Genomic DNA, 115,343 nt, shown 5'->3' with positions numbered 1-115,343 from the left:
GTCCGGGTGGCCCCTCCGGGTTTCGACGCACGCTTCTCGCCCCTGTTCCGGCGCTACGTGTACCGCGTCAGCGACGCTCCGTACGGCGTGGAGCCGCTGCGCCGCCGGGACGTGCTGTGGCACCGGCACCCGGTGGACGTGGACCGGATGAACGAGGCCGCCGCGCTGCTGGTGGGCGAGCACGACTTCGCGGCCTTCTGCAAGAAGCGTGAGGGGGCCACGACCATCCGCGAGCTCCTGCGTCTGGAGTGGGTGCGGGAGGAGCAGTACCTGATCGCGGGGACGATCCAGGCCGACGCGTTCTGCCACAACATGGTGCGCGCCCTCGTGGGGACGCTCCTGGCGGTGGGGGACGGGCGTCGAGGGGTCGAGTGGCCCGGACGGGTTCTGGGCGCGGCCGTGCGCGACTCGTCGGTGCACGTGGTGGGTCCGCAGGGGCTGAGCCTGGAGGAGGTGCGCTACCCGGCCGACGAGGAGCTGGCCGGGCGGGCGAGCCTCACCCGTCGCGTGCGTGAGCTGCCCTGCAAGGGGCACGCGGAGTAGACGGGGCGCAGACCGGGAGGGGCCTCGTGCGCGCGTGCGTGTCTGAGCCCGTGCGCGCGTGCGTCCCGGAGCCCCTGTGAGCCCGTGTGAGGGCGTGCGGGGTGCGGCGCCTGACCGTGGGGCTTCCGGGGCGCGTGGGGCTCAGAGGGCAGGCCTGTGCGGGCGGAGCCCTGAGCTCCCCCATGAGGACAAGTAGAGCTGGAAACACGGGACGGCGCCACCCTGGTCCACTGGGCTGTGGACAACCGGGGTGGCGCCGCCTCGTGTGGTCAGGCGCGGTCGTCGGCCAGCGCCGAGTGGGCGCTCTCGATGAACCCCTCGCCGATGTCGCGCAGCTCGGTGGCGTCGGCGCCGTCCTCGGTGCCCTCGTCGCTGCCGTCGCTGTTGGCGGACAGGGAGAAGAGGAGGTAGCGGCCCCACTGGCCGCTGCTGCCGTGGCCGCCCGAGTAACCGAGGCGCTCGGCCGGGGTGCCCTCCTCGCCGGGCAGCCCGGCGAACCACGCGGCGCCGACCAGGTCCTGGGCTCCCAGGGCCGTCTCGGCCTCCGCGTCGCTGGGCAGGGCGGCGACCCCGACCGTGACCGCGTGGTTCTGGTCCTCGCTCAGGTAGGACGCGCGCACCAGCTGACGGCAGTCGTTGTCGGTGAGCACCTGGCCGTAGTCGCCGTGGGTGCCCGAGGCGCAGTCCTCGCTGTCATCCACGGCCACGCGGCTGAACGTGCCCTGGCCTTCGATCTCGATCTCCTCGGGGAAGAGGCCGTCCGCGGAGAGGGCTCCCGAGTCGGCGCCCTCGTCGGAGACCGTGGCCGCGCCGGTGCCGCCGGAGCCGAAGTAGAAGGCGCCGCCGCCAGCGATCGCCAGCAGGGCGACGAAACCCGCGCCCATGAGGACGAGCTGGCTCCGGGGGCGCTTCCGCGCGGGCCCGTCGTCGTAGTCCTCGTAATCGTCGTAGTCGTCGTAGTCGTCCCGCACGCTCTGGACGTCGAACTGGGCGGTGTCCGCACCGGCGTCCTCGGGAACCTCGTCCCGGTAGAGCGGACGGGCACCCCCGGAGGGAGCGGCCGGGACCGCTCTCAGGTTCTGGGTCGCTCCCATGGCGTCGGCCGGGAAGACAGGCTCCTCGGAGGGCCGGGGCGGCTCCGGCGGCTGGACGGGGTACGACGGCGGCCGACCACCGGAGGGCGCGCCGTGCGGGGGCATCCCCGGGGCTCCGGGGCCTCCGGGCGGGCCCGGCGGAAGGGAGTTGGGCGGGGGCGGGATCGGTCCGCGCATCGACGGCTGGCCGCCGGTGGGCATCGCCTGGGGGCCGCCGGGCGGAATCTGGGGGCCGCTGCCGGGAGGGCCCTGGGGCGGGCCGGGCTGGCCGTGGGGCGGCTGCGGTGGACGGCCCTGGGCGTGCGGAGGCATCGGCCCGCCCTGACCGGGGTGCGGTGCCCCGGGAGGAAGGGGCGGGCCCGGGTGGGGGTGGCCGGGAGCCTGCGGTCCGGTGACCGGCCGTCCGGGGCCGGGAGGGCCGCCGTGGGGGGCGCCGGGGGGAACGTTCGGCCCGCTCTGAGTGAGATGTCCCATTCCGGGGTGGCCGCCGGTGGGGGCACCGGGACCGCCGGGACGGGGTCCGCCCTGCTGTGGGCCGCCCGGGTGGGGCGGTGCCTGCGGGCCGCTCGGGCCGGCGTGCGGCGGGAGCTGGGGGCCGCTGTGCGCACCGGGAACACCCTGCGGCCCGGTGCCGCCCTGGGGCGGCTGCGGGAACTGGCCGTGCGGGGGGAGGCCCGGAGCGGGCTGCGGCGGCTGCGGGCCGGAGTGCCCGGCGTGCGCCGGGAACTGCGGACCCGAGGGGCCCGCGTGCGGCGGGAACTGCGGCCCGGATGTGGAATGCTGGCCCTCAGGCTGGGAGGGCGCACCGAGCAGGTCCCGACCGTCGCCTGCCTCCGGCTGGAGAGGTCGTCCGTCTGGGCCGTACTGAGGCGGGTTCGGATGGGTACTGATGGGAGTCTCCGAAGGCTCTGAGAGTGGGACTGGGCCGCGGTTCGCCGGGCCCGTGGCCTGTGTCCGCGCTGGGGCTTCCGTACTGCTTCAGCGGACGTTCGGCGATCGTGACGGGCGTCTCCAAGGTGCGGCGCGCCGCCCGTGGTACCGGGCGGATACCGGCCTTTTGGTGCAAGGGTAACCAACGCGTGGGCGAGAGCAGGACGAAGCACTCCCGGCGACAGGCATAATAAAAGGCGGAGAGGTCACGGATGTGAACCCGTCCCGGCGCTTTCCCGCCAGACGTATCCCATCGGTCGGCCCGACGCTCGCTTTGACCTGCGTTAGGGTGGACAGGTAGGATATTTCGTCGTTGTGCGTTGAGTTGCCGTGGGCCCCAAACTCCCGAAGCTGGGTGCCGATCCACGCACCATCGTCTGCGCACTCACGACCGGGTCGTCCTGATTGGACATGGGACATCCGGCCAAGTAACAGCCCCGCACCCGCGGCGGCTGTTCCCGGCCCCGCACCCGTAGGGGTGTTCCGTAATACGAGTCCACCATCCCGTTCGGGATGGGGCAGCCGACTGAAGAGCGAAGGCGAACGATCGTGCGCACATACAGCCCCAAACCAAGCGATGTCCAGCGTCAGTGGCACGTTGTCGACGCTACCGATCTCGTGCTCGGGCGTATGGCGAGCCAGGTCGCCACGCTGCTTCGGGGCAAGCACAAGCCCTACTACGCGCCCCACATCGACACCGGCGACTTCGTCATCGTCGTGAACGCCGAGAAGGTCGCCCTGACCGGCAAGAAGCTGGACCAGAAGCGTGCCTACCGGCACTCCGGTTACCCCGGCGGTCTGCGTTCGATCGCGTACGCCGACCTGCTGGAGAAGAACCCCGAGCGGGCCATCGAGAAGGCCGTCAAGGGCATGCTCCCCAAGGGCTCCCTCGGCCGTCAGATGGGCAAGAAGCTCAAGGTGTACGCCGGTGCGGAGCACCCGCACCAGGCCCAGCAGCCGGTTCCGTTCGAAATCAAGAAGATCGAGCAGCCCGCCTAGGCGTTCGCAGACTTTTACAGGAAGCACGAGGATAACCGTGGTCGAGCCCACCGGCATCGAAGACGTCGAGCAGGAAATCGCCGAGAACCCGGAGGACTTCCCCTCCGAGTACACGAGCGAGTCGGACGAGACGACCGCCGCCTACGTCCCCACCGCGTCCGGCCCCAGCGCCGGTACCGGTCGTCGTAAGCAGGCCGTCGCCCGCGTCCGCATCGCCCCCGGTTCGGGCGAGTGGAAGATCAACGGCAAGCCGCTTGATGTCTACTTCCCGGACAAGGTCCACCAGCAGACGGTCAAGGACCCCTTCGTCTCCCTCGGGTTCGACGGCGCCTACGACGTCTTCGCCCGTCTTGACGGCGGCGGCACCAGCGGCCAGGCCGGCGCCCTGCGTCACGGCATCGCCCGTGCGCTGGCGACCCTGGACGCCGAGAACAACCGTCCGACCCTGAAGAAGGCCGGCTTCCTCACCCGTGACGACCGTGAGGTCGAGCGGAAGAAGGCCGGTCTCAAGAAGGCGCGCAAGGCTCCGCAGTTCTCCAAGCGCTAATGCTCATGCGCCGGCTCCTGCTCGGCTGAGCTTTCGCCCGTACGTCGTTCCCTCTGTCGGGGACGGCGTACGGGCTTTTGGTTTTTCCGGTGGCTTTCTCGGCCACGCTGAAATTCACCGGCGCCGGCTCTCTCCGGCGCCGCTTTCGAAAGGGGCTGTCGCCTGTGGCTCGGCTGTTCGGAACCGATGGTGTACGCGGTCTCGCGGGACGCGACCTGACCGCTTCGCTCACCCTGGAACTGTCCATCGCGGCGGCGAGGGTCCTGGCCCGTGCCGAGGGGGAGCGGCGACCGCTCGCGGTGGTCGGCCGCGATCCCCGCGCGTCCGGTGAGTTCCTGGAGGCCGCGGTCGTCGCGGGCCTGGCGAGCACCGGTGTGGACGTCGTGAAGGTCGGCGTGCTGCCCACACCGGCCGTGGCCTATCTCACGGGTGCCCTGGGCGCCGACTTCGGTGTGATGCTCTCGGCCAGCCACAACCCGGCTCCGGACAACGGGATCAAGTTCTTCGCCCGGGGAGGCCAGAAGCTGGAGGACGCCCTGGAGGAGGAGATCGAGGGCATGCTCGGCGTCCCCTCGACCCCCGCCGTGGGCGACGCGGTCGGCCGGGTCACGGAGTCCCACGACGGCGCCGAGCGGTACACCCAGCACGTCCTGGACTCGCTCCCGCACGCCCTGAACGGGCTCAAGGTGGTCATGGACTGCGCCCACGGAGCGGCCAGCACGGTCGCCCCCGAGGCGCTGCGCCGAGCGGGCGCGGAGGTCATCGCGATCGGTGACCAGCCCGACGGCCACAACATCAACCAGGGGTGCGGGTCCACCAGCCTGGCGGCCCTCCAGGAGGCGGTGCGGCTGCACGGCGCCGACGCCGGTATCGCCAACGACGGCGACGCCGACCGCTGCCTGGCCGTGGACTCCGAGGGCAACGTGGTGGACGGCGACCAGATCCTGGCGATCCTGGCCACGGAGGCCAAGGACGCCGGGCGTCTGGAGAAGGACACCCTCGTGGTGACGGTCATGTCGAACCTCGGCCTGAAACTGGCGATGGCGCGCGAGGGCGTCACCGTGGTGGAGACCGCGGTCGGTGACCGGTACGTGCTGGAGGAGATGAAGCGCGGCGGGTTCGGTCTGGGCGGCGAGCAGTCCGGCCACGTGATCCTGCTCGACCACGCCACCACCGGCGACGGTCTGCTGACCGGCCTTCACCTGCTGGCCGCGATGGCGCACCGGGGCCAGGGCCTGGCCGAGCTGGCCAAGGTGATGACCCGCCTGCCGCAGGTGCTCATCAACGTCCCCGACGTGGACCGTTCCCGGGCGGCGGAGTCCGAGGAGCTGGCCGCCGCCGTCCGCGAGGCCGAGGCGGAGCTGGGCGAGACCGGGCGGGTGTTGATCCGCCCGAGCGGGACCGAGCCGAAGGTGCGGGTGATGGTGGAGGCCCCCGAGCTGGAGCAGGCCACGGCCGTGGCCGAGCGTCTGGCCGGGGTGGTGCGCACCGCCCTCGCGTAGGGCGTTCCTCCCACGATTCGAGCGCGCATCCGGGCACACGTCGGCCCGGGTGCGCGTTCTCGTGTGTGTGCGGTGTGGTGGGGCGGCCCCCGGCGGGCCGCTGCCTAGGGTCGGATGACCGGGGGCCACTGGTCCCCGGCGGGTGGAGCGGAGCGGCATGATGACGAACGCGCGGTACGGGCACTCCCTCACCGTCGGTGTGGACATCGGGGGGACCAAAGTCGCGGCCGGGGTGGTCACCCCCGGCGGCCGGGTGCTGGCGCGGCTGCGCACCGAGACCCCGGCGCGGAGCCGGAGCGCCACGGTGGTGGAGGACACGATCGTGTCGGTCGTGTCCGAGCTGCGTCGGGAGTACCGGGTGCGTGCCGTGGGCGTGGGCGCGGCGGGGTTCGTCGACGAGCGCCGTTCCCGGGTGCTGTTCGCCCCGCACCTGTCCTGGCGTGAGGAGCCGCTCAGGGACGCGCTCTCCGTGCGTCTCGGGCTGCCCATGGTGGTCGAGAACGACGCGAACGCCTCGGCCTGGGCCGAGGTGCGGGCAGGCGCCGCGCGGGGCGTGGACGACGTCGTGGTGGTCAACCTGGGCACGGGGATCGGTGGCGCGATCGTCCTGGGCGGGGAGCTCAGACGCGGACGCTACGGGTTGGCGGGCGAGTTCGGTCACATGACGGTGGTGCCGGGCGGGCACCGCTGTGAGTGCGGTAACCGGGGTTGCTGGGAGCAGTACGCGAGCGGGAACGCGCTCACCCGTGAGGCCCGCGAGCTGGTGTCGGCGGAGTCCCCGGTGGCGGAGGTGCTGTGGCAGGCCGTGGGCGGGGACCCGGCGCTGATCACGGGGCCGCTGGTGAGCGAGCTCGCGCGGAAGGGGGACCGCGCCTGTCGTGAGCTCCTGGAGGAAGCGGGCGGGTGGCTCGGTGTGGGGTTGGCCAACCTGGCGGCGGCCTTCGACCCGGAGCTGTTCGTGATCGGCGGTGGAGTGTCCGAGGTGGGTGAGTTGCTGCTCGGCCCGGCCCGGAGCGCCTTCGCGAGGAGTCTGACCGGCCGGGGTTACCGGCCGGAGGCCCGTGTGGTCGCCGCGGCCCTGGGCAACGAGGCGGGACTGGTGGGCGCCGCAGACCTCGCGCGCGAGGCCCTGCCGAGGGGTCGCGGACGCCGCCGCCAGCAGCGCCTGGGCAGGGCCCGGTGGTGAGGGTCAGCGCCGAGGGGCCAGCGCCCGCACGTCGACGTCGATCGGGAAGGGCACGTCCAGCTTGAGCCGCTCCCGGGCGATGGTGGTCGGGACGTAGCGGGGATCACGGCCCCCGTCGAGTTCGTACACGTGGATCGCGGGCCCCGTCTCCTCCGGTTCGATCCGCCAGAAGTGCGGGATTCCGGCTGCCGCGTACTTCATCGGTTTGGTGGTGCGGTCCCGCTCCCGGGACTCCGGGGAGACGATCTCGATCGCGATGAGGACGTCCTCGGGCGGGACGTGGGTGGCCTGGTACCAGTCGAGGTGGTCGTCCCTCCCCTCCTCGAACTCGTAGACGAGGATGTCGGGTTCGGGCCGCTGGTACTTGCCCAGCTTCATCGTCATCTCGGCGAGGACATCGACGCACTTGGGTGCCATGTCCTGGAGTTCGTGTGCCAGGTTGATCATGACGTGCGAGTGAAAACGGGTCTGGGGGGAAAGCAAGACGAGCGCTCCGTCGATGAGTTCCATCCGGGGTACCCCCGGAGGAAGTCGGTCCATGTCATCAGCGGTCCAGCCCCCGGGCGGGGTGAGGAACCAGTCGGGGAGCGGCTCGGCCATCGAATCCTCCTGGGTCGATTCCTGGGGCCACTCTAGTGTCGCTGTTCTTCGCATGACAGGAAGGTAGCGCTGAGTGACGACAGAAGAACGTGCCTTGCTCATACCCGCTCCAGTGGGTTCCAACGGCGCTGGTCAGGGCGTTACCCGTGATTAACCGAACCCGGTTCTAGTGCGCGGGTCACATTCTCTGTAGAGTGCGGCCATGGATCTCAACGAAATCTCCGCCCTCGTCTCGGGCGGCGCCAGCGGCCTCGGTGAGGCCACCGCCAAGGAACTCGCCTCCGCCGGAGCCACCGTCGTCATCGCCGACCTCAACGCCGAGCGCGGCGAGGCGGTCGCCAAGGAGATCGGTGGCGTCTTCGTCTCCACCGACGTCTCCCAGGAGGACCAGGTCAAGGCGGCCGTCCAGGCCGCCGTCGACACCGGAAAACCCTTCCGGGTCGCGGTCTCCTGCGCCGGGATCGGCTGGGCGACCCGCACGGTGGACCGGAACGGCAACCCCCACGACCTGGACAGCTACCAGAAGGTCATCCAGGTCAACCTCATCGGCACCTTCAACGTGCTGCGCCTGTCGGCGGCCGAGATCGCGAAGACCGAACCGGTCAACGAGGACGGCGAGCGCGGCTCCATCCTCAACACCGCCTCCCTCGCGGGCATCGAGGGCCAGATCGGTCAGATCGCCTACTCCTCCTCCAAGGGCGGCGTGATCGGTATGACCCTCCCTGCGGCGCGCGACCTCGCGGCCATCGGCGTCACCGTGAACACCATCGCCCCCGGCATCCTGGAGACGCCCATCTACGGCGACGGCCCGGGCTCGGAGGAGTTCAAGCAGCGCCTCGCCGCCCCGGTCCCCTTCCCCAAGCGCCTGGGCACCGCCGCCGAGTTCGGCAAGCTGGCCCGGACCCTGCTGGAGGTCAGCTACGTCAACGGGGAGGTCGTCCGGATCGACGGCGGCCTCCGCATGCCCCCGAAGTAGGAGGACACCGTGTCCGACGAGGTTCTCTACACGGCTGAGGACGGCGTCGCCGTCATCACCATCAACCGTCCCAAGGCGAAGAACGCCGTGAACGCGGCGGTCGCGACGCGCATCGCGGAGGCCCTGGACGACGTGGACGCCCGCAAGGACGTCAACGTCGCGATCATCACCGGCGCCGGTGGCACCTTCTGCGCCGGGATGGACCTCAAGGCCTTCATGAAGGGCGAGGTCCCGGTGGTCGAGGGACGCGGGTTCGGCGGCTTCGCCGAGCGCGGCCCCAAGAAGCCCCTCATCGCGGCGGTCGAGGGGTACGCCCTCGCGGGCGGGTTCGAGGCGGTGCTCGCCTGCGACCTGGTCGTGGCGGCGGACGACGCGAAGTTCGGCATCCCCGAGGTCAAGCGCGGCCTGGTCGCCGGAGCCGGTGGGCTCCTCCGCCTCCAGCACCGCATCCCACGCAACATCGCGATGGAGTTCGCCCTGACCGGTGACTTCGTCGGCGCGGGACGCCTGGCCGAGCTCGGTCTGGTCAACCAGGTCACCGAGAGCGGAGGCGCCCTGGAGGGTGCCCGCGCCCTGGCGGCCCGGATCACCCCCAACGGCCCGCTGGCCCTGAAGGTCTCCAAGCAGATCATCCAGGCCTCGGACGACTGGTCCTCGGACCAGATGTGGGACCGGCAGAACGAACTGGCGGGCCCCGTGTTCGTCAGCCAGGACGCCATGGAGGGGGCGATCGCGTTCGCCGAGAAGCGCGACCCCGTCTGGAAGGGCGAGTAGCGCCCGCACACCCGGCGGCCGTCCCCGAGGGGCGGCCGCCGTTCGCCTTCTCCCAACCATGCGTTCCCGAGTGGTCACTCTCCGTGTGTAGCCTGGGAGCTCCATCCGGAACGCCAAGGAGGCGGCTTCGTGACCCTCATTCCCACTGGGAGCCGCCCCGCTACCCGGGTCGGGGCGCCCACGATCCTGGCGGTGTCCGACTCGTCGGAGCGGGTCGGTCTCACCGTCGCCATGCTCGACCGGCTCTCCGGAGCCGGAACCACGGTCGGGCTCGCGGTGGCCCGCACCGACCGGACCCCCTCCCCGGCCCGGATCCGTGACGAGACCGAGGGCAGTCGGCAGGCCGGGCTGCGCGTCCCGGTGCTCACCGCGCGCCAGGTCCGCTCCCTGGTCCGACGCCACCGGCCCGACGTCGTGCTGCTCAACTGCTCAGGTCCGCTGGTGGAGACGCTGTCCTGCTCCCTGAGGTCCGTGGTCCGCCGGTACCGGCCGGTGGTGGTGTCCGCGCTTCCGGCGCTCTCGCTGCCCGCGGCGGAGGGGGAGTGGCTGCACCGTTCCAGGGTCGACCTGCTCGTGGCGCACAGCCGCCGCGAGGTCGCGGAGTACACCGCCCTGGGGGAGAGCCTCGGCGTCCGGGGTGAGGTGGGGCTGGGCAGCCTGCCGCTCGGGCGGCGGAGCGAGGACCGGGGCGCCCGGCGTGACCGGATCGTGTACGCCGCCCACCCCGGGGCGCCGGACACCGAACGCGGGCGCCGGAGCGTCCTGCTGGCCCTCACCGAGCTGGCGGAGAGCCGACCCGACCTGGAGGTCGTCGTCCACCTCGGACGGGATCCGGGAGACCGCCTCCCGTTCGTGGAGTCCTGGCGCTCCCTGGTCCGCGCCGACCTAACGGAGGACCACACCCTGGTCTTCCGGTCGGGGCGTCTGTCCGACCAGCTCGACCGGGCGCGCGGTCTGGTGGCGGTCGGTTCCGCCGCGGTGGTCGAGGCCCTCGCGCACCGGGTGCCCACCCTGGTCCTCACCGACTTCGGGGTCGGTCCGGGGGCGGGCAACGCGGTCTTCGAGGGCAGCGGCCTGTTCGGCACCCTGGCGGACCTGCGTGCCACCCGGTTCCGGCGGCCCAGCCGGGAGTGGGGCGAGCAGAACCACTTCCACGCGCCCGAGCACGACGACTGGGTGGACCGCCTGCGCGTGCTGCACGGGCGCAGGCTCCGGGGCGAGCTCGGCTGAGGCCCGTCAGGACTGGTTGCCGCCCTCCTCGGCGGCTGCCTCCTGGAGCGGCAGGGCGGCCTCCGCGAGGGTCAGCTCCGCCTCGGGCGCCCGGTTCGCGGCGGCCAGCAGATAGGGCTCCATGACCATCGCCAGGGACTGGGAGAAGGAGTACGAGAAGTGGTTGGTGTCGTAGTACACCAGCTGGTTCCCGATCACTCCGTGGCACACCTCCTCCTGGCACAGGTAGTTGGTCATGTCCAGGAAGCGGGTGTTGGCCGGGACGTCGGTGAGCTCCTCGTAGGGGGCCTCCGCCGCCATCGAGTGGGACCTCGGCTCCGCGCACTCCGACCGGTGGTTGCGGTCGGTGCAGTCGGGGACCCGGAAGGAGAACCGGGGGGTGTCCCGGACCGCGACGACGTCCACGCCCCGCTCGTCGAGCTGGCGCCAACGCTCCACGAAGCCCGCGGGGACGTGCTCGTCGGGGCCGGTGCGCACGCTCGTCAGCGAGGCCAGGGTGAAGACCGTGTCCGGCTCCAGTTCGTCCAGCGCGGCCATGACGTTGTCGTTCCACTGGGTGCACTCGGGGAACTCCGACCCCCGGTACCACTGCTCCTCGGCGCTGAACTGGCAGGCGTTCTTGGTCATGGTGACCAGTCGCCACCCGTGCTGGTCGGCCAGGGTCTCCAAAGCCTGGAACCAGTGCCGGACGTGGGAGCTGCCCACCAGGGCGATCGTGTAGTCGGAGCGCACGTCCCCGAACTCGCAGGTGACCACCTCCGGCTGGTTGCTCAGCGCGTTGCACTCACGGGTCTGGTCGATGGTGTCCCGGGCGACCGTGGTCGTGTCCGGGTAGATCGGCAACGCGGGCAGGTTCCGCGCCAGGTCCTGATCGAGGTGGACCGCGGCGCCCGGGTAGGCGAGCGGGTTCGAGCTGAGCTCGGTGCGCAGCTGCCGGTCGCGTTCGATCGACTGCCCCCACAGGGAGCCCGCCACCAGCACGGGGACGACGAAGAGCACTCCGGCCGCCAGCGACCACACCGGGGTGCGGAGCCCGCGGGTGGCCCGGTTCACGCCGCCGTCCACCAGCCAGCTGGTGGCCAGCGCCGCCGCGAGGGACACCGCCAGGACGAGGAGGCCGCCGCCGGGGGTGGGACGGTCCAGGCCGGTCAGCTCCAGGTGCAGGACGAGCACCGGCCAGTGCCACAGGAACAGGGTGTAGGCGTGCCCGCCCAGCCAGGTCAGCGGGCGGGCGCCCAGGAGCCGGTTGGCGGACAGTCGGCCGTTCTCCGCCCGGCCCGCGCCCGCGAGGATGATCAGCAGGGCCGCCAGGGTGGGCCACAGGGAGGCGTAGCCCGGATAGGGCAGGGAGTCGCCGATCACGAACCCGCACAGGACCAGCGCGACCAGCCCGAGCCACCCGGCGGCCGTCCGCGCCCAGCCGGGCAGGTCCACCCGGTGCACGAAGAGCGCGAGCAGACCGCCCAGGGCCAGTTCCCACAGGCGGGCACCGGTGTCGAAGTAGGCCCACACCGGCTCGGTCGAGGTGATCCACAACGAGTAGGCGAAGGAACCGGCGAAGACCGCGCCCACCGCCACGGCGGCGCCCCGGCGGACCGACCGGCCCAGCCGGACGGCGACCAGCGCGGCGACGCCGATCAGGACCGGCCACAGCAGGTAGAACTGCCCCTGCACGGCCAGGGACCAGAAGTGCTGGACGGGGCTGGCGGCGGAGTTCTCCGCCATGTAGTCGACCGATCCCAGCGCCAGGTGCCAGTTCCCGTAGTAGAGGGCGGCCGCCCACACGTCCTCGATGACGGTCGTCCACTGGGAACGCGGGAAGTACGCGTGGGCCGTCACCAGGACGGCGGCGAGCACGACCGCGCCCGCGGGGAAGAGCCGCTTGACCAGCTTGGTCCAGAAGGCGGCGACGTCGACGCGCCCGTCGCGTTCCATGGCCCGGACCAGCGACCCGGTGATGAGGAAGCCGGTGAGCAGCAGGAAGACGTCGACTCCGCCGGAGACCGTGCCGAACCAGATGTGGTAGACGGCGATCAGCAGGGCGGCGACGGCGCGCAGCCCCTCGATGTCGGGGCGGCGGCGGGTCACGTGGGGTGTGACGGGGTCGTGGGCGCGGTTCAGGGCGGAAACGGACACGGGTCTGCCTCGGGCTCGAAGGAGGTGAGGGCAGGGGCCAGCCGGGCCGTTCGGGCGACGGGGTGCCGGGCACGCGGTGGGGGCTGAGGGAGACGCCCTGCCGGTCCAGTATCAGCAGCACCGGGGTGTGTCCTGTGTGAGGGACGGGGGCTGTTGTCGAGTCGAGATGGAATCTGTGTGAATGCGTATCCCTGAACAGGGAGAACGTGTGCGACGGATCACATGGGCAGCGGTGGCGCCTCCCGCGCGGGCTACGTCGCTCCCGGAACTCGGTGGGGAACGCGCCCCCTGGCGTTCATCACGATGTGTCCCGATGTTGGTTCGTGTGAACCCCTTCGTTCACTTCGGCGTCTTCCTTCGGCTGACGAACACATGAGAGATGCCCCGGAGTGCGGCCCTGACCGCGTCGGACCCCGGTCTTCGGTCCCCCCCTGCGAATGCTGGCACCGACATCCCCCAGGCAACCTCCGACGACGGCTGCGCGTCACGGGTCCCGCTAACCCCGTGACGCGAGTTGCCCTCCGCCGCCTCGCGCGGCGGCACCCCCAGAACATGCTCTGGAGTCACTGGAATGTCATCCTTCACCCTCCAAGACGTACGGGAACAGACCTACAAACCGCGTGACTCGTGGTGGACGGTCTGGTTGGTCGATCCCCTCGCGTCCCGCCTGGTGCGCTTCACCGCCAACCGCACCTCGATCACCCCCAACCAGCTCACGCTGGCGGCCCTGTTCCTCGGCCTGCTCGCGGCGCTCTGCTTCTGGCTCGGCGACTGGTACTGGCTGCTCACCGGAGCGGTCCTCTTCCACCTGAGCTTCGTGCTCGACTGCATGGACGGCAAGGTCGCCCGGCTCAAGGGCAACGGCTCGGTCTTCGGTAGCTGGCTGGACTACGTCTTCGACCGCATCCGTGTGCTGATCTGCGGTATCGCCCTCATGGGCGGCCAGTTCGCCCTCACGGGGGACCCGCTCTTCCTGTGGGTCCTGCTCGGCATCGTCTTCACCGACATGTTCCGGTACCTGAACTCACCGCAGATGGCCAAGGTCCGCTCGGCCATGCGCCGTCACATCGCGCAGGCCATCCGCGAGGTCGAGGAGCACGCCCAGGACCAGGACACCAGCGGCGTGCGCCGTGCGGCCGCGGAGTTCGACGACGACGCGGGCGACGACGACGGCGTCACCATCGGCCGGGACGAGCAGGTCAACGCCCCCGCCCCCGCCGCCCGCGCTGGGAGCCGTTCGGACGACGCGGCGAGGTCGGAGGAGTCCGAGGACGCCGACGGGTCCGAGGCCCCTGCCGCCCTCACCCCGAACCGCAAGGCCCGGGCGCTTCAGAGCACAGCCCTCCAAGAGGGCTTCCACCAGCGGTTCCCCTGGTACCGGCGCTACCGTGACGTGCTGCGCGGCAGCCGTATCCGCCCGCACCTGTTCAGCGGCATCGAGTTCCAGATGGGCGTGTTCATCGTCGCCCCGCTGGTCGGGATGTTCTCCGCCGTCGGCATGGTGGTGACCATCGTCGCCTCCGCCGCCATGATGCTCGCCTTCGAGATGCTCATCATCTACAAGCTGTGGCTCTCCACCCGGGAGTTCGCCCGCGTCACCCGGGACATCAACCAGGCCCTCGAAGAGCTGGAACTGGCCGCGCCCGAGAACCGGAAGGCCGCCTGACACCCCCACGTGCACACGGAAGGGCCCGCGCGACGCTCGCGCGGGCCCTTCCGTGGTGTTCGGGGACGGTCAGTCGCCCACGGGCACCGGGGTGCCGGCGGGGCCCCGGAACGGGTCGGCCGGGATCGGCTCGGCGGTCGCGCCGACCGGGAAGTCCAGCAGCGCCCGCTCGTAGAGGTCGTTCACGGCCGTGTTGAACCGGGTCAGCGAGTCCGGCTCGTCCGGGCCCAGCAAATACCGCTTGAGCACCGCGCGACGACCGGCCAGCTCGTCGCCCCCCGGCTCGCGGGCGGCGGCCAGGACGGTCTCCAGCCCCGCCAGACCCGGGCGCAGCACGTAGCCCGCGCCCGCCGACGGGAACTGCCGACGGAACTCGTCGTCGTCGCTCCCCTGCATGTCCACGATCGCGTACGGCTTCCCGCTGGCGACGAAGTCCGCGACCACGCTGGAGATGTCACTGACCATCACGTCGGACTCGTTGAAGCACGAGAACAGCGACGGCAGGGTGTCGGTGACCACGTGGTGGCGCAGGGGGCCGGACGAGGTCCAGTACAGGGTGTGCCAGCGCTCCAGCAGCTCCCGGTAGCCGACCAGGTCCTCGGCGGTCACCCGCTGCTCCGAGGCGCCCTCCCGGAAGGCGTCGATCCGTTCCCGCAGTTCGGTGAGCTCGCGGACGGCCTCCGGAGTCACCGGCTCCAGGCGACCGTTGGCCTCCTCGATCAGCTCGATGATCCGCCGGTGCGCCGCTCCGGCGGCGGGGGCGCGCCGCCCCAGCAGCGGGTGCGGCTTGTAGATCACCCGGACCGGTTCGGATCCCCCGACCAGGCGCTCCACCAGCTCCAGCCCGGCGGTGTCCGCCGAGGTGAGGTAGTTGTTGTCGTCCACGCCCTCCCAGGTGGGCGCGTAGATGACGGTCGGTACCGCGCGCTGTTCGGGCGGCCGGTGCCCCCGTACCTCGACCAGCTGCGGACGGCCCACCTCGACCACGTCACGGTCGTCGATGGCGTGCCGGACCCGCTCGTAGCGGTCCCGGCCTCCGCGCCCCGCCACCCAGATCTCGTCGAAGATCCGGCTGACGCGGTTGCTGCTGGGCAGCTTGTCGCTGTCGCCGTGGCCGACGAACACGTGCTTGATCTCGGCGCGCTGGATCAGGTGGATGTTCTTGCCGGTGTTGCCCGGGTACAGGGCCACCCGCACCGCCGAGAGGTCCAGGGCGGCCAGGTCGTCGGCGCGCGGCACACACACCACCGGCAGCGAGGTGGGCTCCAGGTGGGGCAGGTTCCCGCGTTCGCGGAAGATCACCAGGGCGCGCCGGTCGGCCTTCTCCAGGGCGTCCAGCCACATGTTCGCCTGATAGACGGCGTTCTGCTGGCCCACGCCGAAGGTGAAGTACAGGACCACCTCGGGCTCGATCTCACGCAGCGCGCGGTTGACCCCCTCGATGACCTCCTCGTCGGACGGCGCCCGCAGGTGGGCCAGGAAGACCGGGACCGCGAGCAGGACCGCGCTCAGCGCCAGGAGCACCGTGAGAGCCGCGCCGAGCTCGGCCAGGACGCCCGGGCCGCCCGCGAGGAAGCCGACGGCGCCGAGGACCAGCGGGAGGTCGGCCAGCAGGAGACGGCTCATGGACAGCCAGCGCAGCGGCTCGGGAACCTCGGGGGTCCGGAGCCCGGGCAGGTCCAGGTTGCGGGTCTTCACCGGCAGCTTGGCCCGGCGGAACACCTGGTGGCGGAGCAGGTCGTAGGCGAGGGTCAGCACGAAGAACGCGGCCACGCTGCCAGCGGTCCACCAGTAGGCGGGGGTGCCGACCGCGTCCACGGAGACGTAGAGCGCCAGCACCAGGGCCTGCCGGGCCAGTGTGCGGACGGTCAGGCCGACCCGGATGCGGCTCAGGACCTTGCTGAGCACGGTGACGCGCTGGGAGACCAGCCACTCGGTGGCGTAGAGGACCAGCGCCAGGACGCCGAAGATCCAGACCTGCGCCATGGCGACCTCGATCGCCTGGAGGAGGAAGGTCAGGCCCATGATCCCGAGGACGGCCAGGGCGGTGCTGTCCAGCCCGATCCGCGCGAGGTAGTTCTTCACTTCGCCGCTTCCCGTTCCTTCTCGTGCGTGCGGGCTCCGGACAGGGCGAGGCTCTCCCTGCGCACGTCGACGACGTGGCCGGTCAGGTCGGAGAGGAGGACGTCGACGGAGGTGCGGGCGACCTGGTCGGAGCTGAGCAGGCTGCCTGCGGGCTCGTCCCCGAAAGCCCTGGTGCGCATGGGTGTCTGGGTGCGTTCGGGGTTGATGCAGTTGATCCGCACCCCGTCGGCCGACCACTCGTCGGCCAGCGCCTGGGTGAGGTTGACCGTGGCGGCCTTGGTGGAGGAGTAGAGGCTGTACTCGGCGCGGCCCCGGGTGTAGGAGCTGGACGTGTACAGCAGCAGCTGCCCGCCGGTCCGGGCCAGGTACGGGAAGGAGGCGCGGGCGATGTTCACCGGCGCCAGGTAGTTGACCCGGAGGGTGTCCTCGATCTCGGCGGGGTCAGTCTGGTCCAGGCGGCCGATGCGCAGCACCCCGGCGGTGTTGACCACGAAGTCCACGCGCCCGGTGGCGGTGTAGGCCTGCTCCAGGGCACCGGCGACGTCGTCCGGGTTGGCCACGTTGGTGCGGGTGGCGCTGCGGGAGTAGCGGAAGACGCGGGCGCCGTGCTTCTCGGCCAGGTCCGCGACACCGGCGCCGATGCCGTAGCTGCCGCCGAAGACCACGACGGTCCTGCCGGAGAGCTGGCGCTCGTAGTCGTCCTCGGAGAGCTCCGGCGTGGCGGAGGTGGCGAGTTGGAAGAGCTTGTCCGCGATGAAGATGTCGACCGGCTGGGTGACCTTCATGTTCTGCTCCTCACCGGCGACCACGTGGATGGGCACGTCGGGGGAGTAGCGCAGGACGACGGAGCAGTCGTCGGTGGCCTCGAAGCCGGGGTCCTCCCACGCGTGCGCGTACGCGTCGCGGATGGTGGAGAGCCGGAAGGCCTGCGGGGTCTGCCCGCGGCGCAGCCGCGACCGCTGGGGGACGTCGGTGATGAGCTCGTCGTCGACCTCGATGATGGTGTCCGACGACGGGATGGCCACGTCCACGGCCTCGTGGGTCTCCAGCGCGGTGACGCAGTCCTCGATGATCCGCTGGGAGAGCATCGGTCGCACGGCGTCGTGGAAGAGGACGTTGGTGGTGGCCGCGGGGAGGTGGGCCAGCGCGTCCAGGGCCAGCTGCGTCGTGGCGTTGCGCGAGGTGCCGCCCGGGATCACCTGGGTGACCTTGGACAGTCCGGCGCGGTCGACGATGCTCTGGGCGTCGGTGACGAAGCCCGGGTTCATCATCACGATGACCTCGTCCACTCGCTCGGCGCGCTCGAAGATGGTGAGCGTGTGCTCCAGGATCGTCTTCCCGGCGATCTTGAGCAGCTGCTTCGGTGTCGCGAGGCCGATGCGTTGACCGCTGCCGCCCGCCAGCACGACCGCCACGGTGCGGGTGGCGGGGGCGGGGATGGGACGCGGGGTGGTGATATCAGGCAAGTTCGTCTCCCGTGGAACTCGTGGAAACTCTGTGCCCGACCTTGGGGGAACAACGTGCTCGGTGGTGGCACGTCAGGCCGAGTCGCGGATGACCGTGACGCCCCGTGGGGTGAAGGGTTTCTCGGATGGTGTACTGACGTTCTTCTGGTGTTCACGCACGATTCGCGCGGGAACTCCACATTGATGACGGCATGGGGCACGATCCGGTTCACACGACGGTGTGACGTGTTGCCCGCGAGGTCGCGGTGGCGTGAGGTGCCTGAGAGGTCCGCTGGCCGTCGTCCCCACGGGAAGGATGCCCGGGGGATGTACGCAGATTTCGACGTTACCCCCCTCTGACCACGGAAAACAACGAAACATGCCGTGCTGTTCGGCACGCTGTGTCCGGTTGGTCTGCCCGGGAAGCGGGGCCGCGCCCGGCGTGTCGTGACATACCGGACCCGGACCCCGCGCGTTCGTGAACCGGCCAGTCGGACACGGGGGCGGAAAAGGGCCGACCCCGGTTCCCGGATCGTGAGTGATCACTTCGGGAAACCGGGGTCGGGGACCGCGGGGCTGGCGCCCCGGGGCTCAGGCGGCGGGCTCGGTGGGCCTTCCCGCGGCGGTGAGGTCGGCCTCGTGCTGGCGGCGGTCCGGAACGAACCGGCCCAGCCCCCAGTGCAGCAGCAGCGCGGTGAGCAGGGCCACCACCCAGCCGTAGTCGGCCAGCGGGGCCAGGAACCCGATGAGCGGACCCGAGCCCAGGTCGGCGCCGCCCACGGCCAGCAGCGCGCCCACGCCGAAGGCCACCAGCGCGCGCCAGTTCCAGCCGCGCGAGTACCAGTACTCGGAGTCACGCGTGTAGAGCGCGGGCAGGTTCACCCGGGTGCGGCGCAGCAGCCAGTAGTCGGCCAGCAGGATGCCCGCCACCGCGCCGAGCAGGCTGCCGACCGTGCCCAGCCACGAGAAGATGTAGACGTTCTCGTCCTCCATGAGCTTCCAGGGGAAGATCATGACCCCCAGGAACGACGTGGTGATCGCGCCCACCCGGAAGCTGAACCAGTTCGGCTTCAGGTTGGCCAGGTCGTAGGCGGGGCCCACCAGGTTCGCGGCGATGTTGGTGGACACGGTCGCCAGCAGCACCACGAAGATCGCGAAGAGCAGGCCGATCCCGCTGCCCATCTGGTTCACGACGTCGATCGGGTTCCACAGTGCCTCGCCGTAGACGACCGAGGTCCCGGCCGTCACCATGACCGCGATCAGCGAGAAGAGCGTCATCGTGGTGGGCAGGCCCAGCGACTGGCCGAGGACCTGGGAGCGCTGCGAGGAGGCGAACCGGGTGAAGTCGCTGATGTTCAGGGTCAGGGTCGCCCAGTAGCCGATCACGCCCATGAGCGAGGGGAAGAACAGCACCCAGAACGACGGACCCCAGCCGAGGCCGTCCTCCGTGCTGAGCATCGGCCCGAAGCCGCCCGCCTCGTAGGCCATCCACGCCAGCAGCGCCACACCGCCGACGGCCATCAGCGGCGCCGCCCAGACCTGGAGCCTGCGCACGCCCTCCATGCCCCACAGGATGATCGCGACCTGCACCAGCCAGAACAGGCCGAACGACAGCCACAGCGTCCACGCGTACCCGCCGATCGCGGCGGCGCCGGTCCAGGAGTCACCGAACAGGCGACCGGCCAGGACGTACACGCCCTGACCGCCGACCCACGTCTGGATGCCGAACCACCCGCAGGCGACGGCGCCGCGCAGCAGGGCGGGCAGGTTGGCGCCGCGCAGGCCGAAGGAGGACCGGGCGAACACCGGGAACGGGATGCCGTACTTGGCGCCCGCGTGCCCGGTGAGCACCATCGGCAGCAGCACGATCAGGTTGCCCAGCACGATGGTGACCATCGCCTGCCGCCAGTCCATCCCGGCGGCGATCAGCCCGCTGGCCAGCGTCCACGCGGGGATGCTCACCGACATGCTCACCCACAGCGCGGTGAAGCTCCCGGTGCCCCAGGTCCGCTTGGACATGGGGACGGGCTGGAGGTCGTCGTTGACGAACGGGCCGTCGGGGAGCGTGGTGCCCTCGGGCATCGACACCCGACCGTCGGGGTGGACGACCTGGGACGTTGACTCTGGCGCGGGTGGTGAGTGGGACACGGGTCACCTGTGTTTCGGTGGTGCTGACGGGGAGCGAGTGCGTGGGCGCGACGCAGGTCCCACGCGCGTGCGGCCTGTGCGGGAACCCGGTCATACCCGAAATATCCTGATCTGCTTCAGGCCATCGAATATCTTCGCACGTCATCCGTGTCGTACTGACGCCTCGTGGGCGGTCCCGGCCGGGACCGCCCACGAGGGCGGAGGGGCGGTCAGGCCACGGGTTCCCCGGACAGCGCCGGGACGACCTCCCTGCCGTAGGTGTCGATCACCCCGTCGACGTCGTCGTGCATGGCGTAGACCGCGAACTGGTCCACCCCCAGGGCACGGAGCCGCTCCAGCTTCTCCACGTGGTCGGAGACCGACCCGAGGAGGCAGAACCGGTCCACGATGGCGTCGGGGACGAAGTCGGTGTCGGGGTTGTCCACCCGACCGTGGTGGCTGTAGTCGTAGCCCTCCCGGGCCCTCACGTAGTCGGTGAGCTCCTGGGGCACCACGTCGGACTGGTCGCCGTACCGGGCCACGAGGTCCGCGACGTGGTTGCCGACCATCCCCCCGAACCAGCGGCACTGCTTCCTGGCGTGCGCCAGTCCCTCGGCCGACCCGTCGGTCACGTAGGCGGGCGCGGCCACGCAGATCCGCACCGCGTCGGGCCCACGCCCGGCGGCCTCGGCGGCCGTCCGCACGGCCCGCACCATCCACTCGGTCAGGTAGGGGTCCGCGAGCTGGAGGATGAAGCCGTCCGCCTCACGCCCCACCATGTCGAGGGCCTTGGGACCGTACGCGCCCATCCACATGGGCAGGGAACCCCCACGCACCCAGGGGATGCGCATCCCGGTCTCGCCCATCCGGGCCTCGCGGCCCTCGGCGAGGTCCCGGATCACCGTCATCGCCTCGGAGAGCTGGGCCAGCGTGGCGGGTTTGCGTCCGGCCACGCGCAGGGCGGAGTCGCCCCGGCCGATCCCGCAGACGGTCCGGTTGCCGTGCATGTCGTTGAGGGTGGCGAACGTCGACGCCGTCACCTCCCACGAGCGGGTGCTCGGGTTGGTGACCATCGGGCCGACCACCATCCGTTCGGTCCGGTCCAGCACCCGGCTGTGGATGACGAAGGGTTCCTGCCAGAGCACCGCGGAGTCGAACGTCCACCCGTGGGTGAAGCCGTGCCCCTCGGCGCGGACCATCCGTTCGATCAGCAGGTCGGCGGGCGGATCCGTCTGGAGGACGAGTCCGAAGTCCATGTGAGCCTCCTCAGACCAGGTACTGGCAGGTGGACCGGGGCACGTAGGAGCCGTCACCGGCCGAGCCCAGGTAGGAACCGTCGTCCACGATCACGCGACCGCGTGAGAGCACGGTGCGGGCCCGGCCCGTCACCCGCTTCCCCTCGTAGGCGGAGTAGTCCACGTTCATGTGGTGGGTGGCGGCCGAGAGGGTCTGCTCGGCGCCGGGGTCGTAGACCACCAGGTCGGCGTCGGCTCCCGGGGCCACGGTGCCCTTCTTCGGGTACATCCCGAACATGCGCGCCGGGGTGGCGCAGGCCAGCTCGATCCACCGGCGGCGGCTGATGTGCCCCTCCACCACGGCCTGGTGCAGCAGGTCCATCCGGTGCTCCACCCCCGGCATGCCGTTGGGGATCCGGGAGAAGTCGCCCACGCCCAGGTCCTTCTGCCCGACGAAGCAGAACGGGCAGTGGTCGGTGGAGACCACGGACAGGTCGTTGGTGCGCAGCGCCCGCCACAGGTGCTCCTGGTGGTCCCGGGGGCGCAGCGGTGTGGAGCACACGTACTTGGCGCCCTCGAACCCCGGCTCGGCCAGGTTGTCCGTGGACAGGAACAGGTACTGCGGGCAGGTCTCCCCGAACACGTTCAGGCCCAGGTCCCGTGCGCGCGCCAGCTCGGCCACGGCCTCGGTCGCGGACACGTGCACGACGTACAGGGGCGCACCCGCCACCCGGGCCAGCTGGATGGCGCGGTGGGTGGCCTCGGACTCCAGCAGGGCCTTCCGGACCTCCCCGTGGTACCGGGGGTCGGTCCGGCCCTCGGCCAGCGCCTGCTCCACCAGGACGTCGATGGCGATGCCGTTCTCCGCGTGCATCATGGTGAGCGCGCCGTTGGCGGCGCCGCGCTGCATGGCCCGCAGGATCTGCCCGTCGTCGCTGTAGAACACGCCCGGATAGGCCATGAACAGCTTGAACGAGGTGATGCCCTCGTCCACGAGAGCGTCCATCTCCTTGAGGGAGGAGTCGTTGACGTCGGACAGGATCGCGTGGAAGGCGTAGTCGACGGCACAGGCACCGTCCGCCTTGGCCATCCACGCGTCCACCCCGGCGCGCACGGACTCGCCCGGCCGCTGGATCGCGAAGTCGACGATGGTGGTGGTGCCGCCCCACGCGGCGGCGCGGGTGCCGGTCTCGAAGGTGTCGGCGGAGCGGGTGCCGCCGAAGGGCATCTCCATGTGGGTGTGACCGTCCACGCCGCCCGGGACGACGTAGTGGCCGGTGGCGTCGATGGTCCGGGCGCCGCTGGCGGCCCAGGAGCGGGCCGGGTCGCTGCCGCGCAGGGCGAGCGCGGCCACCTTGCCGCCCTCGACGAGGACGTCCGCCTCCAGTTCCTCGGAGGCGGTGACGACGAGGCCGCCGCTGATGAGGGTTCGGGTCATGGGCCTACCCCTCCACCAGCGGTCCGTACGCGTCCGGTCTGCGGTCCCGGTAGAACGCCCACTGCTGGCGGACCTCGTCGACCAGGTCGAGGTCGAGGTCGCGCACGACCAGCTCCGCGTCGGTGTCGGAGGCCACGTCCCCGACGAACCGGCCGCGCGGGTCCACGAAGTAGCTGCTCCCGTAGAAGTCGTTGTCGCCGTACTCCTCGACCCCGACCCGGTTGATCGCCGCCACGAAGTACGCGTTGGCCACGGCCGCCGCGGGCTGCTCCAGCTTCCACAGGTAGGCGGACAGGCCCCGGCTGGTGGCGGAGGGGTTGTAGACGAGCTGGGCCCCGGCCAGGCCGAGTGCACGCCACCCCTCGGGGAAGTGCCGGTCGTAGCAGATGTAGACGCCGATCCGCCCGACCGCCGTGTCGAAGACCGGCCAGCCCAGGTTGCCGGGACGGAAGTAGTACTTCTCCCAGAAGCCCTTCACCTGCGGGATGTGGTGCTTGCGGTACTTGCCGAGGTACGTGCCGTCCGCGTCGATGACGGCTGCGGTGTTGTAGTAGAAGCCGGGCTTCTCCACCTCGAAGACCGGCAGCACCATGACCATGTTCAGTTCCCTGGCCAGGGCGCCGAACCGGGTGACGGTGGGGCCGTCGGGGACGGGCTCGGCCCAGCGGTGGTGTTCGGGCTCCTGCACCTGGCAGAAGTAGGGGGCGTTGAAGACCTCCTGGAAGCCGATGACCCGCGCTCCCTGGGCGGCGGCGTCACGTGCGTACTTCTCGTGGGCGGCCATCATGGATTCGGCGTCACCGGTCCACTCGGTCTGTACGAGTGCGGCCCGGACGGTGTGCGGCATGGTTCCCTCGCTCCTCTTCGAGCGCCGCCCCGACTGCGGGCGGCGAAGGACGCGGCCGGCGCGTTGTAGAGGTCGCACCTTAGGTAAGAGGGGAATGGCCGGTCAACGTCCGACATCCGGGCGACGGAAAAGAAACGGGTGAAGTGTGCGCACTCCCGTGGCCACGGTTACCAATGTCCTTTGTGCGGCGAAATCAATTCGGAGGAAGCGACAGGTTTCGCCGTGCTCGGGGCGTGGATTTTCATGCCTTCGCACACGCGCCCGAGGGCGGCCGGGCGGGTGTGCCCGGCCGCCCTCGGGCGGTACCGCCCGGACCGTGGTCGCGGTCCGGGGTCAGGGGGTGCGGCCGGTGTACGCCCGGCCCGGAACGGGTCAGCCGGTGACGTCGACCTCGATCTCGTCGCCGCCCAGGAACTCGGCGCTCAGGCCCATGTGGGAGATGTCGGCGGGGTTGTCGACGTCGAAGACGATCGGCACGACCTCGGAGTCACCCGGGGCGATGTCGACGTCCATCGTGAAGTTCGAGTCGAAGCCCTCCGTCGCGACGTAGTCCTCCTGGATGGCCTCGCCGGAGTAGGTGTAGAGGTGCTGCTCGTCGCGCCAGAACTCGATGTCCTCGTTGCCGTCGGGAGTGACGTTCACGTACACCACGACGTACTCGCCGTAGGGAGTGTGCCCCGGGACGTCGGCGCCGACCTCGATCTCCGTGATCGTGAAGACCATGCCGTTGTGGCTGACCTCCTCGCCGATCCCCGGCATGTCCGGGTTCGAGCGCTCCTCGTTCCCGAGGCCGGTGCTGGTGTCGCCGGAGGTCCCGCCGGTGCCCTCGGACTCCTCGGACTCCTCGGACTCCGAGGTGCCGCCGGAGGACCCGCCGCCGTAGCCGTCGTCACCGCCGTCGTCGGCGAGGAAGAAGACGAGGAGGACGACCAGGGCCACACCGATGACGAAGAGACCGCCGCAGCCCAGGCTGATCCACAGCCAGGGGCCGCCGCCCTTGGACGGAGGAGGGGTGGGCGGGCCGTACTGGCCGCCCGCGTACTGGCCGCCGTAGGGGTCGCCGCCGTAGCCGGGGCCGCCCGGGGCACCGTAGGGGTCACCGCCGTAGGGGCCGCCGGGGCCACCCGGGCCGCCCGGGCCGCCGGGGGGCATCCCGCCGGGCGGGGGCGGGCCCATGGGCGGCGGTCCGCCGGGAGGCATCCCGCCCGGGGGCATCCCTCCGGGGGGCATGCCGCCGGGCGGCGGGCCCATCGCGGGCTGGCCCCCGGAGGGCGGGCCCATGGCGGGCTGACCGCCGGAGGGCGATCCGTAGGGAGGACCACCCTGATAGGGGTCCTGTCCGTGGGGAGGAGGCTGATTCATGGGGTCCTTGGCTTTCTTCCGCGGTGCTCACGGTGAGCGGGAGCGTGTGACCGGGCCACGCCAGGGGGATCTGCCTAATGTGGGGGGCATGGCACGACTGCTCATCGTTCACCACACGGTCTCACCCGCCACCAGGGAACTGCTGGACGCGGTGCTCGACGGCGCCCGTACAGACGATATCGAAGGCGTACGAGTGCAGGTCAAGGCAGCACTCTCCGCGAACGCCGCGGACCTGCTCGAAGCCGACGCGGTGGTACTCGGTACCCCCGCCAACATCGGTTACATGTCCGGCGCCCTCAAGCACTTCTTCGACACCGTGTACTACCCGGTGCAGGTCGACACGCAGGGGCTTCCGTACGCACTGTACGTCCACGGTGACAACGACACCTCCGGGGCGGTCCGCGCGGTGGAGTCGATCGCCAAGGGCATGGGGTGGCACCGGCACCGGCCGCCGGTCGCCGTCACGGGCCGTCCGGACGCGGGCGTCCGGGAGGCCTGCTGGGAGCTGGGGGCGGTGACGGCGCTGGCCGCCCTGGAGCACGCCGGAGAGGGCGGGGGAGGAGAGTAGGCGCACGTCGCCCTCGTTCTCCGCCGATCGCGGGGGATCGCCGTCCGTGCCCGGAGACGGCCGAGAATTCCAAGCACATACCGTTCTCTGATCACTTATGGGACAGTGTAGAGAGCCTCGCTGAGGGAGGATTCGCTGGTGAACTCCCCCATTGTCCGGATTCTCGGAACCGCCGTCAGCGAGCCGATCCGGAAACCCGGTATTTCGGTTATGCGCAATAGGAGTTCTGGTGAGTCCCCACCCCCTGTCACCCGCTCGGCTGAACTACGCCTCGGAGGAGGTGGTGGCACCGGCGGCCCCGATCAGGGTCCTCGTGGTGGACGACCACGCGCTCTTCCGCAGGGGGCTGGTTTCGGTCCTCAACGACGAGGCCGACATCGACGTGGTCAGTGAGGCCGCCGACGGCGACGAGGCGGTGGTGCTCGCCACCGAACTACGGCCCGACGTGGTGCTGATGGACGTCATGATGCCCAACTCCACGGGGATCGAGGCCTGCCCGAGGATTCGCGCGGCCGTGCCCGAGGTCAAGTTCGTCATGCTCACCATGAGCGAGGACGAGGCGGACCTCTTCGAGGCGCTCAAGGCGGGGGCCACGGGCTACCTGCTCAAGGAGATCGCCGTCACCGACATCGCGCGCGCCGTTCGGGCGATCGCCGAGGGGCGGTCTTTCATCAACCCCTCCATGGCGATCAAGCTGATCAGCGAGTTCGCCGGACTGGCCAAGCAGGAGCGCACGCCCAAGGCCGCCCCCGCCATTCCGGAGCTCACCCCGCGTGAGACCGAGGTGCTCAAACTGCTGGCCCGTTCGTTGAACAACAGGGAGATCGGTGAGCGCCTCTTCATCACGGAGAACACCGTGAAGAACCACGTCCGGAACATCCTGGAGAAACTCCAGGTCCATTCCCGGACGGAGGCCGCCATCTACGCCGTGCGCGCCGAGTACCTGGGTTAGCGCGCCTTCCCGGGCGACGGCGCGCGCCCGGTTCCCCCCGGACGAGATCCACCCCCCTCTCCACGTGTGAGGGGGGTTACGACACGTCGGCCCCGTTCTCTACCTACCGGTAGGTAGAGTGGTCGTGTGGCAACCGCGACGCACCCGAACGGCACCCCAGGGGGAGCACGATGAGCACCGACACCAGAGAACGCGCCATGAGCGTCTACGCCGCCCACTTCGCCGCCCACGGCTACCGGGGGACCTCCCTGGAGGCCGTCGCCCGTGAGGTGGGGGTCCGAAAACCCACGCTCTACCACCACTTCCCCGGAGGCAAGGAGACCCTCCACCAGCAGGTGGCGCTGGCCTTCATCGAACGCCGAGGCCGGGCCCTGGCCCGGGCCCTGGCCACCGAGGGCGAGCTGGCCGCCGTGCTGGAGGCCGTCATCACCGAGGCGGTGGCCGACCCCACCGGGGCCGACACCTCCTTCGACCAGTACCTGTTCGACTCCCTGGACCAGCTGGAGGCGGACGTGCGCACCACGCTGCGCACCGCCTACGTCTCCGCGCTCCTGGACCCGCTCACCGAGTACCTGCGCGGCGCGGTGGCCGCCGGCGCACTGGCCGACCGGGACCCGGCCCTGCTGTGCAACGCCTTCCTGCACCTGGCCCGGGCGGTGGACCTGAGCGGCACCGAACCGGGCGCGCGCGTGCTGGTCGAGCTCTTCCTCGACGGCGCCGGGCCCGCCTGACCCCGGCGCGTACCGCGCGCCCGCCCCCGCCCCACCACCGGCACACTCCACCACCACACCAGCGGCACACCCCGTCTCGGCCACACGGGGCCGAGGCGCGGCTCGTGCTGCGCGAAAGCGAGGACACCATGAGCGTCACTGCTCCCCCCTGGGCCATCGAGACCCACGGCCTGACCCGAGCCTTCGGGACCACCACGGCGGTCGAGGGCCTGGACCTGCGGGTCCGGGCCGGTACCGTCTTCGGGCTGCTCGGCCCCAACGGTGCGGGCAAGACCACCACCGTGCGCATGCTCACCACCCACCTGACACCCACCGGCGGCACCGCGCGGGTGCTCGGCCTGGACGTGGTGGCCCAGGCCCGGCGGGTGCGCACCCTGATCGGCGTCACCGGACAGGAGAGCGGACTGGACGAGGAGGTGGACGGCCGCACCGGCCTGACCCTGCTGGCCCGCCTGAGCGGACACCGCCGGGTGGTGGCCCGTGACCGTGTCGAACGCCTGCTGGAGGTGTTCGACCTGACGGAGGCCGCGGGCCGGGCGGTGCGCACCTACTCCGGCGGTATGCGGCGTCGGCTCGACATCGCCGCGAGCCTGCTCGGCTCGCCCCGGCTGCTGTTCCTGGACGAGCCCACCACCGGACTCGACCCGCGCAGCCGCGACCAGGTCTGGCGCATGGTGCGCTCCCTGGCCGAGCAGGGCACCACGGTGCTGTTGACCACCCAGTACCTGGCCGAGGCCGACCAGCTGGCCGACCGGGTCGCGGTCATCGGTCGGGGCCGTGTCCTGGCCGAGGGCGCCCCCGCCCGGCTGCGCGCCGACCACGGACGGCCCCGCCTGCGGCTGCGACTGGAGGAGCGCGGCCACCTCGACACGGCCCGACGGGTGCTGGCCGAGCACGCCGACCACCCCGAGCTCCGGGACGGGGACACCCTCACCGCGACCCTGGCCGGGGAGGATCCGGTCGCCCGCTCCGGCGCCCGGGTCCTGGACGCCCTGGCCCGGGCCGGGGTGCGGGTGGGCTCCTTCGGTGTGCAGCCGCCCGAGCTGGACGAGGTGTTCCTGTCCCTGACGGAGAACGGGGAGGCCGCGTGAACGCCGAGACGACCGAGTACGCACCGAACACCGGGGAGGAACGCATGGACCGCACCGAGGCGCTTGGAGAACTGATGGCGCGTCCGGCGCCCACACGGCCCACGGCGGTGCGCTCCGCCGCCCTGCTGGGCGGCCGGGCCCTGTCCCACCTGCGGCGGGAACCCGTCCAGCTCATCGACGTGACCATCTTTCCCGTGCTGATGATGGTGATGTTCACCTACCTGCTGGGCGGGGCGATCTCCGGTTCCACCGACACCTACCTGTCGTTCCTGCTGCCGGGGATGATGGTGATGAGCGTCGTGCTGTGCACCGCGGCCGGGGGTGTGCGGCTCAACACCGACATCGAGCGGGGGGTGTTCGACCGGCTGCGCACGTTGGTGGTCTGGCGCCCGGCCCCTCTGGTGGGATCGCTGGCGGGTGACGTGGTGCGGTACGTGTTGGCGGCGGCGAGCGTGCTGGGCGCCGGTCTGCTGCTGGGGTACCGGCCCCAGGGCGGGGTGGGGGGAACGCTGGCGGCGGTGGCGCTGCTGGTGCTCTTCGCCGTGTGCCTGACGTGGGTCTGGTTGCTGGTGGGGTTGGTGGCGCGTTCCGCGTCGTCGGTGACGGCGGCCAGCACACTGCTGTTCCCGTTGGCGTTCCTGGGCGACGTGTTCGTTCCGGCCCGGACCCTGCCCGACTGGCTGCGGGTGGTGGTCGAGGTCAACCCGGTGGCGCACCTGGCGCGTGCGGTGCGCGACCTCATGGCGGGGACCGGGGTGACCTCCTCGGTGGTGTGGACCCTGGTGTGCGCGCTGGTGCTGGTGGTGGTGTTCGTGCCCTGGACCCTGGCCGTGTACCGGCGGCGGTGAGCCGCCCCGGGACGGAGGGCGGGGCCCGGAAGCGGTGCGCCCGGTTCCGGTCCCCGTCCAGGGGCGGTCCGGCGGCCGCGCCGCGTCCGCCCTCACCGGATCGGAGCCGTCGGCGGGGCGGGCGGTCGCTACGGCCGGGTGAAGGTCATGTGCGTGACCCCGCTGGGGCTGGTCACGGACTCGGTCTCGAACCGCCCCTCCAGCCCTTCGAGCCCGTCCCACAGGCGCTCGCCGCGGCCCAGGACGATCGGGACGACGGCGACGTGCAGGTGATCGACGAGGTCCGCGGCGAGGAACTCGCGGACCGTGGTCGGTCCGCCGCCGATGCGCACGTCCAGGTCGCCCGCGGCCTCGCGTGCCTGCCGGAGCGCGTCCCGTGGTGTGGCGTCGATGAAGTGGAAGGTGGTGCCGCCCTCCATCTCCAGCGAGGGGCGGGGGTGGTGGGTCAGAACGAAGACCGGTGTGTGGAAGGGCGGGTTCGGTCCCCACCAGCCCTCCCAGTCGTCGTCCTCCCAGGGGCCGCGCTGGGCCCCGAACTTGTTGCGGCCCATGATCTCCGCTCCGATGCCGACGGCCCAGGTCCCGGCGATGGCGTCGTCGACGCCGGTGCTTCCGCCCGGGTTGCCCTGCATCCGTTGGAAGGTCCTGGTCGGGAAGAACCACTGGTGGAGTCGCGAACCGGCGTGGCCGAACGGGGTGTCGAGACCCTGCCCCTCACCGGTGGCGAATCCGTCGACGGAGACGGAGAAGTTGTGGACCCTCACACGGGACATGGCAGAGACTCCCACCCTCGAAGCGATGTGGCGGTGAACTGCGGTCACTCACCAGTGAGCCTGGACTCCGCGACCACGGAATGCAATCACCGGCGCCGCCGGTACCCGAACCGATGGGTGGAGGCCGGGGCTCCCCCGGCCCTCTGACACGGTTCCGCTCCACGTCACCCGCGCGCCTCCGGACGCCCCTCCTCGACCGCGGACGGCCCGGAGACGGGTCTCCGCTCGGGCACCAGCGCCAGGATCCGCGCCTGGAACGTCTCCATCGGCCCTCGTGGGAACCGTGAGAGCCACAGGCGCGCCCCCACCACCAGCACCAGACTGATCACCGCCCAGGCGGCCACCATCCAGCCCGCGTGCTCGGCCAGGTGACCCATGCCGAGCCCCCATGAGTAGAAGATCAGTGAGGCCAGCAGGTTCTGGAGGAGGTAGCAGCTCAGCGCGGTCCTGCCCACGGCGGTCAGTGAGGCGGTCACGTGCCCGGGGCGCCGTACCCGGTCCATCACCATTCCCACCACCCCCACGTACCCCAGCATCAGCACCATGGCGAAGGCGTTGCGCCCGGCCATGCCGAGGTCCCCGGGGAAGGCGGCGGCCAGCGCGTTGAGGGGCAGGCCCAGCCCCAGGCCCCAGACCGCCATCCGGTACCGGATGGTGCGGCCGAGCGGGTCGTCCCCGAACGCTCCGGCACGGTACAGGCGCACCCCCAGCAGGAAGAGGAACACCATCATGGGTAGGGCGATGACGATCTCCGTGCGGGTGAGGAGGAAGCTCGTCGCCCTGTCGAGGACCTGCTCCGAGTAGCTCCCCTCGCGGTACAGCCGGTCCCACTCGATCTGTTCCGGGGTCAGCCGGGGATCGCGTTCGACGGGGAGGAGCAGGCTCATGGCCGCTGTCACCCCTCCGACGAAGGCGAGGTGCAGGCCCAGGGCCGTCCACATCACCGCGGTGCGCGTCCGTTCGGACAGGCCCAGGAGGTAGACGACCACCAGCGCCGTCACTGCGTAGCCCATGAGAACGTCCCAAGCGAAGAGGAGGACGACGTGCAGGGCTCCTTCCACGAGCAGGAGGAGGGCCCGCGAGGGCTGTGTGCCCGGCCAGGACCGGCCGCCCTCCTTCGCGGCCCGGTACTGGATGGCCAGGCCCACGCCGAACAGCAGGGTGAGCATCGCGTAGAACTTGCCGCTGAGGAACAGGGTACGCAGGCCCTCGGCGACGGGTCCGTAGTCAACCGATCCAGGGTGGCCGAAGAGCCAGATGTTCATGCCGAGTGTGCCGAGGATGGCGATCCCGCGCAGAACGTCCAGGAGCGGCAGTCGCCCTGATCCGCGTGGTCTGGTGTTGGTGTCCATGAGCGCATGGTTCCGAGGAGGGGGTCGCCACGGCATCCGCCGAAGGGCATAGGAGCCCGGTCCCTTCCCGTATGCCTTTCGGCGGACGTGGTCCCGCCGCGCCGTGCTCCACCATGGTCGGATGAACGCGGCGAGGGTGGGCGAGGCGGTCGCTCGGTGGCGGTGGCGATGGCTGCCCGCCCCGGTGCGCGACACGATGTTGGCGTTACTGGTGGGACTGCTGGCGGTACGGATACCCCCGGTCGACCCCGATGCCGAGACGGGGTGGGTACCGTGCGCCGTCGTGCTGGTCGCCTGCGCGCCGTTGGTGCTGCGGCGGCGGTTTCCAGTGACCGTCGCGCTGGTCACCGGCGTGCTCGTGTTCCTCGCGTACGCGGCCGTGGGCTACGACGGTTCACTCCTCGCGGCCGTGGTCGCCGTCGGGTCGGCCGCACACCGGCGTCCCGGTACGGTGCCGCTGCTGGCCGTGGCGTCGGTCGTGTGGTGGTTCGCCTACCAGGTGGTCGTCTTCCCCGGAACCAACACGTTGGTCGCATGGTCGGGGGACCCCTCTGATCCCGCCGTGACCGTGGTCGGTGCCGGGCTGGACTTCGTCCTGTGGACACTGCCCGCCTTCGTACCCCTCCTGGCCGGGTACGTGTGGCGGCTGCGGGTCGACCGCGCCGAGGGCCTCCGGCGCGCCGTACGCGACTCCTTCGAGCGTGAACGGCTGCGTGAGCGGGAGCGGCTGGTCCGTGAGGTGCACGACGTCGCCGGACACCACCTGAGCGCGATTCGCCTGCTGGCGGTGGGTGGTCGCCAGGCGCTGGAGGGCCGGGATCCGGAGGCGGTCGCCGTGCTCGGGTCGGTCGCGGAGCTGTCCGGCCGCGCGGTGCGGGAGGTGCGCGAACTGTTGGAGGCGTTGCGCGAGGACAGGCTGACCGGGGCGGTGCCGGGGGCCGGGATCGCCGACCTTCCGTCCCTGACGGCGGTGTTGGAGGGGACGGGGGTGCTGGTGGATCTGGTCATACCGGAGGGAGCCGGGGACGGCCTTTCCGAGAGAGCCGGGGCGGACGTGTACAGGATCGTCCAGGAGTCCCTGGGCAACGTGCTGCGGCACTCGTCGGCACGACGGGTCCGGGTGCGCCTGACGCGGACGGCGGCCACGCTCACGGTCACGGTGGAGGACGACGGAGGGCGCGGGCCGGTGGGCGCCGGGGCTGAGGAGCCCGGAGGGAACGGTCTGGCGGGGATGCGACGTCGCGCCGAGGAGCTGGGCGGCGTCCTGGAGGCGGGAGAGCGGCCGGGGCTGGGCTGGCGGGTGCGGGCCGTGATTCCCGTGGAGGGCGCACGCCCGCGGGCGGTGGCCGGAGTCGGGGCGGCGGGGAACGGACGGGACGCGGAGCCGGGGGCGGGGGCGGGGGAGCGATGATCCGCTTGTTGGTCGCGGACGACCAGCCAGCCGCACGCGAGGGGTTGCGGCTGCTGTTCGGCCCGGTCGAGGACGTGGACGTGGTGGGGGCGGCCGCGAACGGTCGGGAGCTGGTGTCGATGGCGCGGCTCCTTGGGCCGGACGTCGTGCTCACCGACATCCGCATGCCCGGAACGGACGGAGTCGCGGCGGCCCGGGAGCTGTCGAAGCTCTCGCCCGCGCCGCCGACGGTCATGCTGACCACCTTCGACACCGACGAGTACCTGTTCGGGGCGCTCCAGGCGGGGGCGGTGGGATTCCTGCTCAAGGAGAGCGACCCGGAGCTCTACGTGGAGGCGGTGCGGGCGGCGGCGTCCGGGCAGGGGGTGATCGATCCCAAGGTGACTCCGCGACTGGTGGACCGGTTCGCCAGGACCTCGCCGCGCACGCCTCCAAGGTTGCTGGAGGACCTGACAACCCGTGAACGGGAGGTGCTGGTGCTGGTGGCCCGGGGACACAGCAACGCCCGGATCGCGGGGGAGCTGGGGATCACCCTCGGCACGGCCAAGGTCCACGTGGCCCGGATCCTCACCAAGTTGGGGGTGGAGAGCCGGGTGCAGGCGGCTGTCTACGCCTATCGCCACGGCCTGACCACCTGGGCGGACGGTGAGGCCGTGAGTCGCCCGCCCGACACGGGTCACGCCTGAGCCCCGAGCGTCGTCCCGGCGGGTCACCGATCAGACGGTTCGGCCGGGCACCGTCGCGTCCATGCTCCGAGCGAGGAGCACGGCCGACAGCAGGCCGGGGAAACGCTCCTCCAGGTCGTCGGTACGCAGGCGACTCATGCGGGAGGTGCCCTCGTAGTGCTGGCGGATGACGCCGGACTCGCGCAGGACCCGGAAGTGGTGGGTCGAGGTGGACTTGCTCACCGGGAGCTCGAAGGCGATGCAGGCCATGTCGTCGTGGCCCTGGGACAGGTCGTGGACGATGCGGAGCCGGATCGGGTCGGACAGCGCGCTGAGCACGTCCTCCAGGCGGATCTGGTCGGTCCCCGGGTGCTCCAACTGTCGCCCCTGGGCGGCGCGGGCGGCCCTGGCCATGATTCCGACCCCCTTCCGTTCGGCTCGTGTCTCAATGTACGAACACCGTCGTAGTTTGACAAGCGGCGTAGTACGACTTGTACCGTACAAAGGTCGGTCGCCGCCGACACCCGAGAGCGCCTATGCGAAGGAACGCCTGTGAGCACCCTGTTCACCCCGCTGAAGCTGCGAGGACTGGAGATCCCCAACCGCGCGTGGATGTCCCCCATGTGCATGTACTCCGCACGGTCCGAGGGCCCCGAGGCCGGGGTGCCGACCGACTTCCACCTGGCTCACCTGGCCGACCGTGCGGCGGGCGGCCTCGGGCTGGTCATGGTCGAGGCGACCGCCGTGCGCCCGGAGGGGCGGATCAGCCCCTGGGACCTGGGCCTGTGGAACGACCGGCAACAGGAGGCGTTCGCGCGGATCACCGCCGCCGTCCGCGCCCACGGCTCGGTGCCCGCCATCCAGCTCGCACACGCCGGTCGCAAGGCCTCCGTCGACAAGCCCTGGCTCGGCAACCGTCCCGTGGCCCCCGCCGACGGCGGATGGGCCACGGTCGGGCCCAGCGCCGAACCGTTCCACGACCACCCCGCTCCCACGGAGCTCACCGTCGAGGAGATCGGCCAGCTCGTGCGCGACTTCGCCACGGCGGCCGAGCGCTCCCTCGCCGCCGGGTTCGAGGTCGTGGAGGTGCACGGAGCCCACGGCTACCTGCTCAACTCGTTCCTCTCCCCGGCGGCCAACCGCCGCACCGACGTCTACGGGGGCACCCTCGAGAACCGGATGCGGTTCCCGCTGGAGGTCGTCGAGGCCGTGCGGGCGGTCTGGCCCGAACACCTGCCCGTGCTGTTCCGTACCTCCGCGACGGACTGGATCTCCGAGAACACCGAGGACACGCGCGAAGGATGGACCGTCGAGGACACGGTGCGCCTGGCCAAGGAACTCCAGACCCGGGGCGTCGACCTGCTCGACGTGTCCACCGGCGGCATGGTCCACGACGCGCCCATTCCCGCCGCTCCCGACTACCAGGTGCCCTTCGCGGAGCGGGTGCGCCAGGAGACCGGCCTGCCCACCGCGGCGGTCGGTCTGATCCTGGAGCCCGCGCAGGCGGAGGCGATCGTGGCCTCGGGCCGCGCCGACGCCGTGTTCCTGGGGCGCCAGCTCCTGCGCGAGCCCTACTGGGCCCACCGCGCGGCCGAGGAACTGGGCGCCGAGTCCCGCTGGCCCGTCCAGTACGGCTACGCCGTCGCCCGCCGTTCGAAGTAGGACCGACCAGGGCTCGGTCCAGGAGAGTCGAAGAGGGAACCTTCGCGGGGGCGAGGGTTCCCTCTCTCGTTGTCTGGCTCGGGCGAGACGCGGGAGCGCCCCAGCTCCGACGGGAGAGGGAGGGGGTCGGGGGCGGCGACGATGGGGAGGGGCCTCGAGCCCCGGTGTGCCGAGTCCACTCTGAGTCAAGCGCTGTTCATTCCACGTCATTGATCTCGCCAGGGCCTTCTTGTCAGAATCAGGGAACTCCTGATCCCGACTCATTTCGGATGAGACGAAGGTCAGTCGGCATTTCCGAAGGACGGGAAGGACCGCCTTGTTCGCGAAAAGGAAGGACCTGAGGCAGGAGTTCGATCCCTCTCCGCGTTCCGGGGAGAACGCCTGAAGAGCGGGTGCTCTCCCCGGCGCGGAGAGGCTGGCGGGCGGCGGATCGACCGTGGATCGGTGACCAACCTCGAAACCGTGGCAGTCGAACAGCACTGGTGACCATGGTCGGCCCGGCCTAGAATAGGCCGGGCGCGGGCGTGGGTCGAAGGGGCGATGATGATCGAGAGCAGATTCGATACCACCGACGTCACCCCGGAAGATCGCTTCGACTACTGGCGGGAAGCGATCGAGAAGACACACGCGCCCATCTCCATCACCAGCGACCACACCGAGGATTTCCTGGGTCGGCAGCATCTGATGATGCTGGATGGAATCCTCGTGTGGCCCACGGTCTTTCAGCCCGTCGTCTTCGAGCGCTCCGCCAAGCAGATCCGCGCCTCCGATCCGGAGTGCTACCACCTCAGTCTGGTGCGAAGCGGCCGACTCGAAGTGGACTCACAGGGGAAGGCGAGTGATGTCCGAAGGCAGGAGATCAGCGTCGTGGACACCTCCCGGCCCTTCCGGATCCGGTCGGCCTGGGGCCTCTCCAAACAGGTGGGTATCGGCATCGAGATACCCAAAGCGGCGCTCGACCTTCCCGTCGATGAAATGGACGAGCTCATCGGAAGGAAGATGACCGCGCGGAAGGGGTACGGTGCACTCCTTCTCGGGTTCGTCTCGCAGCTCTCCAAAGACGCGTCCTGCTACGGTCCCCACGATGGCCAGCGCCTCGCTGCCGTTACACGTGATCTCATCTCCGGCCTCTTCTCCCAGTCGCTTCAGGCGGATGATGGGCTGTCCCACGAAACTCGTGAGAACCTTCTCGCGCTTCGTGTCGAGGAATTCATCAGATCCCGACTGGGTGACGCACGGCTGACTCCACAGGTGGTGGCCCAGGCCAACAGCATCTCGACGTCGTACCTGCATCGCATCTTCCGCGCCAGAGGTGTGACGGTCAACGCCTGGATTCGCGAGCAGCGATTGGCGGGGGCGCGCCGTGACCTGATGAATCCGGACCTGGGTTCCGTGCTGATCTACCGGGTCTCCCAGAAATGGGGGTTCTCCAGCCCCGCGGTGTTCAGCCGCGCGTACCGAGACTTCTACGGCGTCTCCCCTCGCGAGACGAAGGAGGGGGTCGGAGCTCTCTGAGCAATTCCAGAGCCGGAGACCTGGTCGTGCGACGAGGCCTTTCCGAGGACGGGGAGGGAACCTTCGCGGGGGCGGAGGTTCCCCTTCCGAGCCCTCGGGTCAGGCGAGGCGGAGGAACGCGGCCCATTCGGCGGAGGAGAAGGCCAGGGTGCTGAGCGCCCTGTTCCGGGTGTCACGCACGGCGGCGCCGCTGGGCGGGTCCGTGACCTCGGCGCGGTGGTCACCGCAAACGCCGTGCGTGGCCCTCCGGAAGTGCGCGACCTCGACACACTCCCGCGCGGTGTTGCTGTAGGAGGACTTGCGGAAGGTGAGTGGTGGGGCCTGGGGGTACATGGCGGGAGCCTTCCGTGGGGAGAGGGGATCACTACCTGACTCATGCGCCGTCCTGCCCACGGTTACACCCCGGGTTCGGCGGAAAACGTCCCGTGCTCGTGACCAGGTGTGGCCACCGGGGCACCTGACCGCGCTCCAGTCAGACCCCCTCTGACCGGCCGGGGGTGAGAGGTCCGGCGTCGCGGCCTTGAGCCTCCTGCTGGGATCCCGGACCGGCGGCGCCACCGGGGGTCTCCGGTTCTCGTGCCCCCGTCAACAGAAACAGTCGGATCATCCCGGCCCTGTCAGGTATTCCGTCGAGTCGCTCACACTCGACAACCGAATCCATGGAGATTCCTTGAAGTCGCCTCGCGGGGGTGGCAGTGTGGCGTGCCAGTCCACACGCAGCCGCGCATCCGCGGCGCCGAACCCGGGGAGTCAGCGTGACCCGAGGGCCCGCAACCGACCACCTGCGCAACTTCGTGAACGGCGCACACGCCGACACCGCCGAGGGCCGCCGCAGCGAACTCGTCGACCCCGCCACGGGACGGGTCTTCGCCACCGCGCCGGTCTCCGGGCCCGAGGACGTGGACGCCGCCTTCCGGGCCGCGCACCGTGCCTTCGAGGACGGCTGGCGTGACTGGACCCCGGCCGAACGGCAGATCGCGCTCAACCGGTTCGCGGACGCCGTCGAGGCCCGCGCCGACGACCTCGTCGCCGCCGAGGTCCGCAACTGCGGCAAGCCCGTGGCTCTCACCCGCACCGAGGAGATCGGGCAGGTCCTGGACGCCCTGCGGTTCTTCGCCGGGGCCACCCGCAACCTGGAGGGCCGCGCCGCGGGCGAGTACCTGCGCGACCACACCTCCTGGATCCGCCGCGAACCCCTCGGCGTGGTCGGCCAGATCACCCCGTGGAACTACCCGATGGCCATGGCGGCCTGGAAGATCGGCCCGGCCCTGGCGGCCGGGAACACGATCGTGCTCAAACCCTCGGACACCACCCCGGTCTCCACGCTCCTGCTCGCGGAGATCGCCGCCGAGTTCCTGCCCGCCGGGGTGTTCAACGTGGTCTGCGGTGACCGCGACACCGGGCGCGCCCTCGTGGACCACCCGATCCCCGCGCTGATCTCCCTCACCGGCTCCACCCGGGCCGGGATGGAGGTCGCCCGGGCCGGTTCGCGCGACCTCAAACGCCTCCACCTCGAACTCGGCGGCAAGGCCCCGGTGATCGTCTTCGACGACGCCGACGTCGAACGCGCCGCCGAAGGCATCGCGGAGGCCGGGTTCTTCAACGCGGGCCAGGACTGCACCGCCGCCACGCGTGTCCTGGCGGCCCCCGGCATCCACGACGACCTCGCCGCCGCCCTCACCGAGCAGGCGCGCGGCACCGTCACCGCCGGACCCGACCACGCGGACGCCGCCTACGGCCCGCTCAACAACGCCGACCAGCTGGCCCGGGTCACCGGTTTCCTGGAGCGCACCCCCGACCACGCCGAGATCCTCACCGGCGGCTCACGGGTGGGCGAACAGGGGTTCTTCCACGCACCCACGGTCGTCTCCGGGCTGCGCCAGGGCGACGAACTGGTCACCGACGAGATCTTCGGCCCCGTGCTCACGGTCCAGCGCTTCACTGACGAGGACACCGCCGTGAGCTGGGCCAACGCCGTGGAGTACGGTCTGGCTTCCAGCGTGTGGACCCGCGACCACGCCCGCGCGCTGCGGGTCTCGCGCCGCCTCGACTTCGGCTGCGTGTGGATCAACACCCACATCCCCATCACCGCGGAGATGCCGCACGGCGGGTTCAAGCACTCCGGTTACGGCAAGGACCTCTCCACGTACTCGTTCGAGGAGTACACCCGGGTCAAGCACGTCATGAGCTACATCGGTCCCTGACGCGCCCCGCCCCACTGTCGCGCCACCGAGCGAACCCGCGGGGACCCCATGCTGGAGGGACCGGCCGCCGATCCCCGGGACCGGACGAACGACGAGAGAGTGAGAGCCTTGGCCGACACCACGCGCGACGCGGCGGCACGGGCCCTGGAGGGCGCTCGCCCCCGGGTCTTCTGGCTGGACCCGGAGGTTCCCGGGCACGAGGTTCCCGAACCCGCCCCGACGCTGGTCGGGGACGTGCACACCGATCTGGCCGTGGTCGGCGCCGGGTACGGAGGACTGTGGGCGGCGCTGGTCGCCAAGGAGCGCGACCCCGACCGCGACGTGGTCGTGGTGGAGGCCCGCTCCACCGGCTGGGCCGCGTCGGGGCGCAACGGCGGGTTCTGCGCCGCCAGCCTGACCCACGGGTACGAGAACGGTGCCGAGCGCTGGCCCGAGGAGATCGACGAACTCGAACGCCAGGGCAGGGCCAACCTCGACGCCATCGAGGAGACCGTCCGGCGGTACGGCATCGACTGCGAGTTCGAGCGCACGGGGGAGACCCTCGTGGCCACCGCGCCCTGGCAGGCCGAGGGGTTCGAGGAGGCCGCCGAGACGGTGCGGGCCCACGGGGGCACCGCGCACGTGTGGGACGCTGAGGAGACGCGGCGGCACATCGACTCTCCCACCTACGTGGGGGCGCTCCACGATCCGGACGGAGTGGCGATGCTGCACCCCGCCAAGCTCGCGTGGGGGCTACGCGCCGCCTGCGAGGGGCTGGGGGTGCGGTTCTTCGAGAACAGCCCGGTTCGCGCCATCGGCTCCGTTCCCGCGGGGCTGCGCCTGGAGACCCGGACCGGAAGCGTGCACGCGCCCAAGGTGGCCTGGTGCGGCGGGGCGTTCCCCGGTCCGCTGCGTCGACTCCGGCACCACCTCGCGCCGGTCTACGACTACGCGCTCATGACCGAGCCCCTCACCGGCGAGCAGCGGGCGGCGATCGGGTGGGAGGGGCGCCAGGGGGTCTCCGATTCCGCGAACCTCTTCCACTACTACCGGCTCACCGCGGACGACCGCGTCCTCTGGGGCGGCTACGACGTGGTCAACCACTCCGGGAGGGTGCGGCCCGAGTACGACCAGAGGCCGGAGACCTTCCAGAAGCTGGCCGAACACTTCCTGGAGACCTTCCCGCAGTTGCGCGGCATCCGGTTCGGGCACACGTGGGGCGGGGTGATCGACACGTGCAGCCGCTTCTCGGTGTTCTTCGGTGAGGCCTACGGCGGGCGGCTCGCCTACGCCGCCGGGTACACGGGCCTGGGTGTGGGCGCCACCCGGTTCGGCGCGCAGGTGGTGCTGGACCGGCTCGACGGGCTGGACACCGAGCGCACACGGCTGCGGATGGTCCGGGAGAAGCCGCTCCCGTTCCCGCCCGAGCCGGTCCGCTCGCTGGGCATCGAACTCACGCTGCGGGCGACGGCCGCCGCCGACCGCGACGGGGGACGGCGCAACCTGTGGCTGCGCGGCCTGGACTCCGTGGGCATGGGCTTCGACAGCTGACCGGGAAACCGGGCGACGGACGGTGACCGGTGGTGATCCGGGCACGCGCGTACACCGAGCCGGATACCGGGCCTTTCCGGCAAGGATCGGTAAGTTCGCGCCAAGGGTTGCCATGTGGGGCGATGCGGACGGCGTGGCGTGTGTGCCGCCCGCGTCGCCCGGGCGAGGATGGGCATCGGGCCGCAGGGGGTCGGCGCTGGTGGCCGGATCCCTCGCGCGGCCCTCCCACCTCCTCGGGACTCACCGCGTGGCCGCCCACTGGCCCAAGGTTCCAGGTCGCGCGGTGTCAGACGTGAACGGCGCCCGTACCCCCGGTACGGGCGCCGTTCACGTGCGGTCGTGGGGGAGCCACCCGGGCCGGAGCGGTCGCGAGTCGCCGTCGTCCGCTTCGTGGAGGCGGCCAGGCGGTGTCCGGTCACCGGCTCACCTGTGAGGTCCGACCCTCGGAGCTGGCGGTATCGGAGGCTCCCCGCACCGAGCGCACACGACCGGTAGGGTCGCCGGATCCCGCGACAGGTGTTGCCAGCCCGGTCACCAGCCCCGCCAGGACTTCCTCTCCTTCTCCGTCATGACCGCCGGCCCGTCCTGCGAGCCCTGATTCATCCAGTCCGAAATGTCGTTGTTGCCGACGAAGAGGTTGGCCGCCATGCTCCGCACCTTGTCCACGGACAGACGGAAGGACCAGCCGACGTTGTCCGCCAAGGGCACGACCAGGACGGTGGGGTCGGATCCGCTCATGGAGGCTCGGTCGGCGATCACCACCACCTCCTCGCCCGTCTCCTCTTCTTCGTCCTCGTTGGATCGGACGATTGCCATCACCTGTTCCGGTGTGGCCCCCGCGAAGGCCGGGTCGTCCACGACCTGCACGTAGGGGCTGTAGTCCTCGGGGGTCTCGATCCGGGGGTCGAGACGGTCCGCGTCCTCCGCGAGCGCGGCCCAGGCGCGGTCGTCGCCGAAGTCGGTGCGCACGAGCAGCCCCCAGTTGTTCTGGGTGATCACGGGCAGGGGCGCGGCGGGGGACTGGTAGAGGGGCGGAGAGTCAGCGGTCTCCAGGACATCGCCCATCACGTCGGCGCCGTCCAACCAGTCCTCGTAGGAGTCACCGGGATCGAGTTCGACCTCGGCGGAACCGCCGTCCTTGTGGTGATCCAGGGTGTCCTCGATGCTGGGGCGGTGCACGACCAGGTAGGTCATGGCCGCCTGGCGGGGCGTGACACGGAAACGGAAGAGGTCGTCATCGCTGGGAAGGAAGGCCGTGAGCGGGCGCAACTCGGGATCGCGGGTGGTGCCGGCGTCGGCGATCAGGACCAGGTCGGGACGCCAGGCGCTCTCGCCGTCCAGGGTCTGGGACACCTCCTCGGGAACGACGCCCCGCCAGTCGGGGCCCTGGGCCACGAGCAGGCGCCGGGGGATGGGCCCCTGCGCCCGGGGAAGGGGCTGCCCGGGGGCGGGGGCGACCATGCCGGGCAGTTCGCCCATACGGACGAGCACGTCGTTCCATGCGGGGTCGTCGCAGTCGCCACGGACCAGCAGGGCGCCGGGCACGTGCTCGGTCTCGTCCTCGGGCGGTGGAGGCAGGGTGGGGCGCATCAGGGGGTCTCTTCACGGTCGTGTCGTGTGGGTCGCTCCCTTGTACCAGGCCGGCCGGACAAAAACCGACACACCTCGGTCCCGGCTCGCTCGCCCCATGCCTCACGGCGAGCGTCACCGCGGGAGTCGGAGGCAGGAAGGAACCCCCGCGACCCGTGGCCGCGGGGGTTCGTGAGTCGGGGCCGTATCGACGGGAGCCGCCCCAGCGGCCGTGTTTCGACGATGCCCACCGGTTCCCGGCCGGGTGGAGTGGGGTCCGTCCTCCCCAGGTGTGAACCCGGCCGGGTGGTGTGGGCCGTCGCTCCACGGATCGCTTGGGCGTCCCGCCGTGTCCCCGAGACCAGTCGACGTCCAGTCGCTCTTCCGGGCTCATGAGGCCCGGTCCGTCGAGGCCAGGGCCGCCATGGGGGTGTTACCAGGGGTCGCCCCCACCGCGCGTGACCTGTGACCGCTGATCCGGTGGATCAGGCGATGAGCCCCTACAGGGCCGAGGCCGTGGCGTAGTACACCGAGGGAGCGCTGGATCCGGGCCCGTAGCTGGGGGAAACCGATCCCGTGCACTGTCGTCCCGAGTACAGCCCCAGCAGGGACCGGTTCGATCCGGTCTTCAGGGAGCGGGTGTTCATGGGGCCGATCAGGGTCCAGCAGCCAAGGGACACGTTGGTCGAGACCTTTCTCCCGGTGTAGTTGGTTCCACCCCACAGGCAGATCGAGTTACTGCTGCACGAGGTGTCCATCGCCTCCACTGATCCTGCCGGTGCGTCCCGAACGACCCCACCGTCAGAGAAGGTCGTCACCTTGGTCCCGCTCGACTCCACACGTTCGGCGACCACGCGGGGCTGAGGCGAGTCGACCTCGTGTGCCTGGGCGGGCGCTCCCATGAGGGTCAGGGGGATGGCCAGTGCGGCGGCGAGCACGCCGATCTTCGAGAGACCAGCGGTGAGGGCACGGGGGGAGGTGTGTCGGCGCATGAGCGGCCTTCCGGTCGGGGAACATCGGTCATCGCTGACGCTAGGCACCTCGCGGGACCGTGTCGACGAAGGTCAAGAAACCGTGCGCACCAGGTCAAGGAATCCACCGGCGTCCCGGCCCGGTGCACGGTCTCACCCGCTGGTGCGTCCGGGACGCACGTCCCTGGGGGAGACGCCGTAGACGTCGCGGAAGGTCCGGCTGAACACCGCGGCGCTGGAGAACCCCCACTTGCGCGCGATCAGGTAGACGGGAACGTGCGCCAGGGTCTCGTCGCCCAGGTCGTGGCGGGCCCGGGCCAGTCGCCGCTCGCGTATCCACGCGGTGACGGTGTCGCCCTGCTCCTGGAAGATCCGGTGCAGGTACCGGACCGAGACGTGGTGGGCGGAGGCCACCGCGAAGGGGGTCAGATCCGGATCGCCCAGCCGCTGGTCGATGAAGCGCTTGATTCTGAGGAGGAGAGTCTGTCTCCGCGTCTCCGGCGGCAGCAGGTCCTCGGCTTCCAGCGACTGGGCGAACATCCCGGAGAGCAGGTCGCACAGGACCGTGGAGAGGCGGTCGACATCGCTGGGACCGTGGAGAGTCGGGTCGTTCGCCAGCGTGCTGAGAAAGCTCTTCGTCAGCGCCCCGTAGCCGGAGGAGGCGGAGAACTTCGCTCCGGCGATCCGGCCCACCAGCTTCGAGGGGAGCGGCAGCCGTGCCCTGGGGACCTCCAAGCCGATCCCGTGCTGCTCCACGTGTCCACCGCACGCGCGGATGGAGAAGGGGGTGGACGAGTCGATGACGCTGATCTCGTTCGCTCCGACGTCGATCGACGTGCGGCCGAAACCGCCGTCCAGCCGACCGCGGAAGATCAGGGTCAGGTGGAGGTTCTCCGGGTCCGAGCCCCGGATGAGGGGTCGTGTCCTGGTGAAGACCACGGGTCGGAAGACGCTGGGCCAGAGCAGGACCCCGTTCAGGTCCAGGAGCCTCTGGTGGGCCTGGAAGGTGTCGGGCTCGTCGCTGCTGAGCACCAGGGGGGCGTGCGTCCTCGCCACGCACTCCTGCCAGTACCCGAGTCGCTCCGCCGGGGGGATGTCCCGTGTGTGGAACTCGGCTTGGATCACCTGGGGCTCCTTGTGGGGGATGACGTCGGGGCTCGTTCTGCCCCGTCCTGCCGTGGCCGCGCCGGTACCGGTGTCCCTCCGCTCCCGTCCAGGGCGGAGGCCGGGGGCCACCCCTCGATTCTGTCGTCGTCCCGCTCGTCCCCCGTCACCGGGTGCGGCGCGGGCTCGGGGATCCCGAGGAACGGGAAGGACCCCGGTCCCTGTCGGACGGGGGTCCGCTACGAAGCCGACGGGTGCGGCCGCGTTCAGCTGGGCGGGTCGGCGGCGCGCAGCTCCTCGTTGATGCGCAGGGCCTCCTCCAGTTGGTCCTCCAGGATGATGATGCGGCAGGCGGACTCGATCGGCGTGCCCTCGTCGACAAGTTCGCGAGCGCGTGCGGCGAGCTTGAGCTGGTACCTGGAGTAGCGGCGGTGGCCGCCCTCGGAACGCAGCGGCTCGATCAGCCTGGCCTGACCGAGGGCGCGCAGGAAGGACGGCGTGGCGCCGACCATCTCCGCCGCGGCGCCCACCGTGTAGGCGGGGTAGTCGTCATCGTCGAACCGGTGACCGGTCTCGGGACGGGGCAAGTGGGTGTCCTTCTTCTCCTGTACGCACGTCGAGGGCCCCAGCGCCGTACGGCGCTGGGGCCCGAGAGTTCAATACCACCTACCGGACGCTGCCGGTCTTCCGCTTCCCGAGGTCGAGCTGAATCGGGATCGCGGGGATCGCTGTTGTGTGACCGTGGACCACCTTCTTCCGAATCGGGGCCTGCGGTACCCGAGCGGAACCTCTCCCGGCTCGGGCGATCCTGATGGCACCTACTCCTCTCGTTCTCACTTCGTGCACTGCTTTCGACTGCGTCCTACCGGCTCCCGACGCCGCACAACCGTGCGCCGGTCGAGCCCTACAGCGTTCCTGCGTTTCCTACCGGCTCCCGACGCCTTGAAGCACGTGCGCGCCGTCGAGCCGACCTGCTCTCCACCTGAGTATCCGGTGGTCCAGCCGTGTTTCTCAGTGGCTGTGGCAGAAAAACTAGCAGCGAGCAGAACGCATGTCTACCTTCACCGCTACAGATTTTCGGTTCTTGTGGAGGGAGTTTCGTCGGAGGGTTCAAGGGAAGGAAAAGGGGGCTGCCCGCGACGGTCAGTAGCCGCGCCAGGCCTGCCGGTCCTGGTGGTAACCGATGATCCTCGGATGCATCATCGTCGAGGACTCCACCTCGGCCTCCCTGCGGTCGATGGGGAAGACCAGCGCCGCGCTCAGCAGGTCCTCGTCCAGGAAGCGCAGCTCGGGGGGGTCCTCCGGCAGGCCCAGCTCGGGGGCGCCGCCCGACTCGGCGTCGGACACCCCCAGGTAGAAGCCCCAGTTCCCGAAGGTCGGCACGTCCACGTTGTACGGAGTGACCGCGAGCCCGGCCTCCTCCAGCGAGTGCCCCACGCTCCAGTAGGCGTCCGGGGCGAAGAACGGTGAACCGGCCTGCACGACCACGCGGCCCTCCGGGTCCAGGGCCTGCTCCAACAGCGCGTAGAACTCGATCGTGTACAGCTTCGAGGTGCCCACGTCCGTGCCGTCCGGCAGGTCAGCGATCACCACGTCGAAGTGGTCCCGGTTGTCGCGCAGCCACTGGAAGGCGTCCGCGTTGACCACCCTCACGCGCGGATCCTGGAAGGAGTCGTCGTTGAGGTCACGGATCACGGGCTCCGTCGAGGCCAGCTCGATCACGGCCGGGTCCAGGTCCACCAGGGTCACCGACTCGACGTCGTCGTAGCGCAGGAGCTCCCGGATGGCCAGGCCGTCGCCGCCGCCGAGGACCAGCACGTCCTCGCGGGGCCCGTCCATCGCCGGGTGGATCAACGACTCGTGGTACCGGTACTCGTCCAGCGTGGAGAACTGGAGGTCGCCGTTGAGGAACATGCGCACGTCTCGGCCGTCCAGGGACTGGGTGAGCACGATCTCCTGGTACTCGCTGCGCTCCGCGTGCGCGATCGGGTCGCGGTACATGGCCTGGCGGGCGTCCACCTCGAAGTTCTCCGCGAAGTAGTAGGCCAGACCCAGGACCGCCACGATGAACGTCAGCCCGACGGTCAGCCCCACGTAGGCGAGCCGGGTCAGGTCCGTACGGAAGAGCCACAGCACCACGGCCACGCCGATCACCGCGTTCAGCACACCCACCATCAGGGCGCCCTTCGGTAGCCCCAGCAGCGGGAGCAGCAGGAAGGGGAAGGCCAGACCACCGATCAGACCGCCCACGTAGTCGGCGGCGAACAGGTCGGCCACCGCCTCGGAGGCCTCCTGCTTGCGGATGCGCTGGATCAGCGTCATCAGCAGCGGGATCTCGATACCGATCAGCGTGCCGATCACGAACGCCAGGAGCACCAGGGTGGGCTGGTAGGCGGAGGCCGACAGCCAGGCGAAGGACCCGTACAGCAACAGGACCGACAGGCCGCCGACCAGGGACAGCAGCCCCTCCACCACGGCGAACGACAGCGCCGGACGGGACTGGTACCGCTTGGAGAGCAGGGAACCCACACCCATGGCGAACACCATCACGGACAGGACCACGGAGGCCTGGGTGATGGTGTCACCGAGCAGGTAACTGCCGATGGCGACGAGGGCCAGCTCGTACACCAGGCCGCAGGCGGCGCAGATGAACACCGCCAGCAGAACGAAGAACCGGGCCGCGCGCGGCGGCACCGGGAGTCGGGGCCGTGCTTGGGCCGTGGTCTCGCTCAAGGTACTGCTTTCTCAGGAAGGGACACGAGGGCGGGCGGACGACGTCGGGGGGTCGGGCTGGGAGCCCAGCCCGACCCCCCGCACGCGCGGACTACTTGCCGAAGCCGGAGCCTCCGCCGCGGTTGTCGCTTCCGCTGCCGCCGCTGTTGTTGGAGTTGTTGTTGCCTCCGCCGCCGAAGCCGCCGAAGAAGAAGAAACCACCGCCACCGCCGCTGCGGCCGTTGGAGCAGTCGTCGGTCGGGGACGGGCTGGGAGTGGGGCCGGACGCCGTGTTCGTGGTCCCGGTGGTGGTCGAGCTGGTGGAGCTCGTCGTGCTCGCGCTGGGGTCGTCCTTCGGGTCGCAGTCGGCGTTGTTGCCGCCGCTGGAACAGGCCGAGAGGAGGATCAGCAGGGCGGTCGCCCCGCCGATCGCGGCGAGCTTGTGTCTGGGAGCACGGGCTCCCCTGGTCGTGGTCGTGGCCATGTCGGCCTCCTCTTAGGGGGTCAGGGTCGTGGTCGTCGTCACCAGTTCGTCGCTCTGCGGGTAGGCGTGCCAGGTGCGCCAGCGCAGGGACGCCCCGCTGCCGGAGGTCAGGTGCAGCGCGGTGATCGCGAGTGGATCACCGGGGAAGGCGACGAGGAGCCCGCCGGGCGATTCGGAGGTCACGTCGTGGACCCCCGCCACCCGGCGGGCGAGTTCCGCGCGAGACAACGACTCGACGACCGAGTCGAAGCGGTAGTCGCCCACCCCAGGCAGGGGGTGCTCGGCGTTGCCGGGTAGTCCGCCGGAGGAACCCGGCAGACAGGCGACCGTCTCCACCAGCTCACCGCCGTCGGGACCGGGGCGCAGGACCACCTGGTGCGAGGCGCCGAGCACCCGTAGCTCGACCTCTCTGCCCGACACCGTGACGGCGCGGGTGGCGAGGGGTGCGACCAACGGGTGGCTCAGGGTCCAGACCAGGTCGTCGGCCTTGGTGTCGACGAAAGGGGCGCTGATGCTCGCGCGCATGTGGGTGTCAGCTCCCGGGGAAGATCGTGAAGGTACCGGGGGCGACCTTGGTTCCGGTGCTGACTTCCCAGCTGCCGTGGTCGAACCGCTCGAAGGCGAGCAGCTGGCCGTCCTCGGACTCGTAGTCGGCGTAGTCCATGCCACCCTCGGCCTTGAGGCCGGTGGTGCCCTCGGAGCGGTAGGAGCCGGAGCCCTTCTCCTCCAGCTTGTAGGTGACGCCCTCCAGCTCGATGGACTTGCCCTGGGGGACCATGGTCAGGTCCGGGCGGCCGGTCCACAGGGCCAGCTCGACGTCCGGGTCCTCCTCGACCGAGAGCCAGCGCTTGCCGCCCTCGACCTCCAGGAAGTGCTCGGACCAGACGTAACCGCCCTCGGACAGACGGAGGGTGCCACGGATCCAGGTCCGCTCGTTGCCCCAGTCGATCATGTCGCCCGCCTTGATGTTGCGCGGGTCACCGGCGGTGTCGGTCGTGGCGGAGGCGGCGAAGGGGTCCTGGGGAGGCGGGGGCGGAGTGTCCTTCTTCTGGGCCTGGGAGCGCTGCTTGTATACCAGGACCGCGATCACGATCCCGGCGATGAGAATCAGTAGCAGGAGGAGTTCGATCACCAGTGTTCCTCGATTCGCGGTGAAGCACGTCTTGGGGGTTCTCCCGGGGCCGGGCGGTCCCGTGCGATGTGACGCCGGTGCGGGAGGTGTGGTTCCGCTCCTGGCCGGATCGGGTCAGGGAAAGAGGGCGCTGGGGGGAACTCGTCTCGGGTGTCAGCAGTGCGCAGGACCAGCACGTTCCGGATTTTTCGGACCGTTACTCCCTCCAGCCTAGGTGGTTTACGGTCTGTCTCGGGGACCGGTACGCAGCGTGCCGGGAACGCCACGGGGCCCGCGCGTGTCGCGCGGGCCCCGTGGCGGGTCGGGTCTCGGTCCGTCGTCAGGGGCGGGGGTCCCCGGTCTCCAGGGGGAGGGCGTCGTCCCCTCCCCAACGGCTCCACGAGCCCGGGTAGAGGCGGGTCCCGCCGAACCCCGCGTGCTCCAGGGCCAGGAGGTCGTGGCAGGCCGTCACCCCGGAACCGCAGTAGGCCGTGACGGTGCGGGCGGAGTCCGCGCCGAGGGCCGCGAAGCGTTCACGCAGGACCTCGGGTGCGGCGAGGAGGCCGTCCGGGGCCAGGTTGGCGGGCCACTCGGCACTGCGGGCGCCGGGGATGTGACCGGCGCGGGCGTCCACCGGGGCGGGGGCCTCACCGGTGAAGCGGCCGTGCACACGGGCGTCCAGGAGCAGCTGGTCGGGGTCGGCCAGCTCCTTCTGGAGGGCGTCGGTGTCGACGATGCGGTCCGCGGGCCAGGGAAGGGCGGTCCGGTGGGCGGGGGCGGCGCTCACCTCACCCTTCTCCAGGTCGCCGGTCCAGGTGGGGAGACCGCCGTCGAGGAAGGCGGCGGGGGTGCCCAGGACCCGCAGCATCCACACCAGGCGTGCGGCCACGGAACCGTTCGCGTCGTCGTAGACGACCACGGAGGAGCGGTCACCGATCCCGAGACGGCCCAGGGTGCGGGCGAAGTCGGCGGCGGCCGGAAGCGGGTGGCGGCCGCCCTCGTCGCTGGAGGGCGCGGCGAGGTCGGTGTCCACGTCGGCGTGTACGGCCCCGGGGATGTGGCCGTTCAGGTGGGCCTCGCGGCCGGAGCGGCCGTCGAGGTACCAGCGGGAGTCGACGAGGACCACCTCGTCGCGGTGGTCACGGAGCCAGGCGGCGGAAACGGCCACCGGCAGGGACAGCGTCTGATCGGACATGGCGACAGCCTAGTGGGGGCACCTGTCGGAGAGTCGCCGCGCCCCGACGCACGGTTGCGGTCAGGCGCCGGGGGCGGAGGGGCCCGAGGAGGGGCGGAAGGCCGCGTACGCCAACCCGGTCAGGAGCGGGACGGAGAACCACAGCTGGTACCAGAAGACCGAGCCGAGGTCCGACCACGGCATGGTGGCCACGGAGGCCGAGCCCACCAGTCCGATCGCGAACGTCACCGCGCTCCGGGGCAGGTACGGGGCGGAGGGCAGGCCGTCGAGGAACAGCCGGGCCGCCAGGAGGGCGGCGCCCAGGAACCACAGGGAGAGGAAGATCTGGTGCCGGGCGGGGTCGGGGACGGCGTCGTCCCAGGCCGAGAGGGTCAGGACCAGGCCGACGGCGAGGACGACGGGGCCGCCCACCGCCGCAGGGGTGAGGGGCGTCCGACTGGGGGTGCGCGTTCGGGTGTGTGCCTCCATAGGCATCACCCATGCCCCGAGGGTGCCGGTCCATGCCTGGACGGGCGGGTCGGCTTCGCCACAGATCGGGCGGGTTTGGGGAGAGGGGGCGTCGGAGGCCGACGACCAGGAGGGACGACATCCGTCATGCGCGCCTAGGGGCGCGCCGCGTCCCGGTCCATGCGGTGGACGTGCAGGATCCACCAGAGCCCCAGGGCCGGCAGCACCAGCGGGATGAACAGGTAGCCGCTGCCGAAGTGGGACCACACCGTGTCGTCCGGGAACGCCCCGGCGGCCAGCACACTCAGTGCGCCCACCACGAGGACCCCGATCATCTCCACGGACACCGACACCAGCGCGACCACGCGCGAGGTGCGTCCGGCACGGGCCAGGCCCACCGCCGCGACCAGGTAGATCAGCCCGGCGAGTACGGAGAGTCCGTACGCCAGCGGGGCCTCGTCGAACCGGGTGGCCAGCTGGTAGGAGCCGCGCGCGGTCGCCGCGAGCGCGAAGACGGCGTACACCGCGACCAGCAGTCGGCCGGGGCCGGTGCGCAGGGTGCGGTCGGCGGATACCTCAGACAACGGGGCTCCAGATCTGCTCGACGCGGACCAGGAGGACGGGGAGGATCAGGCAGGCGAAGGCGATCACGGCCGGACCCCACTTGCTGCGCTCCATGAACCCCCACACGGCGCAGGCGGGCGGCAGCAGCGCGACGGTCGCGAGGTAGGAGACGAGCATGACCGTCTCCCCCGGGCGTTCGCCGCCGACCATCGCCACGGTGACCGCGCCGACCTGTCCGAGGACCAGCAGCCACAGCACGCCCATGCCCACCAGGTGGGGGACGAGCATCGGCTGGTCGCGGAAGGTGGAGACGAGACACCACACGGCCATCGCCAACGACACCATCTGAATGGTCATGGTCAGCCAGTCGACCACGCCGCCTCCGCTCCGCACGTCCGCCCATGTCAGCGGACCCAACAAACTACGACGCATCGTAGTCGTTGGCGGACACCACCGCGTACCCGGCCCCGTCCCGGGGCCGGGTCCACCGGTTCAGCGCTTCCAGTAGAAGACGTCGGCGGTCGCGGACGTGACCTGGGCCTCGACCTTGCCGTACTGCGCCACCCGCACGCGCACCCGGCGTCCCTCACCCAGGTTGCCCTTCCACGAGTAGGTGAAGTGAGCGCGGCCGCCCACGTGCACGGGGCTGTCGATCGGCCGGTTGCGCGCCACCTTCCAGCCGCCGTCCCCGTTCGGCTCGTACTCGGTGAGGCGGATCTGCGCCTCGGCGCCGGAGTCGAGCCCCTCCAGGGTCACCCCGACGGAGATGTCGTAGTAGGCGCCCTTGGTCTCCTCGACCCCGACGAGGGCGTAGAACTCCCCGGTCTCGCCGTCGTGCCGCTTGTCGAAGGCCAGGCTCGCCCAGCTGCCGGGCTCCAGCTTCTGGGCCTTGTCCTTCTCGAACCTGCGGTGAGAGGGCATGTCGTCGTCTCCTTCAGTGTTTCCGGGAGCCTTGGCGAAGGTGCCGTCCTTGACCAGCGCGTAGGCCTTGTCGCCTGGGCAGGACGTGGAGATGAAGTCGCGGTGGCCGAGCACCTTGCCGGAGATAGAGGTGTCCGGCTCCATGAGCCACTGCCGCAGCTGTCGGACCGCGTTGATCTGGTCGGGGGTGATCGGGTCGGAGGGACCGGTGGCCAGGGTGCAGGAGTAGTGGGAGGAGTTCCCGCCGGGCTGCGCGGCCTGGGTCCGGTACAGTCCGCGCCCTTCGAGCACGTACCCGTGGGGACAGGCCATCCAGCTGTACCCGATGTCCGCCCAGCCCCGGGAGGGGCCGGTGTGGAAGCTGCGGGTGTTGCGCCAGTAGGTGACGCAGGAGGAGTGGTTCTTGTTCGCGAGGTTCTGGTCGCTGCTGTCGTAGTGGATGACGAGACCGGAGCGGGGGTTGGCCTGCTCTGCGGGGGAGGACCCCCAGCCCAGATCGGACCTGGACACATATTTGCTTGGTCGAGGCATGGACCCATTGTCCCCTGCGAGGACTTCTCTACGTGTCGATTCCGTGACAACGGGCTATATGTGTAGAAAGTGATTTCTGGGTCGCGCGTCCCTTTTGTGTCTCAAGTGACTAGAGGGGCCAGAGGAACACCACGGCCTCGGCGGAGACCAGGTGCGCGTCGGACTCCCCGGACTGCGCCGCCCAGACCTCGACGCGGTGGCCCGGTTCCAGGCGGTCCTTCCACGCGTAGGTGAACCCCCCGTGCCCTACCGCGTGGGTGGTGACCTCCACCGGCAGCTCCCGGTGGAGGGAGCCGTCCGGCGCGAACTCGACCGCGCGCAGCTGGACCTCCCGGCCCGGGGTGATGTTGGTGAGCGTCACTCCCACCGCGAGGTCGTACAGGGCACCACCGGGCTCGGCGGCCCCCGCCAGTTCCGCCGGATCGGTCGGAGGCCGACCGTCGCGCAGGTCGAACTCGATCCGGTGCCACTCCCGAGGCTTCAGCGGTTGGCCGGTGGACTTGGCGAAGCGACGGTAGCCGGGTGTCATGGTGGGCCCCTCCCGTGGGACATCGGGTGGCCCTGCCCTGCCACCTGCGGTCACATCAAAAAGTAGTCCAGTGAGCACCACACGTGTCCGATCCGGTCCGGGCGCGTCCCCATCCGAGCTCGTCGCCTCGCCCGACGCCCAAGGGCGCGGCTCGCACGCCCTCCGGCCCGAGCCGGTGTGTCCGGGCACGGTGGGCGTCTCGCGTGCGGCCGCGCGCGTGCCTCAGCGGCGTGGGCGTGCCGAGGCGGCCGTGTCGGCCGGACCGGTGGTGCCAAGGGGATTGGTGTGGCCCGTGTGCGTGGCGGTGCGGGCGCGTTCCGGGGCGTGCGCCACGATGGAGGCACCGCCCCTCGAAAGGTGTGAACCATGCGCTCCGCCCACGTCGTCAGCGTCGTCCGGGAGGCCGAACAGGCGCTCATGGCCCGACTCCCCGAAGGCGCTCTGATGCGCCGGGCCGCCATGGGCCTGGCCATCCACTGCGCCCGCATGCTGCCCCGCGTCCACGGCTCCCGCGTGACGCTGCTGGTCGGCGGCGGCGACAACGGCGGTGACGCCCTCTTCGCGGGGGCCAGCCTGGCGGCGCGGGGCGCGTGCGTGCGTGCGGTTCTGGCGGGCAGACGGGTCCATCCCGAGGGTCTGGCCGCGCTGCGGGCGGCGGGCGGTCGGATGATCGACAACGGCCCGGCCGCGGCCTCCGGGGCGCCTGGGGCCCAAAGGAATTTCGGGACTCACGGGGAGGGTGGTGCGCCCCGCGCGCTGATCACCGCCGAGGCGCGGGCGGCGGTCCTGGACGCCGACCTCCTCGTCGACGGCCTGGTCGGGATCGGTGGCAGCGGCGGACTGCGCGAACCCTACGCCTCGCTCGCCGTCCTGGCGTCGGACGCGCCCGCCGCCGTCATCGCGGTGGACCTGCCGAGCGGGGTGGACGCCGACACCGGGGAGGTCCCCGGGGAGGCGGTGCGCGCGGACGCCACGGTCACCTTCGGCACGTACAAGCCGGGGCTGTTCGTCGACCCGGGAGCGGTGCGGGCCGGGCGGGTCAGCCTCGTGGACATCGGGCTGGACCCGGAGCTGCCCGAGGCCGACCTCGTCCGTCCACAGGCTGTGGACATCGCCCGACTCCTGCCCGTTCCCTCCGCCGAGGACGACAAGTACCGCCGGGGCGTGCTCGCCGTCCGGGCCGGGTCCGACCAGTACCGGGGCGCCGCCGTCCTGTGTGTCGGCGGCGCGCTGCGCACCGGGGTGGGCATGGTCCGCTACGGGGGCGGCGAGGACGTCCTCTCCCAGGTGATCGCCCGCTGGCCTGAGGTCGTGGGGCTGCACCTGGACCCGAGGAGCAGCACCGACCTCGGTCCGGGACGCGTCTCGGCTGTGGTGGTCGGGCCCGGCCGCGGCACCCACCCCGCCAACGCGGACGAGCTGCGCGCCCTCCTGGAGAGCGACGTCCCGGTGCTGCTCGACGCGGACGCCCTCAACCTGGTGTCGAGCAGCGTCGCCCTCACCGAGCTGGTGCACCGGCGGGGCGCGCCGACCCTGCTCACCCCGCACGCGGGGGAACTGGCCCGACTGCTGCCGGACACCGACCGCGCGGAGATCGAGGCGCACCGGTTGGAGCAGGCCACCCGGGCCGCGAAGCTGTACCGGTCGACGGTCCTGCTCAAGGGGTCCACGACGGTGATCGCCCACCCGGGTGAGCGGACGGTGGTCAACCCCACGGGCACCCCGCTGCTGGCCACCGCCGGCTCGGGCGACGTGCTGTCAGGGGTGGCCGGGGCGCTGCTGGCCTCGGGTCTGTCCGGGCAGGACGCCGCGATGTGCGGCGCCTACCTGCACGGGCGGGCGGCGGTCCTGGCCCGGGAGGGTGCCCCGATCAGCGCCTCGGACCTGCTGGACGCGCTGCCCCTCGCGGTCGCGGAGGTCACGACCGGGCGGCCTCCAGGCCGAGCCTGACGATGTCGGTGATGAAGTAGTCGCCGGGGTCGCGGGAGTCGCGCAGCAGGTGCAGTGTGGAGTCGTCGACCCACATGTACTCGGTGTGCTTGTCGGCCTCCAAAGCGGGGGCGGACAGGTCGCCGTCCACCCGGACCAGGTAGTCGACCTCGCGTCGGGTCACCCCGTCACCCGGGTCCCAGTCCAGCCGGTACAGCTCCGCGACCACGGCGGACAGGGTCCAACCGGTCTCCTCGCGAATCTCGCGGGCCAGCGCCTGGAGCATGGTCTCGCCGTCCTCCACGTGTCCCCCGACGATGTCCCAGCAGTGCGGGAACACCTTGCGGGTGCCCGACCTGCGCTGGGCGAAGGCGTGGCCCCGCGCGTCGACGACCACGGCCCCGGCGACCCAGCGCTCGCCGTCGGCGGTGTCGGGGAAGGCGATCCCCTCGGCGATCTCCACGTTCACGGTGCTCTCCTTCTCGGGTTGCCTACTCGGGGGTCCCCCGGCGGGGCAGGCGCAGCGTGAGCAGCTTGGCGCGCGGTGCGAGCGTCCCGGCCAGGTCGAACACGCCCTCGGTGCGGCTGCGGTCCTCGTCGAGTACCGAGAACAGGTTCACGCCCAGGTAGAAGGTGATCGCCGCGTAGGCGACCTCCTGCGCGGGAAGCAGCCGGCCCAGGGGTGACCCCCCGAGCACACGATCCCACTCGCCGGCGATGAAGTCGATCCACGGTTGGGAGCGCTGGTTGATCTCCGCGCGCAGCTCCGGCTTGGTGACCGCCGCCGCGACCAGTTCGGAGAACTCCGCGATGTAGCCGCGCTCCAGGTCGGTCCGGTAGACGCGGGTGGCCACCTCCACCAGCTCCTCCAGGGTGCGTGCCTGCCCGGCGAGCTCCCGGTAGAGGGTCATGCGTTCGGCGCTGGAGCGGTCGAGCGCGGCGAGCAGCAGCTGGTCGACCCCGCCGAAGTGGTAGAAGACCAGCGCCGAGTTGGCCTCCGCGCGGGTGGCGACGGCCCGGGCGGAGGCTCCTGCGTACCCCTCCTCGCGCAGCACCTCGCTGGCCGCCGTGATCAGGCGCTCCCTGGTCTCGGCGCTGTTCTTGCGGCTTCCGCCGCCGGTCCTGGACATGGTCCTCCCTCGGGTCGGGTTTCATCATACGGTTTAAGCGAGTGATTAAACCGTGTGCTTTAATCAGGTCGTCAACCCAGAGCGACGGCCGAGGAGGCCCACTGTGACCCAGCCGCCCCAGGAACCGGACCGCCCCTCCGACCGGGAGACGGATGATCGGTACGCGGCCGAACACCACCCGGAACCCGTCCGGGGCGTTCCCGAGGACGGCGAGGGAGTCTCCAGGCCCACGGCGGCCCGGTGGATCCTCGCCGGGATCGTCCTCGCGGTCTTCGCCGCCCTGCTCGCCGTCCGGGTGACCCGGTTCGGCGGCCTGGACCAGACCGCCCTGTTCTACGTCGGGCTGCCCGCCATGCTGGCCCTGCTCGTGGTCCTCTGCGTCCGGGTGCGCGGCGCCGGCGCCGTCGCCATGGCCGTCACCACGGTCTGTCTGCTCATGGCCGGACCGATGCTCGGGGAGGGCATGGTCTGCCTGGTCATCTCCGCTCCGCTGATCTACGGCGTGGTCGCCCTGGTCGCCTGGGTGGTCGGCGCGCTCCGGCGGACCGACAGGCGCCACTCCAACGCGCTGCTGGCCGTCCCGCTCCTGTTCGCCCTGGCCCTGGAGGGGGTCGCCGGGTTCTCCCTGCTCCCAAGAGAGGACGCCGGAACGGGATCGGTGCTGGTCGGCGCCGACCCCGCCGACGTGGCCGCCGCCCTCGCGGCCCCACCCGCCTACGCCGCCCCGGACGCCCTCCTGCTGAGCGCCGTCCCCTTCCCGGAACCGGTCGAGGCGGTCGGCTCGGGGCTGGAGGAGGGCGACACCCGGGTCGTCCACTTCACCCCGCGCCGGACCCTGGCCCCCGGCGCCGAGCCCACCCCGCGCCACCTGGGGCTGGAGGTCGTGGAGAGCGAGGTCCGCGCCGACGGCGGTCGGGTGGTCTTCGCGGTCACCGAGGACACCGCCTTCGCCAACTGGATGCGGATGGAACGCGCGGTGGCCACCTGGCGGGGCGAACCCGACGGCACCCGGCTGACCTGGGAGATCGAGTACACCCGCACCTACGACCCCTCGTGGTACTTCGGTCCCGTGCAGTCCCACGTCACGGACCTGGCCGCCGACTACCTCGCGGGGACCTTCCAGCGGGAGGCCCAGGCGCTCTCGGGCGGTGACGCCCGGTGACGCCCGAACTCCCCGCCCTGGTCGTCCGGGGCGTGGGCCTCCTCCTGCCGGTGCTCGCCGTCGCGGCGCTCTGCCTGTGGCGGGCGCCCCGGCGGCGGGAGGTCGCGGCGATGACCGTCGCTTCCGGCTGGGCCCTGCTCACCCTGCTGCCGCTGAACCTGATCGCTCAGTGGGAGGGCTGGTGGTCCTTCCACGCGCGGGGCGCGGTGTGGCAGGGCGTACCGGTGGACCTGCTGCTGGCCTGGGTGCTGCTGTGGGGCGCGCTGCCCGCCCTGATGCTCCGGTTCCTGCCGGTCCCGCTGGTCACGGCCGTGCTGGTCTGGCTCGACCTCCTCCTCATGCCGCTGGCCGAACCGGTGGTGGTGCTGGGCCCGCTCTGGCTGCTCGGTGAGTTCCTGGGCGCCACCCTCTGCCTGATCCCCGCGCTGCTGCTCGCCTACTGGACCCGGCGCGGTCAGCTGGTCCACGCCCGGATGTGGGCGCAGGCGGTGCTCGCCCTCGGCCTGATGGTGCTGCTGCCGGTGTACGTGCTGGCCACGGTCCCGACCGGGTTCACCTGGCGGTGGTCCGCCTCCCCGGAGGCGCTGACCGCGGGCGCGCAGCTGCTCGCCCTGGTCTGCCTGCCCGGCCTGGCGGCGGCGCGGGAGTTCGCGACGGTGGGCGGCGGGACCCCGTTGCCCCACGACCCGCCCGCACGGTTGGTGACCAGCGGACCCTACGCGTACGTGCGCAATCCGATGCAGCTCACCGTCACCCTCCTCTACCTGGTTCTGGGCCTGCTCCACCCGCCGCTGCTGGTGGGGGTCCCCGTCGCCCTGGCCTACAGCGCCGGGTTCGCCTCCTGGCACGAGGGCGCGCAGCTGCGCGCCTCCTTCGGTGAGAGCTGGGACGCGTACCGGGCGGGCGTGCGCGCGTGGCTGCCGCGCTGGCGACCGTGGCCGGGGAGGACCGGGGGTACCCTGTACGTCGCGGCCGACTGCGACCCCTGCCGTGGCGTGGGCGCCTGGCTGGCCGCGCGCGGGCCGACCGCCCTGACCCTGCGTCCCGCGGCCGAACACCCCGAGGTGCTGTACCGACTCACCTACGAGAACGCCGAGGGGGTCCGGTGGAGCGGTGTCACGGCCCTGGCACGGGCCATGGAACACCTGAACCTGGGCTGGGCGATGACCGGCTGGGCGCTGTCCCTGCCGGTGCTGCGCCACTTCGCGCAGCTGTGCGGCGACGCCTTCGGCGCCGGTCCGCGCCCCTCCAAGAGCGCTACCGGGCGTCCCGGAGAACGGCCGAAACCGGACTCACCAGTCATGAGCCACCCTTTCGCCTGAACACGTACGTCAACCGAACAATCGCCGCGAACTCACATGTTCCACGAGACCCCCTCGCCGTTATGCTCATGCGGGGCCGCGCCTCCCACGGGACACGCCCGGCCCACGCACCCAGCCCCCCGGCACGAGGAAGTCCATGGAAGAACAGGCGATGCTCGCGCGCGACCTCGTGCTGCGCGTCTGTGCCGGTCCCACCGAGTTCTCCCAGCAGTGGATCCAGGCCAGGGGCAAGGTCACCACCCCCTTCGTGGTGCCGCGCGACCGCAACCTCATCCGGGGCGTCGTCGAGGCCGGACGGGCCCTGGGCGTCGACCGGCTCCTGGTCTGCCGCACCCGCGCGGAGTACTCCTACGACCCGGTGACCGAGGTCCCCCTCGACACCGACACCCTCATCGACCTCATCCGGGGATGGGGGCCCACCCCCACCGACTTCCTCGTGTGCGTCGAGGACTTCTCCGCCGCCGTCCTGGTCTCCGCCAGCGAACTCACCGTCGCCTCGGGCCCGGTGGACTTCGTCCGCGAGATCGTCGGCCCGGACATCCCCCGGGTGCGCGCCGACTTCGCGACCAGGGCCCTGGCCGCCAACCGGCCCGACCTGCTCCGCGCGGCCCAGCAACACAACTGCGTCGAACCCGGCGCCCGCCACGCGCGCGCCACCCGCGTCCCCGGACCCGACCTGGCCGAACGGCTCGCCCGGGCGGCCGAACGCGCCCGCGAACGCAGACCGGGGACCGTCCGCTCCCTGCGGGCCCTGCGCGGCACCTGGGGCTGGCTCATGCTCGGCGTCCTGCTGGTCGCCCCGCTCGCGGTCCCCGCCCTGGGCGCGGCCCCGCCCGCCCTCTTCCTCACCTACCTCCTGCTGTTCCAGCTGGCGGTGCTCGCGCGCTCCCGGACCGTCTCCTTCGCCACGCTCCTGCGCACGACCGCGCTCGGCGCCCTCCTGGTCTGGCCGTTGGCCCTGCTTTCGGCCCTGGTCAGCGGGGCTCTCGGGTGGGACGTCGACGACGTGCTCAGCCAGACCTACGTGGCGGTCACCGTGGAGGAGGCGGGCAAACTCGTCCCGCTGCTGCTCCTGGTGGTGCTGGCCCGCCGCCGCGTGCGCCGCCTGTCCGCCGTGGACTTCCTGCTGCTCGCCGCCGCGTCCGGCGCCGGGTTCCAGCTGGCCGAACGGTTGTTCGTGGGGATCTCCGCGCCCCTGATGGACCCCGCCACCGGCCTGGTGAGCGGGGCCGCGCCCGAACCGTACGCCGGGCACGCCGTCGCCACCGGGCTGATCGGCGCCACCCTCGGCCTGGCGATCGTCGGGCGCCGGTACGGGGGCTGGCTGTGGCTGCTTCCGGTCCTGGCCACCTCGTTGGTGTTCCTGGATCACCTGGACGTCAACGCCCGGGCCGCCGGGGCCCGCCTCGACGGCTTCTCCACCTTCGTGCACACGCTGTTCGGCGGTGGCGCGCTCACCCCTTGGCTGCTGCTGGTCGCCCTGCTGTTCGCGGTGGCCATGGACTACCGGGTGATCGCCACGGCGGCCGAGACCACGCCCCCGCTGCCCGGTCGCACCCCGCTGCCGGGGCTGCGCCGCCGGGCGCACGGAAGGTCGGTGGCGCTGCGGGTGCGCGTCCCGGCCGACATCGCGCCGCTCTTCCGGCGGATCGCGCTGTCCTGGGTGGACCTGCCGGTCACCCTCGCCACCGCGGTCACCACCATCGCGCACGAGCTCGCCACCGCCACCATGGCCGCCAAACAGGGCCCGGGGGCCCTGGCCGACGCCCTGCGGTTCCTCCGCTGGCGCCGGGCCAACGCCATGGGTGAGGCCCGTTCACGGGGCCGGAGCTGGCGCCGCCACCCCTCCCAGGAGGAGCTGTCCGAGAACGCCCAGGACCTGGCTCACCGCATCGGCCTGGCCGGAACCACGGGCATCGTGGTGGGCGCGGCCGCGCTGTTGGCCCTCGGGCCCGGGGCCGTGTCGGGAGCGGCGCCGGAGGGGACCCCCGGGTACGCGGTGCGGGCTGTGGAGCTGTTCCTCGGCTGGCTCACAGCGGCGGACACCGCCACCCTGGTGTGGACCTCCCTCACCGGCCTGGCCGTGCTCAGCCTGCTCACCGTGGGCAACGCCGTGCCGCGCGCCCACCCGCGCATGGGCGAGTTCCTGCGCGCCCCCACCGCCAACACCGGCGCCATCCTGGGCATGCTCGCCCCCGGCCAGGTCGGGTACGCGTTCCTGGGGTTGGTCGGATTCATCCTGCCCGCCAGGGTGAACCGCCTGATCCGCCGCTGACCCGGCCGGGCGGGAACGGATCCCGGTCCGCCCGGACCGGCCCGTCCCCGTCTCGGGGCGCCCCCGTCAGCCCTCGATCGGCTCCACACCGACCGGGGGGTCGAAGGCGCGGACCCTCGGCGGGGTGCCCCCGTACGGCTCCACCCGCACCCGCACCAGCTGGCCGGTGCAGCCCTGGGACAGGGCCGAGGTCCCCACGTCCTCGGTGAGGGCGTTCGGGTTGCCGTGCACGCAGGTGACGTCGGCGCCCGAGGGGTCGTACCAGGCGCCGGTCGAGAGCTGGACCACCCCGGGTCGCAGGGCGTCGCTCACCACGAGCCCGGCCAGGCACGACCCGCGCGCGCCGGTCACCCGCACCACGTCGCCGTCGCGGACCCCGGCCCGCTCGGCGTCGTCGGGGTGCATACGGAGCGGGTCGCGGCCGTGGACCTTCCGGGAGACGCTGTACCCGCCCATGTCCTGCTGGCTGTGCAGACGGGTGGCGGGCTGGTTGGCGACCAGCACCAGCGGTCGGTCGTCACCGCCGACGGCGCGGTGCCGCCCGCCCGGCCCGTCGTCCGCGCCGCCCGGCCCGGTCACCGCGGGACCCGGCAGCCAGACCGGGAGCCCGGGGCAGTCCTCGTAGCCGAAGGACGCGATGGTCTCCGAGTACAGTTCGATCCGGCCGCTCGGCGTCCGCAGCGCGTTGCCCTCCGGGTCCTCGCGGAACTCGCCCAGGTGCGTCTCGTCCTCGACACGGGCGGGCATGTCGATCCGGCCCCGTTCCCAGAACTCGTCGAAGCCGGGAACCTCCAGGTCGCGGCGGGCCAGCAGTGCCCGCCACCGCTCGTAGACCACCCGCGCCCACTCGCCGCTGCTCCGCCCCTCGGTGAACTCCTCCCGTACACCCAGGCGTTCGGCCAGGTCGGCGTAGGTGTCGTACTCGTCGCGCGCCCGCCCGTGCGGCGGGACCACGCGCGGCATCGCGCGCAGCGCCAGGTCACCCTGGCTGGCCGCCAGGTCGTTCCGCTCCAGCGCGGTGGTCGAGGGGATCACGATGTCGGCGTGCCGGGCGGTGGCGGTCCAGTGCGTCTCGTGCACCACCACGGTGTCCGGGCGCCCGAAGGCCGTGGTCAGCCGGGCCAGGTCCTGGTGGTGGTGGAAGGGGTTGCCGCCCGCCCAGTACACGAGTCTGATGTCCGGGAAGACGCGGCTCTCCCCGTTGAAGTCGTAGGCCTGCCCGGGGCGCAGCAGCATGTCGGAGACCAGCGCGACGGGGATGGACGAGCGGACGGCGTTGTTCCCCTGCGGCATGCGCGGCAGCCCCAGCGGGGTGGCCCCGCCCCCGTAGTTGCCCATGGAGCCGTACCCGGACGCGAAACCCGCGCCCGGCAGCCCCACCTGGCCCAGGACGCAGGCCAGCGCGAACCCCGCCCAGAGCGGCTGCTCGCCGTACCGTGCCCGCTGGACCGACCAGCCCACGTTGACCAGGGTGCGCTTCTCCGCCATCCGCCGGGCCAGGGCACGCAGGTCGGCGGCGGGTACCCCGCTCACCCGCTCGGCCCACTCCGGGGAGCGTTCCACCCCGCCTGGGTCGCCGTGCTCGTCCCGCTCGCCCAGGACGTAGGCGCGCACACGGTCGGCACCCACCGTGTACCGGTCCAGGAAGGCGGTGTCGGCCAGGCCCTCACGGAACAGCACGTGCATGAGGGCCAGCATCACGGCGGTGTCCGTCCCCGGCCGGAGCGAGACCCACGCCGACTTCACCCCGGCGTCGGTGTCGTCGCGCAACGGGGACACCGACACGAACTCCACCCCGGCGTCCGAGGCCGCGCGCATCGCGCCACCGGCGGTCTGGGCCGCCCGACCGCCCGAGGTCGTCCACGTGTTGGAGACCCGCAGGCCCCCGAAGCTCACCAGCAGTTCGGTGTGCTCCCGGATGCGTTCCCAGGACGGTACCCGGCTGAACAGGCGGTTGGCCGCCCGCGTACCGATCAGGTGCGGGAACAGCACCTCCAGGGCGGCGTGGCTGTAGGTGTTCACCGACCGCGTGTACCCGCCGACGGTGTTCAGGAACCGGTGCAGCTGGCTCTGCGCGTGGTGGACGCGGCCCGCGCTGCCCCAGCCGTAGGAACCCCCGTAGATCGCCTCGTTGCCGTGCTCCGTGCGCACCCGGTCCAGCTCACCGGCGAGCAGGTCCAGCACGGTGGACCACTCCACCTCCACGTAGGCGTCCTCGGGGTCGCCCCTGCGCGGGTCCGGGCCGGGGCCGTGCTCCAGCCACCGGCGGCGCACCGCAGGGCGGGCCACCCGGGTGCGGTGGTGCTGGGCCACGGGCGTGTTGCCGATGACGGGCGCCGCCTCCGGGTCACCCGGGTTGGCGCGCGCGCCGACCACCCGGTCGTCGTGGACCTCGACCTGGTAGCTGCCCCAGTGGGCGCTGGTCGGGCGAAGCGTCGCGGACATGTGTACTCCCGTGTTCCCCTGCGTGTCCCCGGACGAAGGAGCGGCCCCCCGTCCCAGCTCACACTCTACGCAGCGACGGGGGCGCGCCTCGTGCGGCGCCCGGGCACGGTGCGATGATGACCCGTGCGGCCAACAGCAGCGGAACACAGGGCAGGGGAGCGGGCGACGATGGGCGAACTCAGGTCACGACGGTCGGTACTCGCGGTCCCGGGGTCCAACCCCCGGTTCGTGGAGAAGGCCCGGGGACTGCGCACGGACGCCTTCTTCCTCGACCTGGAGGACGCCGTGGCGCCGCTGGAGAAGGAGGACGCCCGCGCCACCGTGGTCCGCGCGCTCAACGACGGCGGCTGGGAGGGGCGGGTCCGGTCGGTACGCGTCAACGACGTCACCACCGAGTGGGCCTACCGCGACGTCATCGCCGTGGTCGAGGGGGCCGGCGCCCACGTCGACACCCTCGTCCTGCCGAAGGTCACCGAGGCCCGGGACGTCCAGTGGCTGGACACCCTGCTCACCCAGATCGAACGCGCCTGCCGCCTCCCGGTCGGCCGGATCGGCATCGAGGCGCAGATCGAGGACGCCCGGGGCCTGGTCGAGGTGGACCGGATCGCCGCCGCCTCACCCCGCCTGGAGACGCTGGTCTACGGACCCGCCGACTTCATGGCCTCCGTCAACATGAAGAGCCTGGTCGTGGGGGAGCAGCCGCCCGGATACGACACCGGCGACGCCTATCACCACGTGCTCATGCGCATCCTCGTGGCGGCGCGCGCCCACGGGCTCCAGGCCATCGACGGCCCCTACCTCCAGATCCGTGACGTCGACGCCCTCCGCAGGGCGGCCGGACGCACCGCCGCCCTCGGGTTCGACGGGAAGTGGGTCCTGCACCCGCTCCAGGTGGAGGCGGTCAACGAGGCCTACGCCCCCTCCCAGGAGGACTACGACCACGCCGAGCTGATCCTGGACGCCTACGAGCACGCCACCACCGTGGACCGGCGCGGCGCCGTGATGCTCGGTGAGGAGATGCTCGACGAGGCCTCGCGCAAGATGGCGCTGGTGGTGGCGGGCAAGGGCCGTGCCGCCGGGCTCGGCCGCACCCGGACCTTCGACCCCGGCGCCTGAGCCACCGGTCTCGTCTTCCTCCGGCCCGCCTCTTACCGCCCTCTCACCAACGTGGGAGAGCATGGGGCCATGGAAAGCACCGCCACCGTCCTGATCGCCGACGATGACCGGGCCATCAGGGAGTCCCTGGAACGCGCCCTCCAACTGGAGGGGTACACGGTGCGGACGGCGGCGGACGGCGTCCAGGCCCTGGCCGCCGTGCACGCGGACCCCGTGGACCTGCTCGTCCTCGACGTGATGATGCCCGGGGTCGACGGGCTCGGCGTGGCCCGTGTGCTGCGCGCGGAACACGACCGCACCCCGATCCTCATGCTCACCGCCAGGGTGGAGACCCCGGAGCGGGTGGCGGGGCTGGACGCCGGTGCCGACGACTACCTCGCCAAGCCCTTCGAGCTGGACGAGCTCCTGGCCCGGCTGCGCGCCCTGCTGCGCCGGGCCGCGCCGGTGCCGGAGGAGGTCGACGGGGACGCACCGCTGCGGGTGGGCGAGCTGCGCCTGGACGGCCGGGCCCGCCGGGTCTGGCGGGGCGAGCGGGAGATCGAGCTGTCCAAGACCGAGTTCGACCTGCTCGAACTCCTCATGCGCAACGCCGGGATCGTGCTGGACCACGCCACCATCTACGACCGCATCTGGGGCTACGACTTCGGCCCCGAGTCCAAGAACCTCGCGGTCTACATCAGCTACCTGCGCCGCAAGCTGGAGGACGGCGGTCCGCCGTTGATCCAGACGGTCCGGGGCGTCGGGTACACGCTGCGTCCCCAGGGGTGAGGCCCGTGAACGCACCCACGACGGACCCCACCGGAGCTCCCGCCGCCAACGGCGCCTCGCGCGGCAGCGTCGTCCTGCACCCCGGCGAGTGGCGCCTCGGCACCCGGTTCGCCGTGCTGTTCGCCCTGGTCGCGGCGGTCACCATCGCTTTGGTCGGCACCCTGGCCTACAGCACCGCCGCCGCGCTCATCCGGGCTGACGCCGAGAGCGAGTTCAACGAGGCCGTGCAGAACCTGTCCCGGCAGCTGGAGATCTCCGCGAGGAACAACCAGGACGCCCCGGACGGCAGCACCTTCACCTTCCTGGCGCCCGGCAGCCTGGACGCCCAGATCCTCACCCCGGACGGCACCTGGGCGCAGCTGCTCGCCAACCGGCACGAACTCTCCTCCTTCAGTCCCACCGGCGAGGACCTGGAGGTGGCGCGGGCCGACGACGCCGGGGTGGTGGACACCCGCGAGACCCTGGTCCAGGGCCAGGAGTACCGGGTGGGCACCGTGTCCCTGGGAGAGGGACACGGGGCGATCCAGCTCCTGCAACGGCTGTCGCCGGTGGAGCAGATGATCGGACGGCTGGCCGTCCAGATCCTGTGGGTGGGGCTGCTGGTCGCCCTGTGCGCGGCCTCGGTGGGCTGGCTGGTCGGCCACCGCATCACCGGCCGCCTGGTCCGGCTGACCGACGCGGCCGAGTACGTGAGCTCCACCGGTCGCCTGGACCCCGTCACCCCGAACCGTAACGGCACCGGGGAACGAGCCGACGCGGTCGGCGCGGTCGGTGCCCCGGAGGAGCCGGGCAACGACGAGGTGGGGCGGCTGAGCAGCGCGTTCAACGCGATGCTGGCCCGCCTGGCCCGGTCCAAGGACGAACAGCGCCGTCTCGTGCAGGACGCCGCGCACGAACTGAGGACCCCGCTCACCAGCCTGCACACCAACGTCCAGGTGCTGGGCCGGGTGGACCGGCTGAGCCCGGAGGGCAGGCAGCGGCTGATCGACGACCTCCAGGGGGAGACCCGGGAGCTCACCGGCCTGGTCAACGAGCTGGTCGGGCTGGCGACCGGCAACCACGAGGACGAGACGCCGAGCGCGGTGGCGCTCGCCGGGATCGCGGAGCGGGTGGCGGCGCGCAGCCGACGGCGCACCGGCCGGGAGATCCTGGTGGACGCCGACGACAGCGTGGTGTGGGGCCGTCCGGGGTCGCTGGAGCGCGCTCTGGCCAACCCGGTGGAGAACTCCGCCAAGTTCGACCCCGACGGGAACGCGCCGATCGTCATCCGGGTCCGCGGGGGAGTGGTGGAGGTCCTGGACCGGGGCCCGGGGGTGGACCCGGCCGAGATCGGGCACCTCTTCGAGCGCTTCTTCCGGGCCACGGTCGCGCGCGGCCTGCCCGGCTCGGGTCTGGGCCTGGCCATGGTGCGGGAGATCGCGCAGACCCACGGCGGCCGGGTGTTCGCCCGCAACCGTGAGGGCGGTGGCATGGTGATCGGCCTCCAGCTGCCGCTCCACCAGCCGCCGCAGGACGGTCAGCCGCCCGTGCCGCAGGGGCCACCGGCCACTCCGCCGGGGTCTCAGTCGGGTCCCCAGGGGCCACCGGCCACTCCGCCGGGACACCCGCAGGGACCTCCGCCGTCGGCTCCCCAGGGGCAGCCGCCCGCCGGACCGCTCGGGCCGTCGCCGGGATCGTCGCCCGGTCAGCCCGGTCAGCCGGGTCAGCCGGGTCAGCCGCCCGGTCGACCGGGTCCGGGGAGCCCGCCCTGACCGGCCCCTGAGGGGGAGCCCGGGGCGCCTGACAGCTCGGCCAGCTGGTCGAAGGTGCGGAGCAGGACGGCCCGGCGCTCCTCCCTGAACCGGGGAGAGGGTTCGAGGCCGTCGATGCTCCGCTCCCAGGCCGCCATGTAGTCCCGCCGCCACCCGAGGACCACCTCGGGTGCGGGCAGCCGCCCACCCGAGTAGCCCTCACGCGCGAGGACGTACAGCAGCTCCAGGTGGCACGGTACGGCGTCGCCCCAGTACTCGTCCGCCTCCCACTCGACCGGGTCGCCGGCCATCACCGCGGCGACCTCCCCGACGAGCCGTTCGACGACGCCGGACAGGTGGTCGGCGGCCGTGTCGTTGTCGAGGTTCCCGCTGCCCCAGGTGCCCATGGACGCTCCTCTGGTCGAGTGCCGTTCCCGGAGAGCGAACCAGGAAGTACCGACGTTTCGGGACCCGGCCCTCACCAGGGGCGGGTGCCGACCGTCGCGTCCCGGTAGATCCGCTCGAAGCGTTCCAGCGAGTCCTCCAGACTGTGCCGGGACGCCATCAGCCGACTGTGCTCGCCCATCCGTGCTCGCGCCGCCTCGTCTTCCACCACCAGGCGCAGCCGCTCCGCCAGCTCGTCGGGGTGGCCGGGCCGGTACAGGTAGCCGTTGCGGCCCTCCTCCACCAGGTGGGGCAGGGCCATGGCGTCGGCCGCCACCACGGGCAGACCGCTGGCCATGGCCTCCAGGGTGGCGATGCTCTGGAGCTCGGCCGTTCCCGCGATGGTGAACACGTCCGCGCACCGGTACACGTCGGGCAGGTCCTCGTGGGAGACGAACCCGAGGAAGAGCACCCGGTCGGTGACCCCCTCCGCGCGGGCGAGCTCCTCCAGCCGCGCCCGGTGCGCGCCGTGTCCGGCCAGCACCAGCTGGACCCCGGGAAGGAGACGGACGGCCCTGACCAGCTCGTCGGCGTTCTTCTCCTCGTCCAGGCGGCCCACGAACAGCATCGTCGTGAGATCGGGGATTCCGAACCCCTCCCGCAGACGCCTCCGCTCGGCGGCACGGGCCCTGCCGGGCAGCGGCTGGAAACGCACCAGGTCGATGCCGCAGGAGACCGGCTCCACCGGGCGGGCGAACCCCTGGTCCGTCAGGAGCTCGGCGGCGGCCGGGGTCGGCGTGGTCACGTGCTCGACCCCGGACAGGACGCGACCCAGGTCCCACCAGGCCAGCCGGGCCGCGTACGGGCGCAGGGACTCCGGTACGCGCATGGGGTCGAAGAGGTTCTCGGGCATGAAGTGGTTGGTGGCCACCACCGGGATTCCGTGGGCACGCGCGGCGTGGGTGAGCATCCGCCCGACCAGGAAGTGGTTCTGGATGTGCACGGTGTCGGGGCGCAACCGGTCCAGGAGCCGGTTCAGGTGCCCGCGCACCCCGGGCGGCAGTGCCAGGCGCACGCTCTCGTGCGCCAGCGACGGCATGGACCGCAGCCGGTGCTCCACCACCCCGTCCCGCTCGGCCACGTAGGGGCGGCCCGTGGGGGAGGGGCCCAGGACGTGCACCTCGGCCCCGCGTCCGGCCAGGCCGTGGGCGAGCCGGGCGGTGAAGTAGGCGGCGCCGTTCACGTCCGGCGGGTAGGTGTCGGTGCCGATGAGGACCCGGACGCGGCGCCCCCCGCGTCCCTGCTCCGGAGACCGGGGAACGGTGGGGGACTTCGATGCGAAGGACGTGGACATACCGGTTCTCCTGGAGGCGTCGAGCGGCTGGGCCGTGCTCTGGTCCGGTGTGGCTGCCACGAGTGTGGTCCACCGGTATGGACCGTCGCCGTCCTTCCGGTGACGCCGAGGCGACCGGCGACCTAGCACAAGGCGCAGGGATGAATACTCTCCGTGTCCGCCTTTGTGTGTCAAGTCACCATCCCCGGGCGGGGAGTGTCGGTTCGGGACCAACGACCCCCGCACAGCGGACGGGGGCGGGCCGGCCCCCGCGGCCAGCCCGCCCCCGTCCTGGGATCGGAGAAAGGGAAGGAAGACGCCCCCGTCAGTCCTCCTCGATCTCCGAGGCCTCCTCCTCGGCCGCCGCGGCGCTCTGCTCGCCCAGCGTCACCGTGACCTCCTGCTCCGAGCCGCTGCCACCGGGCAGCACGCCCAGGGTGACCTCGTCGCCGGGCCGGAGGGCACGGATCTGGGCGATCAGCTGGTCCGGCGAGGACACGGCCTCACCGTTCACGGACACGACCACGTCCTCGACCTTCAGGCCCGCCTTCTCGGCGGCCCCGTCCTTGGTCAGGTCCATGATCTGCGCGCCGCCGACCGGGCTGGGCGCGATGGTGGCCTGGATGGCCGGGTAGCTGGCGCTGCCGGTCTCGATCAGCTGCTCGGTGATCGGCCGGACCTGGTTGATGGGGATGGCGAACCCCAGACCCACCGAACCGCTCTCCTGGGACAGCCCGGCGATGGCGGTGTTGACGCCGATCACCTCACCGGACATGTTCACCAGCGGGCCGCCGGAGTTGCCGGGGTTGATCGCGGCGTCGGTCTGGATCGCGTTGATCACCGTCGCGGTCTGGCTGTCGCCGCTCTCGGTGGCACCGGTGTTCACCGGACGGTTGAGGGCGCTGACCACGCCCGTGGTCACGGTGCCGGACAGCCCGAGCGGCGAACCGATCGCCACCACGTCGCCGCCGACGCCCACCTGGTCGGAGTCCCCGAGCGTGGCCGGGGTCAGGTCGTTACGGCCCTGGGCCTTGAGCACGGCGATGTCGGAGACCGGGTCGGCCCCGAGCAGCTCCGCCTCCGCCGAGGTGCCGTCGTTGAACCGCACGAGCAGGGGGCCCTCACCGGCCGCCTCCACCACGTGCGCGTTGGTCAGGATCTGGCCGTCCGAGGAGATGATCACGCCGCTGCCGCCGCCCGCGCTGGTCTGGATGGAGACCACGCTGGGCAGGACCTGGTCCGCGACGTCACCGACGGCGCCCTCGGTCGCGGTCGACCCCTGCTCGCCGGTGAGCGAACTGATCGGTGAGCTCGCCCCACCGGGCATCAGGTAGGCGGTGCCCAGAGCGGCCGCCGGTCCGACGATGAGGCTGGTGACCAGGGCGGTCGCCGCCGCCACGACCACGATCCGACTGGTGCCGCGCCTGCGCTCGGCCTGCTGCGGCTGACCGGGGAACGGCCCCGGGCCGAACTGCTGGTACTGCGGCGGGCCGAACGGACCCGTCTGCTGCGGACCTCGGGGGTACCCGCCACCGACGCCGCCGGGCCCCTGCGGGCCGCCGTGCCCCCCGGCCATGAAGGCCGCGGTGGGCGGGCCCTGGGGCGGAGCCCCGGGAACCGGGTGCCCCGCGGGCGGGCCCTGCGGAGCGCCGAAACCGCCGCCCCCGCCGGGACGCTCGGGGCCGTCGGCGGGCCGGGGGCCCTCCGGTGCGGCACCGGGAGCGGTACCCGGGTGGCCCTCGGGGCCGGGGAAGACGTAGGAGGCCCGGTCCGTGTCGTTGGGGCCGGTCGCCCAGCCGGGCTCGGGGCCCTCGGGCGCGGAGAAGTGGGGTGCGGACGGGCCGGGGGCCGGCTCGCCCGGCGCCTCCTGACCGGTCACGCCGTCGTCCTCGGGGAGGGAGCCCTCGAAGGATGCCCCACCGGTCTCGGGCTGGTCCGTGGCACCGGACCCGGTGCGACCGTGCTCGGCGTCGCCGTGCTCGGCTCCAGCACCGGTCTCCGGACCTTCACTCGGGTCGTTCGGGTGCAACTCATCCTCCAGCTGACGGGACGATGTACTGACTTGCTTCATCTTGGGGGGCGTGGGTTAGAACAGGGTGAGAGCCCGATACAGCGTGGTTTCGAGTTGGCTCCGGCCCTGGTCGGCGGTGTGCCCCGATGTGTACTCCCCCGCGAAGGCAGGGGATCCATGTACCACAATGTCCGAAACGATACCCCGCCCCCGCCTCCAGGACCCGGAACGACAGGGAAGGCCCCACCCGTGATCAAGCTCGTGCTCGCCGACGACGAACACCTGGTGCGCGGAGCGATCGCCGCGCTCCTCGGACTGGAGGACGACCTGGAGGTCGTCGCGGAGGTGGGCCGGGGCGACCAGGTGGTGGACACCGTCCTCGAACACGGGGCCGCCGTGGCCGTCCTGGACATCGAGATGCCCGGCGCCACCGGGCTGGAGGCCGCCGCCGAACTCAAGCGGCGCGCCCCCGACTGCGGGGTCGTCATCCTCACCAGCTTCGGCCGCCCCGGCTACCTGCGCCGCGCCCTGACCTCCGGGGCCCGGGGCTTCCTCGCCAAGGACGCCCCGGTCGAACAGCTCGCCGGGGCCATCCGCAGGGTCCACGAGGGCGGACGCTACATCGACACCGAACTGGCCGCCGCCGCGATGGTCGGCGGGGAGAGCCCGCTCACCGACCGCGAGGCCGAGGTGCTGCGCGCCGCCGCCGACGGCGCGACCGTCGCCCGCATCGCCGCGGCCCTGCACCTCACCGAGGGCACGGTCCGCAACTACCTGTCCAACGCCATCGGGAAGACCGGTGCCGACAACCGCATGTCCGCCATCCGCACCGCCCAGGACATGGGCTGGCTCTGACCGCACGCACGTCACCCCCGCTCCGGGCGGGGCGGGGGCGACAGGGCCGGGGAACGGGCTACAGGAAGCGCAGGACCAGCATCGCGGTGTCGTCGGAGTTGCCGCCCGGGGCGTACTCCTCCAGCTCACGGTCGATCCGGCTGATCACCGCCTGCGCGGTGAGGCCCGCCGCGCCGGAGAAGATCTTCATCAGACCCTCGTCACCGAGCATGTCCGAGCCGCTGCGGCGCTCGGTGACGCCGTCCGTCACGGCCAGCACCACTTCTCCGGGGCGGATGTCCACGCTCTCGGTGCTGAAACCCACGTCCTCGAAGGCGCCCAGCAGCGGCTGCGAGGTGCCGAAGGGCTCGACCTCGCCCTTCTGGTTGAGGCGCAGCGGCAGCGGGTGCCCGGCCGAGACCATGCGCACGCGCATCCCGCCAGCCTCGTCGGTGGCCGGGGTCATCTCCCCGTAGAGCATCGTCAGGAACCGGGTCGAGGTGTTCTCGTCCAGGATCGCCAGGTTCAGCCGCTGCATGATGTGCGCCGGGGTGAACCCCTCCCGGGCCAGGGCGCGCAGCGTGTGCCGGGCCAGCCCCGTGACCGCCGCGGCCTCCGGGCCGGTGCCGCACACGTCACCGATGGCGAAGCACCAGCGCCCGCTCGCCGAGAACACGTCGTAGAAGTCCCCGCCCACCTCGCTGCGCTCGTCCGAGGGCCGGTAGTAGACCGCGTGGTCCACACCGGGGATCACCGGCTCCTTGTCCTTGGGCGGCAGCAGGCTGCGCTGGAGCGCCGTGCTCATCGACGTGTGCCGCTCGTGCAGCCGCGCGTTCTCCATGGCCGACGCCACCCGGCGGCTGAGGTCGTCCGCGACGTCGGCCTCCTCGCGGGTGAAGTCGTCCGAGTCGTTCTTGCCGATGGTCATCCGGCCGAGCGCGCGCCCGTGGGCCACCAGCGGGATGCTGATCGCCGGGCCGCGCGCGATCGAGCCGGTCATCTGCTCGTCCAGACCCTCCTGGACCAGGTCCTTGTGCGACCACAGCGGACCGGGTTCGCGCTGCTCGCGCGGGGGCAGCGCGGTCAGCAGGGAACGCAGGACGTCGTTGAGGTTCTCGTCGCCGTGCACCACGTGGGTGAGCCTGGAGATCCCGAGCTCGTTGATGGTGTGGATGGCGCACCACCGGCCCAGCCGAGAGGTGATCAGCTGCGCGGCCAGCGCACCCGTCATCCGCTCGTCCAGGGTGCCCGCGAGCAGGTCGCTGGCCTCCGCCAGGAAGCTCAGCGAGGCGCGACGGCTCAGCTCGACCTCGGCCAGCCGGGACCGCTCCACCGGCAGCGCGATCAGGTCGGCGCCCTCCTGGAGCCGCTTGGCCGCCGCGGGACCGAAGTGCCGGGCCCGCGTGGAGGCCACACCGAGCAGACCCGTCACCCGGCCGTCGACGATCAGCGGCGCTGTCACCAGCGAACGCATCCCGGCCCTGGCCAGGGCGCCCCGGGTGGTGCGGGAGATCATCATGTCGTCGTTGATCACGGGGCCGGGCTCGGGCGCGGCCGACGGGAAGATCTCCTCCGAGCGCACCCGCAGCGGACGCCAGGGAGCGCCGCCGGTGAGCCCCACCGCGGAGCGCACCTCCCACATGGTCTCGTCGGAGGTCGCCAGCGCGACGTACGCCGCGTCCCCGCTCAGCGCGGTGGTCGAGTACTCCACGGTGCGTTCGAGCAGCTGGGGCAGGGAAAGCCGGGAGCCCAGCGCGGAGTCCAGCGCGGACCACGCGGGCGGCCGCACCGGGCGGGAGGGGCCACGGCGCACCGGAGGGGACTCCAACGACGGGTAGTCGTCCGGCCGGTCCTCGATCCGGAACCACACGGCCTTGTCGTTGCGCCCGTAGCTCACGCCCCAGCTGGACGCGATGGCCGACGCCAGGGCCAGTCCCAGGCCCCCGCTGCGCTCGTCGCCCGTGGAGGGCGAGGTGTCCACGGCGAGCGGCCCCGCCTGCGGGACGGCGCGCTCGGGAGCGGAGTCGGTGACCATCACCTCGGTCGACCCCTCCGAGCGGCGCACCGTCACCTCCAGCGCGGAGTCCGCGTGGATGACGGCGTTGGTGACCAGCTCGCTCACCAGCAGGATGATGTCGTCGAAGGGATCGGGCACACCCCAGCTGAGGAGGGTGTCGTGCACGAACTCTCGGGCGGCCGCCGCGGTCTCGGGAGCCGGGGGGAACTCTCGTCGTGCGACCTTCAACGCGTCTTGTGCTGCCAAGCCGTCGGTGTCCTTCGTCACTGGGCGCGGGTGTGGGAGGGGTGGTCACTGCCACGATACGCGTGCCGTCCTCCCGGGGAACCCCGAACCACCCCGAACCTTCCGTGACCCCTCAGGGGAACGGCGTGCCCGGGCCTGCCCCGGGGTCGGTCAGCCATGAGCGAAAGGGCAACATGGCCAACACTCCTGTGCGCTTTGGCTCAGGCAGTTAGTGTAAGACGACACATCCGCTTCTTTCGGGTGGTATTCCGCGACGGTAGCGTGACGGGATGTCACCAGGGGCGCGCGTGAGGCACGTGCGCCCCCAGAGTCCCGTGCGCGCGACGCGCGCGGGGCCCTTTCACCGTGGGCCGTGCGCGTTCGGTGGCCGAGAAGACGTGCGGGATTGAGGAGGGGTTCATGCCCGAGGCGGTCACGGAACTGGCCGACGACCAGCTCGACGAGATCCTGAGTGCCCTGTACCGGATGCGTGACGGCGACTTCAGTGTCCGGCTCAGGTCGCGCGGCAGCGGCAAACTCCGCGAGATCACCTCGGTGTTCAACGAGGTGATCGACCACAGCGAACAGCTCAGCACCGAACTCCAGCGGGTCGGTGACGTCGTGCGCGACGAGGGCCGTCTCAACGAGCGGGTCAACGTCCACCCGGCGCGGGGCGCGTGGGGCAACAGCGCCCGGGCCCTCAACATCCTCCTCGACGAGGTCGCGGAACCCGTCACCGACGTCGCCCGGGTCCTGGACTCGGTGGCCGAGGGCGAACTGAACCGCAGGGCCTCCACCGAGGGCCGCCGGGGCGAACTCAAGGGCGACCTCCTGCGCCTGGCCAACACCGTGAACCGGATGGCCGACCAGATGAGCGGCTTCACCGAGGAGGTCACCCGGGTCGCCCGCGAGGTCGGCACCGAGGGCAAGCTGGGCGGCAGCGCCAACGTCAAGGGCGTGTCGGGCATCTGGAAGGACCTGACCGACAACGTCAACTCGATGGCCAACAGCCTCACCTACCAGGTCCGCAACATCTCCCAGGTCACGACGGCGGTCGCCAAGGGTGACCTCAGCAAGAAGATCACGGTCGACGCTCAAGGCGAGATGCTCGACATGAAGGACACCATCAACAAGATGGTGGACCAGTTGTCGACGTTCGCGGACGAGGTCACCAGGGTCGCCCGCGAAGTGGGTACCGAGGGCAAGCTGGCCGGTCAGGCCCACGTGCGCGACGTGTCCGGGGTCTGGAAGGACCTCACGGACAACGTGAACTCCATGGCCAACAACCTGACCTACCAGGTGCGGCAGATCTCCATGGTCACGCGGGCGGTCGCCGCCGGAGACCTGACCAAGAAGGTCACCGTCAACGCCAAGGGCGAGATGCTGGAGCTGAAGGACACCATCAACGTGATGGTGGACCAGCTCTCCGCCTTCGCGGACGAGGTGACCCGGGTGGCCCGCGAGGTGGGCACCGAGGGCAAGCTGGGCGGTCGCGCCAGCGTCAAGGGCGTCTCCGGCATCTGGAACGACCTCACCGAGAACGTGAACTCGATGTCGCACAACCTCACCACGCAGGTGCGCAACATCTCCGAGGTCACGACCGCCGTCGCCGCCGGTGACCTCACCAAGAAGATCGACGTCAACGCCCAGGGGGAGATCCTCGAGGTCAAGACGACGGTGAACACCATGGTCGACCAGCTGTCGGCCTTCGCCACCGAGGTCACCCGCGTGGCGCACGAGGTGGGCAGCCAGGGTCAGCTGGGCGGCCAGGCCAAGGTCGAGGGCGTGACCGGTACCTGGAAGCAGCTGACCGACAGCGTGAACGGGCTGGCGGGCAACCTCACCACGCAGGTCCGCGCGATCGCGGAGGTCGCCAACGCCGTCGCCAAGGGCGACCTGACCCGCAACATCCAGGTCGACACGCGCGGCGAGATGGAACAGCTCAAGGACAACATCAACCTGATGGTGTCCAACCTGCGCGAGACCACCGCCGACCAGGCCGACGCCGACTGGCTCAAGTCCAACCTGGCCCGCATCTCCGGTCACATCCAGGGCCACCGCGACCTCAACGAGCTCGCCCGCCTGATCATGACCGAGGTGACGCCGCTCATCCACGCCCAGCACGGTGCCTGCTACCTGCCCGAGGACCAGGACAACGAGGGTGTCTTCCGCCTCTACGCCGGGTTCGGCTTCGACCCGCCCGAGGGGCGACAGCGCATCCGCAAGGGCGTGGGGCTGGCCGGAGAGGCCCTGTCCCAGCAGGTCGAGCAGCAGGTGTCGAACATCCCGCCCGGCTACGTGACGGTCGAGTCCGCACTGGGCGGGGCGCAGCCGCGCAACCTGTACATCCTCCCCATCGTCACCGAGGGGCGCTCGCTCGGCGTCATCGAGTTCGCGTCCTACGACGAGTTCCGGGAGATCCACAAGAACTTCCTGCGCCAGCTGGTGGCCCTGCTGGGCACCACCATCAACACCATCCTGGCCAACAACCGCACCGAGCACCTGCTCGAACAGTCCCAGCAGCTCACCAGCCAGCTGCGCGAACGCTCCAACGAGCTCCAGCGCCAGCAGGAGGAGCTGCGCGGCAAGAACGCGGAGCTGCGGCAGAAGGCCACCCAGCTGGCCAACCAGAACCGCGCGATCGAACTCCAGAACCAGCAGATCCAGCGCTCCCGGAACGCGCTGGAGGAGCGCGCCCACCAGCTCCAGGTCTCGTCCAAGTACAAGTCCGAGTTCCTGGCCAACATGTCGCACGAGCTGCGTACGCCGCTGAACAGCCTGCTGATCCTGGCCCGCCTGCTCGCGGACAACGCCGAGCAGAACCTGTCCGCGAAGCAGGTGGAGTTCGCGCAGACCATCCACAAGGCCGGCAGCGACCTGCTGCTGCTCATCGACGAGATCCTGGACCTGTCCAAGGTGGAGGCGGGCCGCGCCGAGGTGCAGCCCAGCGAGGTCTCCATCGCCCAGCTCGTCGACTACGTGGAGGCCACCTTCCGGCCGGTCACCGGGGAGCAGGGGCTGGCGTTCGCGGTGGACGTCTCACCGGACATCCCGGAGACGCTGTGGACCGACGAGCAGCGGCTCCAGCAGATCCTGCGCAACCTGCTCTCCAACGCGGTCAAGTTCACCCCGCAGGGCGAGGTGCGGCTGCTGATCGAGCCCGCGTGGGCGCTGGAGGACGCCGACCTCGACATGTTCGTGGAGAACGAGGAGGTCATCGCGTTCACCGTGGCCGACACCGGGATCGGGATCGCGGAGGACAAGCTCCAGGTGATCTTCGAGGCCTTCCACCAGGGTGACGGCGGCACCTCACGACGCTTCGGCGGCACGGGCCTGGGCCTGTCCATCAGCCGGAACTTCGCCCGCCTGCTCGGTGGCGAGATCCGGGTCCAGAGCGTCTCCAACCAGGGGTCGACCTTCACCCTGCTGCTCCCGGTCCGCCTGCCCGACGACGCCGGGGAGAACGCGGACGAGCTCACCGCCCTGGAGCCCGTGCCCGCGATCGAGCCGAGCCGGATCGAGTACGACTCCCTGCCGGACCTGTCCGACGACGACCTCAACCTTCCGGACGAGGACTTCGACGCCGTCGTGGCGGCCCTGACCGACTCGGGCGAGACGACCGAACCGCTGCCCATGGTGCAGGTGCTCAAGGCGCCCGAACCGGCCGAGACCGAGTCGGCCGAGAACGCCCAGGAGACCGTGGAGGCCCGCACGGACCCCGAACGTCGGGCGGTGCTCGCGGGCCAGCGGGTGCTGATCGTCGACGACGACGTGCGCAACGTGTTCGCCCTGACCAGCGCTCTCGAAGCCCAGGGGCTGGAGGTCCTCTACGCTGACAACGGGCACACCGGCATCGAGAAGCTGGAGGCCAACGAGGACATCTCCCTCGTCCTGATGGACGTGATGATGCCCGAGCTGGACGGCAACCAGACCACCCAGCGCATCCGGGAGATGCCGCAGTTCGAGGACCTGCCCATCATCTCCCTCACGGCCAAGGCCATGCAGGGTGACCGGGAGCGCAGCCTCGCGGCGGGAGCCACGGACTACGTGACCAAGCCGGTGGACCTGGACCACCTCCTGGACGTCATGCGTCGGTGGCTCACGGCGGGCCCGGAGGAGACCAGGGCCGGTGCCGCGGGCGACGATCTCAGGGCCGGTGGGACGGCCGGGTCGCCGTCCGGGCACAATGGCGCCACGGGCCCCGACGACCACAGTGACACCAGGGATAACCACGACGCGAGCGGGGACACCGACAGCACCGGTACCGCCCCGACCGAAGACTCGGAGTAGCCAGCAGTGACTCAGAAGGCCAACATCCTTCTCGTCGACGACCGCGACGAGAACCTCATCGCGTTGGAGGCGGCCCTCACGTCCCTCGACCAGAACCTGGTCCGGGCCAACTCCGGTGAGGAGGCGCTGAAGCACCTTCTGGGCACCGACTTCGCGGTCATCCTGCTCGACGTGATCATGCCGGGCATGGACGGGTACGAGACCGCCGCGCACATCAAGCAGCGCGAGAAGACCAAGGACGTGCCGATCATCTTCCTGACCGCCCAGGAAGTCGATCGGCACCAGGTCTTCCGCGGCTACTCGTCACGCGCGGTGGACTTCCTGATCAAACCGTTCGACCCGTGGGTGCTGCGCTCCAAGGTCGAGGTGTTCGTGGAGCTGCACCAGCTCAAGGCACAGATGCGCGAACAGGCCAGGTCGCTCCAGCGGGTCCTCAACCAGGAGACCGGCGAACCCGGCCGGGTCCTGGCCGAACAGCTCGCCCAGCGCTCCCGCCAGGTCCAGACCGACCTCGCCGCCCTGCGCGAGCACATCGTCGACAACTACCAGGAGGTCGACCAGCCGCTCGTGGACGCCGTCCGCAGGGTCGACCGGTCGGCCTCACGGCTGTCCACCCTGGTGGACACACTGCACGGGCCGGAGTAGAAGCACTTCTTTGCATCTCCGCTTCGCTTCGATGCGTGTTCGGGCGCCTAAGAAGCCAGGGATTCTTCATCCTCGTCTGTGCCTGGCTCGTTCCTCGCTGGCGGCTTGACTCGTCTTGCAGAACCCTGGCGGCGCCCGAACGGGCACCCCCCCTGTGGTGGAGGAGTGCGGGCGGGACTCACGCCCACCCACAGTCGGGAGTCCCGCTCAGGGCCCGAGGCCACAAGGGGGGTGTTTTGGTTCGGGCGCCGGCAGGGTTCTGGAGGTGCCGGAGGTGGGATTGCGAGGGACGAGCCATCACACCGTAGGTGCCGAAGGTTCCTGCCTTTCGGGGCGCCCGGACACGCATCGAAGCGAAGCGGAGATGCACAACAAGCACAGCCAACACCTCTAGCGGGCCGGGAGAGCCAGCCCGATGTGCTCGCCGATCTCCTCGATGAGTCCGAGGTCGGCGAGGCGGAAGCTGCCCCGGTTGCTGCGTCGGATCAGGGTGAGGGCTCCGCGTACGCCACGGCTGCCCCTCAGGGGGACGGACAGCAGCGAACCCGCGCCCAGGGCCGACAGGAGGGGCGCGCCGCTCCCCGAGTGGCCCAGGACCGTCTCGTCCTCGATCAGGGGGAAGAGCAGGGACTGGCCCCGGCCCAGCACCTCGCCGGGGATGTCGGAGTCGCCGGGGGTGAGCCCCGCGACCTCCTCGCGCTGCCCCTCGGGGGCGTCGGCGGGGCCGACCACGGCCGCGCGGCGGGCCGCCCGTGGACCCTCGGGCAGGTCGCAGACGTCGATGATCACCCAGTCGGCGTACGAGTCGGCCAGGAGGTCGGCGGCGTCCGTCAGGGCCAGGTCCCGGGTCGGGGTGGTGCCGCGCAGCAGCAGCCGGGTCATCCGGGTGAGCACGTCCAGCCGCCGCGCGGCCAGAACGACCACCTGGTCCTCGACCTCGGACTCCAGGGGGGCGGGGCCCTCCTCCTCGGTCCCGCTCATGGGCGGTGACATCGCCACCAGCACCAGCGGCTGCGCCTCGGTGGGCAGCTCCAGGCGGGTGAGAGTCAGGTGCACGTCCTCCGCCCAGCCGCGTTGGGCCAGCCTCGACTCCAGGTGCGCCGGACCGTCCCCGCGCAGGACGGCGGCCAGCCAGGACTGCATGGCGGCCCGCTTGCGCAGGTCCACGAAGTGCGTGAAGGGCTTGCCGGTGAGGTAGCCGGGGGCACTGCCCAGCTGGGTGGCCCCGGCCCCGTTGATCCTGCGGACGTAGCCGTCGTGGTCGAGCAGCACCACGGGCACGCTGAGCTCGTTGAACACCGCGCGCAGCAGGGCGCGGTCGCCCTCGTCGGCAGGTCTGCGTGGCTCGGGGGGTTCGCTGTGCGACCGGGCCAGTTCCGACCCGGCGGACTCCAGCAGGCGTTCGGCGTACTCCAGCTCGGCCAGGGCGGCCTCGGCGGTGCCCCGGGCGTCGTCGGGGTACATGGCGTGCGTACTGCGCAGGGCGCTGATGCGCTCACTCAGAGCGGCGATCTCCCGTTGCAGTCTGGCGAGTTTCTCCGGCACGCACGATCTCCCGGTCATCGTCGAGGACGTCCCGCCGGCGACGGGCCCGAACACCCGGCCGGTCCGGTCGAGGGTCCCCCGAAGGTTACCTTTGGAGAGGGGAGCCGGGAATCGTCGGAGGAGGTTCGGACTGTGTGGATCGAACACCTCGCCCGTGACATCGGTGCGTTGGGGCAGGAGGAGCACACCACCCTCGAACGCGCCCTGGACCAGATGAGCCGGGCCGCCTCCCTCGGGGTGCCCGGCTGCTCGGCCGCGCTCGTGGTGGTCTGGCGCGAGGTGGTGGGCCGGGACGGCTCCATCCGGCACGTGGTCACCGACTACGGCGCCTCGCACTCCGACCTCGCGGAGGCCCTGGAACACCAGTACACGACCGACCAGGGCCCCACCGTGGAGGCGGTCCGGGAGATGACCCAGGTCCGCGTCGCGGATGTGCTGCGGGAACACCGCTGGCCCCGGTACACGAGCATGGCGGTCCAGTGCGGCGACCGCTCCTCCGTCACCCAGCCCAGCAAGCTGTCCGGGGACGACGGTGACGAGGACCGCATCCTCACGTTCGGCGTGCACTCCGGGCGCGCCGACGCCTTCGACGAGGAGGTTGTCTCCCAGCTCACCGCCCTGCTGGCCGAGCACGCGGCGATGGCCCTGAACACGGCCGACCGCCGGGCCGACGCCGCCCGCGAGTCCGCCCACATGCGCCGCGCGATGTCCGCGCGCACCGTGATCGACCAGGCGAAGGGCATCATCATGCACGCCCGGGGCTGTGACGCCGACACCGCCTTCGCGGCACTGCGGCAGGTCGCGCAGCGTAACCGGAAGAAGGTCGTGGACGTGGCCCGGGACCTCGTCGCGGAGAACACCGGACCGCAGAGGTCGCGCCGTCCGAGGCCAGACGGGCGCTGAGGCGGCGGGTTCGCCTACGTGTCGAGGTCACTCCGAGTCCCGAGCGTGACAGTGAGCCGTCATGATGAGGGTTCGGGGCCGTCGCGGTACGCGGTGGCGGTCGGTCCGCCCGGGGTGCGTCGAGCTCCCACGGTGCACGCGAACGACAAGGAGAACCGAGCGTGACGTCAGACATCTCGATCCGCCGCGAGGATGGCGTCGTCGTCGTGACACCCGTGGGGGAGATGGACGCGGTCACCTCGCCCGCGCTCGCGGAGGCTCTGGACGAGGTGCTGTCCGCACCCCTGCCCGTCGGTGTGGTGGTGGACCTGGCCAAGGTGGGCTTCTGCGACTCCCGCTGCATCGGGGTGCTGGTCTCGGCCTTCCGTCAGGCCCGTGACCTCGGGCTCGGACTCGTCGTCACCGAACCGCAGCAGCAGGTGAACCGCCTGTTCGTGATAGCCGGTATCGACCAGGTCATCCCGATCGACGCGAGCACGGACAACGCCGTGGACACGCTCAAGGGCTGACCCCGGCACTCCGGCCGCACCCCGTGCGGCCCGAGTCCGCGCGCGTCGGATCGACGAAGTGGAGCCGGGTCAGCGACCCCTCGCCGCTGCCGCAGATCTCCAGGAAGTCGCAGGTCTGCCGGGTGATCCACAGCCCGTAGCCGCGCGACCTGAGCGTGTCGGCCGGGCGGTATCCGGCGAGCGGATCGCTGAGGTCGCCGTGTTCGTCGAACACGTCGCACACCCACCGGTCCGGCGCCCGCCACAGGTGGACGCTGCCCTTGCCCGCGCCGTGTTCGAGCACGTTCGCCGCGAGCTCGTTCACCGCCACGACCATGCTGTCCACGCGGCTCGGAGGCAGACCGACCGCGCTCGCGAGCGACGCGATCTCCTCGCGCAGCCGGGGGAGCGACTGCCCGATCTCCAGGCGGTGCACCGGTCCCCGCACGGAGAGCGGTTCCGGCGCGAGCGGCCGCTGGCCGAAGGCCTCCGTTCCGCGGTACGCGGGGTTGGGTCGCGGGCCCGCCTCGCCCACGAGCGTCGGGTGCGTCGCCCGTATCGCGGCCCGCACCCCCGGCCCCAGGGAGCGCTCGTCGTGCACGCACAGCATCCGCATGCGCATCGGCGCCAACGCGGTGCTCAACACTGACTCCAGACGGTGCCACTCGCGCAGCTCCATCGTGGGTCCGTGGACGAGCGGCGCCAGTGGCGGCTCGGCCACGACGCTCACCTCTCCCGGGCCGTGGAGGAGGGCCAAGCGGTGCAGGGCGGCCAGAGTGCGCCCAGGGGCCTCGTAGAGGTCGTCCCTCCCGATGACCTCCACCCTGCCTCGCTCGTGCCGGTCGAGCCCGTTCAGGAGCGGGGTCGGGTCGGCGACGGAGAGCACGACGTGGGCGTCGGCGCGGACGGCGGATCGCAGCCGCTCCGACGCCACGTCGTGGAACCGTCTCTCATGGCGGAAGAGGAGTCCCTGGTGTTCGAAGGTCATCGGTGTGGGCGGACCGTTCAGTTGGGGGAACCGGACAGGAGGAGGTCCGCCTCATCCTCCTCGATCTCGTCGCGCGCGGCCAGCTGTGGACGGGAACGTTCGTAGGCGAGCTCCGTCTCGATGGCGATCCGCTGCCACGTGAACCGGGAACGGGCGCGGTCTACCGCGGCGATCCCGTAGGCGGTGCTCATGGTGGGCGTGTTCAGCACGGCGCGTACCGAGCGGGCGACCTCGTCGGGACGGCCGAAGCGCATCAGGACCCCGCTGGTGCGGTGCAGGACCGCCCCGGGGACCGCGCCGGTGGCGGTGGCCACCACGGGCAGTCCGCAGGCCATGGCCTCCAGGACCGCGCCGCCGTAGGGGTCGTAGGACGCGGCCGACACGAACACGTCGGCCGAGCGCAGCAGGCGCGGGAGCTCCTTGCGCTCCAGCGGACCGGTCAGGTGCACGCGGTCGTCCACGCCGAGCTCCTTGGCGAGCAGCTCGATCCCGCGGGCGTTCTCGTCCAGGGCGACCTCCTGGTCCTCGGCCGTGGAGACGAGCGCCAACTCGGCCTCGGGCAGGCGGACCATCGACTCGACCAGACGCCTGGCGCCCCCCGCCTCGGTCAGGGAGGTCACGGAGACCAGTCGGGCACGCTCCTCGCGGCGGGAGTGCCACGGCTCGGCGGAGGCGCTGCCCTCCACGCTGAAGTGGTCGGGGTCCACGCCGAACGGCACGACGCTCACGTGGTGGCGGGGCACGCGCAGGCGGGCCAGCTCCCCCTGCTGGTCGGTGGAGTTGACCAGCACGTGGTCGGCGCGCGCGGCGAGGATCGTCTCCATGCGGGCGCGGTCCGGCCGGTCGGGCAGGCCGGAGCGCTGCTCGCTGGCGTTGAGCGAGTGGAAGGTCTGGACGATCGGGGTCCCGCTCTGGTCCTTCTCGCTGTGCGCCTGGGCGTGCAGTGCGGCCAGACCGCTGGTCCAGCCGATGGCGTGCAGGACGTCGGGGACGTCCTCGTCGAGCACGGCGGCGAGCGCGGTGCCGAAGGCGCCGGTGTGCTCGGCGTGCTCGTCCTCCGAGAGCGGACGGGCGGGCCCCGCGTCGAGGTAGGCGACCGAGACGCCGCGCGCCATGCGGGTGCGGCCGTCGGGCTGGTCGGGGTCACTGCGGCGGACGTAGACGGTCACCCGGTGCCCGCGCTTGGCGAGCTGGCGGGACAGGGCACACAGGTGCAGGCTCGCGGGGCAGGCCGGTTCGCCCCGGTGAGCGGGGAGGGGATTGGCGTGTTCGGCGACCATGGCGATCTTCACTGGGCTTTGGACTCCTTGGACACCGCCGTGGTGTCCGTCGTGGATGGGCCCGGTGGGACTCCGGAGCGGGGAGTCGGAATCCTCCCGGGCGGGGCTTGCGCGGTGGGTCCGTCGCCGGCGGCCGCGGTGGCGCCGGTGCCGCCCGGGTACGGGGCGGCGGGACCGGGGGATCGTGGCGGACGGTTCAGCGGAGGACGCGTCCGGGATCGGGGCCCGGTGGAGGGGGATGGCGGGCGGCACGGAGCGCCGCGCGTACGCGGCGCGCACGGACGGTGGAGACCGGAGAGGAGAAGAGAGGAAGGGAAGTACGCATGAGACCACACCAAACGACCGTCGAAAGGGAGTTCGAGCCACCGGGGCACCTGAGGAGGTCAGGGCACCGCCCGGGGCGGTCGTGTGTGTCTGCGTCTTAGACACCCAACGGCTCCATTCTGCCAGACCCTCACGGAACCGACAACGTGGCGCCGATCGCCTTCGGGACGGCACGGGGTGCCCGGCGCGGGTCGGGGAGCCGTGGGACCGGACCCGTACGGGGCCTCTGGTCTGCGGGTTGGCCGAACCTGGCGGTGGGCCCTGTCGGGAGGTCCCCGGCACCGCTACTGTCAGACCCGAACCGAACGACGGCACCACACACGTCCCAGGATCAACCGCCACAACACTTTTGGCGGCGAAAACCGGTGCGGGAACTGCATATCCGGGTGTTTTCCGCCATGATGTACGCGGATTTTGACCGACTCCGGCGGTGGCTCGGTACGGTTACAGAATCCAGACGATGTACGGGACTCGACCAAGGCCCGGCGCCAGACGCCGGGCAACCGGCCACGGCCGATGAAACGGGAGGAAGGGCGTATGGGTGTCGCTGGTGGGGAAGTCATTGTCACGGCCCTCACGCACCGGGGCGCTATCCGCCCCGCCAACGAGGACTCCGTGGTCATGGGTGCTCTCACCGTCGCCAGCGCGAACATGACCTCCCCGGTCCGCTGCGTGCTGCCGGTGAGTGAACCGGTCATCCTCGCGGTCGCGGACGGGATCGGCGGCCAGGCCGCCGGAGAGATCGCCTCCGAGCACGCGGTGCACCGCATGGCCGAGATGGGGCCGCGCCTCAACGGCCCGGAGGAGATCGCCCAGCTCCTCACCAACATCGACGAGGAGATCAAGGACCACGCGCTTCAGCACACCGAGTTCTCCGGCATGGGGACCACGGTCGCCGGCGTCCTGCTCAACAGCGACGGCAACTTCTGGTTCAACGTGGGTGACTCCCGCACCTACCGTCTGGAGGGCCGCCACCTGCGCCAGCTCTCCGAGGACGACTCCCCGGCCCTCCCTCCCTCTGAGGACGGCCGCCCCGTCACCACCAACTTCATCACCCAGTCCCTGGGCGGCAGCTCCGGCGGGTCGATGGTCCCCCATGTGGGACGGGACGACGCCGCCGACCCCAGCGCCTGGCTCATGTGCAGCGACGGTCTGTCGGACCTGGTGCTGCCGGAGGAGATGGAGCGGATGATCGCGGAGGCGGGCAGCGACGAGGCCGCCGTGCACGCCCTGTGGCAGGCCGCCATGGAGGCCGGTGGCAAGGACAACATCAGCATCCTCCTGGCCAGGAGACGGTGACGGTCCGTTGACCGCCGGAGGGGCCCGCACGCCGAAGCGTGCGGGCCCCTCCGGCGTTCCGCTACTTCTGGGAGCCCTCACCGGAGCCGGGGCGGTTGCGCGAGCGCACGACCACGAGCACGACCGCGCCGATGGCCGCGACGGCCACGACCACGCCGGCCAGGACCATCAGCGGGGAGGTCCCGCCCTCCTCGGCCGCGGTCTCCTCCGTGGCGGGGGTCTCGTCGGCGGCCTCCTCGGGGGCCTCCTCCTCGGCGGCGGCCGGCTCCTCCTCGGTCTCCTCCGGGGCGGCGGCCGCGACGGCCTCCTCGGACAGCGAGAAGCTCAGGGTGTCCTGGATGGGGTGGCCGTCCGAGGAGACCACCCGGAACGAGAGGCCGTACTCGCCCGCCTCGGTGGGTGTCGCGAGGGCGACGGACACGTCGGTGCCGTCGAAGGTCAGCTCGCCTTCCTGGATCTCCGTGCCCTCGGGGCTGGTCACGACGATCGCGCTGCCGCTGCCACCCGCCATCGGGGCGTTGTTGAAGGTCAGCGTGACCTCCTCGGGGGCGGCGTCGAGGGCGGCGCCGTCCTCCGGGTCGGAGGCGATCAGCACGTCGTGGGCGAAGGCGGGGGCGGGAGCCAGCAGCAGCGCGGCGGCGAAGGGGGCGACCAGGGCCGCGGTACGGATTCTTCTCATGATCTTCTCTCAGACCGTTCGGGTGCGGTTCGCGCCCGGCGGGCACGGGTCGGGGACCGGTGCTCGTCCGGGATCTTCGGTGGGACCGCCTCGACCGCCGGAACCGGGGGGTTACGGGAGGGCCGGGCGGAACGCGGGCGAACCGGGAGGCCCGCGGGGGCCGTGCGTCGACGGCTCTGGGGGAGAGGGCGTCGGGGACGGGGGCGCGACGGGCGCGGCCCCGGACTCCACGGACGCCAGGTCGGGCAGGCGCGGCGGCCGCGGGAGGGCCCGGGCGACGGCGGTCACGAGGGACCAGAGCGCGGACTCGCCGTGGGCCAGCAGCGCGGAGGCGAGCAGGGCCGCCCACAGGTGGGCGAACAGCATGCCCGGCGCGAGGCCGAGGAAGGCGGATCCGTGCCCGGCGTGGTCGATCGGGACGACCCCGGGGCCGGACAGCTGGAGGATCAGGTGCAGGGCGACCTGTGCGAGGGCCATCACGGCGAAGATGTCGCCGAAGCCCCGCATGATCCGGGTGAACCGCCACAGGAGGCCGTACAGGAAGGCCGTGGCCAGGAGGAACCCCCAGGCTCCGGCGGGGTTGTCGGCCCCGATGTTGTGGCCCATCCAGGCAAGACCGGTGCACGCGCCGGCGAGGAGTGCCGTGCGCGTGAGTCGGAGCGTGCCGTGAGCGGGTCGCACGATAGTGAACCTAGGCCGTGCCACAGGGGCCCGCAAGACCTCCGGACGTGAGAACGCGCTCGAACGTCTCGGAGTGGGGCCCTCGGTGACGGCGACGAGCCGCCGGACGCGAACCCTCGCGTCCGGCGGCTCCGCCTTCCACCTAGCTCGCCGGAACCAGCTCGCGGCGCATGTAGCGACGCTGCTCGGGGGTGGTGCCACCCCAGACTCCGTGAGCCTCTCCGGCGCGCAGGGCCCACCGCAGACATTCCGGGCGAACAGTACAGCTGCGGCAGACGGCCAGGGCGCGCTCCGTGTCGGTGCGGCCGATCCCGGTGCTGCTCACCGGGAAGAAGATCTCGGGGTCGTACGAACGGCAGTTCCCCTGCTCGACCCAGTCCTCGCTGTCGTGGTACAGGCGGTTCACGGACGCCTCCGATCCCTGGTCAGTGGTTCCCGCCGTGTTCCTACGGCGGGGGCGACGAAGTTCGAGTCCGCACTGCCGTCCCGGGGGTGCCGGACCCGCGTGGGCTGCGGCTCAGCGGTGCGACTAATTGTAGTACTACATCAGGTCGTACTACACAGAGTCTGATGGAAAGTCGGGGATTCATCAAGGTCGTCCGACGGTGGCGCCGGTCTCCGTGCGTCCGATCGCGCCGGGGGCGCGGGGCCGTTTCGGCCCGACCCCGACGGTGGATTGTTCGGCGCGCGGGCCGAGGAAATTCCTGCGTACAGCTGGTTCCAGCGGGCGGCCCGCGTAACGTGTGACGTGCGGGGCGGCTCACTCAGGGCGATATGTCGCGAGCTTTCCACCGAATTGATGTGACTTAACGCACGCTTAATATTCCCCGTGGAGGCTCTATGTTTGACCCTGACGGTTGCCGACCGCCCGCCCGCGAGTCACCTCCCACCTCGCGCGACGCAGGTCCGCCCCAGGGGCCGAAGCCCCTGATAGACAGGGCGTGGACGGGGAGGACGGCCGCTACCCAGCGTCATCTGGGAACCCCGTCCCATGCGGAATCAAGCTGCTAAATAAACAAGCCCTACCCATTGGTAATCCTCCCAAACATCTGGGCGGAATCTCGCTGAAACTCCTTTGACCTTCTTTCGCTAAGTTCGATCGACGTGCCACATCAACGAACGAACCTCCAAGCACGCGACCGAATCGAAGGTGGGGCTGTGAGCTCCGAGACCACGGAGGCCGCGGGCCGTGAGGTCGTGCGCCTCGCGCACCCCTCCCCGGAGGACGGGCCGCACATGTGGCGGTTGGCCGGCGACACGGGGATGGACGTCAACTCCCCGTACGCCTACACGCTCTGGTGCCGGGACTTCGCCACGACCAGCGTCGTGGCCCGGGACGCCGACGGCCGGATGGCGGCCTACGTCACCGGCTACGTCCGTCCCGACAGCCCGGACACGTACTTCCTCTGGCAGGTGGCCGTCGGCTCCGAGTACCGGGGTCAGCGACTGGCCCGCCGGATGCTCGACTTCATCGGCGAGCGCCTCGTCGACCAGGGCCTGCGCTACCTCGAAGCGACCGTCACCCCCGACAACGAGGCCTCCCGGGCCCTCTTCTCCTCGTTCGCGCGGAGCCTGGGCGCCGAGGCCGTGTGGAGCCCGCTCTTCGGCGCGGAGCACTTCCCCAAGGACGGAGAAGGACCCCACGACCCCGAGGACCTCGTGCGCATCGGTCCCATCGGCGCGCACTCCGACACCGACTGACCGTCCGCTCCGGATCGAACGCGATCCCCACCCGCCCCTCGTCTCAGCCCTGAGCCCACGAAGTTGGGGAAAGGAACCAAGGAACATCACGATGGAGACCTTCCAGCGCCTCGAGTCCGAAGTCCGCGGATACTGCCGGAACTGGCCTGTCGTCTTCGACAAGGCGGTCGGCAGCCACGTCCACGACGAGTCCGGCCGCCCGTACCTGGACTTCTTCGCCGGGGCCGGATCGCTCAACTACGGGCACAACAACCCCGAGCTGAAGTCCTCGCTCATCGAGTACCTGACCGACGACAGGATCGTCCACAGCCTCGACGCGTACAGCGTGGCCAAACGCGAGTTCCTGAAGACCTTCGACGACGTCATCCTCACGCCCCGGAACCTGGACTACAAGGTCCAGTTCCCCGGCCCGGCGGGGAACAACGCGGTCGAGGCCGCGCTCAAGCTGGCTCGTAAGTACACCGGCCGCCAGACCATCATCAACTTCACCAACGGCTTCCACGGCATGACCCTGGGCGCCCTGGCCGTCACCGGCAACTCCATGAAACGCGGCGGCGCCGGTGTGCCGCTCGACCACGTGGCCACCATGCCGTTCGACAACTACCTCGACGGGAAGACCCCGGACTTCCTGTGGCTGCGCTCCCTCCTTGAGGACAGCGGCAGCGGTCTGGACGCCCCGGCGGCCGTGATCGTCGAGGCGGTCCAGGGCGAGGGCGGCATCAACGTCGCCAGCGCCGAGTGGCTGCGCGGCCTCTCGGAGCTCTGCGAGGAGTACGGGATCCTGATGATCCTGGACGACATCCAGATGGGCTGCGGCCGCACCGGCAAGTTCTTCAGCTTCGAAGAGGCCGGCATCACCCCGGACATCGTCACCCTGTCCAAGTCCATCAGCGGCTACGGCCTGCCGATGGCGCTCACGCTGTTCAAGCGCGAGCTGGACGTCTGGGAGCCGGGCGAGCACAACGGCACCTTCCGCGGGTTCAACCCGGCCATGGTCACCGGCACCGAGGCGCTGCGCCGCTTCTGGTCCGACGACACCTTCGCCCAGGCCACCCTGGCCAAGGGCGAGCTTGTCGAGGCGCGCCTCGCGGAGATGGCCGCCGAGCACGCCGACTTCGGCGCCCACGTGCGCGGTCGCGGCCTGGCTCGCGGTCTGGCCTTCGACGCCGAGGGCGGCATCGCCAAGAAGGTCGCCGCCGGGTGCTTCGACCGCGGCCTGCTCCTGGAGACCTCCGGCCCCGAGGACGAGGTCGCCAAGCTCCTCCCGCCGCTCACCACGACGGAGGAGGAGCTCACCGCCGGTCTGGACATCATGGCCGACGCCGTCCGCGCGGCGGTCAAGGTTCCCCAGACCGCCTAGCGACACGCCGGGGCCGTTTCGGACCGGCGTGCCCACCGAATCGGGCGCGGGGCCGGCCAGTACCTCTACCCGGGGTGCCGGTCGGCCCCGTACCGTGTACCACCAGCGCATACAGCGCGCATCAGAGCGTGAAGGAGACACAAGTGATCGTTCGCAGTATGGACGAGGTCAACGACACCGACGCTGACATCAAGACCGAGAACTGGCGCAGCCGTCGGATCGTCCTGGCCAAGGAGAAGGTCGGCTTCTCCTTCCACGAGACCGTCCTGTACGCGGGCACCGAGTCGACGTTCTGGTACGCCAACCACATCGAGCTCGTGCACTGCATCGAGGGCGAGGCCGAGCTGACCAACGAGGAGACCGGGGAGAAGCACATCATCACCCCGGGCACCCTCTACCTGCTCAACGGCCACGAGAAGCACACGGTCCGCCCGAAGACCGACTTCCGCGTGCTCTGCGTCTTCAACCCCCCGGTCACCGGCCGTGAGGTCCACGACGAGAACGGCGTGTACCCGCTGGTCGTCGAGGAGGACGTCAACGCCTAGTCCGCAGGCGCGAAAAGCCCGCAGGGAGCGGGGTCCGGAGTTCCGGGCCCCGCTTTCACGTTCCCAGGGGTAGGAACCACTCGGTAACGGGCATAAGAACCCATAGTCACGAACCACAGGTGGCCAGCTCGGAGGAGGAGTGTCGTCGGGTCACCCGACGAACAGAGACTCATAACCAGTGCATAACGGACTATTCGTCTTCAGTTACTGCACCTCGGGCTCGGGGAGGGAGACCCCGTACCAGCGCCGTCGTCCCGAGCACCCGGGCAACGGTCACGACCGCGGCCATCGCGCCGCGGATGCGCCCACACGAGGCGCCCAAGCATTCCGAACGCGTGAGGCCTCGCCCCGTCCTTCGGGCGAAGGCTCCGCACCCGCGAGTTTTCGAGGAGCAGTCGTGAAGAATCAGGTACCAGCGCGTCGGCGGGGAACCTGGGGACGTCGAGACGCCTTCCGCCTGGCCGGAGCAGGTGCGGCGGTCGCGGGCCTCGCGGCGTGCAGTCGGGTCGACTCCGGGAGCGGCGGCCAGAACGCGGAGGGCCAGAGCACCCTGGAGCGCCTGCGCGAGCAGGGGTTCGTGGCGGTCGCCCTGGCCAACGAGGTGCCCTTCGGCTTCGTCGACTCCAGCGGCAACCCGGCGGGACAGTCGCCCGCGGTGGCCAAGGCGGTCTTCGAGGAGCTGGGCGTCCCCGAGATCCAGGCGTCGGCCACCTCCTGGGACGGTCTGATCCCCGGACTCCAGGCCAACCGCTACGACGTCATCGCGGCCGGTGTGTTCATCACACCCGAACGCTGCCAGGAGGTCGCGTTCAGCGAGCCCACCGCGACGTCTCCCGAAGCGTTCCTGGTGGCGAAGGACAACCCGGAGAAGATCCAGCACTTCGAGGACTTCGTCAAGAACCCGGACCTCAAGCTGGCCGTGCTCAACGGGTCGGTCGAGCAGACCTACGCCGAGTACTTCGAGGTCCCCTCGGGGCAGCTCGAACTCATCCCCGACCAGACCCGCGGCTTCGAGCTGCTGGAGAGCGGCCGCGTGGACGCGGTGTCCATGCTCGCCGTGTCCCACTCCTACCTGCTCATCGAGCGGAACATGGAGGACCAGTACACCGTGTCCGACCCCTTCTACCCGGTGATGGACGGGAACGAGGAGAAGGGCTGGGGCGGGCTGTGCGTCCGTCCCGAGGACGAGGAGCTCCTCTCGGAGATCAACCGCGTCGTCGCCGAGTTCACTGAGAGCGGTCGCCTGCTCGAACTCGGAGAGGAGTGGGGGTTCACCGAGGACGACCTGCCCGACGGGACCACCACCGCCGCGCTCTGTGAGGGCTGATTCCGCGTGGAGTTCCTGATCGCACAGTGGCCGCGTTTCCTCGACGGAACGCTGCTCACGATCCAGCTCACGCTCGGCGGCATCGTCCTGGCCTTTGTGCTGGCGATGACGTTCGGCGTCATGGGCACGATGCGGCACTGGCTGCCGCGTGCCGTCGCCACGGTGTACGTGGAGGTGTTCCGCGGCATCGCGGCGCTGGTCGTCATGTACTGGCTGATCTACGCCCTGCCCCTGCTGAGCGGTTTCCAGCTGGAGGACATGTTCGCCGCGATCCTCGCGCTGGGCCTCAACCTCGGCGCCTACGGGGCCGAGGTGGTGCGCTCCTCGATCAACGCGGTGCCCCGGGCACAGGTCGAGGCGACCGTCGCCCTGAACATGTCCTGGGCGCAGCGCATGCGCCTGGTGGTCCTGCCGCAGGCGTGGGCGCAGATGCTCCCCACGTTCGGCAACCTGGTCGTGGAGCTCATGAAGGCCACCGCCGTGGTCTACCTGGTCTCCATGCACGACCTCTCGTGGATCGCCGACGACCTGCGCCGCCTCTCGGGTGAGACCATCCCGGTCTTCCTGGTGGCCTTCGCGCTCTACTACCTGATCGCCCAGGTCCTCATCTTCGGTGTGCGGCTCCTCGAACGGCGGGCCAACCGCAGGCTGGGCCGCGTCCCGCCGTCCGGCGGAGGGATCCTCGGGCTCCTGCGACCCCCGACAGTCGGTACGAAGGTGGGGGTGGCCAAGTGAACGGCCTCATGGAGTTCGTGAACGGCCTGTGGGACTTCCAGTACACCGGCCAGGTCCTGCCCGACCTGTTCAGCGGCCTGCTGGTCACCATCCAGGCGACGGTGATCGGCTACGCCATCGCCCTGACCCTGGGCCTGCTCATCGCGGTGGTCCGGCGGGTGCCGGTCTTCGGCACCCTCGTGCACTTCCTGATGGAGTTCATCCGGACGACGCCGCTGGTCATCCAGTTGGTGTTCGTCTTCGCACTGTCCCCCGCCAACATCTCGGTGTTCACGATCGGCGTCGTCGTCATCGGCGTCCACTACGCGGCCTACACCGCGGAGGTGTACCGCTCGGGCATCGAGGGCGTGGCCAAGGGCCAGTGGGAGGCGTCCCGGGCGCTGAGCCTGCCGACCTCGCGGACCTGGACGGCGATCGTGCTGCCCCAGGCCATCCGCAGGGTCATCCCGGCGCTGGGCAACTACCTCATCGCGATGTTCAAGGACACGCCCCTGCTCTTCGCGATCGGAGTCGTCGAGCTGCTGGCCGTGGCCCAGCAGGTCGGCAGCAAGGACTTCCGCTACGTGGAGACGTTCACCATGGTCGGGTTCCTCTTCCTCCTGGTGAGCATCCCGTCCGCGATTGTGATTCGACGACTGGAGAAGCGATATGTCGCCGTCTGATACCCCTGAGAACACGACGGCGCCGGGTGTCGGAGACAGCGCCGCCGACGGACCGCTGATCGTCTTCGACCAGGTGGTGAAGCGCTTCGGCGACCTCACCGTCCTCGACCACCTCGACTTCGACGTGGCCGCCGGGGAGCGCGTCACCCTGATCGGGCCGAGCGGCTCGGGCAAGACCACCATCCTGCGCCTGCTCATGACGCTGGAGAAGGTCACCGAGGGGCGCATCGACATCGGCGGGGAGCCGTTCAGCCACATGCCCAAGGGCAGCGGCCTGGCCCCGGCCAGCGAGAGCTACCTGCGGCAGCGCCGCAAGAGCATCGGCATGGTGTTCCAGCAGTTCAACCTGTTCCCCAACATGACGGTGCGCAAGAACGTCATGGAGGCGCCGGTCCACGTCCTCGGCCTGTCCAAGGACGAGGCCAGCGCCCGGGCGGAGGAACTGCTGGACCTGGTGGGCCTGGGCGACAAGGTCGACGCCCACCCGACCCAGCTGTCCGGCGGCCAGCAGCAGCGCGTGGCGATCGCCCGCGCCCTGGCGATGCGTCCGGAGATCCTCCTGCTGGACGAGGTCACCTCCGCCCTGGACCCGGAGCTGGTGGCCGGTGTGCTGGACGTGCTGCGCGAGGTGGCCGAGACCACCGACATCACGATGCTGTGCGTCACCCACGAGATGGGCTTCGCGCGGGACGTGTCCCACCGGGTCCTCATGTTCGACCAGGGCCGGATCGCCGAGGCGGGGCACCCGGACCAGATCTTCGGGGACCCCCAGGAGGAACGGACCAAGACCTTCCTCAAGTCGGTCCTGGAGAACGGACACTAGGAAGGGCCCCGAGAGCGGGGCGGGCCGCGCCCGCCCCGCTCCGACGTCCCTCTCGCCCGACCCGGGCGCCCGACCGGGTCGCCTACTCGGCCACCAGGACGAAGAAGAGGAACCCGAGGAACCGGGTGTGCCCGTGGCGGAACTCGGGCCGCAGGTGGTCGGGGGTGTCCTCCGCGACGGCCGGTTCGTCGATGTCCGCGACGCGGAACCCGGACCGGGTGAAGTCCCTGACCATGGAGTACAGCGGGCGGTGCCAGACGTTCAGGACGGCCCTGCTCTCCCGGAACTCGACCTCCGCGAGCCAGGGGGCGACCGTGAAGTAGTCGGTGCCCGGCCGCAGGAGCACGTGGGCCGTGGGGTGGTCCACGGAGACGAGGAGACGTCCCCCCGGTCGCAGGACCCGGCGCAGCTCCCGAAGCGGCCCCTCCCACTCCCTGAGGTAGTGCAACGACAGGGACGCGACCACGTCGTCGAACGCGCCGTCGGAGTACGGGAGCGGCCGCGCGAGGTCGTGCACGCGCAGGTCGGCGTCGTCCCCGAGGCGCTTCCTGGCCAGCCCGACCATCTCCGCGCTGACGTCGAACCCGGTCACCACGGCGCCCCGGTCGCGGAGTTCCAGGGAGAGGGGGCCGGAGCCGCAGCCCGCGTCCAGGACGCGGCGGCCGCCGACGTCACCCGCGAGGTCCAGCATGGCGGGGCGTTCGTAGTGGGCGTTCATGAGGTTGGAGTCGTTCTCGGCCGAGTACGCCTCGGCGAAGGCGTCGTAGTCGGCGTGGGTCACGGGGGGTTCCCTTCCTGGTTCACCGCGCGTGTCGGGACGGCGGTGACAACGGGGTAACGACATACCGTAGTCATTAAGTCGCTTTTAGTTTTCCCTGGTGCAGAATGTGTGTTCTGAGACAGGGGGGACACTTGTGACCATGGTGCGAAGATGGGGGCTCGCCTGGGCCGTCGCCCTCGCCGTAGTCCTGATCGTCGGGCCGACGCTCGTCCGCCCGGCGATGCGGGACGACGTCGGTGGGTCGTCCGTGCTGTTCCTGATCTCCTGGATGCCGATGGTGATCGGCATGGTCATCGCCTGGGGGCTGGTCCGGGCGTTCGGGCGGCGGGACGAGCTCGACCGGCGGATCGCCGCAGCCATGGACGGGCACCCCGTCTACCGCGAACTGGGCTGGATGGCCCTCCTCCTCGTCGGTCTGGTCCTGTCGATGGTCATGCTGTCGTGGATCTTCACCGTCTACGGGGAGCAGACCGGCGTCTCCCCGGACCTCGCGATGTCCGTCGCGCTGGTCTCGCGACTGCTGTTCCTGTTCGCCGTCCCGCTGCTCATCCTGGACCGCTCGGGGCTGACCGTCGACGGCAAGGGTACGGCCATGCCCTCGATCGCCCTGAAGGTGAGCGAACCCTGGCGCTGGCTCGGTCTGGTGCCCGTGGTCGTCTCCGTGCTGCTGATCGGGTTCCTGATCACGCCGCACATCGGGCTGCCCCCGCCCTCGCTCACCCTGTACGCCATGCTGGTCGCCTTCACCGTCATCGCCCTCTGCGAGGAGATCTTCTTCCGGGGAATGATGCAGAGCCGTCTGGAACTGATCCTGGGTCGCTGGGGCGGCATCGTGCTGACCTCGGTGGTGTTCGCGATGACCTACGCGTTCATCCAGCCCTACGACGCCGTCTCCCAGCTGCCCGGGATCGACTTCGTGCACGACACCGGCATGGCCCTGCTCACCTACGGCGCCGCGGGGCTGTTCTACGGCTACCTGTGGGCCTGCTTCCGTAACACCTGGCTCAACATCCTCATGCGCGTCTCGATGTTCCTGCTCATTCTGCCGCCCGACCTCCAGATCGGCATCAACCAGTAGCAGCACCGCTCCGCCAGCCCACGTCCCACCAGGTCAGGTGGGGCGTGTGGTCGCGTCATGAGGGAAATCTTGCCCGGTGTCCAGGGACACGGGCCGCGATGTGGGTACAGATGCTCCATAGCAGTCGCGTTGCGGTCATTCTCCCCTCACGGGGCGGTCACCGTGTGGTCATGAAAAAGGGGGAGTCTGCCCACTGTGAGCACGGAATCAGCGCCAACGCCAGCGGGGCCCGCCGCCGACCTTCCCGCCGACAGGTTCATGGACCGGGAGGAGGGGTGGCTCCGCTTCAACCAGCGGGTCCTCGAACTCGCGGAGGACGAGGACATCCCGCTGCTCGAACGGACGCGGTTCCTCGCGATCTTCTCCAGCAACCTCGACGAGTTCTTCATGGTGCGCGTGGCCGGGCTCAAACGACGGCTGGCCACCGGCTTGTCCGTCGCCTCGCCCAGCGGACACCACCCCAGGGACCTGCTGGAGCGCATCTCCCTGTTCACGCACGACCAGATCCTGCGTCTGACCGCCTGCTTCGAGGACAGCGTCGCCCCCGCCCTGGCCCGGGAGGGCATCAGCATCGTCCGGTGGAGCGAACTGGACGACCGCGAACGCGAGTACCTGCACGGCTACTTCCGCCGCTCCATCTACCCCCTGGTGACACCCTTCGCGGTCGACTCCGCGCACCCCTTCCCCTACATCTCGGGCCGCTCGCTCAACCTCGCCGTCACGGTGCGCGACACCAGCGACGACCGGCACATGTTCGCCCGCGTCAAGGTGCCCAGCGCCCTGCCCCGCTTCATCGAGCTCACCACCCACGGCGGCGGCCGCTTCCTCCCGGTCGAGGACATCATCGCCGCGCACCTGCCCCAGCTCTTCGAGGGCATGCGGGTGGTCGAGCACCACGCCTTCCGGGTCACCCGCAACGCCGACCTGGAGGTCGACGAGGACGAGACCGACGACCTCGTCCAGTCCCTGGAGAACGAACTCCTGCGTCGACGCTTCGGTCCCCTCGTGCGCCTGGAGGTCGAAGAGACCATCAGCGACGAGGTGCTGTCGATCCTCAGCCAGCAGCTCGGCGCCGAGGCCGAGGAGGTCTACCGGGTCCCCGGCCCGCTCAACCTCGCCGGACTCGCGCAGATCGCGGACACCGACCGCCCCGACCTGCGCTACCCGCCCATGGTCCCGGTCGAACCGCGTGCCCTCACCTCCGGCGACCTCTTCGCGACCATCCGCGAACGCGAGGTCCTGGTCCACCACCCCTACGAGTCCTTCGCCACCACCACCGAACGGTTCCTCGCCCTGGCCTCCACCGACCCCCAGGTCGTGGCCATCAAGCAGACCCTCTACCGCACCAGCGGCGACTCACCCATCGTCGAGTCGCTCATCGAGGCGGCCCGGGAGGGCAAGGAGGTCGTGGTGCTGGTCGAGGTCAAGGCCCGCTTCGACGAACAGAACAACATCCAGTGGGCCCGCAAACTGGAGGAGGCGGGCTGCCACGTCGTCTACGGGGTCGTGGGGCTCAAGACCCACTGCAAGCTGTCCATGGTCATCCGCCAGGACGACGACGGCCTGCTCCGCCGCTACTGCCACGTCGGCACCGGCAACTACAACCCGAGCACCGCCCGGATCTACGAGGACTTCGGCCTGTTCAGCGCCGCCGCGGAGGTGGGCGAGGACGTCAGTGACCTCTTCAACAGCCTCACCGGGTTCTCCCGCAAGAAGCACTACCGCAGGCTGCTCGTGGCCCCCGCCGCCCTGCGCCAGGGACTGCTCCGGCAGATCGAGACCGAGGTGGCGAACAGTCTCAAGGGCGAGCCCGCCCACATCCGGATCAAGGTGAACTCCCTCGTCGACGAGGAGATCATCGACGCCCTGTACCGCGCCTCGCAGGCCGGGGTGGACGTCGACCTGTGGGTGCGCGGCAGCTGCGTCCTGCGCGCCGGGGTGCCGGGCCTGTCCGAGAACATCCGGGTGCGCAGCATCCTGGGCCGCTTCCTCGAACACTCCAGGGTGTTCGTCTTCGCCAACGGCTGGCGCCCCCAGGTGTGGATCGGCAGCGCCGACCTCATGCCCCGCAACCTCGACCGGCGCGTGGAGGCGCTGGTCCGGATCGCGGACCCGGAGCAGTGCCGCCGACTGGTGGGCATCATGGACCTGGCGATGTCCGACAGCACCTCCTCGTGGCGGCTCGAACCCGACGGCTCGTGGAAACGGGTCACCCACGACGAGGAGGGCCAACCGCTGGTCGACCTCCAGGACACCCTGCGAGGCGACCGGCACCTGAGAGTGGTGGACGGGTGAACACCCACGAGTACGGGGCCGGTCACGGGGGCCCCGAGGCGGTACCCCCGCGCACGAACGACCCCGAGATCCGCATGACCAGCGCCTTCCCTCCGCGCGACACCGCGGTGGGCGGCTACCTGGAGCCCATCCGCGCGGGTGGGGCCGTGCTCTGGCGCGACGGCCCCGCCGGCCGGGAGGTCGTCCTCATCCGGCGCCCGGACCGGGGCGACTGGACCCTGCCCAAGGGCAAGCTCAAGAACGGCGAGCACCCCATCATCGGCGCCGTCCGCGAGGTCGAGGAGGAGACCGGCCTGACCCCCGTCATGGGGCGCCGCCTCCCGCCGCAGCGCTACCTCAAGGACGGCTGGCCCAAGCAGGTCGAGTGGTGGGCGGCCACCCCGGCGCAGCCGGGCGGGGTGATCGACTACGAACCCAACGAGGAGGTGGAGACGGTCGAGTGGGTCGCCGTCGAGGAGGCCCGCACCCGCCTCACCTACGACCACGACGTCCAGGTGATCGACAACTTCCGGGTCGGGCCCGCCCGGACCTTCCCGGTCATCCTGCTGCGCCACCTGTCGGCGGGGGAGAAGCGCTCCTGGAACGACAGCGACCTGCTGCGACCGCTCGACGCGACCGGCCGCGCCGACGCCCTGGCCCTGCCCCGGGTGCTCGGCGCCTACGGGAGCCTGCGCGCGGTGTCCTCGTCGGCGGCCCGCTGCACGGAGTCCCTGCTCCCGCTGACGGTCGAGTGCGACGTCCCCCTGAGGACCGAGCGCGCCCTCACGGTGGGGAGCGAGGTCGGGGGATACGACGTGGAGGAGGCCCGGGAGGTCATCGGGCGCGTCCTGGACGAGCGACGGCCGACGGTCGTGTGCACCCACGGTGAACTGGTCCCGCACCTGCTCACCGAGGCCCTGACCCGGCTGGGCGCGCCACTGTCGCAGCAGCGCGGCCTGCGCAAGGGCTCGTTCTGGGTGGTGCACGTCTCCTCGGAGGGGGAGCTGGCCGGGGTCGAGCGGCACGAGGTGCGCGAGTGAACCCCGCCCGACAGCCCCGGTGGGGGAGTGGTCCGCGACGGTGACATGATTCCGTCATGCCCAAACACATGGTGGCCCGGAGCGTCGTCGTCGACGCCCCGGCCAAGCGGATCTTCGACCTCGTCGCCACACCGTCCCAGCACGCCGTGATCGACGGTTCCGGCACCGTCCAGGGCGCGCAGCACGGCCCGGAGCGGCTGGAACTGGGCTCCGAGTTCGGCATGGACATGAAGATGCTCGGCCTCCCCTACCGGATGACCAACCGCGTGGTGGAGTTCGAGGAGGGGCGGCTCATCGCCTGGAAGCACGTGGGCTCGCACCGCTGGCGCTACGAGCTCCGCGAACTGCCCGAGGGCGGGACCCTCGTCACCGAGACCTTCGACTACTCGCGGGGCCAGACCGCCTTCCACGTCCTGAGCGGATCCCCCGCGCGCAACGCCAGGGGGATCGTCCGGACTCTGGAGCGGCTGAAGGCGGTGGCCGAGGCCGAGGAGGTCTGACGGCGGTCGCCCCCCGGGCCGGTCCGGCCGTTCGAGCAGTTCACCGAAGCCCGGACCGGCACCCCGTTTCGGTCCGGCCGGTGCTCGACCGACACACACGGCACTCTCCGAAATGCCCTAAAGTTCGGCAAGGGCCGCGTTCCCCCGCGCCTCCCAGCCGCCGCGGCGCCGGGTGAGCGGGCCCGCTGACAGGAGTTCCGGTGGCGGGCGCGCACCGGTCGATGCGGGAAGTCGGGAGACCAGTGGTGGGAACGAGCTTGGGCGACGTGTGGCAGGACGTGGTGACCGGCCAGCCCGATCCGGAACAGTGGATCATCGTCACGGCCGCCGTGGTGGCTTTGGCGGCCGTGCTGCTGGGCCCGCCCTGGCGCGTGGCCCGTAACGTCGTCACCATCGCCCACGAGGGCGGGCACGCGCTCGTGGCCCTGCTCAGCGGACGTCAGCTGACCGGGATCCGGCTGCACTCGGACACGTCCGGGGTGACGGTCTCCCGGGGCAGGCCCACCGGCATCGGCATGATCCTCACGGTCTTCGCGGGCTACGTCGCCCCGAGCGTGATCGGCCTGCTCGGCATCATGATGCTGAAGGCGGGCTACATCACCGCGCTGCTGTGGCTGAGCATCGTCGTGCTCGCCGCCATGCTGCTCATGATCCGCAACTTCTACGGCGTGCTGTCGATCGTCGTCACCGGAGCGGTGGTCTTCGGCGTCAGCTGGTTCACCCCGGACGAGGTCCAGGGGGCCTTCGCCTACCTGTTCATCTGGTTCCTGCTGTTCGCCGGGGTGCGCCCGGTCATCGAGCTCCAGTCGCAGCGCGTGCGCAACCCCTCCCCGCACTCCGACGCGGACCAGCTGGCCCGGCTCACCGGACTGCCGGGCACCCTGTGGGTCGGAGTGTTCCTGCTGGTGAACGTCGCCGTCACCCTTCTGGGCGTGTGGCTGCTGTTCTTCTGACCGGAGGACACCGGCCCCACACACGAAGACAGGCCCCGCGTCCTGACGCGGGGCCTTCGTGGTGCCCGGAGGCGGGTGCGGCTACTGGGCGGTCTGCGGGGCGCTGAGCGCCAGGGCGACCGAGGCGAACACCGGGATACGGGTGTCCAGCGAGGTGACGCGCAGGGTCTGCATGACGCGCGGCACCGGAGCGGCGATCACCAGGAGGGCCTGCTGTTCCTTGGCGGCCTTGTGAGCGCGGATCAGCACGCGCAGCCCACTGGAGTCGATGAACCGCAGGTCGGCGCAGTCCAGCACGACGCGACCGAAGGGCTGCGTGGTCAGCGCCTCCGTGACCGCCTCCTGGAAGCGGTTCTCGGTGGCCATGTCGATCTCCCCGTCCAGGGCCAGGACTCGTCCGGCCTCGTGGAGGGTGGAGGAAATGATCAGGTCGGGCATGGCGACTCCGGCGTACTCGGGCCGTGCCCCACGGGTCGTCGAGGCAGGCCGCGCGTCTCCCCACCGGGGACGTGCGGTGACCGGTGCGATGGTTGCGTTACCGCGTGAGCCAAGCTGATGGTTCATCAAGTTCCTTGCGTGGTGCCCCGGGCTGCGAACCGGGGAGGAAACGCCTTTCTCGCCTGGTTTGCTCGGAAAAGCACGGCATCCCTACAACGCCTGGCCTGGGCCAGGCGTTCCTGGTGCCGTGTGTCATCGGTGTGACTTGCGTCGTGCGACGAGGGCGCGGTTCATGGTGTCCCCGTGCTCGGCCATCCTGCGGGAGCCGGCGGCCGGGCCGGGCCCTCCGCCAGTGAGAACCCGCCCGCGACGGCGGGCATTCCCCGGTGGGCCGCGGCGGGGACCGTGGCTGGGCCGGTGGTCCCCGGCGGACCCGACTCCTCCCGGCGCGCCGTCAGGGCGCTGGGACGCGTTGGCGTCGGGGCCGTCCAACCTCGGACTTTACCACAGGGCCGTGGCCGTTTCGTGACGGGAGCGACGCCAGGTCGTGCCCCCGCCGGTTGACCGCTACTCGGATTCCTGGTGTATGGGTCACGCCTTGGGGACGTAGGAGGTCTCCCTCGGGACCTCCGCGGGCTCCCGCTCCCGCTGCTGGAGCGCCCACACACACGCGGACAGCGTGAGCGGGACCGCCACGGTCAGCGCCAGCGCGGGGATGGCCACGCCGGAGTCGTTGGCCGCGAAGCCCACCAGGGCCGTCACCAGGGAACCCGTCAGACCGGCCCGGAGCGTCGGGGCGTACTCGTAGGCCCGCTGGAGCGCGCCGATCCGCCACTTCCCCGGCCGGTTGAGGACGGCGAACAGGAAGACCAGGGCCCCGGCGGCCAACAGGGTGAGGTGCCAGTTGCCAAGGGTGCCCAGCATGGCTCCCAGCTTGCGGGCCAGCACCGTCCCTGCGTCCCCGTTCAGCACCTGCTCCGCGAACGCGCCGAAGTGGCTGCGGTCCTCCACCGGCCGCAGGTAGTCCATCCAGGCGAGCAGGGAGATCGAGGTGACCGAGACCGCGCCCACCGCCGCCAGGCGCAGGGCGGTGATCCGCACCCCGGCGATCATCATCGTCGTCACCGCGAGGCCGGGGATCAGCGCGATCACGCCGCCGAAGTCCGTGCCCAGCCCCGGCCAGCCGATGATCAGCACCGAGGCGGTACCCACCAGCAGGGTCGTGACCACTGCGGCGCGCCGCCTGCCCCGCGATATCAGCGAGTGGGAGATGCCCGCGACCGCCATCAGCATGCCGGTCGCGAAGGTCGCGAAGGCGATGTTCCCTATCCCGTAGAAACGCCCCGCCACGATCGGTGAGTACCCGGTGGGCGAGTTCATCTGGAGGTGGGCGCCGAAGCAGAGGTCGAGGAAGAGCACGAGGGTGGTCGCGCCCGCCACCACCGTCATCGGTCCGAGGATCGTCCGGCGCCACGGTCCTGCCACCGCCAGCGCCACGACCAGGGCGTCCACGGCCAGAACCGAGGCCAGCAGCGCCAGCGGCGGGAGCTGCGTCGCCCACCACGGGATGAGGTTGGCCAGGTAGCTCGCCACGGGGAAGGCCGCGCCCGCCAGGGCCACGACCCGGGTCACCGACAGCACCACGGCCCGCTTGCCGCGCTCGCCCCAGGAGTACCGGTGCATGGCGTAGGCCGCCGCCGCGTAGATGAGCAGCTGGATGGCGACCAGCCCGCTGAAGAAGCCGGGGATCGCCGCGCCGACCACCACGGCGGCGGTGTTGAAGTCCACCAGGCGGACCACCGCCTCCTCCACGGGCTGGGGGCGGTCGGCGGTCTGCCACACCCGTCCGCCGGTGGGCACACCCGCGTCCAACCCCAGTTCGGCCAGCACCGTCACGGTGGTGTCGGTCAGAGCCACCAGCCCGGGGCGACGCGTCGACTCCGAGGCCAGGTAGGAGGCGGGACCGACCAGTCCCTGGTCGGTCACCTCCCCGGTGAGGGCGACGGTCAGCTGTGAGGGCCCGGTGTCCATGGAGACCCCGACCACCATCAGGGTGGCGCCGCCGGGCAGGTTCCCGATCAGAGCCGAGAGCCGAGAGTCGAGGGTCTCCAGGGTGTCCTCGCGGACCTGCTCGGGAACGTCCTCCGGGTTGGCCTCCTGCGGCTCGTCCCCGTCCTCGGAGTCGGCCGGGTAGAGGCTGGTGAGCTCGGGCAGCTCCACGGCCGCGAGGGAGACGCCACTCAGGCGCTCCTGGGAGAGGTCCCGCGCCGAGTCGACGTAGTGGTCCACCCGGCCCGACTCGTCGGCGGCGCCCAGGGCGGCCCCCGGCCCGGCGGCCAGGGTGAGACCGCCCTGGCCGCGCACGGTCTGCCCGAGCAGGCCCACGGGGGCGGCGAACACCGACCGCGCGTTCTGCTCCGCGAAGTCCCGGAACCCCGGGACGGTCGCGCCCGAACCGTCCACCACCGGCTCCGGCGCGGGCTCGCACACGGTGAAGCGCTCCCGGTCGGACAGGGAGCGCTGCCCCGCCGAGACGGAGAGCCAGCCGTCCGTGGGGCAGGTCCGGGAGTTGGCGGTGCGAATGGACACGTTGCCGATCGCCCCGGCCTCGGCCAGTTCCCACAGCGTGGGCGTGTGCTCGGGGGTGACGTCCTCCCAGAGCAGCCCCGGCACGCCCACCAGCACGACCGGGCCGCCGGGCGGGCCGGCGCGGCCAGGGTCGAGTTCGGGTGAGCCCGCGGAGCTCGCGGCGGCGGGGGCCGTGCAGATCAGGGCCGCCACCACCAGCAGGAGGGCGTACAGGCGCCCGCCGGGGCGTCGGCCGGGGTGCCCAGGCCGTTCTCGGGCACGCCCTCCGGTTGCACACCGTTCCGAGCGCAGGCCGAGCCGTCGACTCGGTGACATGGCGGTCCCCCCGATCGCGATCACCTCACTGGTCGCCCACCCTAGTGATCACACGCCTCTGAGCGGGGAAAACGGCGATTCCGGTCAGGGGCTCCGGAAGGGGGGATCCGGGGAGGTTCCGGGGCCGCCGCGGGGCCCCGGGGCCAGCCGAGTGCCGGGGCGCGAGTCCCGGGCCACAGGGCTCAGGGGGTGAGGCCCCACTCCTTCAGGGTGGCGTCGGCGTCGGGCAGCGGGCGCCCCCGGGTGACCTCACCGGGGGTGCGGCCGAACCTCGGCGCGGGGCCGGCCACGACCCGGTCGCCCTCCCGCACGAGCGCGCCACGGGCCCGGACGTGCGGGTGGTCGGGGGCCTCCGCCAGCGACAGGATCGGCGCCACGCAGGCGTCGGTCCCCTCGAAGACCGCACCCCACTCGTCGCGGTCGCGCGTGCGCAGCACCTCCGCGAAGCGTGCCCGAAGCCGGGGCCACCCCTCGGTGTCCCACTGCTCGGGCAGCTCCTCGCCGTCCAGCCCCGTCCCCGCGAGGAACGCGGCGTAGAACTGCGGCTCGATGCAGGCCACGGACAGGTGGCGGCCGTCGGCGCACTCGTAGACGTCGTACCAGGGCGCCCCTGTGTCCAGGTAGTTGGTGCCGCGTTCGTCGGTCCACGAACCCCGCGCGCGGTCCTCGTGCACCATCGACATCAGCAGGGAGCTGCCGTCCACCATCGCCGCGTCCACGACCTGGCCGAGTCCGGAGCCCCGCCGCTCCAGGAGGGCCGCCAGTACACCGGTGACCGCGAACATGGTGCCGCCAGCGAAGTCACCGAGCAGGTTGATCGGGGGGACCGGAGGCCCGTCCGCGCGTCCGATGGAGTGCAGGGCGCCGTTCACGGACACGTAGTTCATGTCGTGCCCGGCGGTGTGCGCCAGCGGTCCCTCCTGGCCCCAGCCGGTGACGCGCGCGTACACCAGGCCCGGGTTCAGCTCCAGGCAGTCGTCGGGGCCCAGGCCCAGCCGTTCCATCACGCCGGGGCGGAAGCCCTCCAGGAGGACGTCGGCGCGGGAGACGAGCTCGCGGGCGCGGGCGATCCCCTCCTCGGACTTGAGGTCGGCGCCGAGCACGGCGCGGCCCTCGCTCATGTGCGGTCCGGTGGCGCCGGAGGTCATGGCCTCGGCGGCCCCGGGGCGGTCGATCCGGATGACGCTGGCCCCCATGTCGGCGAGGAGCATCCCGGCCATCGGCGCCGGTCCGATGCCGGTGAACTCGATGACGCGGATTCCGTTGAGGGGTCCCATGGTGGTGCCTCCGGGGCGTGGGTCGGGAGAGGTGACTGTGGGGCGGGTGGTGCGTGGAACGGTGGGGCCGGAACGACGGCTGACGGGAACGGTGGGTTACTAGAACGGCGTTCGGTTCATTGTGCAGGCTACGCCGCCCCGACGCCAGGCCGTCGCGCGGGGCGGGGCCGGGAAAAGGAATAGGAGGAAATGCGCGATTTGCAGGGTAATGGTTTTCGGGCCATACAAAAAATCCTTGCTCGCCTGGTGTTAATGTGACCGTGTTCGGCCCTCGAAGGCCCCTCCACCACCGAGGACTCCCACCGACCACCCCTTGAAGAAGGGCTCGGAAGTCATGCCCAGAGAATTCGGGAAGAACGGATCCCAGCGCCGTTCCCGCAGGCGTCGGCGCCCCAGGGCGTCCCTTGTCCTCCCCCTGCCGGCCATGGCGGGCGTCGTCGCGATCGTCCTGGTCCTGGCGGGCGGGGGCGCCGCCCTGGCTGTTGAGAAGACCGTCCTGCTCGACGCCGACGGGCGGGAGCACGAGGTCAGCACCTTCGGGGACAGCGTCCAGGACGTCCTCGACTCCGCCGGGATCGAACTCGGTGAACACGACGTGGTCGCACCCTCCCCGGACACCGAGGTGACCGGCGGCGACCACGTGGTCGTCCGCTCGCCCCGTGAGATCACCCTCGACCTCGACGGCCACGAAGTCAGCCACAGGGTGCACGCCGCCACCCTCGACGAGGCACTCCAGCAGATCGGCCTCGACCCCGAGGGCGTCGAACTCTCCCAGGAGCACGACACCCCGATCCCCGAGGGCGGCCTCACGGTGACCGCCGAACGCGCGCCCCGCATGGTCGTCATGTACGACACCGTCCGCTCCGAGACCCGCACCACCGGCGCGACCGTCGCGGACGTCCTCAGCGCCGCCGGAGTCGAGACCGGTGAGCACGACATCGTCTCCCCGGAACCGGACGAGCCAGCCGAACCCGACATGGTGGTGCGCGTCCTGCCCGCCCTCGGTGAACCCGGGACCGAGGAGGTGGTGATCGAGGCCGAGACGGTCGAACGCGAGAACCCCGACCTCCCCGAGGGCGAACGCGAGGTCGTCACCGAGCCCGAGGACGGGCTCAAGGAGGTCACCACCCTCCGCGTCCTGCGCCACGGTGAGGAGGTCGACCACGAACTCTCCGAGAAGGTCGTCACCGAACCCGTCGAGGGGCTCGTGGAGATCGGCACCAGGGTCGAGGAGGACGATCCCGGCGAGGCGAGCGGTGCGGCGGGCGCCCTCAACTGGGCCGGACTGGCCCAGTGCGAGTCCGGAGGCGACGCCTCCGCCGTGAACTCGGCGGGCGGCTACTACGGGCTCTACCAGTTCAGCCCGAGCACCTGGTCCTCGGTCGGCGGCACCGGACTGCCCTCCGACGCCAGCGCCGCCGAACAGACCCAGCGCGCCCAGCAGCTCTACGACTCCGTCGGAGGGAACTGGCAGAGCCAGTGGCCGCACTGCGGCGTCCACCTCTTCGAGTGACCGGAGCCATCGGCCCGACCCGCTGCCCGACCCGCCACCCGATCCGACGGCGCGACGCGGCTGGTCCGGCCGGTGGTGCGAGGGGGCGTCCGACCGTACTCGGTGTGGATGAGCGGGTGGGCGGCGGCTGGCAAGATGTGTGGGTGACACAGACACCCGAACCCGACCCCGCCGACCGTTCCCGCCTGCTCACCCCCGCCGACGTGCGGGCCCTCGCTGAGCGGTTCGGTATCCGGCCCACCAAGACCCTGGGCCAGAACTTCGTCATCGACCACGGCACCGTCCGCCGGATCGTCCGCGTCGCGGGCGTCGGCGCCGACGACGTGGTCGTCGAGGTGGGACCCGGACTCGGCTCGCTCACCCTCGCCCTGCTCCCGCACGTACGCCGGGTCACCGCGATCGAGATCGACCCGGCACTGGCCGAGGCGCTGCCCGGCACCGTCGCGGACCACGCGCCCGACCTCGTCGACCGGCTCACGGTGGTCCCCGGCGACGCCATGCGCGTCACCGAACTGCCCGGCCCGGCGCCCACCGCGCTCGTGGCCAACCTGCCCTACAACGTCTCCGTGCCGGTCCTGCTGCACCTGCTCGAACTCCTGCCGAGCCTGGAGCGGGTGCTGGTCATGGTGCAGGCCGAGGTCGCGGACCGGATCACCGCGACCCCGGGCGGCCGCATCTACGGGGTGCCCTCCGCGAAGGTCGCCTGGTACGCCAGCGCACGCCGGGCCGGAGCTGTCGGTCGGAACGTCTTCTGGCCCGCGCCCAACGTCGACTCCGGTCTGGTGGAACTGGTCCGCCGCCCGGAGCCCAGCACGAAGGCCCCGCGCAGGGAGGTCTTCAAGGTGATCGACGCGGCCTTCGCCCAGCGCCGCAAGACCCTGCGCGCCGCCCTGTCCGGCTGGGCGGGATCGGCCCCCGCGGCCGAGGCAGCGCTCCGGGCCGCCGGGGTGCAGCCGAGCGCACGCGGGGAGTCCCTCGGCATCGAGGAGTTCGCCGCGATCGCCGAGCACCGCCCCGAGTAGCGGCGGCCGTCCGACCACCACCCACCGACCACGGACCGACGGATCACCGGGAACCGGAACCCGGCGATCCGCCCCCGGGGTTTCGGTCAGGGCTTCGGGGCCGGGAGCACCGGTCGCCCTCATTCACCCATCCGGTCGTCGGACGGTCGCCGGGCACGCGGAAGGGGCGCCCTCCGAGGAGGGCGCCCCTTCTCCGTGGTCACGCGTCCCGCTCCCTCGGGGGCGGATCAGCCCTGGTCCGAAGGGGGATGCGTGGGCGGCAGCTCCTCCGACTCACGGGGGCGCGACCGGAACAGCGCCCGCGCCACCGCCGCCACGCCCAGGCCCACCGCCAGCACCGGCAGCAGCCACATCACGTTCGGCTCCCACTCACCGCTGCCGCGGACGGCGAACGCGACCGCGAGCCCCAGGAACAGCACTCCCGCGACGAGCGATCCCCAGTCAGTTCCCCGCTTGGTCATACCGCACCTCCACTGTCCCGGCCCTGCTGCTCGCGTGCACGTTGATGACCGGGAGCTCGTCCCGGCCAGCCCCGTCCCGACGCTCCGTCTCCTCGGCCGGTCCCGAGCTCCGCACGGGCTTCGACGGGTCGAAGGTCTCCTCGTGGGCGAGGCCCAGCCCGGCCACGAAGTCGCCGTCGGGGGCCACGCTCCCGACCCCGATCGCACCCGCCGTCACCTCCGACACCACGTGGACGCGGGCGTCCTCGGGGATCACCAGGACCAGGCTCCCCACGTCCACCCGGACCGCCACGTCCACGGACCCACCCGGGCCGAGCTCGGCGGGCAGGGCCGTGAGGTCCAGCGTCCCCGCACCCACGTTCAGCCACTGGTCGTCCGACCGCGCCTCAGCGACGGTCGTCGGCCGCCAGAGCTCGTCACCGATCCGTGTCCGGGTGACGTCGACCGAGGACACCAGGACCGCACCCAGAACGGCGAGCGCGCCGAGGACCATCAGACCCCGGGGGTTGCCCACCCAGGTCCCGACCAGCGCGTACAGACCGAACACCGCCACCACGGCGGCCATGAAGTAGACACCGAGCTCCGGCCCCACCAGCAGTTGCGCGGCGCTCGCCTCGGAGACGGGCGGACCGAGGTGCGGAGCGGCCACCGGCCACAGGACCGCCATGGCGACCACGGTCCACAGCGCGTGCGAGGCCAGAGGCGAGGAACGCGGCTTCGACCCGTGGCCGGTCCCGTCGCCACGGCAGCCGCCGTGGTGGCCCGCGCCCTTCGGCGCCTTCCCCCGCTCCTCGTCGTCCTCGTCCTCGTCCTCGTCAGCGTCGTCTTCGTCGTCGTCGGCGTCCAACGACGTGCGCTCGGACACCACCGCCAGGTCCACCGGGCCCTGCGGGGCCGAGGCCCACGGCTGGGCCGGGTTGTAGTAGGCGGGCACCGGCTGCGGCAGCGGTCCCGTGGGCGGCGGCTCCCGCGTGGCCAGGTCCGCACGCAGGCCGAGCATCGAGGACCGCAGGTCCACCCCCCGGTTCCTCGCGGTCAGCAACCCCAGCACCAGCGGGATCGCCAACACCAGCGTTCCCCAGCCGAACCCGCCCACCAGGCTGAGCGCGGTCGCCCCGGCCAGGCCGAGGGTCAGCAGTTTCAGCACCGCCCGCGGTGGAAAGCTTCGGTTCAGCAGTTGCTCGAAGGTCGCCGGACCGCCCTGGGGGTCCCGCATGAGCATCCACGCCGCGATGTACAGCAGCAACCCCGTGCCACCGGCGAACGCGGTGAGCACGAAGGCCGCGCGCCACACCACGGGGTCCACCCGCGTGTACGCGCCCAACCCGGCGCACACCCCGGCCAGGGCCTGACGCTGGTCGTCGCGGCGCAGCTCGGGGCCGGTCACCGGGTCGGGTGCGTCACCCCCCGGGCCGCTCTCCGTGGCGACGCCCTCGGAGGACCCGGCCCCGGTCCGCGCGGAGCCGTCCTCCGAGAAGCCGTGCCCGAAGGCCCCGCCCCCGAGGGGACCGCTCCCCGCCGACGCCCCGGTCGGCGTCTCTCCGTCAGACATGGACGCTCACCACACTTTCCTCATGGAACCATCGTGACCTCTGATGCGTCGCGAGGGGAATCCGGGACGACCCTGAACCCACCCTGACCGGAACACCAGGGCCGGGCCAGGGCCGCGCCCCCGATGTCCCACGAGGGTCACACAGGGCATGCTGGAACCGTCCACAACCACGCGCGCGTCAGGCCACGAGCGTCGCGCCACACACGAAAGCGGTGATCGGGCGGTGCCAACGACGGCCGTGGAGACCCCGCGGCTCACCCGCGCGGTCGACGGCAGACTCCTCGGCGGCGTCGCCTCCGGGCTGGCCCGGCACCTGGGGCTGGACCCGGTCGTGGTCCGCCTCGCCTTCATGGCGCTCGCCGTCGGCGGGATCGGCGTGGCCGTCTACGCGGCCCTGTACTTCCTCGTTCCCAAGGAGGAGGTCGGCGCCGACGGGACCGAACCTGCCGCGGACGCCCGGCGCAAGGGCCGTGACATCTCGCAGCTCATCGCCTACGTCGGGCTCGCCGCCGGACTCGGCCTCCTGTTCCTGGTGTTCGGCGGGGTCTTCGACCCGCTCCTGTGGTTCGTCATCTTCGGTGCCCTCGGGGCCACCATCCTGTGGCAGCAGGCCAACCCCGCGGAACGCAACGAGTGGATGAACAGCACGGTCAGCCGCACACGGCCCAAGAGCATCATGCGGACCACCGCCGGTGTCCTGCTCGTGGTGGTCGGCGTCATCGGCTTTCTGGTGTTCCAACAGCAGCTCCAGGAGGCCCGCGCGGGGCTGACCTTCGCGTTCACGCTCATCACCGGGATCGCGCTGATCGTCGCCCCCTGGATCATCGGGCTCATCCGGGAACGCGACTCCGAGCGCCGTGAGCGCATCCGCAACGCCGAACGCGCGGAACTCGCCGCGCACATCCACGACTCCGTCCTGCACACGCTCACCCTCATCCAGCGCCGCGCGGACGACCCCCGCGAGGTGCAGCGCCTGGCCCGCGTGCAGGAACGCGCCCTGCGCAGCTGGCTGTACCAGCGCCCCGCCGACGCGGAGACCACCGTCACACCGGGCCTGGAGCGGGTGGCCGCCGAGGTCGAGGAGGAGCACGGCGTGCCGATCGAGGTGGTGTGCGTCGGGGACGCGCCCATCGACGACGGCATCAGCGCGATGCTCCGCGCCGCCCGCGAGGCCATGGTCAACGCCTCCAAGTACGCCGGAACGGACACCATCTCGGTGTTCGGGGAGGTGGACGAGACGGAGGTCCTGGTGTTCGTGCGGGACCGGGGCGCAGGGTTCGACCTGGACGACATCCCCGAGGACCGCATGGGCGTGCGCGGGTCCATCGTCGGACGCATGGAGCGGCACGGGGGGACCGCGCGCATCCGTACCGAGCCCGGCGAGGGCACCGAGGTGCAGCTCCGCATGCCCCGCATCCCCGACATGTGACCCCGGGAGACGGTGCGGTGACCGCCCGGCGACGGGGCCGTGGCCGCTTCGGGTCAGGGACGGGCGAAGCGACGCGGGCCACTACCTCCCGGGTGACTTCGCTGGATAGGGTCCAGGTGTGGGAGAAGAGAGCACGAACTTCAGTGACGGAGACGCGGTTCCCCGCGTCGTGATCGTGGACGACCACCGGCTGTTCCGCAGCGGGGTGCGCGGAGAGCTCGGGGACGCCGTCAACGTCATCGGTGAGGCCGGGGACGTCGACAGCGCGGTGCACGTCATCGGGGAGACCCTGCCCGATCTCGTGCTCCTCGACGTGCACCTGCCCGGCGGCGGGGGAGTCGAGGTGTTGCGGCGGGTCCTGGCGAAGCACCCCCAGATCCGCTTCCTCGCCCTGTCGGTCTCCGACGCCGCCGAGGACGTCATCGGCGTGGTGCGCGGGGGCGCGCGCGGCTACGTCACCAAGACCATCTCCGGCAAGGACCTCGCCAACGCCATCGTGCGGGTCGCGGACGGCGACGCGGTGTTCTCGCCGCGCCTGGCGGGGTTCGTGCTGGACGCCTTCTCCGCGACGGACGCGCCCCCGGCCGACCCCGAGCTGGACCGCCTCACCCAGCGCGAACGCGAGGTCCTGCGGCACATCGCGCGCGGCTACGCGTACAAGGAGGTCGCCAAGGAGCTGTTCATCTCGGTCAAGACGGTCGAGACGCACGTCTCCTCGGTGCTGCGCAAGCTCCAACTGTCCAACCGGCACGAGCTCAGCCGCTGGGCCACGGCCCGCCGCCTGGTCTGAGCCCGCCCGGGGTCCGGTCACCGGCCCCGGTCGCCCGGCGACCGAGACCGGGGCGACCGGGGGCCGGCGACCGGAGAGCGCTCAGCGCAGCGAGTCGAGCATGCGGTCGAGGAACTCGTTCTCCCGCACCTCGGTGACCACCCGCGCGGCACGGCGCTCGTCGTTGCTCGGACGGAGTCGACGGTCGGCCACGGTCATCCCACGGGTCAGCCCGCCGGTCAGCTCCACCCGCACCGGAGCCTCGAAGGCCTCGGTCACCAGGTGCGGGTCGACCAGCACCGCCGCGGCCAGCGGGTCGTGCATCGCGCACTGGCGCACCCCGAAGATGCCCCGGTAGAACTCGGCGTAGAAGTCCAGGAACGCGGAGGTGTTCTGTGCCCGCGCGCCGGGCACCTCCTGGAGCCGGTCCAGCCACGCACCGGTGGCCACGGTCCTCATGGTGATGTCGAGCGCGATCAGGTCCAGGTCGAACCCGGCCGCGAACACCGCCTCGGCGGCCTCGGGGTCGTTGGCGATGTTGGCCTCGGCGTGCGAGGAGACGTTTCCGGGCACCTCCACGGCGCCGCCCATCACGACCAGGCGCCGCACCAGCTGGGGCAGGCGCGGCTCCAGACCGAGCGCCAGTGCCAGGTTGGTCAGCGGACCCACGGCCAGCACGTCGATCCGCCCGGGGTTCTCCCGCACCAGACGCACGAGGAGTTCGGCGGCGGACTCGGCCACCGGCTCACGCACGGGCTCCGGAAGCTTCACGTCGCCCAGGCCGTTCTCGCCGTGCACGTGCCCGGCCAGCCGCGGCTCCTGCACCAGCGGCCGGGAGGCACCCACGGCCACCGGAACGTCCGGGCGGCCGTACAGGTCGAGCAGGCGCAACGCGTTCAGCGCCGTCACCTCGACCGTGTTGTTGCCGAACACCGCGCCGACACCGACGATCTCCACCTCAGGCCGCGCGGCCAGGTAGGCGAGTGCGACGGCGTCGTCGATCCCCGGGTCACAGTCGACGAACACACGCATGGACTCCTGGTCAGCCAAGACCAATCTCCCCCCGAACAGGACATGGACCAGCCAGGCGGACGACCTGGTTGGTGTGGGGGCGTGACCGGAGGTTCCGTGGCCGGTCGTGCCTCACGGGAGGCACGCACGCGACCGGAGACATCCGCCGAAAACGCCTCCAACAGGGTAAGCCGCTGGCCGCACCGCATGTTGACGGCGGACCGCCCACGGGACGGGAGCGCGGGAAGAGGGGGGACGGACGGATGGGACGGGAGGGGAGGAGGGGCACCTCCCCGGGTGGACGGTCACGTCACCGGTCGGCCGTAACCTGGTAGGCGTGTCCTCCCAAGAACAGCTTCTCGAAGGTCTGAACGGTCCCCAGCGCGACGCGGTCACCCACGCGGGGGCGCCGCTCCTCATCGTGGCGGGTGCGGGATCGGGCAAGACCCGTGTCCTCACCCACCGCATCGCCCACCTCATGGCCGAACGCGGGGTACGCCCGGGGGAGATCCTCGCGATCACCTTCACCAACAAGGCCGCGGCCGAGATGAAGCAGCGCATCGAGGCCCTTCTCGGCACCCGCGCCGCCAACACCATGTGGACCATGACCTTCCACTCGGCGTGCGTGCGCATCCTGCGCAGGGAGGCGCACCGGCTCGGCTACCCGAGCAGCTTCACCATCTACGACGCCGCGGACTCCCAGCGCCTCATGCAGATGGTCTGCAAGGAGATGGACCTGGACCCCAAGCGGTTCCCGCCCAAGTCCTTCAGCTTCCAGGTGTCCAACCTCAAGAACGAGCTCGTCGACTACGACACGTACGCGGAGCAGGCCCAGACCGAGCAGGAGAAGAAGCTCGCGGAGGCCTACCAGCTCTACCAGCGCCGCCTGCTCGAGGCGGGCGCCATGGACTTCGACGACCTGATCATGATCACGGTCAACCTGTTCCAGATGTTCCCGGACGTGGCCGAGTACTACCGGCGCCGCTTCCGGCACGTCATGGTCGACGAGTACCAGGACACCAACCACGCGCAGTACGCGTTCGTCCGCGAACTCGTCGGCGCGGCGGAGGGCTCCGACACCAGCGCGGTCCCGCCCGCCGAACTCTGCGTGGTGGGCGACGCCGACCAGTCGATCTACGCCTTCCGGGGCGCGACCATCCGCAACATCCTGGAGTTCGAGCGCGACTTCCCTAACGCGCGGACCATCCTGCTGGAACAGAACTACCGCTCCACCCAGAACATCCTCTCCGCCGCCAACACGGTGATCGACCGGAACGAGGGCCGTCCGGCCAAGAACCTGTGGTCGGAGCAGGGCGAGGGCCCGATGATCACCGGATACGTCGCGGACAACGAGCACGACGAGGCGGCCTTCGTCGTCGGCGAGATCGACCGGCTGACCGACGAGGGCGTGGTCAAGCCGAGCCAGGTCGCGGTCTTCTACCGGACCAACGCGCAGTCCCGCGTCTTCGAGGACGTGTTCATCCGGACCGGGCTGCCGTACAAGATCGTCGGCGGTGTGCGCTTCTACGAGCGCAAGGAGATCCGCGACATCCTCGCCTACCTGCGGGTGCTGGCCAATCCCGAGGACACGGTGAGCCTGCGCCGCATCCTCAATGTGCCCAAACGCGGCATCGGCGCGCGGGCGGAGGAGTCCATCGAGCTCCTCGCCGCGCGGGAACGCGTCTCGTTCTCGAAGGCGCTGCGCCGCGTGGACGAGGCGCCGGGCCTGGCGACCCGTTCGGCCAAGGCGATCCGCAACTTCACCGCACTGTTGGACGAGCTCGCGGAGGTCGTCCCGGGCAGCACCCCGGCGGAGATCGTCGAGGCTGTGCTCAGCAAGACGGGCTACCTGTCGGAACTGGCGGAGTCCAAGGACCTCCAGGACGAGAGCCGGGTGGAGAACCTGGAGGAGTTCGTCGACGTCGCCCGGGAGTTCGAGCACACCTTCGCCGCGCTCATCGAGGACGAGGCGGAGCTGGAGGGCGAGGAGAACCAGGGCATCGACCCGGGCGAACCGACCCTGGTCGACTTCCTGGAGCGCATCTCCCTGGTCGCTGACACCGACCAGATCCCCGACGAGGACGACGACGGCGGGGTGGTCACCCTGATGACCCTGCACGCGGCGAAGGGGCTGGAGTTCCCGGCCGTCTTCCTCACCGGTATGGAGGACGGGGTCTTTCCGCACACGCGAACGCTGGGGGACAAGACCGAGCTGGAGGAGGAGCGGCGCCTGGCGTACGTGGGCATCACGCGCGCCGAGCAGCGGCTGTACGTCAGCCGCGCGGCCGTGCGCAGCGCCTGGGGGACGCCCTCCTACAACCCGGCGTCCCGGTTCCTGGACGAGATCCCGTCGGCACTGGTCGACTGGCGGCGTGCGGAGTCGACGCTCTCCGCCCCGCCCAGCCGCACGATCGGAGGCCGCTCCGGGGGAGGCTTCGGTGGCGGGGGCGGTTTCGGAAGCCCCTTCGGAAGTGGGAGGAAGGCCGTCAAGGAGGCGCCCACGCTCAGTGTGGGAGACCTGGTCAACCACGACTCCTTCGGGATGGGTCGGGTGCAGTTGGTCGACGGCGCCGGGGACAAGACCAAGGCCCGCATCGACTTCGGCGCTGACATCGGGGAGAAGGACTTCCTGGTCAAGTACGCCCCGATCGAGAAGCTCTAGGCGGTCGGGTCCCCCATGGGGGCTCAGGGGGACGTCATCCCCTGGGCCCCGGGTGGACGGGGCTTCGGGGCCGGGACCGGTCGGCTCCACGGCGATGTAGGCCAGGACACCGAAGAGTTTTCGGAAACCTGTCACGAGCACTCCACCCCAGCGGTACAGTTGGTCAAGACCGAGCGAGACGAACGCGGACAACACTGCGGGCGGGCCGGTCCACCTCCTCCGAAACACACTGGTTCGAGCAGTCGCTCGGGGCATGTAGGCTCGGGGAGTTGCTTCGAAAGCCCAGCGGAAACGTGAAGCGGAAGAAGCACCGGGAATTCTTTCTCCGGATCAGGTTTGAAAGCGAAAACGCCGATTTGGCGGGGCGCGGAACACCTGATAAAGTAAAGACACAACACAGCGTAGAAGCCGCTCACGCGGTGGAAACGCAGAGGCCTTCTCCGGAAGAGCAGACGGAACCTGAGGTTCTGGCGCTTGTACGGGAAGAGCGATTGTTTCTTGAGAACTCAACAGCGCGTGTTTGATTTTCTTTAAGCCATGTTTGTTTTGGCCCCGACGCAC

General features: G+C 71.2%; 100 protein-coding genes (1 of these 100 running past the window's edge). 51 read left to right on the top strand and 49 right to left on the bottom strand.

The features are described 5' to 3' along the window. Positions 1-543, top strand: partial view of a tRNA pseudouridine(38-40) synthase TruA gene (truA, locus tag ACFW3L_RS10135; protein ID WP_352388748.1) — the 3' portion only. The gene continues 303 nt to the left of window position 1, outside the view; only the last 543 of its 846 coding nucleotides appear in the window; its start codon lies off the left edge, out of view; its stop codon occupies positions 541-543. A gap of 269 nt (positions 544-812) precedes the next feature. Here the strand turns inward: truA and ACFW3L_RS10130 are convergent, their stop codons facing one another. Then, positions 813-1,949, bottom strand: a complete 1,137-nt coding sequence (locus tag ACFW3L_RS10130; protein WP_378738519.1) for a hypothetical protein — start codon at positions 1,947-1,949, stop codon at positions 813-815. 168 nt (positions 1,950-2,117) lie between these two features. Between ACFW3L_RS10130 and ACFW3L_RS10125 the strand changes: the two genes are divergently transcribed. The 5 genes from ACFW3L_RS10125 to ACFW3L_RS10105 all read left to right on the top strand — a co-directional run bounded on the left by ACFW3L_RS10125 (position 2,118) and on the right by ACFW3L_RS10105 (position 6,801). Continuing rightward, positions 2,118-2,549 (top strand): hypothetical protein, encoded by a 432-nt coding sequence (locus ACFW3L_RS10125; protein WP_378738517.1) that lies wholly within the window; start codon positions 2,118-2,120, stop codon positions 2,547-2,549. A 567-nt stretch (positions 2,550-3,116) separates the two neighbouring features. Next, positions 3,117-3,566, top strand: a complete 450-nt coding sequence (rplM, locus tag ACFW3L_RS10120) for a 50S ribosomal protein L13 (RefSeq protein WP_378738514.1) — start codon at positions 3,117-3,119, stop codon at positions 3,564-3,566. A gap of 37 nt (positions 3,567-3,603) precedes the next feature. After that, positions 3,604-4,113 (top strand): 30S ribosomal protein S9, encoded by a 510-nt coding sequence (rpsI, locus tag ACFW3L_RS10115; protein ID WP_378738511.1) that lies wholly within the window; start codon positions 3,604-3,606, stop codon positions 4,111-4,113. Positions 4,114-4,277: 164 nt separating this feature from the next. After that, positions 4,278-5,615 (top strand): phosphoglucosamine mutase, encoded by a 1,338-nt coding sequence (glmM, locus tag ACFW3L_RS10110; protein ID WP_378738509.1) that lies wholly within the window; start codon positions 4,278-4,280, stop codon positions 5,613-5,615. Positions 5,616-5,772: 157 nt separating this feature from the next. After that, positions 5,773-6,801 carry an ROK family glucokinase gene (locus ACFW3L_RS10105; protein WP_378738507.1) on the top strand — a complete coding sequence of 343 codons (1,029 nt, stop codon included), beginning with the start codon at positions 5,773-5,775 and terminating at the stop codon, positions 6,799-6,801. 3 nt (positions 6,802-6,804) lie between these two features. On the opposite strand, the gene ACFW3L_RS10100 is transcribed toward ACFW3L_RS10105, so the two are convergent. Then, the gene (locus ACFW3L_RS10100) at positions 6,805-7,401 is read right to left on the bottom strand and encodes a Uma2 family endonuclease (RefSeq protein ID WP_378738505.1); all 597 of its coding nucleotides are present in this window, start codon (positions 7,399-7,401) and stop codon (positions 6,805-6,807) included. Between the two features lie 202 nt (positions 7,402-7,603). Here ACFW3L_RS10100 and ACFW3L_RS10095 point away from each other — a divergent pair, with 202 nt between their 5' ends. From ACFW3L_RS10095 to ACFW3L_RS10085, 3 genes are all read left to right on the top strand, one after another. Continuing rightward, positions 7,604-8,377: an SDR family oxidoreductase gene (locus ACFW3L_RS10095; RefSeq protein ID WP_378738502.1), complete on the top strand. Its 774-nt coding sequence runs from the start codon at positions 7,604-7,606 to the stop codon at positions 8,375-8,377. A 9-nt stretch (positions 8,378-8,386) separates the two neighbouring features. Further along, positions 8,387-9,151: a crotonase/enoyl-CoA hydratase family protein gene (locus ACFW3L_RS10090; protein WP_378738499.1), complete on the top strand. Its 765-nt coding sequence runs from the start codon at positions 8,387-8,389 to the stop codon at positions 9,149-9,151. Positions 9,152-9,280: 129 nt separating this feature from the next. Then, positions 9,281-10,381 (top strand): DUF6716 putative glycosyltransferase, encoded by a 1,101-nt coding sequence (locus ACFW3L_RS10085; protein WP_378738497.1) that lies wholly within the window; start codon positions 9,281-9,283, stop codon positions 10,379-10,381. Between the two features lie 6 nt (positions 10,382-10,387). On the opposite strand, the gene ACFW3L_RS10080 is transcribed toward ACFW3L_RS10085, so the two are convergent. Further along, positions 10,388-12,517, bottom strand: coding sequence for an acyltransferase family protein (locus ACFW3L_RS10080; protein ID WP_378738495.1), 2,130 nt, complete (start codon positions 12,515-12,517; stop codon positions 10,388-10,390). Positions 12,518-13,088: 571 nt separating this feature from the next. Here ACFW3L_RS10080 and ACFW3L_RS10075 point away from each other — a divergent pair. Beyond that, a complete protein-coding gene (locus ACFW3L_RS10075) occupies positions 13,089-14,183 on the top strand; it encodes a CDP-alcohol phosphatidyltransferase family protein (RefSeq protein ID WP_378738493.1) in 1,095 nt (364 codons plus the stop codon). Between the two features lie 69 nt (positions 14,184-14,252). On the opposite strand, the gene ACFW3L_RS10070 is transcribed toward ACFW3L_RS10075, so the two are convergent. From ACFW3L_RS10070 to ACFW3L_RS10040, 7 genes are all read right to left on the bottom strand, one after another. Beyond that, positions 14,253-16,268, bottom strand: coding sequence for a glycerophosphotransferase (locus tag ACFW3L_RS10070; RefSeq protein WP_378738491.1), 2,016 nt, complete (start codon positions 16,266-16,268; stop codon positions 14,253-14,255). Beyond that, positions 16,265-17,734, bottom strand: coding sequence for an SDR family NAD(P)-dependent oxidoreductase (locus tag ACFW3L_RS10065; RefSeq protein ID WP_378738489.1), 1,470 nt, complete (start codon positions 17,732-17,734; stop codon positions 16,265-16,267). The genes ACFW3L_RS10070 and ACFW3L_RS10065 overlap by 4 nt, the downstream gene beginning before the upstream one ends. Before the next feature lie 570 nt (positions 17,735-18,304). After that, the gene (locus ACFW3L_RS10060) at positions 18,305-19,861 is read right to left on the bottom strand and encodes an NCS1 family nucleobase:cation symporter-1 (protein WP_378738487.1); all 1,557 of its coding nucleotides are present in this window, start codon (positions 19,859-19,861) and stop codon (positions 18,305-18,307) included. 209 nt (positions 19,862-20,070) lie between these two features. Then, positions 20,071-21,096, bottom strand: coding sequence for a TIGR03842 family LLM class F420-dependent oxidoreductase (locus ACFW3L_RS10055; protein ID WP_378738485.1), 1,026 nt, complete (start codon positions 21,094-21,096; stop codon positions 20,071-20,073). A gap of 10 nt (positions 21,097-21,106) precedes the next feature. Then, positions 21,107-22,513, bottom strand: coding sequence for a dihydropyrimidinase (gene hydA / locus ACFW3L_RS10050; protein WP_378738483.1), 1,407 nt, complete (start codon positions 22,511-22,513; stop codon positions 21,107-21,109). Between the two features lie 4 nt (positions 22,514-22,517). Then, the gene (locus tag ACFW3L_RS10045; protein ID WP_378738481.1) at positions 22,518-23,360 is read right to left on the bottom strand and encodes a nitrilase-related carbon-nitrogen hydrolase; all 843 of its coding nucleotides are present in this window, start codon (positions 23,358-23,360) and stop codon (positions 22,518-22,520) included. 372 nt (positions 23,361-23,732) lie between these two features. Continuing rightward, positions 23,733-24,722, bottom strand: a complete 990-nt coding sequence (locus ACFW3L_RS10040; RefSeq protein WP_378738479.1) for a DUF4352 domain-containing protein — start codon at positions 24,720-24,722, stop codon at positions 23,733-23,735. A gap of 88 nt (positions 24,723-24,810) precedes the next feature. On the opposite strand from ACFW3L_RS10040, the gene ACFW3L_RS10035 reads away from it, so the two are divergent. The 5 genes from ACFW3L_RS10035 to ACFW3L_RS10015 all read left to right on the top strand — a co-directional run bounded on the left by ACFW3L_RS10035 (position 24,811) and on the right by ACFW3L_RS10015 (position 28,912). Continuing rightward, positions 24,811-25,290: a flavodoxin family protein gene (locus tag ACFW3L_RS10035; protein WP_378738476.1), complete on the top strand. Its 480-nt coding sequence runs from the start codon at positions 24,811-24,813 to the stop codon at positions 25,288-25,290. Positions 25,291-25,519: 229 nt separating this feature from the next. Continuing rightward, complete coding sequence (locus tag ACFW3L_RS10030) at positions 25,520-26,242, top strand: response regulator (RefSeq protein WP_378738474.1); 723 nt, start codon at positions 25,520-25,522, stop codon at positions 26,240-26,242. Between the two features lie 170 nt (positions 26,243-26,412). Further along, on the top strand, positions 26,413-26,973 hold the full coding sequence (locus tag ACFW3L_RS10025; protein ID WP_378738471.1) for a TetR/AcrR family transcriptional regulator: 561 nt from the start codon (positions 26,413-26,415) through the stop codon (positions 26,971-26,973). A 128-nt stretch (positions 26,974-27,101) separates the two neighbouring features. Further along, entirely contained in the window at positions 27,102-28,064 is a 963-nt protein-coding gene (locus tag ACFW3L_RS10020) for an ATP-binding cassette domain-containing protein (protein WP_378738469.1), read from the top strand. After that, on the top strand, positions 28,061-28,912 hold the full coding sequence (locus ACFW3L_RS10015; protein ID WP_378738466.1) for an ABC transporter permease: 852 nt from the start codon (positions 28,061-28,063) through the stop codon (positions 28,910-28,912). The genes ACFW3L_RS10020 and ACFW3L_RS10015 overlap by 4 nt, the downstream gene beginning before the upstream one ends. Before the next feature lie 128 nt (positions 28,913-29,040). Here the strand turns inward: ACFW3L_RS10015 and ACFW3L_RS10010 are convergent, their stop codons facing one another. Together ACFW3L_RS10010 and ACFW3L_RS10005 are read right to left on the bottom strand one after the other, a co-directional pair. Further along, the gene (locus ACFW3L_RS10010; protein WP_378738464.1) at positions 29,041-29,685 is read right to left on the bottom strand and encodes a dihydrofolate reductase family protein; all 645 of its coding nucleotides are present in this window, start codon (positions 29,683-29,685) and stop codon (positions 29,041-29,043) included. A gap of 164 nt (positions 29,686-29,849) precedes the next feature. Beyond that, positions 29,850-31,037 (bottom strand): DUF418 domain-containing protein, encoded by a 1,188-nt coding sequence (locus ACFW3L_RS10005; protein WP_378738462.1) that lies wholly within the window; start codon positions 31,035-31,037, stop codon positions 29,850-29,852. Positions 31,038-31,158: 121 nt separating this feature from the next. Here ACFW3L_RS10005 and ACFW3L_RS10000 point away from each other — a divergent pair, with 121 nt between their 5' ends. Both ACFW3L_RS10000 and ACFW3L_RS09995 read left to right on the top strand, forming a co-directional pair. Continuing rightward, positions 31,159-32,448 carry a sensor histidine kinase gene (locus tag ACFW3L_RS10000; RefSeq protein WP_378738460.1) on the top strand — a complete coding sequence of 430 codons (1,290 nt, stop codon included), beginning with the start codon at positions 31,159-31,161 and terminating at the stop codon, positions 32,446-32,448. Continuing rightward, positions 32,445-33,134 (top strand): response regulator, encoded by a 690-nt coding sequence (locus tag ACFW3L_RS09995; RefSeq protein ID WP_378738458.1) that lies wholly within the window; start codon positions 32,445-32,447, stop codon positions 33,132-33,134. The genes ACFW3L_RS10000 and ACFW3L_RS09995 overlap by 4 nt, the downstream gene beginning before the upstream one ends. A 30-nt stretch (positions 33,135-33,164) precedes the next feature. On the opposite strand, the gene ACFW3L_RS09990 is transcribed toward ACFW3L_RS09995, so the two are convergent. Further along, positions 33,165-33,527 (bottom strand): ArsR/SmtB family transcription factor, encoded by a 363-nt coding sequence (locus tag ACFW3L_RS09990; protein ID WP_378738456.1) that lies wholly within the window; start codon positions 33,525-33,527, stop codon positions 33,165-33,167. A 138-nt stretch (positions 33,528-33,665) separates the two neighbouring features. Here ACFW3L_RS09990 and ACFW3L_RS09985 point away from each other — a divergent pair, with 138 nt between their 5' ends. Together ACFW3L_RS09985 and ACFW3L_RS09980 are read left to right on the top strand one after the other, a co-directional pair. Then, entirely contained in the window at positions 33,666-34,775 is a 1,110-nt protein-coding gene (locus ACFW3L_RS09985) for an NADH:flavin oxidoreductase/NADH oxidase (protein ID WP_378738454.1), read from the top strand. Between the two features lie 540 nt (positions 34,776-35,315). Further along, positions 35,316-36,290, top strand: coding sequence for an AraC family transcriptional regulator (locus ACFW3L_RS09980; RefSeq protein ID WP_378738452.1), 975 nt, complete (start codon positions 35,316-35,318; stop codon positions 36,288-36,290). Positions 36,291-36,389: 99 nt separating this feature from the next. Here the strand turns inward: ACFW3L_RS09980 and ACFW3L_RS09975 are convergent, their stop codons facing one another. Continuing rightward, the gene (locus tag ACFW3L_RS09975; RefSeq protein WP_378738450.1) at positions 36,390-36,623 is read right to left on the bottom strand and encodes a DUF397 domain-containing protein; all 234 of its coding nucleotides are present in this window, start codon (positions 36,621-36,623) and stop codon (positions 36,390-36,392) included. 422 nt (positions 36,624-37,045) lie between these two features. Between ACFW3L_RS09975 and ACFW3L_RS09970 the strand changes: the two genes are divergently transcribed. Further along, on the top strand, positions 37,046-38,494 hold the full coding sequence (locus tag ACFW3L_RS09970) for a gamma-aminobutyraldehyde dehydrogenase (protein WP_378738448.1): 1,449 nt from the start codon (positions 37,046-37,048) through the stop codon (positions 38,492-38,494). Positions 38,495-38,602: 108 nt separating this feature from the next. Further along, positions 38,603-40,024: an NAD(P)/FAD-dependent oxidoreductase gene (locus ACFW3L_RS09965; protein ID WP_378738446.1), complete on the top strand. Its 1,422-nt coding sequence runs from the start codon at positions 38,603-38,605 to the stop codon at positions 40,022-40,024. 531 nt (positions 40,025-40,555) lie between these two features. On the opposite strand, the gene ACFW3L_RS09960 is transcribed toward ACFW3L_RS09965, so the two are convergent. The 14 genes from ACFW3L_RS09960 to ACFW3L_RS09895 form a co-directional block, all read right to left on the bottom strand. Continuing rightward, on the bottom strand, positions 40,556-41,614 hold the full coding sequence (locus ACFW3L_RS09960) for a DUF6924 domain-containing protein (RefSeq protein ID WP_378738444.1): 1,059 nt from the start codon (positions 41,612-41,614) through the stop codon (positions 40,556-40,558). Between the two features lie 479 nt (positions 41,615-42,093). Beyond that, entirely contained in the window at positions 42,094-42,585 is a 492-nt protein-coding gene (locus tag ACFW3L_RS09955; protein ID WP_378738442.1) for a peptidase inhibitor family I36 protein, read from the bottom strand. A 132-nt stretch (positions 42,586-42,717) separates the two neighbouring features. After that, positions 42,718-43,689 (bottom strand): helix-turn-helix domain-containing protein, encoded by a 972-nt coding sequence (locus ACFW3L_RS09950; protein WP_378738440.1) that lies wholly within the window; start codon positions 43,687-43,689, stop codon positions 42,718-42,720. A gap of 245 nt (positions 43,690-43,934) precedes the next feature. After that, the gene (locus ACFW3L_RS09945; protein ID WP_378738438.1) at positions 43,935-44,255 is read right to left on the bottom strand and encodes a MerR family transcriptional regulator; all 321 of its coding nucleotides are present in this window, start codon (positions 44,253-44,255) and stop codon (positions 43,935-43,937) included. 556 nt (positions 44,256-44,811) lie between these two features. Then, a complete protein-coding gene (locus ACFW3L_RS09940) occupies positions 44,812-46,401 on the bottom strand; it encodes a polyamine aminopropyltransferase (RefSeq protein WP_378738436.1) in 1,590 nt (529 codons plus the stop codon). Between the two features lie 91 nt (positions 46,402-46,492). Continuing rightward, positions 46,493-46,864 (bottom strand): hypothetical protein, encoded by a 372-nt coding sequence (locus ACFW3L_RS09935; RefSeq protein ID WP_378738434.1) that lies wholly within the window; start codon positions 46,862-46,864, stop codon positions 46,493-46,495. Between the two features lie 12 nt (positions 46,865-46,876). Further along, positions 46,877-47,389, bottom strand: a complete 513-nt coding sequence (locus tag ACFW3L_RS09930) for a DUF2617 family protein (protein ID WP_378738432.1) — start codon at positions 47,387-47,389, stop codon at positions 46,877-46,879. Positions 47,390-47,396: 7 nt separating this feature from the next. Continuing rightward, positions 47,397-47,996 carry a DUF4178 domain-containing protein gene (locus ACFW3L_RS09925; protein WP_378738430.1) on the bottom strand — a complete coding sequence of 200 codons (600 nt, stop codon included), beginning with the start codon at positions 47,994-47,996 and terminating at the stop codon, positions 47,397-47,399. A 319-nt stretch (positions 47,997-48,315) separates the two neighbouring features. Next, positions 48,316-49,170 (bottom strand): sulfurtransferase, encoded by an 855-nt coding sequence (locus tag ACFW3L_RS09920; RefSeq protein ID WP_378738428.1) that lies wholly within the window; start codon positions 49,168-49,170, stop codon positions 48,316-48,318. Between the two features lie 60 nt (positions 49,171-49,230). Continuing rightward, a complete protein-coding gene (locus ACFW3L_RS09915; protein WP_378738426.1) occupies positions 49,231-49,638 on the bottom strand; it encodes a hypothetical protein in 408 nt (135 codons plus the stop codon). 134 nt (positions 49,639-49,772) lie between these two features. Next, complete coding sequence (locus tag ACFW3L_RS09910) at positions 49,773-50,201, bottom strand: hypothetical protein (protein ID WP_378738424.1); 429 nt, start codon at positions 50,199-50,201, stop codon at positions 49,773-49,775. Continuing rightward, complete coding sequence (locus ACFW3L_RS09905; RefSeq protein ID WP_378738422.1) at positions 50,194-50,556, bottom strand: hypothetical protein; 363 nt, start codon at positions 50,554-50,556, stop codon at positions 50,194-50,196. The genes ACFW3L_RS09910 and ACFW3L_RS09905 overlap by 8 nt, the downstream gene beginning before the upstream one ends. Positions 50,557-50,673: 117 nt before the next feature. After that, positions 50,674-51,612: a peptidoglycan recognition family protein gene (locus tag ACFW3L_RS09900; protein ID WP_378738420.1), complete on the bottom strand. Its 939-nt coding sequence runs from the start codon at positions 51,610-51,612 to the stop codon at positions 50,674-50,676. Positions 51,613-51,742: 130 nt separating this feature from the next. Further along, entirely contained in the window at positions 51,743-52,162 is a 420-nt protein-coding gene (locus ACFW3L_RS09895) for a hypothetical protein (protein WP_352388098.1), read from the bottom strand. Positions 52,163-52,528: 366 nt separating this feature from the next. On the opposite strand from ACFW3L_RS09895, the gene ACFW3L_RS09890 reads away from it, so the two are divergent. Then, the gene (locus ACFW3L_RS09890) at positions 52,529-54,112 is read left to right on the top strand and encodes an NAD(P)H-hydrate dehydratase (protein WP_378738417.1); all 1,584 of its coding nucleotides are present in this window, start codon (positions 52,529-52,531) and stop codon (positions 54,110-54,112) included. Here the strand turns inward: ACFW3L_RS09890 and ACFW3L_RS09885 are convergent. Both ACFW3L_RS09885 and ACFW3L_RS09880 read right to left on the bottom strand, forming a co-directional pair. Next, positions 54,081-54,560, bottom strand: coding sequence for an NUDIX hydrolase (locus tag ACFW3L_RS09885; RefSeq protein ID WP_378738415.1), 480 nt, complete (start codon positions 54,558-54,560; stop codon positions 54,081-54,083). The genes ACFW3L_RS09890 and ACFW3L_RS09885 overlap by 32 nt on opposite strands. Before the next feature lie 22 nt (positions 54,561-54,582). Next, complete coding sequence (locus tag ACFW3L_RS09880; RefSeq protein ID WP_378738413.1) at positions 54,583-55,221, bottom strand: TetR/AcrR family transcriptional regulator; 639 nt, start codon at positions 55,219-55,221, stop codon at positions 54,583-54,585. A gap of 103 nt (positions 55,222-55,324) precedes the next feature. Between ACFW3L_RS09880 and ACFW3L_RS09875 the strand changes: the two genes are divergently transcribed. The 3 genes from ACFW3L_RS09875 to ACFW3L_RS09865 all read left to right on the top strand — a co-directional run bounded on the left by ACFW3L_RS09875 (position 55,325) and on the right by ACFW3L_RS09865 (position 59,980). Further along, a complete protein-coding gene (locus ACFW3L_RS09875) occupies positions 55,325-56,383 on the top strand; it encodes a hypothetical protein (protein ID WP_378738411.1) in 1,059 nt (352 codons plus the stop codon). Then, positions 56,380-57,705, top strand: coding sequence for a methyltransferase family protein (locus tag ACFW3L_RS09870; protein WP_378738409.1), 1,326 nt, complete (start codon positions 56,380-56,382; stop codon positions 57,703-57,705). The genes ACFW3L_RS09875 and ACFW3L_RS09870 overlap by 4 nt, the downstream gene beginning before the upstream one ends. A 136-nt stretch (positions 57,706-57,841) precedes the next feature. Continuing rightward, entirely contained in the window at positions 57,842-59,980 is a 2,139-nt protein-coding gene (locus ACFW3L_RS09865) for a PrsW family glutamic-type intramembrane protease (RefSeq protein WP_378738407.1), read from the top strand. 66 nt (positions 59,981-60,046) lie between these two features. Here ACFW3L_RS09865 and ACFW3L_RS09860 read toward each other — a convergent pair whose 3' ends face one another. Continuing rightward, positions 60,047-62,425: a molybdopterin-dependent oxidoreductase gene (locus ACFW3L_RS09860; protein ID WP_378738405.1), complete on the bottom strand. Its 2,379-nt coding sequence runs from the start codon at positions 62,423-62,425 to the stop codon at positions 60,047-60,049. 168 nt (positions 62,426-62,593) lie between these two features. Here ACFW3L_RS09860 and ACFW3L_RS09855 point away from each other — a divergent pair, with 168 nt between their 5' ends. The 3 genes from ACFW3L_RS09855 (at position 62,594) to ACFW3L_RS09845 (ending at position 66,060) form a co-directional block, all read left to right on the top strand. Next, positions 62,594-63,541, top strand: coding sequence for an HpcH/HpaI aldolase/citrate lyase family protein (locus ACFW3L_RS09855; RefSeq protein WP_378738402.1), 948 nt, complete (start codon positions 62,594-62,596; stop codon positions 63,539-63,541). Positions 63,542-63,610: 69 nt separating this feature from the next. After that, positions 63,611-64,309, top strand: coding sequence for a response regulator transcription factor (locus ACFW3L_RS09850; RefSeq protein WP_378738400.1), 699 nt, complete (start codon positions 63,611-63,613; stop codon positions 64,307-64,309). Between the two features lie 74 nt (positions 64,310-64,383). Next, entirely contained in the window at positions 64,384-66,060 is a 1,677-nt protein-coding gene (locus tag ACFW3L_RS09845; RefSeq protein ID WP_378739055.1) for an ATP-binding protein, read from the top strand. Here the strand turns inward: ACFW3L_RS09845 and ACFW3L_RS09840 are convergent. From ACFW3L_RS09840 to ACFW3L_RS09830, 3 genes are all read right to left on the bottom strand, one after another. Continuing rightward, positions 66,021-66,446, bottom strand: coding sequence for a DUF4259 domain-containing protein (locus tag ACFW3L_RS09840; protein WP_378738398.1), 426 nt, complete (start codon positions 66,444-66,446; stop codon positions 66,021-66,023). The two genes, ACFW3L_RS09845 and ACFW3L_RS09840, sit on opposite strands and share 40 nt — an antisense overlap. A 71-nt stretch (positions 66,447-66,517) precedes the next feature. Further along, positions 66,518-67,777 carry a glycosyltransferase gene (locus ACFW3L_RS09835; RefSeq protein WP_378739053.1) on the bottom strand — a complete coding sequence of 420 codons (1,260 nt, stop codon included), beginning with the start codon at positions 67,775-67,777 and terminating at the stop codon, positions 66,518-66,520. Positions 67,778-68,081: 304 nt separating this feature from the next. Beyond that, positions 68,082-69,785: a trypsin-like peptidase domain-containing protein gene (locus ACFW3L_RS09830; RefSeq protein WP_378738395.1), complete on the bottom strand. Its 1,704-nt coding sequence runs from the start codon at positions 69,783-69,785 to the stop codon at positions 68,082-68,084. Between the two features lie 231 nt (positions 69,786-70,016). On the opposite strand from ACFW3L_RS09830, the gene ACFW3L_RS09825 reads away from it, so the two are divergent. Continuing rightward, positions 70,017-70,622, top strand: coding sequence for a response regulator (locus tag ACFW3L_RS09825; protein ID WP_378738393.1), 606 nt, complete (start codon positions 70,017-70,019; stop codon positions 70,620-70,622). Between the two features lie 58 nt (positions 70,623-70,680). On the opposite strand, the gene ACFW3L_RS09820 is transcribed toward ACFW3L_RS09825, so the two are convergent. Further along, positions 70,681-72,846 carry a SpoIIE family protein phosphatase gene (locus tag ACFW3L_RS09820; protein WP_378739051.1) on the bottom strand — a complete coding sequence of 722 codons (2,166 nt, stop codon included), beginning with the start codon at positions 72,844-72,846 and terminating at the stop codon, positions 70,681-70,683. 417 nt (positions 72,847-73,263) lie between these two features. On the opposite strand from ACFW3L_RS09820, the gene ACFW3L_RS09815 reads away from it, so the two are divergent. Beyond that, a complete protein-coding gene (locus tag ACFW3L_RS09815) occupies positions 73,264-77,133 on the top strand; it encodes a HAMP domain-containing protein (protein WP_378738391.1) in 3,870 nt (1,289 codons plus the stop codon). A 6-nt stretch (positions 77,134-77,139) separates the two neighbouring features. Beyond that, positions 77,140-77,778 carry a two-component system response regulator gene (locus tag ACFW3L_RS09810; RefSeq protein WP_378738389.1) on the top strand — a complete coding sequence of 213 codons (639 nt, stop codon included), beginning with the start codon at positions 77,140-77,142 and terminating at the stop codon, positions 77,776-77,778. Between the two features lie 390 nt (positions 77,779-78,168). Here the strand turns inward: ACFW3L_RS09810 and ACFW3L_RS09805 are convergent, their stop codons facing one another. Beyond that, complete coding sequence (locus ACFW3L_RS09805) at positions 78,169-79,323, bottom strand: GAF domain-containing protein (RefSeq protein WP_378738387.1); 1,155 nt, start codon at positions 79,321-79,323, stop codon at positions 78,169-78,171. 132 nt (positions 79,324-79,455) lie between these two features. On the opposite strand from ACFW3L_RS09805, the gene ACFW3L_RS09800 reads away from it, so the two are divergent. Together ACFW3L_RS09800 and ACFW3L_RS09795 are read left to right on the top strand one after the other, a co-directional pair. Continuing rightward, positions 79,456-80,226, top strand: a complete 771-nt coding sequence (locus ACFW3L_RS09800) for an ANTAR domain-containing response regulator (protein ID WP_378738385.1) — start codon at positions 79,456-79,458, stop codon at positions 80,224-80,226. Positions 80,227-80,387: 161 nt separating this feature from the next. Continuing rightward, positions 80,388-80,735 (top strand): STAS domain-containing protein, encoded by a 348-nt coding sequence (locus ACFW3L_RS09795; RefSeq protein WP_378738382.1) that lies wholly within the window; start codon positions 80,388-80,390, stop codon positions 80,733-80,735. Here the strand turns inward: ACFW3L_RS09795 and ACFW3L_RS09790 are convergent. Together ACFW3L_RS09790 and ACFW3L_RS09785 are read right to left on the bottom strand one after the other, a co-directional pair. Further along, positions 80,725-81,702, bottom strand: a complete 978-nt coding sequence (locus ACFW3L_RS09790; protein ID WP_378738380.1) for an anti-sigma factor RsbA family regulatory protein — start codon at positions 81,700-81,702, stop codon at positions 80,725-80,727. The genes ACFW3L_RS09795 and ACFW3L_RS09790 overlap by 11 nt on opposite strands. A gap of 17 nt (positions 81,703-81,719) precedes the next feature. After that, the gene (locus tag ACFW3L_RS09785; RefSeq protein ID WP_378738378.1) at positions 81,720-82,994 is read right to left on the bottom strand and encodes a glycosyltransferase; all 1,275 of its coding nucleotides are present in this window, start codon (positions 82,992-82,994) and stop codon (positions 81,720-81,722) included. An 849-nt stretch (positions 82,995-83,843) separates the two neighbouring features. Here ACFW3L_RS09785 and ACFW3L_RS09780 point away from each other — a divergent pair. Continuing rightward, on the top strand, positions 83,844-84,605 hold the full coding sequence (locus ACFW3L_RS09780; RefSeq protein ID WP_017590331.1) for a PP2C family serine/threonine-protein phosphatase: 762 nt from the start codon (positions 83,844-83,846) through the stop codon (positions 84,603-84,605). 61 nt (positions 84,606-84,666) lie between these two features. Here ACFW3L_RS09780 and ACFW3L_RS09775 read toward each other — a convergent pair whose 3' ends face one another. From ACFW3L_RS09775 to ACFW3L_RS09765, 3 genes are all read right to left on the bottom strand, one after another. Then, positions 84,667-85,284 (bottom strand): copper resistance protein CopC, encoded by a 618-nt coding sequence (locus ACFW3L_RS09775; protein ID WP_378738375.1) that lies wholly within the window; start codon positions 85,282-85,284, stop codon positions 84,667-84,669. Positions 85,285-85,395: 111 nt separating this feature from the next. Then, a complete protein-coding gene (locus ACFW3L_RS09770; RefSeq protein ID WP_378738373.1) occupies positions 85,396-85,965 on the bottom strand; it encodes a copper resistance protein in 570 nt (189 codons plus the stop codon). A 142-nt stretch (positions 85,966-86,107) separates the two neighbouring features. Continuing rightward, a complete protein-coding gene (locus tag ACFW3L_RS09765) occupies positions 86,108-86,371 on the bottom strand; it encodes a WhiB family transcriptional regulator (protein WP_378738371.1) in 264 nt (87 codons plus the stop codon). A gap of 791 nt (positions 86,372-87,162) precedes the next feature. Between ACFW3L_RS09765 and ectA the strand changes: the two genes are divergently transcribed. The 7 genes from ectA to ehuA all read left to right on the top strand — a co-directional run bounded on the left by ectA (position 87,163) and on the right by ehuA (position 93,118). Beyond that, a complete protein-coding gene (ectA, locus tag ACFW3L_RS09760; RefSeq protein WP_378739049.1) occupies positions 87,163-87,666 on the top strand; it encodes a diaminobutyrate acetyltransferase in 504 nt (167 codons plus the stop codon). 91 nt (positions 87,667-87,757) lie between these two features. Next, the gene (gene ectB / locus ACFW3L_RS09755; RefSeq protein WP_378738369.1) at positions 87,758-89,026 is read left to right on the top strand and encodes a diaminobutyrate--2-oxoglutarate transaminase; all 1,269 of its coding nucleotides are present in this window, start codon (positions 87,758-87,760) and stop codon (positions 89,024-89,026) included. Positions 89,027-89,169: 143 nt separating this feature from the next. Continuing rightward, on the top strand, positions 89,170-89,571 hold the full coding sequence (locus ACFW3L_RS09750) for an ectoine synthase (RefSeq protein WP_026129663.1): 402 nt from the start codon (positions 89,170-89,172) through the stop codon (positions 89,569-89,571). Between the two features lie 457 nt (positions 89,572-90,028). Next, the gene (gene ehuB / locus ACFW3L_RS09745) at positions 90,029-90,898 is read left to right on the top strand and encodes an ectoine/hydroxyectoine ABC transporter substrate-binding protein EhuB (RefSeq protein WP_378739047.1); all 870 of its coding nucleotides are present in this window, start codon (positions 90,029-90,031) and stop codon (positions 90,896-90,898) included. 6 nt (positions 90,899-90,904) lie between these two features. Beyond that, positions 90,905-91,633, top strand: a complete 729-nt coding sequence (ehuC, locus tag ACFW3L_RS09740; RefSeq protein WP_378738366.1) for an ectoine/hydroxyectoine ABC transporter permease subunit EhuC — start codon at positions 90,905-90,907, stop codon at positions 91,631-91,633. An 8-nt stretch (positions 91,634-91,641) separates the two neighbouring features. Continuing rightward, entirely contained in the window at positions 91,642-92,295 is a 654-nt protein-coding gene (ehuD, locus tag ACFW3L_RS09735; protein ID WP_378739045.1) for an ectoine/hydroxyectoine ABC transporter permease subunit EhuD, read from the top strand. After that, entirely contained in the window at positions 92,282-93,118 is an 837-nt protein-coding gene (ehuA, locus tag ACFW3L_RS09730; protein WP_378738364.1) for an ectoine/hydroxyectoine ABC transporter ATP-binding protein EhuA, read from the top strand. Before ehuD ends, ehuA begins: the two co-directional genes overlap by 14 nt. Positions 93,119-93,200: 82 nt before the next feature. Here ehuA and ACFW3L_RS09725 read toward each other — a convergent pair whose 3' ends face one another. After that, the gene (locus ACFW3L_RS09725) at positions 93,201-93,899 is read right to left on the bottom strand and encodes a class I SAM-dependent methyltransferase (RefSeq protein ID WP_378738362.1); all 699 of its coding nucleotides are present in this window, start codon (positions 93,897-93,899) and stop codon (positions 93,201-93,203) included. Between the two features lie 139 nt (positions 93,900-94,038). On the opposite strand from ACFW3L_RS09725, the gene ACFW3L_RS09720 reads away from it, so the two are divergent. The 5 genes from ACFW3L_RS09720 to ACFW3L_RS09700 all read left to right on the top strand — a co-directional run bounded on the left by ACFW3L_RS09720 (position 94,039) and on the right by ACFW3L_RS09700 (position 99,744). Next, on the top strand, positions 94,039-94,977 hold the full coding sequence (locus ACFW3L_RS09720; RefSeq protein WP_378738359.1) for a CPBP family intramembrane glutamic endopeptidase: 939 nt from the start codon (positions 94,039-94,041) through the stop codon (positions 94,975-94,977). Between the two features lie 195 nt (positions 94,978-95,172). Further along, entirely contained in the window at positions 95,173-97,272 is a 2,100-nt protein-coding gene (locus ACFW3L_RS09715) for an RNA degradosome polyphosphate kinase (protein WP_378738357.1), read from the top strand. Between the two features lie 74 nt (positions 97,273-97,346). Further along, a complete protein-coding gene (locus tag ACFW3L_RS09710; protein ID WP_378739041.1) occupies positions 97,347-98,291 on the top strand; it encodes an NUDIX domain-containing protein in 945 nt (314 codons plus the stop codon). Positions 98,292-98,347: 56 nt separating this feature from the next. Beyond that, on the top strand, positions 98,348-98,791 hold the full coding sequence (locus ACFW3L_RS09705) for an SRPBCC family protein (protein ID WP_378738355.1): 444 nt from the start codon (positions 98,348-98,350) through the stop codon (positions 98,789-98,791). Positions 98,792-99,012: 221 nt separating this feature from the next. Then, on the top strand, positions 99,013-99,744 hold the full coding sequence (locus ACFW3L_RS09700) for a M50 family metallopeptidase (protein ID WP_378739038.1): 732 nt from the start codon (positions 99,013-99,015) through the stop codon (positions 99,742-99,744). Between the two features lie 81 nt (positions 99,745-99,825). Here the strand turns inward: ACFW3L_RS09700 and ACFW3L_RS09695 are convergent, their stop codons facing one another. The 3 genes from ACFW3L_RS09695 to ACFW3L_RS09685 all read right to left on the bottom strand — a co-directional run bounded on the left by ACFW3L_RS09695 (position 99,826) and on the right by ACFW3L_RS09685 (position 104,363). After that, on the bottom strand, positions 99,826-100,182 hold the full coding sequence (locus tag ACFW3L_RS09695; protein WP_378738353.1) for an STAS domain-containing protein: 357 nt from the start codon (positions 100,180-100,182) through the stop codon (positions 99,826-99,828). Positions 100,183-100,773: 591 nt separating this feature from the next. Next, positions 100,774-103,086 (bottom strand): hypothetical protein, encoded by a 2,313-nt coding sequence (locus ACFW3L_RS09690; RefSeq protein WP_378738351.1) that lies wholly within the window; start codon positions 103,084-103,086, stop codon positions 100,774-100,776. Positions 103,087-103,268: 182 nt separating this feature from the next. Further along, positions 103,269-104,363, bottom strand: a complete 1,095-nt coding sequence (locus ACFW3L_RS09685; protein WP_378738349.1) for a CaiB/BaiF CoA transferase family protein — start codon at positions 104,361-104,363, stop codon at positions 103,269-103,271. Between the two features lie 424 nt (positions 104,364-104,787). Here ACFW3L_RS09685 and ACFW3L_RS09680 point away from each other — a divergent pair, with 424 nt between their 5' ends. Together ACFW3L_RS09680 and rsmA are read left to right on the top strand one after the other, a co-directional pair. Then, positions 104,788-105,876, top strand: a complete 1,089-nt coding sequence (locus ACFW3L_RS09680; protein ID WP_378738347.1) for a ubiquitin-like domain-containing protein — start codon at positions 104,788-104,790, stop codon at positions 105,874-105,876. 137 nt (positions 105,877-106,013) lie between these two features. Further along, on the top strand, positions 106,014-106,898 hold the full coding sequence (rsmA, locus tag ACFW3L_RS09675) for a 16S rRNA (adenine(1518)-N(6)/adenine(1519)-N(6))-dimethyltransferase RsmA (RefSeq protein WP_378739036.1): 885 nt from the start codon (positions 106,014-106,016) through the stop codon (positions 106,896-106,898). Between the two features lie 227 nt (positions 106,899-107,125). Here rsmA and ACFW3L_RS09670 read toward each other — a convergent pair whose 3' ends face one another. Both ACFW3L_RS09670 and ACFW3L_RS09665 read right to left on the bottom strand, forming a co-directional pair. Next, on the bottom strand, positions 107,126-107,359 hold the full coding sequence (locus ACFW3L_RS09670) for a hypothetical protein (RefSeq protein ID WP_378738345.1): 234 nt from the start codon (positions 107,357-107,359) through the stop codon (positions 107,126-107,128). Further along, positions 107,340-108,911: a PspC domain-containing protein gene (locus tag ACFW3L_RS09665; protein ID WP_378738343.1), complete on the bottom strand. Its 1,572-nt coding sequence runs from the start codon at positions 108,909-108,911 to the stop codon at positions 107,340-107,342. Before ACFW3L_RS09665 ends, ACFW3L_RS09670 begins: the two co-directional genes overlap by 20 nt. A 223-nt stretch (positions 108,912-109,134) precedes the next feature. On the opposite strand from ACFW3L_RS09665, the gene ACFW3L_RS09660 reads away from it, so the two are divergent. Then, positions 109,135-110,340: a PspC domain-containing protein gene (locus tag ACFW3L_RS09660; RefSeq protein ID WP_378738341.1), complete on the top strand. Its 1,206-nt coding sequence runs from the start codon at positions 109,135-109,137 to the stop codon at positions 110,338-110,340. 118 nt (positions 110,341-110,458) lie between these two features. After that, positions 110,459-111,130, top strand: a complete 672-nt coding sequence (locus ACFW3L_RS09655) for a response regulator (protein ID WP_378738339.1) — start codon at positions 110,459-110,461, stop codon at positions 111,128-111,130. A gap of 81 nt (positions 111,131-111,211) precedes the next feature. Here the strand turns inward: ACFW3L_RS09655 and ACFW3L_RS09650 are convergent, their stop codons facing one another. After that, positions 111,212-112,141 carry a nucleoside hydrolase gene (locus ACFW3L_RS09650; RefSeq protein WP_378739034.1) on the bottom strand — a complete coding sequence of 310 codons (930 nt, stop codon included), beginning with the start codon at positions 112,139-112,141 and terminating at the stop codon, positions 111,212-111,214. A 316-nt stretch (positions 112,142-112,457) separates the two neighbouring features. Between ACFW3L_RS09650 and pcrA the strand changes: the two genes are divergently transcribed. Continuing rightward, a complete protein-coding gene (gene pcrA, locus ACFW3L_RS09645; protein WP_378738337.1) occupies positions 112,458-114,782 on the top strand; it encodes a DNA helicase PcrA in 2,325 nt (774 codons plus the stop codon). A gap of 330 nt (positions 114,783-115,112) precedes the next feature. Here the strand turns inward: pcrA and ACFW3L_RS09640 are convergent. Continuing rightward, positions 115,113-115,343: hypothetical protein (locus ACFW3L_RS09640; protein ID WP_378738335.1), on the bottom strand; the 231-nt coding region annotated here is incomplete at its 5' end.

It is taken from the genome of Nocardiopsis sp. NPDC058789, assembly GCF_042745575.1.
In the GTDB taxonomy this organism is placed as follows: Bacteria; Actinomycetota; Actinomycetes; order Streptosporangiales; family Streptosporangiaceae; genus Nocardiopsis; species Nocardiopsis eucommiae.
Note: the sequence above shows the minus strand (reverse complement) of the source record. Positions and strands in the feature narration are given on the sequence as shown.

Excerpts from the sequence above, each read along its gene's own strand:
- ACFW3L_RS10130 (WP_378738519.1), bottom strand. The coding sequence starts at position 1,949 with ATGCCTCCGCACGCCCAGGGCCGTCCACCGCAGCCGCCCCACGGCCAG.
- ACFW3L_RS10105 (WP_378738507.1), top strand. The coding sequence starts at position 5,773 with ATGATGACGAACGCGCGGTACGGGCACTCCCTCACCGTCGGTGTGGAC.
- ACFW3L_RS10100 (WP_378738505.1), bottom strand. The coding sequence starts at position 7,401 with ATGGCCGAGCCGCTCCCCGACTGGTTCCTCACCCCGCCCGGGGGCTGG.
- ACFW3L_RS10095 (WP_378738502.1), top strand. The coding sequence starts at position 7,604 with ATGGATCTCAACGAAATCTCCGCCCTCGTCTCGGGCGGCGCCAGCGGC.
- ACFW3L_RS10075 (WP_378738493.1), top strand. The coding sequence starts at position 13,089 with ATGTCATCCTTCACCCTCCAAGACGTACGGGAACAGACCTACAAACCG.
- ACFW3L_RS10055 (WP_378738485.1), bottom strand. The coding sequence starts at position 21,096 with ATGGACTTCGGACTCGTCCTCCAGACGGATCCGCCCGCCGACCTGCTG.
- hydA (WP_378738483.1), bottom strand. The coding sequence starts at position 22,513 with ATGACCCGAACCCTCATCAGCGGCGGCCTCGTCGTCACCGCCTCCGAG.
- ACFW3L_RS10045 (WP_378738481.1), bottom strand. The coding sequence starts at position 23,360 with ATGCCGCACACCGTCCGGGCCGCACTCGTACAGACCGAGTGGACCGGT.
- ACFW3L_RS10040 (WP_378738479.1), bottom strand. The coding sequence starts at position 24,722 with ATGAATCAGCCTCCTCCCCACGGACAGGACCCCTATCAGGGTGGTCCT.
- ACFW3L_RS10035 (WP_378738476.1), top strand. The coding sequence starts at position 24,811 with ATGGCACGACTGCTCATCGTTCACCACACGGTCTCACCCGCCACCAGG.
- ACFW3L_RS10025 (WP_378738471.1), top strand. The coding sequence starts at position 26,413 with ATGAGCACCGACACCAGAGAACGCGCCATGAGCGTCTACGCCGCCCAC.
- ACFW3L_RS10020 (WP_378738469.1), top strand. The coding sequence starts at position 27,102 with ATGAGCGTCACTGCTCCCCCCTGGGCCATCGAGACCCACGGCCTGACC.
- ACFW3L_RS10010 (WP_378738464.1), bottom strand. The coding sequence starts at position 29,685 with ATGTCCCGTGTGAGGGTCCACAACTTCTCCGTCTCCGTCGACGGATTC.
- ACFW3L_RS10005 (WP_378738462.1), bottom strand. The coding sequence starts at position 31,037 with ATGGACACCAACACCAGACCACGCGGATCAGGGCGACTGCCGCTCCTG.
- ACFW3L_RS10000 (WP_378738460.1), top strand. The coding sequence starts at position 31,159 with ATGAACGCGGCGAGGGTGGGCGAGGCGGTCGCTCGGTGGCGGTGGCGA.
- ACFW3L_RS09995 (WP_378738458.1), top strand. The coding sequence starts at position 32,445 with ATGATCCGCTTGTTGGTCGCGGACGACCAGCCAGCCGCACGCGAGGGG.
- ACFW3L_RS09990 (WP_378738456.1), bottom strand. The coding sequence starts at position 33,527 with ATGGCCAGGGCCGCCCGCGCCGCCCAGGGGCGACAGTTGGAGCACCCG.
- ACFW3L_RS09980 (WP_378738452.1), top strand. The coding sequence starts at position 35,316 with ATGATGATCGAGAGCAGATTCGATACCACCGACGTCACCCCGGAAGAT.
- ACFW3L_RS09975 (WP_378738450.1), bottom strand. The coding sequence starts at position 36,623 with ATGTACCCCCAGGCCCCACCACTCACCTTCCGCAAGTCCTCCTACAGC.
- ACFW3L_RS09960 (WP_378738444.1), bottom strand. The coding sequence starts at position 41,614 with ATGCGCCCCACCCTGCCTCCACCGCCCGAGGACGAGACCGAGCACGTG.
- ACFW3L_RS09955 (WP_378738442.1), bottom strand. The coding sequence starts at position 42,585 with ATGCGCCGACACACCTCCCCCCGTGCCCTCACCGCTGGTCTCTCGAAG.
- ACFW3L_RS09935 (WP_378738434.1), bottom strand. The coding sequence starts at position 46,864 with ATGGCCACGACCACGACCAGGGGAGCCCGTGCTCCCAGACACAAGCTC.
- ACFW3L_RS09930 (WP_378738432.1), bottom strand. The coding sequence starts at position 47,389 with ATGCGCGCGAGCATCAGCGCCCCTTTCGTCGACACCAAGGCCGACGAC.
- ACFW3L_RS09920 (WP_378738428.1), bottom strand. The coding sequence starts at position 49,170 with ATGTCCGATCAGACGCTGTCCCTGCCGGTGGCCGTTTCCGCCGCCTGG.
- ACFW3L_RS09915 (WP_378738426.1), bottom strand. The coding sequence starts at position 49,638 with ATGGAGGCACACACCCGAACGCGCACCCCCAGTCGGACGCCCCTCACC.
- ACFW3L_RS09895 (WP_352388098.1), bottom strand. The coding sequence starts at position 52,162 with ATGACACCCGGCTACCGTCGCTTCGCCAAGTCCACCGGCCAACCGCTG.
- ACFW3L_RS09890 (WP_378738417.1), top strand. The coding sequence starts at position 52,529 with ATGCGCTCCGCCCACGTCGTCAGCGTCGTCCGGGAGGCCGAACAGGCG.
- ACFW3L_RS09880 (WP_378738413.1), bottom strand. The coding sequence starts at position 55,221 with ATGTCCAGGACCGGCGGCGGAAGCCGCAAGAACAGCGCCGAGACCAGG.
- ACFW3L_RS09865 (WP_378738407.1), top strand. The coding sequence starts at position 57,842 with ATGGAAGAACAGGCGATGCTCGCGCGCGACCTCGTGCTGCGCGTCTGT.
- ACFW3L_RS09860 (WP_378738405.1), bottom strand. The coding sequence starts at position 62,425 with ATGTCCGCGACGCTTCGCCCGACCAGCGCCCACTGGGGCAGCTACCAG.
- ACFW3L_RS09855 (WP_378738402.1), top strand. The coding sequence starts at position 62,594 with ATGGGCGAACTCAGGTCACGACGGTCGGTACTCGCGGTCCCGGGGTCC.
- ACFW3L_RS09850 (WP_378738400.1), top strand. The coding sequence starts at position 63,611 with ATGGAAAGCACCGCCACCGTCCTGATCGCCGACGATGACCGGGCCATC.
- ACFW3L_RS09840 (WP_378738398.1), bottom strand. The coding sequence starts at position 66,446 with ATGGGCACCTGGGGCAGCGGGAACCTCGACAACGACACGGCCGCCGAC.
- ACFW3L_RS09835 (WP_378739053.1), bottom strand. The coding sequence starts at position 67,777 with ATGTCCACGTCCTTCGCATCGAAGTCCCCCACCGTTCCCCGGTCTCCG.
- ACFW3L_RS09815 (WP_378738391.1), top strand. The coding sequence starts at position 73,264 with ATGCCCGAGGCGGTCACGGAACTGGCCGACGACCAGCTCGACGAGATC.
- ACFW3L_RS09790 (WP_378738380.1), bottom strand. The coding sequence starts at position 81,702 with ATGACCTTCGAACACCAGGGACTCCTCTTCCGCCATGAGAGACGGTTC.
- ACFW3L_RS09780 (WP_017590331.1), top strand. The coding sequence starts at position 83,844 with ATGGGTGTCGCTGGTGGGGAAGTCATTGTCACGGCCCTCACGCACCGG.
- ACFW3L_RS09775 (WP_378738375.1), bottom strand. The coding sequence starts at position 85,284 with ATGAGAAGAATCCGTACCGCGGCCCTGGTCGCCCCCTTCGCCGCCGCG.
- ectB (WP_378738369.1), top strand. The coding sequence starts at position 87,758 with ATGGAGACCTTCCAGCGCCTCGAGTCCGAAGTCCGCGGATACTGCCGG.
- ehuD (WP_378739045.1), top strand. The coding sequence starts at position 91,642 with ATGGAGTTCGTGAACGGCCTGTGGGACTTCCAGTACACCGGCCAGGTC.
- ehuA (WP_378738364.1), top strand. The coding sequence starts at position 92,282 with ATGTCGCCGTCTGATACCCCTGAGAACACGACGGCGCCGGGTGTCGGA.
- ACFW3L_RS09720 (WP_378738359.1), top strand. The coding sequence starts at position 94,039 with ATGGTGCGAAGATGGGGGCTCGCCTGGGCCGTCGCCCTCGCCGTAGTC.
- ACFW3L_RS09710 (WP_378739041.1), top strand. The coding sequence starts at position 97,347 with ATGACCAGCGCCTTCCCTCCGCGCGACACCGCGGTGGGCGGCTACCTG.
- ACFW3L_RS09705 (WP_378738355.1), top strand. The coding sequence starts at position 98,348 with ATGCCCAAACACATGGTGGCCCGGAGCGTCGTCGTCGACGCCCCGGCC.
- ACFW3L_RS09700 (WP_378739038.1), top strand. The coding sequence starts at position 99,013 with ATGCGGGAAGTCGGGAGACCAGTGGTGGGAACGAGCTTGGGCGACGTG.
- ACFW3L_RS09695 (WP_378738353.1), bottom strand. The coding sequence starts at position 100,182 with ATGCCCGACCTGATCATTTCCTCCACCCTCCACGAGGCCGGACGAGTC.
- ACFW3L_RS09690 (WP_378738351.1), bottom strand. The coding sequence starts at position 103,086 with ATGTCACCGAGTCGACGGCTCGGCCTGCGCTCGGAACGGTGTGCAACC.
- ACFW3L_RS09685 (WP_378738349.1), bottom strand. The coding sequence starts at position 104,363 with ATGGGACCCCTCAACGGAATCCGCGTCATCGAGTTCACCGGCATCGGA.
- ACFW3L_RS09680 (WP_378738347.1), top strand. The coding sequence starts at position 104,788 with ATGGCGGGCGTCGTCGCGATCGTCCTGGTCCTGGCGGGCGGGGGCGCC.
- ACFW3L_RS09670 (WP_378738345.1), bottom strand. The coding sequence starts at position 107,359 with ATGACCAAGCGGGGAACTGACTGGGGATCGCTCGTCGCGGGAGTGCTG.
- ACFW3L_RS09665 (WP_378738343.1), bottom strand. The coding sequence starts at position 108,911 with ATGTCTGACGGAGAGACGCCGACCGGGGCGTCGGCGGGGAGCGGTCCC.
- ACFW3L_RS09650 (WP_378739034.1), bottom strand. The coding sequence starts at position 112,141 with ATGCGTGTGTTCGTCGACTGTGACCCGGGGATCGACGACGCCGTCGCA.